83 protein-coding genes, 4 other RNA genes, 1 pseudogene and 1 riboswitch are annotated in these 112,495 nt (G+C 65.5%); of the genes and pseudogenes, 17 read left to right on the top strand and 71 right to left on the bottom strand.

Annotation, left to right across the window (positions count from 1 at the left end; all coding sequences use genetic code 11):
- Together secA and RQH86_RS19475 are read right to left on the bottom strand one after the other, a co-directional pair.
- A partial coding sequence (gene secA / locus RQH86_RS19470; RefSeq protein ID WP_311260735.1) for a preprotein translocase subunit SecA occupies positions 1-2,707 on the bottom strand: 2,707 nt, incomplete at its 3' end.
- Between the two features lie 166 nt (positions 2,708-2,873).
- Positions 2,874-3,818 (bottom strand): M23 family metallopeptidase, encoded by a 945-nt coding sequence (locus tag RQH86_RS19475; RefSeq protein WP_311240067.1) that lies wholly within the window; start codon positions 3,816-3,818, stop codon positions 2,874-2,876.
- Here RQH86_RS19475 and RQH86_RS19480 point away from each other — a divergent pair, their 5' ends adjacent.
- Positions 3,819-4,265 (top strand): DUF721 domain-containing protein, encoded by a 447-nt coding sequence (locus RQH86_RS19480; protein WP_082473545.1) that lies wholly within the window; start codon positions 3,819-3,821, stop codon positions 4,263-4,265. It begins immediately after the preceding gene.
- A gap of 324 nt (positions 4,266-4,589) precedes the next feature.
- Here RQH86_RS19480 and lpxC read toward each other — a convergent pair whose 3' ends face one another.
- The 15 genes from lpxC to mraZ form a co-directional block, all read right to left on the bottom strand.
- Positions 4,590-5,501, bottom strand: a complete 912-nt coding sequence (gene lpxC / locus RQH86_RS19485; protein WP_311240066.1) for a UDP-3-O-acyl-N-acetylglucosamine deacetylase — start codon at positions 5,499-5,501, stop codon at positions 4,590-4,592.
- A 230-nt stretch (positions 5,502-5,731) separates the two neighbouring features.
- Complete coding sequence (ftsZ, locus tag RQH86_RS19490; protein WP_055850941.1) at positions 5,732-6,967, bottom strand: cell division protein FtsZ; 1,236 nt, start codon at positions 6,965-6,967, stop codon at positions 5,732-5,734.
- A 291-nt stretch (positions 6,968-7,258) separates the two neighbouring features.
- Positions 7,259-8,494, bottom strand: a complete 1,236-nt coding sequence (gene ftsA / locus RQH86_RS19495; protein WP_003485272.1) for a cell division protein FtsA — start codon at positions 8,492-8,494, stop codon at positions 7,259-7,261.
- Positions 8,491-9,348 (bottom strand): cell division protein FtsQ/DivIB, encoded by an 858-nt coding sequence (locus RQH86_RS19500; RefSeq protein WP_311240065.1) that lies wholly within the window; start codon positions 9,346-9,348, stop codon positions 8,491-8,493. The genes ftsA and RQH86_RS19500 overlap by 4 nt, the downstream gene beginning before the upstream one ends.
- A gap of 106 nt (positions 9,349-9,454) precedes the next feature.
- A complete protein-coding gene (locus RQH86_RS19505) occupies positions 9,455-10,411 on the bottom strand; it encodes a D-alanine--D-alanine ligase (RefSeq protein ID WP_115561319.1) in 957 nt (318 codons plus the stop codon).
- Complete coding sequence (gene murC, locus RQH86_RS19510; protein ID WP_055850935.1) at positions 10,408-11,841, bottom strand: UDP-N-acetylmuramate--L-alanine ligase; 1,434 nt, start codon at positions 11,839-11,841, stop codon at positions 10,408-10,410. Before murC ends, RQH86_RS19505 begins: the two co-directional genes overlap by 4 nt.
- Positions 11,838-13,118, bottom strand: coding sequence for an undecaprenyldiphospho-muramoylpentapeptide beta-N-acetylglucosaminyltransferase (gene murG / locus RQH86_RS19515; protein WP_311240064.1), 1,281 nt, complete (start codon positions 13,116-13,118; stop codon positions 11,838-11,840). Before murG ends, murC begins: the two co-directional genes overlap by 4 nt.
- Complete coding sequence (gene ftsW / locus RQH86_RS19520; protein WP_115512515.1) at positions 13,115-14,494, bottom strand: putative lipid II flippase FtsW; 1,380 nt, start codon at positions 14,492-14,494, stop codon at positions 13,115-13,117. Before ftsW ends, murG begins: the two co-directional genes overlap by 4 nt.
- Positions 14,494-15,579, bottom strand: coding sequence for a phospho-N-acetylmuramoyl-pentapeptide-transferase (gene mraY, locus RQH86_RS19525; protein WP_055850927.1), 1,086 nt, complete (start codon positions 15,577-15,579; stop codon positions 14,494-14,496). Before mraY ends, ftsW begins: the two co-directional genes overlap by 1 nt.
- Complete coding sequence (murF, locus tag RQH86_RS19530; protein WP_055850924.1) at positions 15,569-17,062, bottom strand: UDP-N-acetylmuramoyl-tripeptide--D-alanyl-D-alanine ligase; 1,494 nt, start codon at positions 17,060-17,062, stop codon at positions 15,569-15,571. The genes mraY and murF overlap by 11 nt, the downstream gene beginning before the upstream one ends.
- On the bottom strand, positions 17,059-18,534 hold the full coding sequence (locus RQH86_RS19535) for a UDP-N-acetylmuramoyl-L-alanyl-D-glutamate--2,6-diaminopimelate ligase (protein ID WP_311240069.1): 1,476 nt from the start codon (positions 18,532-18,534) through the stop codon (positions 17,059-17,061). Before RQH86_RS19535 ends, murF begins: the two co-directional genes overlap by 4 nt.
- Positions 18,535-18,542: 8 nt before the next feature.
- A complete protein-coding gene (locus RQH86_RS19540; RefSeq protein WP_055850920.1) occupies positions 18,543-20,405 on the bottom strand; it encodes a penicillin-binding protein 2 in 1,863 nt (620 codons plus the stop codon).
- Positions 20,406-20,688: 283 nt separating this feature from the next.
- Positions 20,689-20,952 carry a cell division protein FtsL gene (gene ftsL / locus RQH86_RS19545; protein ID WP_055850917.1) on the bottom strand — a complete coding sequence of 88 codons (264 nt, stop codon included), beginning with the start codon at positions 20,950-20,952 and terminating at the stop codon, positions 20,689-20,691.
- The gene (rsmH, locus tag RQH86_RS19550; RefSeq protein WP_115512519.1) at positions 20,949-21,992 is read right to left on the bottom strand and encodes a 16S rRNA (cytosine(1402)-N(4))-methyltransferase RsmH; all 1,044 of its coding nucleotides are present in this window, start codon (positions 21,990-21,992) and stop codon (positions 20,949-20,951) included. The genes ftsL and rsmH overlap by 4 nt, the downstream gene beginning before the upstream one ends.
- Positions 21,993-22,006: 14 nt before the next feature.
- Positions 22,007-22,462, bottom strand: a complete 456-nt coding sequence (gene mraZ / locus RQH86_RS19555) for a division/cell wall cluster transcriptional repressor MraZ (protein ID WP_010367651.1) — start codon at positions 22,460-22,462, stop codon at positions 22,007-22,009.
- 314 nt (positions 22,463-22,776) lie between these two features.
- On the opposite strand from mraZ, the gene RQH86_RS19560 reads away from it, so the two are divergent.
- The 3 genes from RQH86_RS19560 to RQH86_RS19570 are packed head-to-tail and all read left to right on the top strand — an operon-like array spanning position 22,777 to position 24,160.
- A complete protein-coding gene (locus tag RQH86_RS19560; protein ID WP_311240063.1) occupies positions 22,777-23,544 on the top strand; it encodes an NRDE family protein in 768 nt (255 codons plus the stop codon).
- A gap of 50 nt (positions 23,545-23,594) precedes the next feature.
- Positions 23,595-23,846 carry a type II toxin-antitoxin system CcdA family antitoxin gene (locus tag RQH86_RS19565; RefSeq protein ID WP_055850909.1) on the top strand — a complete coding sequence of 84 codons (252 nt, stop codon included), beginning with the start codon at positions 23,595-23,597 and terminating at the stop codon, positions 23,844-23,846.
- A complete protein-coding gene (locus RQH86_RS19570) occupies positions 23,843-24,160 on the top strand; it encodes a CcdB family protein (protein WP_115512522.1) in 318 nt (105 codons plus the stop codon). The genes RQH86_RS19565 and RQH86_RS19570 overlap by 4 nt, the downstream gene beginning before the upstream one ends.
- 988 nt (positions 24,161-25,148) lie before the next feature.
- On the opposite strand, the gene rnpB is transcribed toward RQH86_RS19570, so the two are convergent.
- Positions 25,149-25,501, bottom strand: an RNA gene (rnpB, locus tag RQH86_RS19575) — RNase P RNA component class A.
- A gap of 143 nt (positions 25,502-25,644) precedes the next feature.
- Entirely contained in the window at positions 25,645-26,466 is an 822-nt protein-coding gene (rsmI, locus tag RQH86_RS19580) for a 16S rRNA (cytidine(1402)-2'-O)-methyltransferase (protein WP_311240062.1), read from the bottom strand.
- A gap of 82 nt (positions 26,467-26,548) precedes the next feature.
- Between rsmI and RQH86_RS19585 the strand changes: the two genes are divergently transcribed.
- The 4 genes from RQH86_RS19585 to RQH86_RS19600 are packed head-to-tail and all read left to right on the top strand — an operon-like array spanning position 26,549 to position 30,602.
- The gene (locus tag RQH86_RS19585) at positions 26,549-28,279 is read left to right on the top strand and encodes a penicillin-binding protein activator (protein WP_311240061.1); all 1,731 of its coding nucleotides are present in this window, start codon (positions 26,549-26,551) and stop codon (positions 28,277-28,279) included.
- Between the two features lie 3 nt (positions 28,280-28,282).
- Positions 28,283-28,651, top strand: coding sequence for a YraN family protein (locus RQH86_RS19590; protein ID WP_311240060.1), 369 nt, complete (start codon positions 28,283-28,285; stop codon positions 28,649-28,651).
- A gap of 29 nt (positions 28,652-28,680) precedes the next feature.
- Positions 28,681-29,220, top strand: coding sequence for a metal-dependent hydrolase (locus RQH86_RS19595; protein WP_311240059.1), 540 nt, complete (start codon positions 28,681-28,683; stop codon positions 29,218-29,220).
- Positions 29,217-30,602, top strand: coding sequence for an FAD-linked oxidase C-terminal domain-containing protein (locus RQH86_RS19600; protein WP_311240058.1), 1,386 nt, complete (start codon positions 29,217-29,219; stop codon positions 30,600-30,602). Before RQH86_RS19595 ends, RQH86_RS19600 begins: the two co-directional genes overlap by 4 nt.
- A 13-nt stretch (positions 30,603-30,615) precedes the next feature.
- Here the strand turns inward: RQH86_RS19600 and RQH86_RS19605 are convergent, their stop codons facing one another.
- The 12 genes from RQH86_RS19605 to RQH86_RS19660 form a co-directional block, all read right to left on the bottom strand.
- Positions 30,616-31,332 carry a response regulator transcription factor gene (locus tag RQH86_RS19605; protein ID WP_311240057.1) on the bottom strand — a complete coding sequence of 239 codons (717 nt, stop codon included), beginning with the start codon at positions 31,330-31,332 and terminating at the stop codon, positions 30,616-30,618.
- On the bottom strand, positions 31,322-33,982 hold the full coding sequence (locus RQH86_RS19610) for a sensor histidine kinase KdpD (protein WP_311240056.1): 2,661 nt from the start codon (positions 33,980-33,982) through the stop codon (positions 31,322-31,324). Before RQH86_RS19610 ends, RQH86_RS19605 begins: the two co-directional genes overlap by 11 nt.
- A 76-nt stretch (positions 33,983-34,058) precedes the next feature.
- On the bottom strand, positions 34,059-34,712 hold the full coding sequence (gene kdpC, locus RQH86_RS19615; RefSeq protein ID WP_311240055.1) for a potassium-transporting ATPase subunit KdpC: 654 nt from the start codon (positions 34,710-34,712) through the stop codon (positions 34,059-34,061).
- Positions 34,713-34,715: 3 nt separating this feature from the next.
- Positions 34,716-36,764: a potassium-transporting ATPase subunit KdpB gene (kdpB, locus tag RQH86_RS19620; RefSeq protein WP_311240054.1), complete on the bottom strand. Its 2,049-nt coding sequence runs from the start codon at positions 36,762-36,764 to the stop codon at positions 34,716-34,718.
- A gap of 8 nt (positions 36,765-36,772) precedes the next feature.
- A complete protein-coding gene (gene kdpA / locus RQH86_RS19625) occupies positions 36,773-38,587 on the bottom strand; it encodes a potassium-transporting ATPase subunit KdpA (protein WP_311240053.1) in 1,815 nt (604 codons plus the stop codon).
- A 15-nt stretch (positions 38,588-38,602) separates the two neighbouring features.
- Positions 38,603-38,695, bottom strand: a complete 93-nt coding sequence (locus RQH86_RS19630; RefSeq protein WP_311240052.1) for a potassium-transporting ATPase subunit F — start codon at positions 38,693-38,695, stop codon at positions 38,603-38,605.
- Positions 38,696-39,944: 1,249 nt separating this feature from the next.
- On the bottom strand, positions 39,945-41,525 hold the full coding sequence (locus RQH86_RS19635; RefSeq protein WP_311239500.1) for a CocE/NonD family hydrolase: 1,581 nt from the start codon (positions 41,523-41,525) through the stop codon (positions 39,945-39,947).
- A 638-nt stretch (positions 41,526-42,163) separates the two neighbouring features.
- Positions 42,164-43,138, bottom strand: coding sequence for a thiamine-phosphate kinase (thiL, locus tag RQH86_RS19640; RefSeq protein WP_311239501.1), 975 nt, complete (start codon positions 43,136-43,138; stop codon positions 42,164-42,166).
- A gap of 107 nt (positions 43,139-43,245) precedes the next feature.
- On the bottom strand, positions 43,246-43,728 hold the full coding sequence (gene nusB / locus RQH86_RS19645; RefSeq protein WP_055850874.1) for a transcription antitermination factor NusB: 483 nt from the start codon (positions 43,726-43,728) through the stop codon (positions 43,246-43,248).
- Complete coding sequence (gene ribH / locus RQH86_RS19650; RefSeq protein ID WP_055850871.1) at positions 43,725-44,189, bottom strand: 6,7-dimethyl-8-ribityllumazine synthase; 465 nt, start codon at positions 44,187-44,189, stop codon at positions 43,725-43,727. Before ribH ends, nusB begins: the two co-directional genes overlap by 4 nt.
- 241 nt (positions 44,190-44,430) lie before the next feature.
- Positions 44,431-45,570: a 3,4-dihydroxy-2-butanone-4-phosphate synthase gene (gene ribB / locus RQH86_RS19655; protein WP_311239502.1), complete on the bottom strand. Its 1,140-nt coding sequence runs from the start codon at positions 45,568-45,570 to the stop codon at positions 44,431-44,433.
- Positions 45,567-46,169, bottom strand: a complete 603-nt coding sequence (locus tag RQH86_RS19660) for a riboflavin synthase (RefSeq protein ID WP_311239503.1) — start codon at positions 46,167-46,169, stop codon at positions 45,567-45,569. Before RQH86_RS19660 ends, ribB begins: the two co-directional genes overlap by 4 nt.
- A 168-nt stretch (positions 46,170-46,337) precedes the next feature.
- A riboswitch (FMN riboswitch) is annotated at positions 46,338-46,513 on the bottom strand.
- Positions 46,514-46,735: 222 nt separating this feature from the next.
- On the opposite strand from RQH86_RS19660, the gene RQH86_RS19665 reads away from it, so the two are divergent.
- Complete coding sequence (locus tag RQH86_RS19665; protein WP_311239504.1) at positions 46,736-47,359, top strand: hypothetical protein; 624 nt, start codon at positions 46,736-46,738, stop codon at positions 47,357-47,359.
- Positions 47,360-47,694: 335 nt separating this feature from the next.
- Here RQH86_RS19665 and RQH86_RS19670 read toward each other — a convergent pair whose 3' ends face one another.
- The 7 genes from RQH86_RS19670 to RQH86_RS19700 all read right to left on the bottom strand — a co-directional run bounded on the left by RQH86_RS19670 (position 47,695) and on the right by RQH86_RS19700 (position 53,018).
- On the bottom strand, positions 47,695-48,144 hold the full coding sequence (locus tag RQH86_RS19670) for an isoprenylcysteine carboxylmethyltransferase family protein (protein ID WP_311239523.1): 450 nt from the start codon (positions 48,142-48,144) through the stop codon (positions 47,695-47,697).
- 85 nt (positions 48,145-48,229) lie between these two features.
- Positions 48,230-48,661, bottom strand: a complete 432-nt coding sequence (locus tag RQH86_RS19675; protein ID WP_055850860.1) for a hypothetical protein — start codon at positions 48,659-48,661, stop codon at positions 48,230-48,232.
- A gap of 190 nt (positions 48,662-48,851) precedes the next feature.
- Entirely contained in the window at positions 48,852-49,946 is a 1,095-nt protein-coding gene (gene ribD, locus RQH86_RS19680) for a bifunctional diaminohydroxyphosphoribosylaminopyrimidine deaminase/5-amino-6-(5-phosphoribosylamino)uracil reductase RibD (RefSeq protein ID WP_311239505.1), read from the bottom strand.
- Complete coding sequence (locus RQH86_RS19685) at positions 49,943-50,419, bottom strand: GNAT family N-acetyltransferase (RefSeq protein WP_115561296.1); 477 nt, start codon at positions 50,417-50,419, stop codon at positions 49,943-49,945. Before RQH86_RS19685 ends, ribD begins: the two co-directional genes overlap by 4 nt.
- A gap of 4 nt (positions 50,420-50,423) precedes the next feature.
- Positions 50,424-50,948, bottom strand: a complete 525-nt coding sequence (gene nrdR / locus RQH86_RS19690) for a transcriptional regulator NrdR (RefSeq protein WP_005997276.1) — start codon at positions 50,946-50,948, stop codon at positions 50,424-50,426.
- A 102-nt stretch (positions 50,949-51,050) separates the two neighbouring features.
- Positions 51,051-52,304, bottom strand: a complete 1,254-nt coding sequence (gene glyA / locus RQH86_RS19695; protein ID WP_115561295.1) for a serine hydroxymethyltransferase — start codon at positions 52,302-52,304, stop codon at positions 51,051-51,053.
- 192 nt (positions 52,305-52,496) lie between these two features.
- The gene (locus tag RQH86_RS19700) at positions 52,497-53,018 is read right to left on the bottom strand and encodes an RcnB family protein (RefSeq protein WP_055851425.1); all 522 of its coding nucleotides are present in this window, start codon (positions 53,016-53,018) and stop codon (positions 52,497-52,499) included.
- Between the two features lie 226 nt (positions 53,019-53,244).
- On the opposite strand from RQH86_RS19700, the gene ettA reads away from it, so the two are divergent.
- Entirely contained in the window at positions 53,245-54,906 is a 1,662-nt protein-coding gene (gene ettA, locus RQH86_RS19705; RefSeq protein ID WP_055850852.1) for an energy-dependent translational throttle protein EttA, read from the top strand.
- A 542-nt stretch (positions 54,907-55,448) separates the two neighbouring features.
- Here ettA and def read toward each other — a convergent pair.
- The 3 genes from def to arsC all read right to left on the bottom strand — a co-directional run bounded on the left by def (position 55,449) and on the right by arsC (position 56,736).
- Positions 55,449-55,964, bottom strand: coding sequence for a peptide deformylase (gene def, locus RQH86_RS19710; RefSeq protein WP_115512537.1), 516 nt, complete (start codon positions 55,962-55,964; stop codon positions 55,449-55,451).
- Between the two features lie 38 nt (positions 55,965-56,002).
- Positions 56,003-56,074: non-coding RNA, sX9 sRNA (locus RQH86_RS19715), on the bottom strand.
- A 239-nt stretch (positions 56,075-56,313) separates the two neighbouring features.
- Positions 56,314-56,736: an arsenate reductase (glutaredoxin) gene (gene arsC, locus RQH86_RS19720; RefSeq protein WP_311239506.1), complete on the bottom strand. Its 423-nt coding sequence runs from the start codon at positions 56,734-56,736 to the stop codon at positions 56,314-56,316.
- Between the two features lie 723 nt (positions 56,737-57,459).
- Between arsC and RQH86_RS19725 the strand changes: the two genes are divergently transcribed.
- Together RQH86_RS19725 and RQH86_RS19730 are read left to right on the top strand one after the other, a co-directional pair.
- A complete protein-coding gene (locus tag RQH86_RS19725; protein ID WP_311239507.1) occupies positions 57,460-57,870 on the top strand; it encodes a hypothetical protein in 411 nt (136 codons plus the stop codon).
- Positions 57,863-59,521 (top strand): PA domain-containing protein, encoded by a 1,659-nt coding sequence (locus RQH86_RS19730; RefSeq protein ID WP_115561290.1) that lies wholly within the window; start codon positions 57,863-57,865, stop codon positions 59,519-59,521. The genes RQH86_RS19725 and RQH86_RS19730 overlap by 8 nt, the downstream gene beginning before the upstream one ends.
- A gap of 463 nt (positions 59,522-59,984) precedes the next feature.
- Here the strand turns inward: RQH86_RS19730 and RQH86_RS19735 are convergent, their stop codons facing one another.
- The 7 genes from RQH86_RS19735 to pncB form a co-directional block, all read right to left on the bottom strand.
- A complete protein-coding gene (locus RQH86_RS19735) occupies positions 59,985-64,499 on the bottom strand; it encodes a cellulose synthase subunit BcsC-related outer membrane protein (RefSeq protein WP_311239508.1) in 4,515 nt (1,504 codons plus the stop codon).
- Positions 64,481-65,662, bottom strand: coding sequence for a cellulose synthase complex periplasmic endoglucanase BcsZ (bcsZ, locus tag RQH86_RS19740; protein ID WP_311239509.1), 1,182 nt, complete (start codon positions 65,660-65,662; stop codon positions 64,481-64,483). Before bcsZ ends, RQH86_RS19735 begins: the two co-directional genes overlap by 19 nt.
- On the bottom strand, positions 65,659-67,980 hold the full coding sequence (gene bcsB / locus RQH86_RS19745; RefSeq protein WP_311239510.1) for a cellulose biosynthesis cyclic di-GMP-binding regulatory protein BcsB: 2,322 nt from the start codon (positions 67,978-67,980) through the stop codon (positions 65,659-65,661). Before bcsB ends, bcsZ begins: the two co-directional genes overlap by 4 nt.
- A gap of 44 nt (positions 67,981-68,024) precedes the next feature.
- A complete protein-coding gene (gene bcsA / locus RQH86_RS19750) occupies positions 68,025-70,166 on the bottom strand; it encodes a UDP-forming cellulose synthase catalytic subunit (RefSeq protein ID WP_115561287.1) in 2,142 nt (713 codons plus the stop codon).
- 85 nt (positions 70,167-70,251) lie between these two features.
- Entirely contained in the window at positions 70,252-70,749 is a 498-nt protein-coding gene (locus tag RQH86_RS19755) for a hypothetical protein (RefSeq protein WP_311239511.1), read from the bottom strand.
- 28 nt (positions 70,750-70,777) lie between these two features.
- On the bottom strand, positions 70,778-71,233 hold the full coding sequence (locus tag RQH86_RS19760; protein ID WP_115527079.1) for a hypothetical protein: 456 nt from the start codon (positions 71,231-71,233) through the stop codon (positions 70,778-70,780).
- Between the two features lie 191 nt (positions 71,234-71,424).
- The gene (pncB, locus tag RQH86_RS19765; protein ID WP_311239512.1) at positions 71,425-72,606 is read right to left on the bottom strand and encodes a nicotinate phosphoribosyltransferase; all 1,182 of its coding nucleotides are present in this window, start codon (positions 72,604-72,606) and stop codon (positions 71,425-71,427) included.
- 270 nt (positions 72,607-72,876) lie between these two features.
- Between pncB and RQH86_RS19770 the strand changes: the two genes are divergently transcribed.
- A non-coding RNA gene (locus RQH86_RS19770) (sX9 sRNA) lies at positions 72,877-72,953 on the top strand.
- Between the two features lie 151 nt (positions 72,954-73,104).
- Here the strand turns inward: RQH86_RS19770 and RQH86_RS19775 are convergent.
- The 5 genes from RQH86_RS19775 to RQH86_RS19795 form a co-directional block, all read right to left on the bottom strand.
- Complete coding sequence (locus RQH86_RS19775) at positions 73,105-74,073, bottom strand: glycosidase-like protein (RefSeq protein ID WP_311239513.1); 969 nt, start codon at positions 74,071-74,073, stop codon at positions 73,105-73,107.
- Positions 74,055-75,350: a hypothetical protein gene (locus tag RQH86_RS19780; protein ID WP_311239524.1), complete on the bottom strand. Its 1,296-nt coding sequence runs from the start codon at positions 75,348-75,350 to the stop codon at positions 74,055-74,057. The genes RQH86_RS19775 and RQH86_RS19780 overlap by 19 nt, the downstream gene beginning before the upstream one ends.
- Positions 75,351-75,396: 46 nt before the next feature.
- The gene (locus tag RQH86_RS19785; RefSeq protein ID WP_311239514.1) at positions 75,397-77,304 is read right to left on the bottom strand and encodes a glycosyltransferase family 2 protein; all 1,908 of its coding nucleotides are present in this window, start codon (positions 77,302-77,304) and stop codon (positions 75,397-75,399) included.
- A 13-nt stretch (positions 77,305-77,317) separates the two neighbouring features.
- Positions 77,318-78,349, bottom strand: coding sequence for a hypothetical protein (locus RQH86_RS19790; protein WP_311239515.1), 1,032 nt, complete (start codon positions 78,347-78,349; stop codon positions 77,318-77,320).
- A gap of 131 nt (positions 78,350-78,480) precedes the next feature.
- On the bottom strand, positions 78,481-79,320 hold the full coding sequence (locus tag RQH86_RS19795; RefSeq protein WP_115512548.1) for a glycosyltransferase family 2 protein: 840 nt from the start codon (positions 79,318-79,320) through the stop codon (positions 78,481-78,483).
- Between the two features lie 355 nt (positions 79,321-79,675).
- Here RQH86_RS19795 and RQH86_RS19800 point away from each other — a divergent pair, with 355 nt between their 5' ends.
- The 4 genes from RQH86_RS19800 (at position 79,676) to RQH86_RS19815 (ending at position 84,759) form a co-directional block, all read left to right on the top strand.
- On the top strand, positions 79,676-80,833 hold the full coding sequence (locus tag RQH86_RS19800) for an aminoglycoside phosphotransferase family protein (protein WP_311239516.1): 1,158 nt from the start codon (positions 79,676-79,678) through the stop codon (positions 80,831-80,833).
- Positions 80,834-80,880: 47 nt separating this feature from the next.
- Positions 80,881-83,052 (top strand): TonB-dependent receptor, encoded by a 2,172-nt coding sequence (locus RQH86_RS19805; protein ID WP_311239517.1) that lies wholly within the window; start codon positions 80,881-80,883, stop codon positions 83,050-83,052.
- A gap of 297 nt (positions 83,053-83,349) precedes the next feature.
- Positions 83,350-83,925: a nicotinamide riboside transporter PnuC gene (gene pnuC / locus RQH86_RS19810; RefSeq protein WP_311239518.1), complete on the top strand. Its 576-nt coding sequence runs from the start codon at positions 83,350-83,352 to the stop codon at positions 83,923-83,925.
- A 105-nt stretch (positions 83,926-84,030) separates the two neighbouring features.
- Positions 84,031-84,759, top strand: a complete 729-nt coding sequence (locus RQH86_RS19815) for a UTRA domain-containing protein (protein ID WP_115514459.1) — start codon at positions 84,031-84,033, stop codon at positions 84,757-84,759.
- 502 nt (positions 84,760-85,261) lie between these two features.
- Here RQH86_RS19815 and RQH86_RS19820 read toward each other — a convergent pair.
- The 18 genes and pseudogenes from RQH86_RS19820 to purL form a co-directional block, all read right to left on the bottom strand.
- A non-coding RNA gene (locus tag RQH86_RS19820) (sX9 sRNA) lies at positions 85,262-85,354 on the bottom strand.
- Positions 85,355-85,413: 59 nt separating this feature from the next.
- Positions 85,414-86,253, bottom strand: a complete 840-nt coding sequence (locus RQH86_RS19825; protein WP_115527071.1) for a glycosyltransferase — start codon at positions 86,251-86,253, stop codon at positions 85,414-85,416.
- Positions 86,250-88,592, bottom strand: coding sequence for a type II secretion system secretin GspD (gene gspD, locus RQH86_RS19830; protein WP_311239519.1), 2,343 nt, complete (start codon positions 88,590-88,592; stop codon positions 86,250-86,252). The genes RQH86_RS19825 and gspD overlap by 4 nt, the downstream gene beginning before the upstream one ends.
- Positions 88,589-89,389 (bottom strand): type II secretion system protein XpsN, encoded by an 801-nt coding sequence (gene xpsN, locus RQH86_RS19835; RefSeq protein WP_055850794.1) that lies wholly within the window; start codon positions 89,387-89,389, stop codon positions 88,589-88,591. Before xpsN ends, gspD begins: the two co-directional genes overlap by 4 nt.
- Positions 89,379-90,032, bottom strand: coding sequence for a type II secretion system protein GspM (gene gspM / locus RQH86_RS19840; protein WP_055850791.1), 654 nt, complete (start codon positions 90,030-90,032; stop codon positions 89,379-89,381). The genes xpsN and gspM overlap by 11 nt, the downstream gene beginning before the upstream one ends.
- A complete protein-coding gene (locus tag RQH86_RS19845) occupies positions 90,016-91,137 on the bottom strand; it encodes a PilN domain-containing protein (protein ID WP_115552994.1) in 1,122 nt (373 codons plus the stop codon). Before RQH86_RS19845 ends, gspM begins: the two co-directional genes overlap by 17 nt.
- Entirely contained in the window at positions 91,134-91,985 is an 852-nt protein-coding gene (locus tag RQH86_RS19850; protein WP_055850786.1) for a type II secretion system protein GspK, read from the bottom strand. The genes RQH86_RS19845 and RQH86_RS19850 overlap by 4 nt, the downstream gene beginning before the upstream one ends.
- Positions 91,982-92,617: a type II secretion system protein J gene (locus RQH86_RS19855; protein WP_115512554.1), complete on the bottom strand. Its 636-nt coding sequence runs from the start codon at positions 92,615-92,617 to the stop codon at positions 91,982-91,984. The genes RQH86_RS19850 and RQH86_RS19855 overlap by 4 nt, the downstream gene beginning before the upstream one ends.
- Positions 92,614-93,030 carry a prepilin-type N-terminal cleavage/methylation domain-containing protein gene (locus RQH86_RS19860; protein ID WP_055850781.1) on the bottom strand — a complete coding sequence of 139 codons (417 nt, stop codon included), beginning with the start codon at positions 93,028-93,030 and terminating at the stop codon, positions 92,614-92,616. Before RQH86_RS19860 ends, RQH86_RS19855 begins: the two co-directional genes overlap by 4 nt.
- Positions 93,027-93,533: a GspH/FimT family pseudopilin gene (locus RQH86_RS19865; RefSeq protein ID WP_055850779.1), complete on the bottom strand. Its 507-nt coding sequence runs from the start codon at positions 93,531-93,533 to the stop codon at positions 93,027-93,029. The genes RQH86_RS19860 and RQH86_RS19865 overlap by 4 nt, the downstream gene beginning before the upstream one ends.
- Positions 93,534-93,542: 9 nt before the next feature.
- Positions 93,543-93,974: a type II secretion system major pseudopilin GspG gene (gspG, locus tag RQH86_RS19870; RefSeq protein ID WP_055850775.1), complete on the bottom strand. Its 432-nt coding sequence runs from the start codon at positions 93,972-93,974 to the stop codon at positions 93,543-93,545.
- A gap of 227 nt (positions 93,975-94,201) precedes the next feature.
- Positions 94,202-95,419 carry a type II secretion system F family protein gene (locus RQH86_RS19875; protein ID WP_104615779.1) on the bottom strand — a complete coding sequence of 406 codons (1,218 nt, stop codon included), beginning with the start codon at positions 95,417-95,419 and terminating at the stop codon, positions 94,202-94,204.
- A gap of 181 nt (positions 95,420-95,600) precedes the next feature.
- Complete coding sequence (gspE, locus tag RQH86_RS19880) at positions 95,601-97,328, bottom strand: type II secretion system ATPase GspE (protein WP_055850769.1); 1,728 nt, start codon at positions 97,326-97,328, stop codon at positions 95,601-95,603.
- 129 nt (positions 97,329-97,457) lie between these two features.
- Positions 97,458-99,341 carry a S8 family serine peptidase gene (locus tag RQH86_RS19885; protein ID WP_115561470.1) on the bottom strand — a complete coding sequence of 628 codons (1,884 nt, stop codon included), beginning with the start codon at positions 99,339-99,341 and terminating at the stop codon, positions 97,458-97,460.
- A gap of 233 nt (positions 99,342-99,574) precedes the next feature.
- Positions 99,575-106,162, bottom strand: coding sequence for an ESPR-type extended signal peptide-containing protein (locus RQH86_RS19890; protein ID WP_311239520.1), 6,588 nt, complete (start codon positions 106,160-106,162; stop codon positions 99,575-99,577).
- 544 nt (positions 106,163-106,706) lie between these two features.
- Positions 106,707-107,064 (bottom strand): annotated as a pseudogene (locus RQH86_RS19895) (PPC domain-containing protein); the annotation flags it as partial.
- Entirely contained in the window at positions 107,027-107,407 is a 381-nt protein-coding gene (locus RQH86_RS19900) for a hypothetical protein (protein WP_311239521.1), read from the bottom strand. The pseudogene RQH86_RS19895 and the gene RQH86_RS19900, both read right to left, overlap by 38 nt.
- Before the next feature lie 965 nt (positions 107,408-108,372).
- Positions 108,373-112,422 carry a phosphoribosylformylglycinamidine synthase gene (gene purL, locus RQH86_RS19905; RefSeq protein WP_311260655.1) on the bottom strand — a complete coding sequence of 1,350 codons (4,050 nt, stop codon included), beginning with the start codon at positions 112,420-112,422 and terminating at the stop codon, positions 108,373-108,375.
- Positions 112,423-112,495 lie beyond the last annotated feature (73 nt).

Raw genomic sequence — 112,495 nt, forward strand, 5'->3', positions numbered from 1 at the left:
TCTTGCCGCTACCGCACGGGCATGGATCGTTCCGGCCCACCTTGGGTTCGTCGCGGGTGACCTGCGACACCGGTACCGGCGCACTGCCACCCTGCATCTGCTCCACTTCCTCGTCGGCGCCATAACCGCCTACGTCCTGATGCTGGAACTGCGAGGCCATCAGGCGTGCTTGCGCCTGAAGACGTTCCTGCTCTTCCAGCTCGGCCACTTCTTCTTCGCTGCGGATGCGCACGCGCGCCAGCAGGTTGACCACTTCGCGCTTGACGTTCTCCAGCATCTCGGAGAACAGCTCGAAGGCTTCCTTCTTGTATTCCTGCTTGGGCTGCTTCTGCGCGTAACCACGCAGATAGATGCCCTGGCGCAGGTAATCCATCTTGGCCAGATGCTCCTTCCAGCCCTGGTCGAGCACCGTCAGCATCACGTGCTTTTCCAGCGCGCGCATGGTGTCGTTGCCCACCGCCGCTTCCTTCTCGGCGAAGTGCGCATCCACCGCAATCTGCACCTTGGCGGCAATCTGCTCGGCGTCCAGTTCTTCCTGCGTGCTTGCCATTTCGCGCAACGCCATCGGCATGCCCAGCTCCGATTCCAGCGTGGCTTCCAGGCCCTGCAGGTCCCACTGTTCGTCCACCGAATTGGGCGGCACGAAGCGGGCGACCAGGTCATAGATCACATCGCCGCGGATGCCATCGACGTTGTCCTTCACCGACTCGGCGTCCAGCAACTCATCGCGCTGCGAATAGATCACCTTGCGCTGATCGTTGTTGACGTCGTCGAAGTCCAGCAGATTCTTGCGGATGTCGAAGTTGTGCGCTTCCACCTTGCGCTGGGCTTTTTCGATCTGCCGGCTGACCAGGCGATCTTCGATGACGTCGTCTTCCTTCATGCCCATCATGCGCATCGCCTTCTGGACCCAGTCCGAGGCGAAGATGCGCATCAGGTTGTCTTCCAGCGACAGATAGAAACGCGACGACCCCGGGTCGCCCTGACGACCGGCACGGCCGCGCAACTGGTTGTCGATACGCCGCGATTCGTGGCGCTCGGTACCGATGATGTGCAGGCCGCCGGCCGCCTTGACCGCATCGTGGCGACGCTGCCAATCGGTCTTGATCTTGAAGCGCGCTTCCTCGGTCGCATCCTCGCCCAGCGCGTGATACTCCGACTCAAGCGAGCCACCCAGCACGATATCGGTACCGCGACCGGCCATGTTGGTGGCGATGGTCACCGCACCCGGCTGACCGGCGTTGGCCACAATGGTGGCTTCGCGCTCGTGCTGCTTGGCATTGAGCACTTCGTGCTGCACGCCCGCCTTGCGCAGATGCTCGGACAGCATCTCCGAGGTTTCGATCGAGGTGGTCCCCACCAGCACCGGCTGACCGCGCTTGGCGCAGTCTTCGATGTCAGCCAGCACCGCGTTGAACTTGCCCTTGCGGTTGAGGAACACCTGGTCCGGATGGTCCTTGCGCACGGTCGGGCGATTGGTCGGAATCACCACCACTTCCAGGCCATAGATGCTCTGGAATTCGTAGGCTTCGGTGTCGGCCGTACCGGTCATGCCGGACAGCTTCTTGTACATGCGGAACAGGTTCTGGAAGGTAATGCTGGCCAGCGTCTGGTTCTCGCGCTGTACCGGTACGCCTTCCTTCGCTTCGACCGCCTGATGCAGGCCGTCGGACCAGCGACGCCCGGACAGGGTGCGGCCGGTGAATTCGTCCACGATCACCACTTCGCCATCGCGCACGATGTAATCCACATCGCGCTGATAGATCGCATGCGCGCGCAGCGCCGCGTTGAGGTGATGCACCACGCTCAGATTCTGCGCGGCGTACAGGCCGTCTTCGGCGTTTTCCAGGATGCCGGCCTGCATCAGCAGTTCTTCGGCGTGGCCCATGCCCGCCTCCGACAGATGCACCTGCTTGCCCTTCTCGTCGATCCAGTAATCGCCCTCGCCTTCCTCGCTTTCCTGCTTGGTCAGCTGCGGCACGATGCGGTTGACGCGGATGTACAGCTCCGGCGATTCGTCGGCCGGGCCGGAAATGATCAGCGGGGTGCGCGCTTCGTCGATCAGGATCGAGTCGACTTCGTCGACGATCGCGTAATGCAGATTGCGCTGATAGCGGTCGGCACGCGACAGCGCCATGTTGTCGCGAAGGTAATCGAAGCCGAACTCGTTGTTGGTGCCGTAGGTGATGTCGCTGCCGTAGGCCTCGCGTTTGTCGCTATGCGGCATGCCCGGATACACCACGCCCACGCTCAGGCCCAGCCAGTTGTACAACTTGCCCATCTGCGCGGCATCGCGGCGTGCCAGGTAGTCGTTGACGGTGACCACGTGCACGCCCTCGCTCTGCAGCGCATTGAGGTACACCGGCAGGGTGGCGACCAGGGTCTTGCCTTCGCCGGTGCGCATCTCGGCGATCTTGCCCAGGTGCAACACCATGCCGCCGATCAGCTGCACGTCGTAATGGCGCATGCCGAGTACGCGGCGGCTGGCCTCGCGGCAGACCGCAAACGCCTCGGGAAGGATCTTGTCCAGGGACTCGCCGGCGGCAAGCCGCTGCTTGAACTCCGGGGTCTTGGCTTGCAGCTCGGCGTCGGAGAGCTTCTCGATCGTCGGCTCCAGCGCATTGATCTGGGTGACGAGGCGGGTGAGCTGGCGCAGCTGGCGTTCGTTACGACTGCCAAAGACACGGGTAAGCAGACTGTTGATCATTGAAGAAACCGGTTGAAAAGGAACGGTTTGACCGACGCCGGTCCCCAAGACCCGACCGCCGTAAACGAAACAGGGCGCACTGCGCCCTGTCATGGCAACACCCTATTGTAGCTTGGGGCGAGCCTTCACGAATCAAGCACCTCCATCGGAGCGTGCCATGCCTTCGTCAACCGCGCCCTCGGCGCCCTACTGGTGTATTGGTGTCGCCCAGGAACTTGCGCGGATTGACCACACGGCCGTCGGCCCACACCTCGAAATGCACGTGCGCGCCGGTCGAACGACCGCTGGAACCGGCCCTGGCCACCTGCTGGCCAGCGCGGACCAGATCGCCCACCTTCACCACCAGCCGCGAGTTGTGCGCATAGCGGGTGACGTAGCCATTGCCGTGATCCACTTCGACCACGTTGCCGTAACCGCCCCGCACCCCGGCGTAGCTGACCACGCCGTCGGCGACCGACATTACCGGGTCGCCCACGTTGGCGTGGAAGTCCACGCCCTTGTGGAAGGCCGAACCGCCGTCGAACGGATCGGCGCGGCCGCCAAAGCCCGAAGTGATATAGGTGTTGCGGATCGGCATCCGCGAGGGCACCGAATTCTGCTCGAGCTGATGATCGAACATCAGCGCCGCCAGTACGTTCAGTTGTTGGCCGGAGGCGGAGAACTGCTGTTCGACTTGCCCTAGCGTCTCCTTGAGCGATTCGACCGGCATGTCGCTAACCGGCTCATCGCCGCCACCGACGCCGACCGGCTCGTCGAAGTCGAACTCGCCGTCCTTCAACTTGCCCATTTCGGTCAGCCGCTCGCCCAATGCGTTGAGGCGGGTGGCCTGCGCTTGCAGCTCGCCCATGCGTGCGGCCAGTGCATTGACCTGTGCCTGCGAGGCGCGCTGCGCCTGGGCCAGCTCGGCCTGCTGCTGCGCGACCTTGGCCTGCAGCGCGGAATTGGTCACCATGCCGGTAGCGGTGCTTGCACCGACGCCGATCAGCATGCCCAGGCCAAGTACGGCACCGAGCACCACCATCGGTCGATCCGACGCAAAGCCCTGGAACTGTCGAGCCACACGCTGGGCCCGGGTTTCGCGAGATTTGATTACAACTTTTTTTAACGCCATATGAGTGTCATGTCCAAGCCCAAGTCCAACGCACGTAACCCTTCCGCTCCGCAGCAGGCCATCGAGGCCGCGCTGGGTGAAAAGGCTGGCGACCCCTTGCGCCGAGCCTTGTGGCTCGATGCGCTGGACCGGCAGTTGCGCCCCCTGTTACCGCCCCATCTGGCCACCCGTTGCCGGTTGGCCAATGTCCGAGGCGAACAGCTCGTTTTTCTGGTTGATTCGCCGATCTGGCATGCCAAGGTGCGGCTTGCCGAGACCCAACTCCTTGATGCCGCCCGATCCATCGGGTTGAAGGCCACCGCAGTGACCGTCAAAACGGCAAGCACTCCGCTGCATTCCCCAACACAGCAGAACCGCGACCGTCCACGGCCGGTGTCCGAAGCCACGCACAAGGGTCTGCGCGAGGCACTGGCATCCTTGCAGGACGTCGTGCCGACCAAGCGGTGACATCCCTGCCGCCGTTTCGGGGCGGCCAGCAGTGCGTGAAAAGATTGCGAAGATCACGCACGACCCGACGCATCCTAGCGGTCATGGCGCCCGCAGGAGTTAGAGAAGTCTTAAAAAAGAGTTAAGAACGGGACCTAAATCCGACCCGGTTCACGCTTTCGGTGCCAATTGCGGCATTCCCTGACACATAGCCACGGGGTAGACACAGTCGGCGAACTGTCAGCGGCGGGGCGCGGTGGCGTTTAGCCGACCTCATGCAGCGGCCCATCGCCATCAGGCAGAGGCCGCGCGAACCGGAAGGCTGCGCGGCGGGTCTTGCCTGCATCAGGCGTAGACGGGGCTGGCGTAGGTCACCGGCGGCTGCTCGGTTCCTTCGGGGAAGCTGACCGATTCCCAGGCGGCCTGATCCGCCAGCAGCGCGCGTACCAGCTTGTTGTTGAGCGCGTGACCGGATTTGAAGCCTTCGTAGGCGCCCAGGATGGCGCCGCCGGCCAGATAGAGGTCGCCGATGGCATCCAGGATCTTGTGGCGCACAAACTCGTTGGTGTAACGCAGGCCGTCCTCGTTGAGCACGCGGAACTCGTCCAGCACGATGGCGTTGTCCATCGAACCGCCCAGGCCCAGATTGCGCTCGCGCATGTACTCGAGATCGCGCATGAAGCCGAAGGTGCGGGCGCGCGAGATCTCTTTGACGTACGCCGAGGTGGAAAACTCGATTTCCTGGCGCGACTGCTTGGCCGGGATCATCGGGTGATTGAATTCGATGGTGAAGCCCAGCTTGTAGCCGTCGTACGGCTCGAAGCGCGCGACTTTGTCGCCCTCGCGCACTTCCACAGGCTGTTTGATGCGGATGAAGCGCTTGGCCTTGTTCTGCTCGACGATGCCTGCCGACTGCAGCAGGAACACGAACGGGCCGGACGAACCGTCCATGATCGGCAACTCGGCCGAGGACAGCTCGACGATGACGTTGTCCACACCCAGGCCGGCCAGTGCCGACATCAGGTGTTCGACGGTCTGGATCTTGGCGCCGTTGCAGGTCAGACCGGTGCACAGCGTGGTCTCGGTGACCAACTCCGCATCGGCAGGGACCTCGACGACCGGCTCCAGGTCCACACGCCGGAACACCACGCCGTGATCGACCGGGGCCGGTCGCAGCGTCATGTACACCTTGTCGCCGCTATGCAAGCCGACGCCGGTGGCGCGAATGGTGTTTTTGAGAGTGCGTTGCTGGGTCATATGCGAAGTCTGGGGGAACGATGCAGACAGACGCTGAACCGACCGTCTTATCTGATGAACATTATCCGAATTTTAACAAGTTGCGCGTGACGAAACGTGTCATGTCCCGGTCTTGCCATTGTAAAAGCTGCCGGATCGTGACCGATCCGGCAGAAAAGGACATGGCATTACAGCCCCGACAGCGTCGGGTGGGACGGGCTACGCCGCCGTAGCGACGCAGCCGACGCCCATCAGTCGGCCTGGCGGCGCAGGAACGCCGGGATATCCAGGTAATCGTTGGGCAGGTCTGCCGCCGGCGGCGCAGCATTGCCGGCGCTGTGGCTGCTGCCGACCGAGTCGCTGCTCGGACGACGCAGGCCCAGGCCCATGCTGCCGCCGACGGCCTTGGACACTGCGTCGCCGCTGGTGGTGTCGAAGTCGCCGAATTCCGGCTGGCCGGTGGTGGCATTGCGTACCAGCTTGATCGGCGCGCGCTGGTCCGGACGCTGGGTCTGGCGGGAAACCGCACGGTTCAGGCCAGTGGCAACCACGGTGACGCGCACTTCGTCCTGCATGTCCGGGTCGAGCACGGTGCCAACGACCACGGTCGCATCTTCCGAAGCGAAGGCTTCGATGGTGCGGCCGATCTCGTCGAACTCGGCCATGGTGAAGTCCGGGCCGGCGGTGATGTTGACCAGGATGCCGTTGGCACCCGCCAGGTTCACATCGTCCAGCAGCGGGTTCTGGATGGCGGCTTCGGCAGCGGCCTGCGCGCGATCGTCGCCGCGTGCCGAACCGGTGCCCATCATGGCCAGACCCATTTCCGACATCACGGTGCGCACGTCGGCAAAGTCGACGTTGATCAGACCCGGACGCACGATCAGATCGGCGATGCCCTGCACGGCGCCCTGCAGCACGTCGTTGGCAGCGCGGAAGGCCTGGATCATGGTGGCGTTGCGGCCAAGCACGGTGATCAGCTTTTCATTGGGAATGGTGATCAGCGAATCGCAATGCTGGCTCAGTTCCTCGATGCCCTTCAACGCTACCTGCATGCGGCGACGGCCTTCGAACGGGAACGGCTTGGTGACAACGGCCACGGTCAGGATGCCCATTTCCTTGGCCAGCTGCGCAACCACGGGGGCCGCGCCGGTACCGGTGCCGCCGCCCATGCCGGCGGTGATGAACACCATGTCCGCGCCCTGCAGCGCGTCCATGATGCGTTCGCGATCTTCCAACGCCGCCTGACGGCCGACTTCCGGATTGGCGCCTGCGCCCAGGCCCTTGGTCACGTTGGTGCCGAGCTGCAGCTGCAACTTGGCGCCGCAGTTCTTGATCGCCTGCGAGTCGGTGTTGGCGGTGATGAATTCCACGCCATCGACATTGGTGTTGACCATGTGCGCAACCGCGTTACCGCCGCCGCCACCCACGCCAACGACCTTGATTACCGCGTTGGGAGCCATCTTTTCGATCAGTTCAAAATGTGCCATGTCAGTGTCCTTTTTAGATGCCGTGAATGGGGAATCGGGAATGGGGAATCGGATTGCTCCGTTCGCCAGCCCAACACCCGCATGTCGGCGAATGTTGTTGTTTGAATGCCGGGAAATGGGGAGTTGGGAATGGGGAATCGCAACAGCGAATCACCTCCACGCCAACCACTGCTTCCTCGGTGTCACCACAAAAAAACTACGCCCTGCCCGCTCTCACCGCTCTCCACTCAAACCTGCCGCAACCGCTTTGCCTTTGCTTCAACCAATTCTCGAATCCCGATTCCCGATTCTTCAGAATTCGCCGCGATACCAGTTCTTCAATTTCTTGAACAAGCTTCCCGCGCGGCCGGTCGGGATCGACGGGCGGCGCGGGTGTTCGATCTGGCTGCCCATCAGCAGCAAGCCCACGCCGGAGGCGTGCACCGGGTTGCCGACAACTTCGCCCAGGCCGGTCACGTGCTGCGGAATGCCCACGCGCACCGGCATCTGCAACATCTCTTCGGCCAGTTCGACCACGCCTTCCATCTTCGACGCGCCACCGGTGAGCACCATGCCGGCGCGCACCATTTCTTCGAAGCCGGAGCGGCGCAGTTCGGCCTGCACCATTTCAAAAATTTCTTCGTAACGGCCCTGCACGGCCTGCGCGAGTGCATGACGTGGCATGCGGCGCGGCGGGCGGTCGCCTACCGACGGCACCTGGATGCTTTCTTCGGCGGTGGCCAGCTGCGCCAGGGCGCAGGCGTAGCGCACCTTGATCTGCTCGGCTTCCGGCGTAGGCGTGCGCAGCATGTGCGCGATGTCGTTGGTGACGTGGTCGCCGGCGATCGGCAACGACGCGGTGTGGCAGATCGCGCCCTGCACGTACACCGCCAGATCGGTGGTGCCGGCGCCGATATCCACCAGCACAACACCCAGCTCGCGCTCGTCGGCGGTCAGCACGGCAACCGACGAGGCCAGCGAGGACAGCACCAGATCGTCCACCTGCAGGCCGCATTTCTGCACGCACTTGGTGATGTTGGCGGCGGCCGATTGCGCACAGACAACCAGATGCGCATGCACCTCCAGGCGCACGCCGGTCATGCCGACCGGGTTGCGGATACCTTCCTGCGAATCGTCCAGCACGTATTCGCGCGGGATCGCATGCAGGATGCGCTGGTCGGCAGGAATGGCCACGGCCTTGGCGGCGTCGAGCACGCGCTCCAGATCGCTCCAGGTCACTTCGCCGTCGCGGATCGGCACGATGCCGGGCGAGTTCTTGCACTGCACGTGGTTGCCGGAGATCGATGCGTACACCGAGCGGATTTCGCAGCCGGCCATCAGCTCGGCTTCTTCGACTGCGCGCTGGATCGACTGCACGGTGGATTCGATATCCACCACCACGCCGCGCTTGAGGCCGCGCGACTCATGCGAACCGATGCCGATCACTTCGATCGGATTGCCGGGCGAGTACTCGCCGACCAGCGCGACGACCTTGGAGGTGCCGATGTCCAGTCCAACGATGAGGGATTTGTCGCCTTTGCGATTCATGTATGCAGACTGCGTTGAAGAGTGAATGACGGAAGCGCAGAGGCCAGACGATCGATCAGGCGATGCGGAAAGCGCGCGGCGATGGGATGTACCTCGGCCGGCGGCGCGCCGGGTGTCACCGGCGCAATGGTCTTGGGCTTTTTGGCGTCGTGCGGGGTCTCGCCCGGCGCGCGTTCGACCGTAAAGCCGTTGGTGTAACGCAGGTCGGCGCGTGCGATCGGGCGCTGCGGGTCGGCCAACTGCGGCAGCACGCGTGCGAACCGCTGCAGGCGCGCACGCGCATCGTCGCGGCCGATCACGATCTGCAGCCCATTACTCAGACCCAGCGACCAGCTGCCGCGTGCGTCCATCTCCAGGCGCTCCACGTCCAGCCCGGTCGGCGCGAACAAGGCGCGCGACTCGTTGTACAGCGCCACCACATCCTGGGTCTTGCTGTCCGGTCCGCCGAGTTGCGGCAACTTGAAATCTTTCAACAACGGTGGGGTGCGGAACAACCGGCCCTGTTCGGACAGCATGCGGTCGGTACCCCAGCGCGCGAACGGCTTGTGCTCGGTCACATGCACTTCCAGCACGTCCGGCCAACGCTTGCGTACCTGCGCGCTTTCCACCCACGGCAAGCGCGCGATGGCGTCTTGCGCCTGTTGCAGCTTCACCGCAAAAAAGCCCGAGCGCGCATACGGCAATACCACCGCGCGCAATTCTTCGGCCGGCACCCGCTTGAAATCGCCGGACACCCGCAACTTCGCCAACGGCCAGCGCTCGGCACCCACCCATCCATTGAGCACGGCCACCACCGGCAACGCGACCAGCGCCACCGCGATCAACCAGGCCAGGATGCGCAGGGTGGCGTTCATTGGCACGCTCCGCGTGCGGGAATGGGGAATCGGGAATAGGGAATCGCAACGGCAACAACGCGGCCGCTGTTACCGATTCCCGATTCCCGATTCCCCATTCCCGGCGTCATAGCGTCTGCTCCAACACGCGCCAGACCAGCTCTTCGAAATCGATACCCAACTGACGCGCAGCCTTGGGGACCAGCGAATGGCTGGTCATGCCCGGAGCGGTGTTCACTTCGAGCAGATATAGCTGGCCGCTGCTGCGATCGCGCATGACATCGACGCGGCCCCAGCCGCGTGCGCCAGCGGCGCGGAACGCGTCCAGTGCCAGCTGACCGATCTGCGCTTCGGCATCGCCGTCCAGACCCGGGCACAGGTACTGGGTGTCGTCGGCCACGTACTTGGCGTTGTAGTCGTACCACTGGCCCTTGGGCACGATGCGGATCGACGGCAGCGCGGTCTCGCCGAGCACGGCCACGGTGAGTTCGTCGCCTTCGATCAGTTGCTCCATCAACAGCGCGCCGTCGTAGCGCGCAGCCAGCAGCACCGCTTCTTCGAGCTGGGCCTGATCGAACACGCGGCTGATGCCGACGCTGGAGCCTTCGTTGGCCGGCTTGACGATCACCGGCAAGCCGATCTGTCGTGCAGCGGCGTGGATCTGGTCTGCGCTGGCGCCGGCGGCCAGACGCGCGTAACGCGGCGTCGGCAAATCCAGCGACAACCACACCTGCTTGGTGCGGATCTTGTCCATACTCAACGCCGAGCCGAGCACGTTGGAGCCGGTGTACGGAATGCCGAAGGCTTCCATCAAACCCTGCACGATGCCGTCTTCGCCGCCGCCGTTGTGGCCATGCAATACGTTGAACACGCGGTCGAAGCGCTGCGCGACCAGTGCTTGCGCCAGTGCGGGAATGCCGTCGACCGGCTGCGCATCGACACCGCGCGCGCGCAGCGCGTCCAGCACGTTGCTGCCGGAATTCAACGACACTTCGCGCTCGGACGAGGTACCGCCAAGCAGCACGGCGACGCGCCCGAACGCTGCCGGATCGTTGCTGCGTGCAGCGGCGATCACCGCGCTCATGCCTGCTCTCCAACAAAACCGTGATTGATGATGTGCTGCGCCACATAACCGATGTCGCCGGCACCCATCATCAACAGCAGATCGCCGTCCTGCAGCACGTCCGGCAACACTTCGGCCAGGCCGGCAATCTGACCAACCACGACCGGCTCGCTACGGCCGCGCGCACGGATGGCACGCGCCAGGGCACGCGAGTCGGCACCGGGAATCGGCGCTTCGCCGGCCGGATAGACTTCGCTCAACACCAAGGCATCGACGGTGCTAAGCACGGCGGCGAATGCGTCGAACTGATCGCGGGTACGGCTGTAACGATGTGGCTGGAATGCGACGACCAGGCGCTTGTCCGGCCAGCCACCGCGGGCGGCGGCGAACACCGCTTCCAGCTCGCGCGGGTGGTGGCCGTAATCGTCGACCACCCGCACGCGCGCACCGGTGCTGGTGGTGACTTCGCCCAGATCGTTGAAACGCCGGCCGATGCCCGCAAAATTTTCCAGCGCACGCGCAATGGTCTGCGGCTCCACGCCCAGCTGCCAACCGATCGCGGCAGCGGCCAGTGCATTGAGCACGTTGTGACGGCCCGGCAAGGCCAGCGTCACCGGCGTGGTGGTGCCTTCGGGCAGACGCAGGGTGAAGCGCATACGCGGGCCGTCCTGCACCACATCTTCGGCGCGTACATCGGCGTTCTCGCTCATTCCGTAGCTCATCACGTGTCGCGGCGTTTTGCCGGCCAGTGCGGCCACTTCCGGGTCGTCGATACACAGCAGGGCCAGGCCATAGAACGGCAGGCGCTGCAGGAATTCTGCGAATGCCGCCTGGATGCGCGAGAAATCGTTGCCGTAGTTTTCCAGGTGATCCGAGTCGATGTTGGTAATCACCGCCATCAACGGATTCAGACGCAGGAAGCTGCCATCGCTTTCATCGGCTTCGGCCACCAGCCACTGGCCGCCGCCGAGCTTGGCATTGGCGCCGGCCGCCAACAGTTGCCCGCCGATGACGAAGGTCGGGTCAAGGCCACCTTCGCTCAGCACGGCCGCAGCCAGGCTGGTGGTGGTGGTCTTGCCATGCGTGCCGGCGACTGCAATGCCGCGACGGAAGCGCATCAACTCGGCCAGCATCGCCGCGCGCGGCATGATCGGAATGCGCTGGCTGCGCGCTTCCATCAGCTCGGGGTTGTCTTCGCGGATCGCGCTGGACACCACCACGCAATCGGTACCGAGCACGTTGGCGGCCGAGTGGCCGCGCATCACGCGCGCGCCGAGCTTGGCCAGGCGGCGGGTGGCCGCATTGTCGGCGTTATCCGAGCCGGACACTTCATAGCCCAGCGTCAGCATGACCTCGGCAATGCCGCTCATGCCGGTGCCGCCAATGCCGACGAAGTGCACGCGCGGAAATGCGCGGACCAGATCGCCACTGTCCTGCAGACGGCGGATCACTGGGCACCTCCTGAGGAAATGCGAATCGGGAATCGGGAATCGGGAATCGTGTGAAGCGAAGCACCAACGGCGACGGACGCCTGGTCGGTGCGCTTGTCTGCGTGCATTGAGGTGTATTCCTGCGGTTGATCTGAGCTCTGCCTATCCCCCAATCCCGACTCACCACTCCCTGCCTCTTGCAGAATGATGTCGGCAATGCGCTCGGCGGCATCCGGTTTGGCCAGGGTGCGGGCGGCTTGCGCCATCGACAGGCGGCGCGCGGGGTCGGTGAGCAGGGTCTGCAAGACCTGCTGCAGGCGCACGGGCAAGGTGTCGTCCTGCTTGAGCAGCACGGCGGCGTCGGCGCCGACCAGGTATTCGGCATTGCGGGTCTGGTGATCGTCGACAGCGGCGGCAAAGGGCACCAGCACGCTGCCGACACCGGCGGCGCACAGCTCGGCCAGGGTAGAGGCGCCGGCGCGGCACACCACCAGATCGGCCCAGGCGTAGGCGGCGGCCATGTCGGCAATGAACGGTTCAACGCTCGCCTGTACCGCAGCCTGCGCGTAGGAAGCCTCGGCTTCGGCGCGCAGCTTTTCGCCACACTGATGCCGCACTTCGACATCCGGATGCCCGAGCGCGGCCAGTGCCGACGGCACGGCTTGATTCAATGCGCGTGCGCCCTGGCTGCCGCCGAGCACCAACACGCGTACGGGACCACCCCGCCCGACCATGCGCGTGGACGGCACAGGAAGCGCGGCGATTTCTGCGCGCACCGGATTACCCACCGCTTCTTCGCCAGCAAAGCTGCCGGGGAAACCGGTCAGTACGCGGCGCGCAAAACGCGACAACACCTTATTGGTCATGCCAGGCGCGCGATTCTGTTCGTGCACGAGCAAGGGCACGCCGAGCAGACGTGCAGCCAAGCCACCGGGGCCAGCCGCAAAGCCGCCGAAGCTGACCACCGCGCGCGGCTGTCGCTTGCGCAACACAAAGCCGGCAGCGCGCACTGCACGCATCACCCGCACCGGTGCGCCGAGCAACTTGATCACGCCCTTGCCGCGCAGGCCACTGATGGCCAGCGTGTCGATCTGGATATCGTGCTGCGGCACCAGCCGCGTTTCCATTGCGCCGTCGGCGCCCAGCCAGGTCACCGGCACGCCACGCGCGCGCAGCACCTTGGCCACTGCCAGACCCGGGAAAATATGCCCGCCGGTGCCGCCAGCCAAAATCATGACAGGTCGACCGCCCGCAGATGGTTGTGCGGGCTGTTGCGAGGGGCTCGCATAAACGCTCATGCAATCCTCCCGAAGGTCGGTTCCACACGCGGCTGCATGCGGCTGGTGCCACGCAGGATGGCCGATGCCGGCGCCACCGAGGGTGCTGCAGCTGACGCCGCTGCCACCGGTGCAGGCGCTGCAGCGGTCTCGCGCTGCGGCTTGCGTCCCGCTGCATAGGCAGGCGGCACCGACTCGACCACCGGCTCGGCTGGCTCAGCCGATGGCGCGCCCGCACCCTGCGGCGACAACTTGCTGCGCAGGCGCTCGGCGCGATCCATTTCATAGGACACGCGCAACAGCAGGCCCATCGCCACGCAGGTCATCAGCACCGACGAACCGCCGGAGGAAATCAACGGCAGGGTCAGGCCCTTGGTTGGCAAAATGCCCAGATTCACACCCACCGACACAAAGCTCTGCAGGCTGATCCACAGACCGATACCGAAGGCGATGTAGCCTGAGAAATGGCGCTTCATCTCCACGCAGCGCATGCCCAGCCAGAACGCGCGGCCGACCAGCAGTGCGTACAGCGAGATCACACCGCAGACGCCGACAAAGCCCAGCTCTTCGGCAATCACCGAAAAGATGAAGTCGGTATGCGCTTCGGGCAGATAGTTGAGCTTCTGCACCGAGGCACCCAGCCCTGCGCCGGTCCACTGGCCGCGGCCGACCGCCATCAACGCGTTCGACAACTGATAGCCGGAGCCCAGCTGATCGGCCCACGGATCCAGGAACGAGGTGATGCGACGCAGGCGGTACGGCTCCAGGATCGCGATGAAGGCGAACACCGGCAGGCCGAACACGATGGGCATCGACATGCGCGGCAGGTTCACCCCGCCCAGCACCAGCATGCCGGCAGTGATCGCCAGCAGCAGCGTGGACGAGCCGAAGTCAGGCTGCATCAGTAGCAGACCGACCAATGCGATCGCCACGCCCAGCGGCTTGAGCATCGCGGGCCAGGTCGCGTTGACCTCATCGCGAAAGCGCACCAGGTAGCTGGACAGCCACACGATGTAGAGCACCTTGACCGCTTCCACGGTCTGGAATTTCGACACGCCCAGGTTGATCCAGCGCTTGGCGCCGTTGACGCTGCTGCCCAGGCCGGGCACGAACACCACCATCAACAGACCGAAGCAGGCCAGCAGCAATACCTGGTTGTATTGCTCGATGGTCTTGAGCTCGGTGCGCATCGCCCAGAACGCCAGGCCCACGCCAATGCCCAGAAACAGCAGATGGCGGGTCAGGTAATAAAACGGGTTGTCGGACAGCTCGATCGAACTGGACGCCACCATCACCACGCCCAGCGAGGCGAGCGTGGCTGCCGCGCCGAGCAGCCACGGGTCATAACGGCCGCCGATGGCGTCCAGTCGTGTGGCCTGGCGGGACATGTCGTTCATCAGCGCACCTTCAACGTGGCAAGGCCGATCAGCACCAGCACCACCGAAATAATCCAGAAGCGCACGATCACGCGCGGCTCCGGCCAGCCCTTGAGTTCGAAGTGGTGGTGGATCGGCGCCATGCGGAACACGCGCTTGCCGGTGAGCTTGAAGCTGGCGACCTGGATCATCACCGACAGCGTTTCGATGACGAACACGCCGCCCATGATCACCAGCACCATTTCCTGGCGCACGATCACCGCGATGGTGCCCAGCACCGCGCCCAGCGACAGCGCGCCGATGTCGCCCATGAACACCATGGCCGGGTAGGTGTTGAACCACAGAAAGCCCAGCCCTGCCCCGGCGATCGCCGAGCAGATGATGATCAGCTCGCCGGCGCCCGGAATCAGCGGGATTTTCAGGTATTCGGCAAACACCACGTTACCCGAGGCATACGCAAATACGCCCAGCGCGCAGGCCACCAGCACGGTCGGCATGATCGCCAGACCATCCAGGCCGTCGGTGAGGTTCACCGCGTTGGAGAAACCAACGATCCAGAAATAAGCGATTACCACGAAGCTCACGCCGGCCAGTGGCAGCGCGATCGACTTGAACATCGGAATGTAGAAGGTGATCGCTGCCGGTACGTCGGCGGTGTAGAACAGAAACAGACCGGCGGCCAGGCCGAAGATCGACTGCAGCAGATACTTCCAGCGCGACTTCAGGCCATTGGGATCGCGGCGTACGATCTTGATCCAGTCGTCGTACCAGCCGATCGCACCGAAGCAGAGCATCACCGCCAGCACCAGCCACACATAACGGTTGCGCAGATCGCCCCACAGCAGCACCGACAAAGTCACGGTGAGCAGGATCAGCGAGCCGCCCATGGTCGGCGTGCCGGCCTTGGAGAAATGCGTTTGCGGGCCGTCCTGGCGGATCGGCTGGCCACCCTTGAACTGGGCCAGCTTGCGGATCACTGCAGGGCCCATCCACAACGACAGGAACAACGACGTCAGCGCTGCCAGAATGCCGCGGAAGGTCAGATAGTTGAACAGCCCGAACAGGCTCTCCAGTTGCTGTAGCCAACGCGCCAGCTCAAGCAGCATGGGAGGCATCCTCCGACGGTGCGAGCAGCGCGGCGACGATGCGGTCCATGGCGCTGCCGCGGGAGCCTTTTACCAGCAGCGTGGGCGGAAGTTGCGCGGTGGTAGCGACAGCCTGCGCCGCCGCACCAGTGTGTTCGTGCATCAAAGAAGATTCCTGCGTTTGAGTCTGCGAACCGGCGACCTGCGCCAGATCCGCCTGCAATGCCGTCGCCAAGGCGGCATGTGTGGCAAACACGCGACCACCCTCGCCGAATGCCTGCGCGGCAGCGGCGCTGAGCTCGCCCAGCGCGTACAGACGCTGCAACTTGGCCGCGCGTGCGCGACGTCCGGCAGCGGCATGCAGTGCCGCGGCGTCGGCGCCGAGTTCGCGCATGTCGCCCAGCACCAGCCAGCCATCGCCCGGCGCGGCAGCCAGTGCATCGATGGCGGCATCCAACGAGCCAGGGTTGGCGTTGTAACTGTCGTCGATCAGCACCGCGCCACCGGGCAAACGATGGGCAATCTGCCGGCCAGCCACCGGGCGCGCCTGCGCCAGGCCAGCGGCGATGATCGGCAGCGCGATACCGGCGCCCAGTGCCAAGCCGGTCGCAGCCAATGCATTGAGCACGTTGTGGCGGCCCGGTAATGGCAGCGCAATCTGCGCCTCGCCCTGCGGGGTTACCAGCGTGAACTGCGCGCCGTCGGCCTGCAGTCGCAGTTGACGTGCGGTGATATCGGTGCTGGCCTGCAGGCCATAACGCAACACGCGACGGCCTTGCACCGGCTGCGCGTGCAGTTGCTGCTCGAACCAGGCGCCGAAGGCATCGTCGGCATTGATCACTGCCACGCCATCGGACGGCAGCGCGGCATAGATCGCGCCCTTGGTCTGTGCGACGCCGAGCAGGCTGCCCAGGCGCTCCAGGTGCGCCGGCGCGATGTTGTTGACCAGCGCAACATGCGGCCGCGCGATGTCGGTGAGGTAGGCGATATCGCCCGGCTTGCCGGCACCCATTTCATAGATGGCAACATCTGCATCGTCCGGCGCGGCGATCACTGCCAGCGGCAAGCCGATTTCGTTATTGCGATTGCCCGGCGTGGCATAGACCGTGGTGCCATCGACACGCCCTGCTTCGGTCAGGATCGACAGCAGCAGCGCCTTGACGCTGGTCTTGCCGTTGGACCCGGTCAACGCGATCACGCGGGTGGCGCGATCGCGCTGCATGCCGGCAGCAATCCGCGCCAGCGCCAGCTCAGTGTTCTGCACCAACACCTGCGGCACGCTCAGCGTGGGCAACAAACGATCCACCAGCAACCCGCTCGCGCCCTGCGCGAGCGCATCGGCAGCGAAGTCGTGCCCATCGAACCGCTCGCCGCGCAGCGCCACATACAGGCTGCCGTTGGACAGCGTGCGGGTGTCGTTGCCGACCGCATCGATCATGGCATCGTCGCCGTGCAGCTCGCCGCCGGCCCAATGCGCGATCAACGACAGCGGGGTGAGCTTCATGCGCGCACTCCCAGCACGGTGCGCGGCAGCAAGGCCTGCGCCGCCACCACTGCATCGTCGAAGGCATGCTGCACGCCAGCCACTTCCTGATACGGCTCGTGGCCCTTGCCGGCGATCAGCACGATGTCCGACGCGCTGGCCATACTGATGGCCTGATGGATCGCAGCGGCGCGGTCGCGCTGCACGATGGCTGCATCCGGGCGCGCAAAGCCGCGCACGATATCGGCAACGATGACATCGCCGTCTTCGCCGCGCGGGTTGTCGTCGGTGACGATCGCCACATCGGCATTGAGTTCGGCAATGGCGGCCATTTGCGGACGCTTGCCGGTGTCGCGTTCGCCACCGCAGCCGAACACGCAGATCAGCCGGTCCTGCGCATGCGAGCGCAGGCTGGCCAGTGCCTGTTCCAGCGCGTCGGGCGTGTGTGCGTAATCGACCACTACCAGCGGTGCGCCATGCGCGCCGCCGAGACGATTCATGCGGCCGTGGATCGGCTGCAACTGGCCCAGCACCTGGGCGATCTGCGCCGGCGCATGGTCCAGCGCGTGCAAGGCACCGGCGACCGCCAGCAGGTTGTCCACGTTGAAGCGACCCAGCAATGGCGAATGCACGGCGTGGACGCTGGCATCGATCCGCAGCGCGAAGCTGATGCCGTTGTGATCCAGCTGCAGTGCGTCGGCGCGCACCGTAGCGCCAGCCTGTCCGCGCGAACTCACCCCGATCGCGCGCAGCGCAGGATCGAGCGAGGCGAACAGCGTGCGGCCGAACGCGTCGTCCAGATTCACCACCGCAGCCTGCAAGCCGGCGCGCGTGAACAGCTTGGCCTTGGCCGCGCCGTACTGCGCCATATCGCCGTGATAATCGAGATGATCGCGGGTGAGATTGGTGAACACCGCCACGTCGAAATGCACCGCATCCACGCGACCCTGATCGAGCGCGTGCGAGCTCACCTCCATCGCTGCGGCCTGCGCGCCTTCATCGCGCAGCTGTGCCAGCAACGCATGCGTGGGCAGCACCAACGGCGTGGTGAAACCGGTCGGGACGGCGCTGCCATACAGGCCGACGCCCAGCGTACCGAGCGTGCCAGTGGGCGTACCGAGCAAGGTCAGCGCCTGCGCCAGCAGCTGCACGGCGGAGGTCTTGCCGTTGGTGCCGGTGACGCCCACCATCCGCAGCGTGCGCGACGGATGACCATGAAACTGATCGGCCATGCTGCCAAGCCGCGCACGCAAGCCGGGCACGGCGATCGCATCGGCAGGCGCCGGCAGATCGGCAGGCGCGGGCGGCTCGAACAACACCGCCACCGCACCATTGGCGCGCGCCTGCTCGACAAAGCCCAACCCATGCGCACCGAAGCCGGCGATCGCCACGAACGCATCGCCTGCGCGCACTGCACGGCTATCCATCACCAAACCGGACACCTGCACATCGCGCGCAAGCGTCAGGTCCGGCAGCAGCTGCGACAGCGGCATGGCGCGACTCACTGACGGCTCTCCTGCAACGGCGCAGGCTGCGCAGGCGCAGGCGGTGGTGCGATCGCGGTCGGAATGCCGGCCGACACTTCGTCCACAGGGTCCGGTACCAGCGCCGGATCCAGATCGGCCGGTTGCGGCTTGACGATCGGTTGACCGGTCTTGCCGGCGGCCTGCGCGGCCAGCCACGACTGGATATCGTCCGGCGGCACGTCCATCAACCGCAGCGCACCTTCCATTACCTTATGGAACACCGGTGCCGACACCAGGCCGCCGTAATACACCTTGCCCTGCGGATCGTTGATCACGATGACGGTGGCAAACCGCGGGCGCGTGGCCGGTACCAGACCGGCAAACAGCGCGTTGTAATGCCCGCGCTCGTAACCATTGGCGCCGTTCTTGCGCGCGGTACCGGTCTTGCCGGCTACGTGATAGCCAAGGATCGCCGCGCCCTTGGCGCCGCCCTGAGTGACCACCGTCTCCATCATGTCGATGACCTGTCGCGCCACCTCGGGGGTGATCACCTGACGGGTCTCGTTGTGCTGGCCACGCACGAAGGTCGGCGGCGTCAGCTTGCCGCCGTTGCCCAGCGTGGCGTACGCCTGCGCAATCTGCAGCGGCGTCACCGACAGGCCGTAGCCGTACGACATCGTGGTCTTGGACGGGCCGCTCCAGCGCGCTGGCTGCAGCACCACACCGGCCGATTCGCCCGGAAAACCGCTATGCGGCGCGCTGCCGTAACCGAAGTTGCGGATCGACTGATAGAACGTCTGGTCCGGCACCTTGGCCGCGATCTTGGCCGCACCGATATTGGAGCTGCGGGTGATCACGCCGGTGACGTTGAGTACGCCGTTGTTGCGCGGCACATCGCGAATGGTGAAGCGCCCCACCGACATATAGCCGGGGTTGGTATCGATGACGGTGTCCTTGGTCACCACACCAGCAGTCAGCGCGGTCGCCACGGTCAGCGGCTTCATCGTCGAGCCCGGCTCGACCAGATCGGTGACGGCGCGATTACGTCGTGCCGACGGATTGATGCCGGTCACCGAGTTGGGGTTGTAGGTCGGCAGATTCACCATCGCCAGCACTTCGCCGGTGGCCACATCCATCACCACCATCGACCCGCCAGCGGCATTGTTTTCGACCAACGCGTTGCGCAGTTCCTTGTAGGCCAGGAACTGGATGCGGCGGTCGATGCTCAGCGTCAGATCCTTGCCCGGCTGCGCCGGACGCACCAGATCCACGCTCTCCACGATGGCGCCGCGCGCATCGCGCACCACCTTCTTGGAGCCGGGCTTGCCGCGCAGCCATTCGTCAAAGGCCAGCTCCAGCCCTTCCTGGCCGCGGTCGTCGATATTGGTGAAGCCCAGCACGTGGGCCATCGCTTCGCCTTGCGGATAGAAGCGACGGAACTCGCGCTGCGAAAACACGCCCGGAATCTTTAACTCGACGATCGCATGCGCCTTGTCCGGGTTGATCCGGCGCTGCAGGTACATGAATTCCTTGCCGGCCTTTTGCGCCAGCTTGGCGTTCAACTCGTCCAGCGGCTGGCCGAGCGCCTTGGCCAACTCGGGAATGCGGTCGGGGTTGCGCAGCAGTTCCTGCGGATTGACCCAGATCGATTCCACCGGCGTGGACACGGCCAACGGCTCGCCATTGCGGTCGGTGATCATCCCGCGCGAGGTGGCGATCGGCAGCTCACGCAGATAGCGCGCTTCGCCCTGGCGCTGATAGAAATCGCGATTGACCAGCTGCACGAATGCAGCGCGCCCGATCAACGTCACCGAACACAGGCCCAACGCGATACCGACCAGGGTCAGCCGGCCGCGCAGGTTGAAGTTGCTACGGGGGCGATTGCGGCCGGCTTTCATGGCGCACCTCCGTGTGCGCCACCCTGCGGGCGGCTTCGCCGTGCAAAACGGCTGTCCTGCCGTTTTGTCATGGGCGCACCTGCTTGTGCGCCACACTGCGGGCGGCTTCGCCGTGCAAAACGGCTGTCCTGCCGTTTTGTCATGGGCGCACCTGCTTGTGCGCCACTCTGCGGGCGGCTGCGACGTTCAAAAAGGCCGTCGTGCCGTTTTGTCATGGGCGAAGCTGCTTGTGTGCCACCCTGCGGGCGGCTGCGACGTTCAAAAAGGCTGTCGTGCGACTTCGTCATGGGCGCACCACCACGATGTCGTTGGTCTCCGGGAACTTCATCCCGATGCGCGCACGCGCGACCTGATCGACACGATTGCTTTCCGCCCAGGTGGCCTGCTCCAACTGCAGCCGGCCGAATTCGATGTTCAACTCATCGCGCGCGTGTTCGAGCTTGGACAGCTGCACGAACAGCTTGCGGTGCATGTGGCGCATGTACACCACCCCGATCGCCGAGGCGATGCTGCAGGCGAGCAGCACGATCAGCAGCAGGCGGCTCATTGGGCGTCTCCTTGAGGCGCCGGGATTGGGGAGTCGGGATTCGGGATTCGCGTGGCGCGCGTTTCCATTCCCGATTCCCCATTCCCCATTCCCAGCTTCTCGGCCACCCGCAGTACTGCGCTGCGCGCACGCGGGTTGACGCTCAACTCGTCGAAGTCGGCCTTGACTGCGCCTGTCACCAGCTGCAGCGTCGGCACGAACGGCTGCGCTTCGGGCAGGCGGCGGTTGCTCGGCGGGGCCTTGGCGTAGCGGGCCATGAACTGCTTGACGATGCGGTCTTCCAGCGAGTGGAAGCTGATCACCGCCAGCCGGCCACCCGGCTTGAGCGCGCCCAGCGCGGCGTCCAGCCCGGCTTCCAGATCGGCCAGCTCGCGGTTGATGTGGATGCGGATGGCCTGGAAGCTGCGCGTGGCCGGATGGGTCTTGCTGTCGCCGCGCGGCATCACCGAGGCGATCAAGTCGGCCAGCTGCGCGGTGCGCAACAACGGCTGCTCGGTGCGGCGCGCCACGATGGCCCGTGCGATGCGGCGGCTCTGGCGTTCTTCGCCATAAGTCCACAACACGTCGGCGATCTCGCGATCGCTGGCATGCGCCAGCCACTCGGCCGCGCTCTGTCCGGCGTCCGGATCCATGCGCATGTCCAGCGGGCCGTCCTTGCCGAAACTGAAACCGCGGCCGGCCACGTCCAGCTGCGGCGAGGACACACCCAGGTCCAGCAGGATGCCGTCGACGGTCGCAGCGGCGACCACCTGACCGAGTCCGGCGAAACTGCCGCGATGGATGGACACGCGCGCATCGCCGCCGAACGTCTGTTCGGCCACCGCGATCGCTTCAGGGTCCTTGTCCATCACCAGCAGTCGACCTCCCGGGCCAAGGTGTTCCAGCACGCCGCGTGCGTGTCCGCCACGCCCGAACGTGCCATCGAGATAGGTTCCGCCTTCGGTCACCTGCAGGCCATCCAGAACCTGCGTGTACAGCACCGGCACATGGGCCGCCGGCGGCTGCGACACCGGGTGACCGGGCTGCGCTTCACCGCGCATCCGGGCACCCCGGCTCACAACCTGAGATCGAGCAATTCATCGCCCAGATCCCCGTCAGACAATGTCTGCTGGATCAGTGCGCGATGTGCCTGCTCGCTCCAGAGTTCGAATTTGTCGCCCATGCCAAGCAGCACGGCTTTCTTCTCGATGCCGACCGCATTGCGGTGGCTGGCCGGAATGCTCAGACGGCCATTGGCGTCCAGCTCCAGCACGGCGGAGGAACCCACCAGTTTTTGCTGCAGCGTGCGGACCACGCGCTGGGTATTGGGCTTGGACATCACATCGTCGCGCACCCGCTCCCACTCCTTCTCCGCATACAGCCACAGGCAACCGGCTTCGAACGGGTTGTAGGTGAGCACCAGGCGGTTGCCGCTCACACGCGTGACCAGGTCGCGATACGCGGTAGGTACCGCCATGCGCCCCTTGTCGTCCACCGTGATGGCAGTCTCGCCCTGAAACACCGAATGCAACCTCGAATACCCGCTGGGGGATCATTGAACCACGAAAAACCACAAAACACCTGGTTTTCCCTCCGATGCCCACCTTAGCAGTGCACCAAAGGTTGTCAACAGTTTTCAAGGTCGCAAATCGCCAGTCGCATCAATGAGTTGCAGCACTCTTTAGAGACTTGTTCAAAGCTTATCCACAAGTTGCTGTTTCGTCTCAGATTTTGAGATTGAACAAAAATTCAGGGGCGTGAAGGCTGTGTAAACACGACCCGCGTCTCACTTCACGCTGCGCCAGCTGCACCGCATGGCTGCGCAAACGCGCCACACTTGGCGACATGTGCCTAGTCGCTCTTGCCTGGAAAACCCACCCGCGTTTGCGCCTGCTGCTGGCAGGCAACCGCGATGAATTCCACGAACGCCCCACCGCACCGCTTGCGCGCTGGGCGGCGCCTGCCGACAACGTGCTGGCCGGGCGCGACCTGCGCTCGGGCGGAAGCTGGGTCGGACTGGGCAGCGACGGCCGAGTCGCCGTGGTGACCAACGTGCGCGACCCGATGGCCACCATGTCCGGGCGCTCGCGTGGTCATCTGATTGCCGACTATCTATCCGGCAGTTCCGACGCTACTGCCTATGCCCAGGAACTGGCCGCGGATGGACACGCGTTCCCACCGTTCAACCTGCTGCTGTGCGACGCCGAGCGCTGCGAACACCTCAGCAATCACCCGCCGCTGGCACGCACGCTGGCTCCCGGTATCCATGGGATGTCCAACGGCCCGCTGGACGCGCCCTGGCCCAAGACCGTTGCGCTAACTGCGGTCTTGCATGACTGGTGCGCCACGGGCAGCGAAGACCTGCAACCGCTGTGGACAGCCCTGGGCAACGCCGTCATCGCTTCCGACGATGCCCTGCCCCACACCGGCGTCGATCTGCCCACCGAACGCCTGCTCTCGGCCGCCTTCATCGCCGGCCAGAGCTACGGCACCCGCGCCAGCACCATCGTGGCGGTGGATCATGCAGGCAGCGGCTTCATCCACGAACGCCGCTTCGGCCCCGGTGGAACATTCCAGGGCGAAACACGGCTGGACATCTTCGGTACGCGTTGACACTGCGCAATCATGCGCATAGCGTGCGCATGAACGACAGGAGGCCGACCATGAGCCGTTACTACGACAGTTCCGCGCAAAAGAAACCGCTGAACCTGACCATCAACTCGGACCTGGCCGCACAGGCACGGGCGATGACCGGCAACCTGTCGGCAAAGGTCGAAGAACTGCTGGCCGACTACGTCACCAAAGAGCGCGACAGCCATAGCGCCAGAGCGATGGAGTTGCAGCGCGCTGCGAGCGAATGGAAGACCTTCACCGACACGCACGGCTCCTTCGCCGACGAGTTCTCCACGTTATGACCGACCAGTTCGATGTCTACGCAAACGTCGGACAGAACAAGAACATCCCCTACGTGGTCGTGGTCCAGTCGAAGATCTTCGACGCCTCCCCCCGCCGCGTCGTCGTGCCCCTGGTCATCAAGTCCAAGCACTCCCCAACCCCGTCCCGCTTCACCCCGGAACTCACCGTCGCCGGCCAACGCGTCATCCTGCAACCCCTGGAAATGACCTCGGTGCCGCTGACAGTGCTCAACAACCCTGCCGGCTCCCTCAAGGACCAAGGCCAGACCATCATCGACGCCCTGGACGAGCTGTTCACCCGCTCATTCGGCTAGCCATCTCGTCAATGCGGGCAAGCGAGCGCATCGCGCAAGCGCCTCAACCAACCACCCAACTGCAAGCCCCCTTGAGTCAAGGGGGCGCGGCGATAGCCGCGGGGTTCTGGTATGCCACGGAGCGGGACCCGCGTTTTGTACCGCCGCAGGCGGCACGAAGCGTGGGTGTCTTCTTGGGGCGAACGCTCAAAGAAGGACAAGGCCAAACCATCATCGACCAACTGGGCAAATTACCCACCCGCTCTCTCAGCGAGTCATTCCGCCATCGCGGGCAAGCGAGCGCATCGCGCAAGCGCCTCGACCAACCACCTAACTGCAAGCCCCCTTGAGTCAAGGGGGCGCGGCAATAGCCGCGGGGTTCTGGCATGCCCGGAGCGGGGCCCGCGTTTTGTACTGCCGCAGGTGGTACGAAACGTGGGTGTCTTCTTGGGGGCGAACGCCCAAAGAAGGCAGCGATACAGCAGTAGGGATCTGACATGCCCATCAAATCGCTGGACGCACCATTCAACCACTCATTCGACTAATCATTCCGCAATTGGGGCAAGCGAGCGCATCGCGCAAGCGCCTCGACCAACCACCTAACTGCAAGCCCCCTTGAGTCAAGGGGGCGCGGCGACAGCCGCGGGGTTCTGGCATGCCCGGAGCGGGGCCCGCGTTTTGTACCGCCGCAGGCGGTACGAAGCGTAGGTGTCTTCTTGGGGCGAACGCCCAAAGAAGGCAGCGATACAGCCGCGAGACTCTGGCATGCCCATCAAAGCCTTGGACGCGCCATTCAACCACTCACTCGACTAATCATTCCGCAATTGGGGCAAGCGAGTGCATCGCACAAGCGCCTCGACCAACCACCCAACTGCAAGCCCCCTTGAGTCAAGGGGGCGCGGCGACAGCCGCGGGGGTTGTGGCATGCCACGGAGCGGGACCCGCGTTTTGTACCGCCGCAGGCGGTACGAAGCGTGGGCGCCTTTTTTGGGCCTACGCCCAAAAGAGGCGGCGGAGCCGGCCGATAAGCCGGGTTCTGTCGTGGACAGTCATTCGTCTAGGCGCTACGTCACCGCAGCGCTCAAGCAACCTACCCGGATCCAGCGCGGGCCACGCCAATGGATCCCTATTTGGTCTTGCTCCAGGTGGGGTTTGCCGTGCCGGTCCGTTACCGGACTCGCGGTGCGCTCTTACCGCACCATTTCACCCTTACCACGCGCCTCTTGCGAGACCGTTCGGCGGTATCTCTCTGTTGCACTTTCCGTCGGCTTGCGCCGCCCAGGCGTTACCTGGCACCTTGCCCTATGGAGCCCGGACTTTCCTCGGCACTCTTGCGAGTGACGCGACTGTCTGGCCGACTCCGCCGGGGGGCATTCTACGCTATCGCCACAATCCAGAACGGCGCAGCGTTTCCAACCGGCCATTGACCGTAGGAGCGCACCCGGGCGCGACAGCCTTACCGAGAAAGCGTCATCGCCGATCACAGCGCGCTCGCGACCACCACCCTAGCCGCCATACAACGCCTTGCGCGGCGCACCGGTCAGCTCGGCGGCGAGCTTGGCGGCGGTGGAGGGCGGCAGGTGCTCGGCGAGTTTGGCGTAGACGCGGCGGCCTTCGGCGAGTTGGCCTTCGGCGGCGTCGGCGGCGCCCTGCACCATCACCACGAACTCGCCCTTGCGCTGGTTGTCGTCGGCTTCGACCCTGGCCTGCAACTCGGCCAGGCTGCCGTCGAGCACGGTTTCGAACAGTTTGGTCAGCTCGCGGGCGATCACCGCCGGGCGGTCGTCGCCGAAGGCGAAGCGCAGGTCGGCCAGCGAGTCGACGATGCGGTGCGAGGATTCGTAAAACACCAGGGTACGGGTCTCACCGGCCAGGTGCGCCAGGCGCTCCCGACGCGCAGCGCTCTTGGCCGGCAAAAAACCCTCGAAGCTGAAGCGGTCGCTGGGCAGACCGGCCACGCTGAGCGCGGCAATTGCCGCGCAGGCGCCCGGCACCGGGCTGACCTTGATGCCAGCCGCGCGGGCAGCGCGCACCAGCTTGAAGCCGGGGTCGCTGACCAGCGGGGTGCCGGCGTCGCTGACGATGGCCAGCGACTCGCCCTCGCGCAGGCGCGCCACGATGCGCTCGGACATCGCCTCTTCGTTGTGGTCGTGCAGGGCCAACAGCGGGCGGTCGATGCCGAAATGGCTGAGCAATTGGCGGGTGTGGCGGGTGTCTTCGGCGCAGATCGCGGCCACGCCACGCAACACCTCCTGCGCGCGCGGCGACAGGTCGGCCAGGTTGCCGATCGGCGTGGCGACCACGTGCAGGGTTCCAGGGGACATCATCAGCGGTCTTCCGGGGGCAAAGGGTAGAATCGTAGCGGTTTTCAACGGACCGCCCTGGCGGCCCCTGTCCAATGGATCTGAAATGAACAAGCGTGTTGCAAGGATCTCCGCCCTGTCGTTACTGGTCATGCTGGCGGCCGGTTGCGCCACCAGCAGCGTCACCCAGACTGCCTCGCCGACGCAGAGCGCGGCGCTGGCGTTGCTGGACCAGGGCAAGCCGCGCGAAGCGGCGCAGCAGCTGGAAGCCGAAGCCGCCGGTGCCAGCGGTGCGCAACGCAGCCGTCTGCTGGCCGCGGCCGCGTTCGGCTGGCACGACGCCGGCGATGACGCCCGCGCACGCACGCTGCTGGCGCAGGTCAACGCGCGCCATCTGAGCGGCGAAGAGCGCGCCCGCTTCGGGCTGCTCACCGGCGAGCTTGCGGTGATCGACAAGCAGGCCGAGCAGGCGCTGCAGGCGCTGGGCGACAGCCCGCAGGGGCTGACCCAGCCGCTGCAGACGCGCTGGCTGGTGGCACGCGCCGCCGCACTGGAAGCCACCGGCGACCTGTTCGGCGCCGCCGCCGACCGGGCACGCGCCGATGCCAGCCTGACCGGCACGCCGCGCAGCGACAACCAGCGCGCCGTCGTGCGTCTGCTAGCGGCGCTGGACGATGCCACGCTCAAAGGCCGCACCGCCGCGCTACCGGCCGGCGACCCGCTGTACAACTTTGCCGGCCGCGCGCTGATCAGCCGCGGCCTGGCGTTGCCGCGCGCATTCGATCGCGATGCGCAATGGGGCTTCGACACCAGCAAGCGTCCGCCGGCCGAGCGCGACGGTTACCGCCCGCCGGTCAAACTGGCAGTGCTGCTGCCGCTCACCGGCAATCTGGCCACCGCCGCCGCGCCGGTGCGTGATGGGCTGTTGGCTGGCTACTACGCCGAAACCCGCCGCCGCCCGGAGGTGCAGTTCTTCGACACCGCCGGCACCGCCGCCGGTGCCAATGCCGCCTACGACAAAGCCGTGGGCGCCGGTGTCGATTACGTGGTCGGCCCGCTGGGTCGCGACGAAGTCAGCGCGTTGTTCGCGCGCGGCCAGCTTGCCGTGCCGGTGCTGGCGCTCAACCGCCCCACCGACAACAAGGCGCCGCCCGCTGGCAGCGCAGGCTTCTCGCTGGCACCGGAAGACGACGGCATCATGGCCGCCGAATATCTGCTCTCGCGCGAACGCCGCAACGTGCTGATCGTGGGCACCGGCGACGACAACGGCAAGCGCACCATCAAGGCCTTCCGCGACCGCTTCACCGAACGCGGCGGCAAGGTCGCCGGCAGCATCAGCGTGGCCGATGCACCGGGCGACATCGGTGCGCAGCTGCGCAACTACGGCACTGCCGATGCGGTGTTCCTGGCGGTGCGCGGCAACACCGCGCGCGCGCTGGCGCCGCAGCTGGCCTTGAGCGGGTTTGCCGGCAAGTCGCGCGTGGGCACCTCGCAGCTGGTGGCCGGCACCGGCAAGGTCGAAGACGACCTGGCGCTGGACGGCATCATCTACCCCAGCGAAACCTGGACCGCACTTGGCGTCTCCGGCCTGCCGGCGGCCAGCCAGGTCGCCAGCACCCTGCCCAGCGCACGCGGCCCGGCCGCACGTCTGTTCGCGTTCGGCTACGACGCATGGAAGATCAGCGCATATCTGGAAAAGCTCGCCACCGGCACCGACGGCGGCCTGCGCGGCGCCACCGGCACCTTGCATCTGGACGGCTTCGGCAATGTGCTGCGCACGCCGGCATGGTCCACCTTCAACGGTGGCCGCCCGGTGCCGATCGCCGACGGCCGCTAAGTCATGCCGGCAGCGCGCCAGCAACGCGGTGCGGCAGTGGAAGCGGCCGCACGCGTGAAGCTGGAGCAGGCCGGCTTGCGCCTGGTGGTGAGCAATGCCAACTACCGCGGCGGCGAACTGGATCTGGTGATGCGCGACGGGCCGGCGCTGGTGTTTGTCGAAGTGCGTTACCGCCGCGACACCCGCTTCGGCGGCGGCGCGGCTTCGGTGGATGTGCGCAAACGCCGCAAGCTGGTACTGGCGGCGCAGTTGTTTCTTGTCTCTCACCCTGCACTGGCAGCGCTGCCATGTCGCTTCGACGTAGTCGAAGCCAGCGGCGAACCGCCGGTGCTGCACTGGATCCGCGACGCCTTCCGCGCCGACGATTGCTGATGCTTCAGAAGCGCGACTAACGACGTTCGATGCCAACCATCATGACCCACGCCGCAGTGCCGCTGGCACTTTGGTATGCCAGTGAACGCGGACGCATTTCGCCGCGCTTGCTCGGTGCCGGCATCGTGGCGGCGATGTTGCCCGATGCGGACGTGCTGGCGTTTGCGTTGCACGTTCCGTATGCCGATGCGTTTGGTCACCGCGGTGCCAGCCATTCGTTGTTGTTCGCCAGCGTCATCGCACTGCTCGGCGCGGCAGCGCATCGCGGCCTGCGTGCGGATGTCGTGCAGGCAGCGGTGTGGCTGTTTGTCTGCACCGCATCGCACCCGATCCTGGATGGCATGACCTCCGGCGGGCTCGGTGTGGCGTTGGCATGGCCGTGGAGCGAAACGCGCTGGTTCGCGCCGTGGCGGCCGATCCGCGTCTCGCCGTTTGCCAACGGATTTTTCAATGCGCGCGGCTTGAACACGCTGCTCTCCGAGCTGCGTTGGGTCTGGCTGCCGCTCACCGTCGCAGCGCTGGGATTTCGATGTATCCAGCGCGCGGCACCACAGGATCACCCGCAATGACCGATGTACTTCCCACCGCGCTAGCCGAGCTGTTGGCCGCGCGGCTTGGACCCGATGGCTGGTTGACTGCCGACGATGCGCGCCGCCGTTATGGCGAAGACGATTCGCGTCGCTGGGCATTGCCCGCTGCGGTGGCGCTGCCGCGCGATACCGACGACGTGGTGGCGATCGTGCAGGCATGCCGCACGCATGGCGTGCCGATCGTGGCGCGCGGTGCGGGCACCGGCACCACCGGCGCGGCGGTGCCGTTTTCCGGCGGCGTGGTGGTGTCGATGGCGCGCATGAATCGCATCGTGGCACTGCGCCCGGAAGACCGCTGCGCCGTGGTGCAGCCGGGCGTGCTCAATGGCGATCTGCAGCAGGCCTTGCAGCCGCATGGTTTGTTCTGGCCGCCGGATCCGTCCAGCGCGGAGATCTGCAGCATCGGCGGAAATCTATCCACCAACGCCGGCGGCCCGCGCGCGGTGAAGTACGGCGCCACCCGCGACAACGTACTCGGCCTGGTGGCGGTGACCGGCACCGGCGATGTTATCCGCTGCGGCGGTGCGTACACCAAAAATTCCACCGGCTACGACCTCACCCATTTACTGGTTGGCAGCGAAGGCACACTGGCGATCATCGTCGAAGCGACCTTGAAGCTGACCCCGCGCGCAGTTGCGCAAGCCGGGCTGCGCGCGTTGTACCGCGATGCCGCCAGCGCTGCGGCCGCGGTGTCGCGGCTGATGGCGCAACCCACCACGCCGACCATGCTGGAATTCATGGATGCCAGTGCGATCGCGTTACTGCGCCGCAATGGCAGCGACGTGCCCGAGGCTGGCGCAATGTTGTTGATCGAAGCCGATGGCGATCACGACACGCTGCCTTACGCATTGCAGGCCTTGCACGATGCCGCCGATGGCGAGGGCGTGCTCAGCCTGGACATCGCCGCCGATGGCAGCGCGCGCGACAAACTGTGGGCCGCACGCCGAGCGTTGTCGCCCGCATTGCGCACCATCAAGCCCGGCAAGATCAACGAAGACGTGGTGGTGCCGGTCTCGCGCATCCCGGAGCTGGTTGCTGGCGTGGAAGCGCTGGCGGCGGAATTCGCTCTGCCGATCGTCGCCTTCGGCCATGCCGGCAACGGCAACCTGCACGTCAACATCATGTACGACCCGGACGATGCCGATGAAAACGCGCGCGCGCATGCGGCATTACCGCGCGTCTTCGCGCTGGTGCTGTCGCTGGAAGGCACGCTCTCCGGCGAGCACGGTATTGGCGTGGCCAAGCGCGATTTCATGACCCAGGCCTTCAGCGCACCGACGCTGGCGGCGATGCGCGCGATCAAGGCCGCGCTCGACCCGGATGGGATCTTGAATCCGGGCAAGGTGCTGCCGCCGGCCTAGCGCGGTTGTTGCTTCAGCGCGTCACACCGATGAAGCGCAGCCCCACACCCGGTTCGGTGACGATGTAATGCGGGTCGGCAGCGTCGTCGTGCAGTTTCTGGCGTAGCTTGCCGACCAGGATGCGCAGGTAGTGGGTGTCTTCTTCGTGGGTGGGTCCCCACACTTCGCGCAGCAATTGCGGTTGCGTCACCACGCGGCCGGCATGTTTGAGCAGCAACGCGAGCAAGGCGTATTCCTTGCGACTCAGCGGGATGGCTTCGCCATTGAGCGTGACTTCGCGCAGGCCCAGATGGATATGCAGGCGGCCATCGTCGAAGACGCTTTCTTCCACCGTGGTGCCGGCGCCGGCCTGACGCAACAGCGAGCGGATGCGCGCCATCAGTTCCTGCACGCCGAACGGTTTGGTGACGTAGTCGTTGGCGCCGGCATCGAGGGCGGCGACCTTTTCGGTTTCGCCGGCGCGCACGGTGAGCATGATCACCGGCACGTTGGACCACTGGCGGATCTCGCGCAGCACTTCATGGCCGTCGCGGTCGGGCAGACCGATATCCAGCACCACCAGTTCGGCGCCCTGCCCGGCCAACAACGCAAGCCCTTCTTCGCCGGTGCCGGCCTGCAGCACGCGGTAGCCCTGCGCGCGCAAGCTGATATCGAGAAAACGGCGGATTTGCGGCTCGTCGTCGACGATCAGCACGCGGGCGGGCGGGATGGCAGTGATGTCAGTCGGCATCGGGGCGAGGTGGCGCGGCAGGAACAAGCAGCGGCAGCGTAATGCGGATCGTGGTGCCGTGACCATGTCCCCCGGCCAGCGCCTCGACGCTGCCACCGTGCGCGCCGATCATGCCCTGGCAGATGGTCAGCCCCAGGCCGGTGCCGTGACGGCCACGGTCGCCGCGTTCGACGCTGTAAAACATGTCGAAGATGCGCGCGCGCTCGTCCTCGGGAATGCCCGGGCCCTGGTCGCCGATATCGATCTGCAAGGCGCCGCTGCGTAGCTGCGCCTGCACGGTGACGGCCATGCCAGGTGGCGAAAATTTCGCCGCATTTTCCAGCACGTTGAAGATGGCCTGTTCCACCAGCGCCGGGTGCACCCAGATCGCCGGCAGGTCGGCGGCCAGGTCCAGTTGCAGGCGCACATCCGGTTGGTAGCGCTGCAGGCGGCGGGTGGCCGAGCCGATCAACTCGTCCACGCCGATCCAGTCGCGATTCAAGGTCAGCCCGGTGTGGCCGAGCTTGGTCATGTCGAGCAGATTCTGGATGTAGCGATCCAGCCGCTCGCCTTCAAGCTGGATGGTGTCGAGCAAGGCGTGGCGATCCTGCGCATCCATCGCATCGCCATAACTGGCCAGGCTGCTGGCGGAGCCGATCATCGAGGCCAGCGGCGAGCGCAGGTCGTGCGAGACGGACGACAGCAATGCCGAGCGCAGGCGTTCGGTTTCGCCGCTCACGCGTGCGCCTTCCAGGTCGGCGACCAGACGCGTGCGTAGCGCGGCCTGGCCGATGTCGTCCACCATCGCTTCGGCCAGCCGACGTTGCTCCAGGCCAGGACGCTGCACGGCCTGCCGGAAGCGCAGCGCCGCCACGCCCAGGCTGCCGCGCTCGTGGCGTACCGGCAGGCACCACCATTGCGCACCGGCCAGCGTATCGGTGAAGCGGCCCGCAGGTTGCCCATGCCGCTGCGTCCACTCCGCCGCGCTACGGTCGAGTGCGCCGAAGCTGGCCGGTGCATCGCTTTCGCGTTGCTCCAGGCGCAGCCAGACCTCGGCATCCAGTGCGGTGGTCAATGCACGGCGGCCGGCTTCCAACACCTGGCCGAGATCGGCGGCCGTGCTGAGCTGGCGGCCCAGCGCCTGCAGCGCGTTGGCATGCGCATTGGCCGCACGCAGCGCCAACACCTGGCTACGCAGCCGCGAGGCCAGGCGCCCGGCGACCAGCGCGGCAATCAGGAACAGACACACCGTCACCACGCCCTGGCGCGCACTGATGTGCAAGGTGAAGCGTGGTTCGATGAAGAAGAAGTTGTAGGCGACAAAACTCAGCAATGCCGCGATCACCGCAGCGGCCATGCGGGTGCGCGAGGCGACCAGCACCACGGCGACGATAAACACCATCGACAGATCGTCGATATCGGTCCAGCGCTGCAACAGCCAGGCCACAGCCACCGCACCGGCGGCGGCAATCGCGGCGAAGGCCAGGTCGTAGCCTTGCAGCCAATGGCGTGGATTGCGCCAGCGCTGACGCGCACGTGCACGCGCATCGGCGGAGCTGACGATGACCAGTTCGTAATGCGCGCCACGTTGCAGCAATTGCTGGGTCAAGGTGCGGTTAAACATGCGCGCCAATGGGCGCTCGCGGGTGCGCCCAAGCACCAGAGTCGACACGCCGTTTTGCGATGCGAAATCCAGCAAAGCCTCGGCGACATTGGCGCCATGCAGCAACGCGGTGTCGCCACCCAGGCGACGCGTCAGTGCGAAGGCGCGGTCGATCTCCAACTGCCAGCCGGCATCGGCCACGGTGCGCGTTTGCACGGTGACCACCGTCCACGGTGCATCGCGGCGTTCGGACAATCGCCGCGCCACCCGCACCAGATACTCCGAACTGCCACGCCCATCGATGGCCACCACCACACGGCGGCGCAGTGCGGCGGTACCGGGCAACCCACGCGCGGCCTGGGTATCGCGCAGATCGCTGTCGACACGATCGGCGGCGGTCTGCATCGCCAGTTCGCGCAGCGCGGTCAGATTGGATGGCGAAAAAAACGCCTGCAAGGCCTGCGTCGCCTGTTCGGGCAGATAGACCTTGCCCTGCTGCAGGCGCTCGATCAGTTCGCGCGGCGGCAGATCCACCAGCACGATGTCGCGCAGACGATCGAACACCGCGTCCGGCACCGTTTCGGACACGCGTACGCCAGTGATGCGCAGCACGATGTCGTTGAGGCTTTCCAGGTGCTGGATGTTGACCGTGGTGTAGACATCGATGCCGGCATCCAGCAGTTCGACGATGTCCTGCCATCGCCGCTCGTGACGGCTGCCGGGCACGTTGCGATGGGCCAGCTCGTCGATCAGGGCCAAGCGCGGTTTGCGCGCCAGCAGCGCATCCAGATCGAGTTCTTCCAGTGTGCGGCCCTGGTAGCTCACGCGGGTGCGCGGCAGCAGCGGCAAGCCGTCCAGCAACGCGGCGGTTTCGCTACGCCCGTGGGTTTCCACAATGCCGGCCACTACGTCCATGCCCTGCCGCAAGCGCTCGCGCGCCCGCGACAGCATGGCGTAGGTCTTGCCCACGCCGGGTGCCGCGCCCAAAAACACCGTCAGGCGCCCGCCGTGTTCGCGTTGCAGTTCGCCGATCAGCGCGTCGGCTTGTTGGGTGCGGGCGTCAATCATCGGGAATGGGGAATGGGGAATCGGGAATCGGGAATCGGGAATCGGGAATCGCAAAGACTACAGCTGCACGATGATCCTAGTGCTTTTGCTTCACCCCATTCTCTATTCCCGTTTCTCCATTCCCAGCCTGATCCAACGCAAGATTCAACGCCAGCACATTCACCCGCGGCTGGCCAAGCAGACCGAACTGTGGCGCTTCGGTGGCGCTTTGCAGCAGTGCGGCGACGCGTTGCTCTGGCCAGCCGCGCGCGGCGGCGATGCGGCGTACCTGCACCTGCGCGCCCGCCGGGCTCAGATGCGGGTCCAGGCCGCTGCCGGATTGGGTCAGCAACTCGCTCGGCACCGCATCCGGTGCAATCCCGTCGCGTGCGGCGACCTCCGTGCGCGTGGCGGCGATGCGTGCCAGCAGGTCAGGATTGGAGCGCGCCTGATTGCTGCCGGCGGCCGCAGTGAGATCGTACTTGGCGGCCGATGGACGCGGCTGGAAGTAGCGCGCAGCGGTGAACGGCTGCGCGACCAAGGCCGAGCCGACCACGCGCGTGTCCTGGCGCAGCAACGAGCCGTGCGCCTGGGCCGGAAACAACGCGCCGGTGATGCCGGTAGCGATCAGCGAATACGCCAGACCCAAGCCGAACAGGATGAACAGCGCGAGGATCACCGAGGCGCGTAACGCACCGTCGTCGCGCAACGGCAACGCAGTGGAACAATGATTGGCGGAAGACGTGGTCATGGCTCAGGCACCCAGGGTGGCGCCAAGCGCCAGATCGATCAGTTTGATGGCGGCAAACGGCAGCACGATGCCGCCCAGCCCGTAGATCAGCATGTTTCGGCGCAATAAGGCCGTGGCGCTGGATGGACGAAACCGCACGCCACGCAAGGCCAGCGGAATCAACGCCGGAATGATCAGCGCATTGAAGATCAGCGCCGCCAGCACCGCATGCCGCGGGCTGGACAGCTGCATCACGTTGAGCGCGGCCATCGAGGGTATCGCCGCGGCAAACAACGCCGGCAGGATCGCGAAATACTTCGACACGTCGTTGGCCAACGAGAAGGTGGTCAACGCACCGCGCGTGATCAACTGCTGCTTGCCCACCTCGACCACCGCCAGCAGCTTGGCCGGATCCGAATCCAGATCCACCATGTTGCCGGCCTCCTTTGCCGCCTGCGTACCGGAGTTCATCGCCAGGCCCACGTCGGCCTGCGCCAGCGCCGGTGCATCGTTGGTGCCGTCGCCAACCATTGCAACTAGCCGCCCGCCGGCTTGTTCGGCACGGATGCGTGCCAGCTTGTCTTCCGGGCGCGCTTGCGCGATGTAATCGTCCACGCCGGCTTCTGCGGCAATGGCGGCAGCGGTGAGCGGGTTATCGCCGGTGATCATCACCGTCTTGATGCCCATGGCACGCAGCTGTGCGAACTTTTCCTTGATGCCCTGCTTGACCACGTCGCTCAATTCGACCACACCGAGCACATGCCGGCCTTCGGCGACCACCAGCGGTGTGGCGCCGCCGCGTGCCACTTCTTCGATACGCCCGTTCAACTCCGGCGACACCGTGGCGCCCTGTGCCTGCACATACGCCACGATGGCATCGCCGGCACCTTTACGAATTGCGCGGCCGGACAGATCGACCCCCGACATGCGCGTCTGCGCGGTGAAAGCGATGAAATGCGCAGCTTCCGGTTCGACAGCCACGGCACCTTGTTGGCGCGCGAGTTTGACGATGGATTTGCCTTCCGGCGTGGGGTCGGCCAGCGAGGCCAGCATCGCGGCATCGCGCAGCTGCGCACGGTCGATACCTGCCAACGGATGAAACGCGGTGGCCTGGCGGTCGCCGTAGGTGATGGTGCCGGTCTTGTCGAGCAGCAGCACGTCCACGTCGCCAGCCACTTCCACCGCCTTGCCGGATTTGGCTAGCACATTGGCCGACAACGCGCGGTTCATGCCGGCAATGCCGATCGCCGGCAACAGGCCGCCGATGGTGGTCGGGATCAGGCACACCAGCAATGCGATCAGCAACAGTGGGTCCAGCGTGACACCGACAAAGCCTGCGATCGCCGGCAGCGACGCCACCACGATCAGGAAGGTCAACGTCATTGCGGCCAGCAACAAAGTCAGCGCGATTTCATTCGGCGTCTTCTGCCGATTGGCGCCTTCCACCAGCGCGATCATGCGATCCAGAAAGCTGTGGCCGGGTTCGGCCGTGACCTTGAACACGATCTCGTCGGACAACACGCGTGTGCCGCCGATCACGCCACTGCGATCGGTGCCGGCTTCGCGCAGCACCGGTGCCGATTCGCCGGTCACCGCCGCTTCGTTGATGGTGGCAAGGCCGCGCACGATCTCGCCATCGGCCGGGACGAATTCGCCTTCGGACACCATCACGTAATCGCCCGGACGCAGCTCGGCCGCCGGCACGCGGGTTTCGCGCCCACCCAATGCGGTTTCGACGCGGCGCGCGATCAGGTCCTTGCGCGCACGGCGCAACGATGCCGCCTGCCCACGGCCACGCGCTTCGGCAATGGCTTCGGCAAAATTGCCGAACAACACGGTGACAAACAAGATCACCGTCACTGCCCAGCCAAAACCGGCATTGCCATAGCCGCTGCCGGTGATCACCGCTGCCAGCAGCGTGCCACCCATCACCACCGCCATCACCGGGCTACGCAGCAGATGCCGTGGCGACAGCTTGATAAAGGCCGCACGCATCGCTGCGATCAGCACCGCAGCATCGAACAACGCTGCGTCACCGCGCTCGCGTTTTTCAGTTGTATCGATCGTAGACATGCTCATTCTCAGGACGCCGCCAGGGCGAGGTGTTCAGCGATGGGGCCCAGCACCAGTGCCGGCATGAACTGCAGCACGGTCAGCACGAGCACGATCGCCATCAAGGTCAGCGCAAAGGTGGGTGTTTCCACCTGCAGGCTGCCGGCCGATTCGGGCGCGCGCCGCTTTACCGCCATGCGTGCAGCCACCATCAACGGCAGGATCAAGGCCGGGTAGCGGCCCAGGGCCAGCACCACCGAGCAACTCAGATTCCACCAATACGTGGCATCGCCCAGCCCTTCGAAACCCGAGCCATTGTTGGCAAAAGCCGAGGTGTACTCGTAGAACACCTGGCTGATGCCATGAAAGCCGGGATTGGAATTACCGGTCAATGCCGGCACCGCCAATGCCACCGCGGTAAAGCCCAGTACCACCAGCGGCTGCAACAAAATCAGCAGTGCCAGCAACTGCACTTCGCGCGCTTCGATCTTGCGGCCAAACAATTCGGGCGTGCGCCCAGTCATCAAACCGGCCAGAAACACGCTCAATAACAGGTACACCACAAATTGCTGCAGGCCACAGCCGATGCCGCCCCAGATGGCGTTGATCAGCATATCCACCAACGTGACCAGACCACTCAGCGGCGCCAGCGAATCGTGCATTGCATTGACCGAGCCATTGGACGTCTGCGTGGTCAACGCCGCCCAGAGCGCGGAAGCATCGGCGCCGATGCGTACTTCCTTGCCTTCCATCAAGGCCGGCGAGGCGGCACTGGCCGAATGCGCTTCGGACCACATCAACAAGGCCGTGGATGCAGCCGACATCGTCAACATGGTGCCGAACACCAAGGCCGTGAGTCGCTTGCGCCCGGTCAGATAGCCGACCATGAACACCACGCTCATCGGCAGCAGCACCAGTGCCAGGGTTTCCAGCAAGTTGCTCAACGGCGTGGGGTTTTCCAATGCCACCGAACTATTGGGGCCATACCAGCCACCGCCGTTTGTGCCGAGCTGCTTGACCGCCACCATCGCCGCCACCGGTCCCACCGGAATGGTCTGCGTGGTCATGCCGGCGCTGCTGTCCAGCGGTGCGGCCGTCGCGGCACCTTGCAGCGTGGATGGCACGCCCTGCCAGCCGAGCAACATGGCCCACACCAGAGACAGCGGCAACAGCACGCGCACGCTGGCGCGGATGACGTCGGCCCAGTAGTTGCCGACATCGGCCTCGGGCAGCGCCTCTGCGCCTGACGTTGGCTGCTGCCCTGCATGGCGCGCCAACGCCGTCTCCGGGTCGTCCTGCTCGGTCATTCCTGGCCGGGCGCTCGCTGTCGCGTCCGATGCCAACAAGCCATCGGACACGCGTGCGACGGCGCGCCCACCGAACAACGCGCGCAAGGTTGCTACCGCCAACGCCAGACCCATCATCGGCGTCACCACCTGCAGGCCGACGATGCCGGTCATCTGCGCCAGATACGACAGCTGCGCCTGGCCGGAGTAATGCTGCTGATTGGTATTGGTGAGGAACGACACCATGGTGTGCAACGCGGTATCCCAACGCATGTTGGGGATGCCATCCGGGTTGAACGGCAGCCACGCCTGGGTCATGAACACGCCCCAGGTCAGCAGCCCAACCACCAGGTTGCTGAGCAGAAACGCGATGGTGTAGCCGCGCCACGACATGCCCTGCTGCGGGCGGGTGCCGAGCAATGCGTATAACGGCCGTTCGATCCTGCCGAACAGCACATCGCCACGCATCGGTGCACCGCGCATCACTGCCGCCAGATAACGGCCAAGAGGCCACGCCAGCACGATGGCCAGCGCATAAACAAGAAAGGTTTCACTCATTGGAGCGCACTCGCATCAGAAGTCTTCGGGCCGCAGCACCACGTACAACAGGTAGGCGGCGGCAACGAGTACGGCCATGCCGCACAGCAGGGACAACCAGGCAGGCATGTCGGCTACTCCCCGTGACGCGCACAAGGGCGCAAGGCCGCTGCGCTGCGCGCGGGCGCATGCGGCAGCTGCATGACAACAAGGCAAGGCGCTGCCGCACCGCGCGCGCGGCGCCGATGGAGCAGACAGGTCAAGGGATGCATCAGGATCGTCCACGGCGGAACCGCTCCGCCACTGCGCGCAGTCTCGTCCCGAGCTGCGTAAAGTCGCTATGGACGTGCCAGGGGCACCGCGTAAATTCCGCATAAAAGCGGCCGCGCGGTGGTTGGTCGATGCCTGGATTGTTTGCTCGCCTTGGTGCGGTTACGGCTTGGATGCGGGCGATTGGTTGGTGTGGCTGAGGGTGGGTGCTCGATCGGCGATTGGTCGAGGCGGTTGGTCGAGGCGGTTGGTCGAGGCGGTTGGTCGAGGCGGTTGGTCGAGGCGGTTGGTCGAGGGCGCACTGCCCTGGCCGGTTCCGGGACACGCCGTGAATCCGTCCCTGGAGGCTCGGTGGCGGCATCCATGCCGCCACACGGTCCCGGAACCGGCCAGGGCAGTGCGCCTGTCGAGTTGGTTGCGTGCGGATGGAACGGCGACACGCAGTGGCGCAGATAGATGACGTTGTGGGGTTGATTGAGCTGATGCGGCTGACGACTCAGCTACAGACGTAACGACATGATTGCTGTACGTGAGTACATTCTTTTTATATGTGGGCTCTTCCCATAAAAAAGCGAGGAGTAGAAACTCATCTGCTCGCCACAGCACCGCACGCGAACGATGCCCTGCTTTTAACCATGCATACCGACATTCTCGAATGGCCCTTGCCCGCCCACCGTCGCGGGACCTTATGCGGCATGGATGCCGCATAAGAGCCTTATCTGTTCGGAATCTGGCAGTTTAGGTGTCGAGAGCCGGCGTGGGCTGCCGTCAGAGCCTGGATCTCAGCGACCGCACAGATCACCGGCTTCTCGCCGTCGCTCATCGAACGCAACGACATGCAGAGGTGCGAGCGCACTTTGGCAGCATCTGAAAACCCAAGCCAGTGTGATCGCAGGACGCGTTGCCCTACCCGTTAGCGAAATACACCATCAACCGATGACTCAAGGCTCCCTAGCGGCATCCATGCCGCAACAAGGCCAAAGAGAAAATCCCACTTGTTCGCAATCTGCACAGCAGCCACGCAAGTGCAATGGCAAGGCGAACACAGGTCATGGCAATCATCCACCGCTGATGTGAGCAAACGAGGGCTCGGTATTGCCCTGACGCCTTACCGCAGCGGTACGTTCAACACCGATGGCGTTGCCACCGGCGAGGTAAACGTCACCATGCCGCCGCCATCGCTTGCATCGGTGTAGCGCGTATCGCGGGTATCGATGACCAACACCAATCGCTGTCCTGCGGGGATTTCGGCGGCGGCGGCCTGCAGCGACCAGTCCAGGGTCACCGCGCGGCCGGGCGTTACATCGCGCAGCGAGTACGGCGCATGCGTGATCAACGAGGCAATGCCCAACGCGTCCATGCGGTACAGATACGCAAACAGGCTCACCTTCGATTGCGTGGGCACCACCGTGATGCGTAAGGACGGACTGCCCGCCAGCTGACGCACACCGCTAGCCGGCGACCCAACCCACACCGCCGCGCCAACACGCGTGACTAGCGGAATCGAGGTGGTCACCGGCAAGCCGATGCCTTGCAACAGGCCGCTGACCAGCACCACGCCCGAGTCGGCCAGGGTCGGCACGTCGGTGGCAATGCGCGATTGCCATCCGCTGGCCGTGCCAGCGATCAATCCGCCGGTGGGGCTGAGCAGCCCGGCCGGTGCAGATAGACCCAGGCGCGTGGTGTCTTGCTGCACCGATGCCCAATCCGGATACGTCAGCCATTGCCCGGCGCGCGGCGATAGCCGCACCGGCGCTTCGGCATCCACACCATTGCGCACTTGCTTGAGATGGCGATCGAACCAACGCGTGGCCGCGGTATAAACCTCGTTGGGCAGGCCCAAAGCGCCGGGCAGTTCCGTGGTGGCGTGATCGCCCTGGCTCAGCAGCAGTTGCTTGGGCCCGCGCAGCTGATTGAAGAAGGCAATGGTTTGATTCGGCGGGAACAAGCCGTCGTTGAAGGCATTGCCCAGCAGCACTGCAGTGCCGCGCGCGTTGAGCGCGGCCACGTCGGTCACCGGGCTGCGCGAGGCCGCTTGCGGCAGGAAGCCCTGCACCGCACCATCGAAATCACCCTGCGCTACCTTCGTACCGATCTGCGCCAGATCCGGGCCAGCGCGTCCGGTCAATGCGCCCGCCCCGACCAGCAACCCGACGCCCTGCTGGCTGACAGTGCGATTGGAATACAGCGAGGCCTCCAGATCGGCCCAGCCACTGAGCGCAGCCACTGCCTTGATGCGCGGGTCGCGCTCGGCGGCCAGCAGGCTGATGCCCGCGCCATACGAGATGCCGGACGCGCCGATCGCATTCGGGTTGGCCGGCGTATGCGCCAGCGCCCAATCGATGACCGCACTGACGTCTTCCACAGTGTCCGGCCCGGCGATGTCGATCTGCCCGGCCGAATCCCAGAACCCGCGCGAGGTGTAGCTGACGACGACATAGCCATCGCTGGCCAGCTGGGTCGCGCGGCCCAGATATTCCAGATTGGGCAACGACCAACTGGCCGGCATCACGATCAGCGGAAACGGCCCGCTTCCCTGCCCCTGCGGCACCAGCACCAGCGCCCCCATCGGTGCGCCATCCCAGCCGGGGATGCGTTCGTAGGTCTTGCTGAAGGCGCCTGCCACGGCCGATGCCGACGACACCAGCAACGCCACCGCGGCGATGCCACGGATCCAAACCTTGTTCATGCTGCTCTCTCCCACGCAAAGCCGGGCCGGGATAGCCCAGCGGCAACTGCCATGCATCCGTGGTTCGGGGGAGAACCCGGCGAACGTACCAGACGGTACGGTATGGGTTCAAGGCGGGAATTGGGAATTGGGAATTGGGAATTGGGAATTGGGAATTGGGAATTGGGAATTGGGAATTGGGAATTGGGAATTGGGAATTGGGGATTGGGAATTGGGAATTGGGAATTGGGGATTGGGGATTGGGGATTGGGGATTGGGGATTGGGGAGGCGGGAGGCGAGCGGCGGGAATCTGATACCGCCACTGAGGCACGGGCGTTGAGCCGCCCCGCCGCAGCCACAACCGCCCCAGTCGACACACGCCCTCATGGCGCCACTGCGACCGAATTTTTCAGAGGCATAGCCGTGCTGCAACCAGCGCGATATCGCGTGGCCGTTTTGTCTTCGCGAAACACATCGGCAGGACGGGTGAGACCCAGAACCTCGCCCCGCAGTACCGCACTCGGCAACGCAGGCAGTTCGGGGACGCGCCCTACCACGCTCGCCGATGCGCATCGCCCGGCTGGCACCGCCACAGCGGACACACCGCCCAGCGCTAGCTTTCGTGACCCGTCAGCGCAGCAGCACCAGCCGCCACTCCTCAACCGACGAAGTGCTGATACCCACGCTGGGGGGGTTGCCAGGGATGGCCGTCGGCGTCGTGCACCACCACGCCTGGTGCGGCAACGATCTGGCCGATGCGCGTGGCAGCAACGCCGGCAAACGCCATCGCCTGCAGCACCGCATCACGGTGCTGTGGGGCAGCGGTAAAACACAGTTCGTAATCGTCACCGCCGCCCAATTGCCAGCCGATGCACTGCAACGCGCTGATTCCGTCGCTGCACGGCATCTGCGGCAAGTCAGTCAACGCCAGGTGGGCGCCCACACCGCTGCGCTCGCACAGATGGCCCAGATCGGCCAGCAGGCCGTCGGAGACATCCACGCAGGCATGGGCAAGCCCACGCAGCCGCAATCCTGCCTGCACACGCGGCTGCGGACGCAGCAGCCGGCCGCGCCATGCTTCATGCAGCGGATCCGCCGCCACACGCGTGACATCCAACGCGCCGGCCTGCCACAGCGACAACGCCGCCGCTGCTTCGCCCAGCTGGCCGGTCACCCACACGTCATCGCCCACACGCGCGCCATCGCGACGCAGCGCAGCCCCCGGCGGCACGCTGCCGATCGCGGTGACCGCGCACGACAACGGCCCGCGCGTGGTGTCGCCGCCGACCAACGCGATGCCATGCGCATCGGCAAGCGCGAAGAATCCATCGGCAAATGCGTCCACCCACGCCAGATCATCGTGCGGCAATGACAGCGACAAGGTGCACCAGCGTGGCTGCGCGCCCATCGCGGCAAGGTCGGACAGGTTGACCGCAAGCGTCTTCCAGCCCAGATCGTCGGCACGCGTTTCGTGCGGAAAATGCACACCGGCATTGAGCGTGTCGGCAGTGATGGCCAACTGCTCGCCAGCCGGCGGCTGCAGCAAGGCCGCGTCGTCGCCGATGCCCAACGGCACATCGGCACGCGCGGCGATGCGCGTGCGCAGACGCGCAATCAGATCGAATTCGGGCATGGCAACGGGAATCGGGAATGGAGAATGGAGAATCGCAAATGCGGCGGGTGGTCGCGAGCAGTGGGGCTCTTCATGATTCCCCATTCCCGACTCCCGATTCCCGCGGCTCAGGCGCCGCTGACGCCGCCCGACTCGACCTTGCGCCACTCCACTGCAGCGCGATCCAGCACGCCGTTGACGTAGGTGTGCCCGTGTTCGGAGCCGAAGCGCTTGGCGGTTTCGATCGCTTCGTTGATCACCACGCGGTATGGCACGTCCTGCCGATGCAGCAGCTCAAAGGCGGCCAGACGCAGCACCGCACGCTCGATCGCATCGACCTCTTCCACGCCGCGATCCAGATACGGCGTCAACGCAGTATCCAGCTCGGCGCGATGGGTGAGCACGCCTTCCACCAGGCTTTCGAAGTACGCCAGGTCGGCCACTTCGTGCGCCTGCTCATGCGCAAACTGGCCGATCACCTGCTTGGCGAAACCGCCCGAGATCTGCCAGGCATACACCGCCTGCAAGGCGCGGCGGCGTGCGCGCGAGCGCAGCACCGGGTCGATACCGTCGCGACGGCCGTGGCGGGCATGTCCACCGGACTTGCTCATGGCAACAACTCCATCAAATTCACCAGTTCCAGTGCGGCAAGCGCGCATTCCTCGCCCTTGTTGCCATGGCTGCCGCCGGCACGCGCCTCGGCATCTTCCACCCGCTCGACCGCCAGCACGCCATTTAGCACCGGCACGCCGGTCTGCAATTGCACGCTCATCAGGCCTTCGGCGCATAGGTCGGCCACATGTTCGTAGTGGCGGGTATCGCCACGGATCACGCAGCCCAACGCGATGATCGCGCCGTGCTGGCCGGACTGCGCCACGCGGTTGGCAGCGATCGGAATTTCCCAGGCGCCCGGCACGCGGATCACGTCAATGGCGTCCTCGCCGACGCCGTTGCCGGCCAGGCTCTGGCGTGCACCGGCAACCAGCACGTCGGTGATACGGGCATTCCAGCGGCTGGCGATGATCGCAAAGCGCGCGGTGGTGGGGCGAAGATCGCCTTCGTAGTGGGTCATGCGGGTCGGCAACTCGAGGGGGCAAGGAGTTTAACAGCTGCCGGGCCCAGGCCCGGCCGACATCTGAGGCAGCGGCCCGCCGAAGCAGGCACTGCCGGGCGTCCTGGACACCCTGGTGCACCAGCTGCAGCGCGTTGTGCCAGCGGCATGCGGTTGTCTACGGGCCACGGGCGACATCACCGCCACCCGCTCCTTCGACGCCCGCACCCGCTAGCGCCACGCGCTGCCGGGACTGGATGCGCTACGGCACCGCGGTCGGCGGCACCGAACGCACCGCTTCGCCCGCGTGGCATTCCAGATACTCCACCACTTCCAGCCCGAAGCCGGCCAGGCCGACCTGGCGGCGCGGGGTGCCCAGCACGCGCAGCTTGCCCAGGCCCAGTTCGGCCAGGATCTGCGCGCCGGCACCGTTGCGACGCCACTGGCTGACATCCTTGGCGTTGGCGGAAGCTTCGGGCTGCTGACGCAGCCGCGCCAACAGCGATTCGCTGTCGCGCGGGGCCGACAGCACCACCATCACGCCCTGCCCTTCGGCAGCGATCGCACGCAAGGCATCGGTGGCGGCCACGCCGAAATCATCGCGCTGCCAATGCAGCAGATCGGCCAGCGGGTTTTCCACCTGCACGCGCACCAGCGTGGGGGTGTGCGGATCGGCCGCGCCGCGCACCAGCGCAAAGTGCAGGTCGTGCGCGATGCGGTCGCGGTAGGTCACCAGCTTGAACGGCCCGAACTCGGTGGTGATGTCGCGCTCGTCCACACGCTCGACGGTGTGCTCGTTGGCCAGGCGGTACGCGATCAGATCGGCGATCGAGCCCATCTTCAGCCCATGCTCGCGGGCGAACACTTCCAGCTGCGGGCGGCGCGCCATGCTGCCATCCGGGTTGAGCACTTCCACCAGCACGCCGGCCGGTTCCAGCCCCGCCAGCATCGGCAGATCGCTGGCGGCTTCGGTGTGCCCGGCGCGGGTTAGCACGCCACCGGGCTGCGAAATCAGCGGGAAAATGTGACCCGGCTGACTCAGGTCCTGCGGCTTGGCATCCGGGCGCACCGCGGTCCGCACCGTATGCGCACGGTCGTACGCCGAAATACCGGTGGTGACGCCCTCGGCCGCCTCGATGCTGACGGTGAAGTTGGTCTGAAACTGCGCGGTGTTATTGCGCACCATCGGCGCCAGACCGAGTTGCGCGCACCGCTCGCGGGTCAGCGACAGGCACACCAGCCCGCGCGCGTGGGTCACCATGAAATTGATGTCCGACGGCTTGACCAGCTCGGCGGCCATGATCAGATCGCCCTCGTTTTCGCGGTCTTCGTCATCGACGATCACCACCATGCGCCCGGCACGCAACTCTTCGATCAGCTCGGGAACCGGCGCGAAATTCATGCCTCACCCCGCGTGCCGAGCAAACGTTCGACATAGCGCGCGACCAGATCGATTTCCAGATTCACCGCAGCGCCTATCGCAGTGGCTGCAAACGCGGTATTGGCGACCGTGTGCGGAATCAACGCCACTTCAAAGCCATCCTGGTCCACTTCGTTGACCGTGAGGCTGACGCCATCCACGCAGATCGAGCCCTTCTTGGCCACGTAGAGCAACACCGCCGGTGGCGCCGCAAACCGCCAGCGCTGCGCACGCGCATCCTCGTGCACCGATTGCACCTGGCCCAGGCCATCGACGTGGCCACTGACCAAATGCCCGCCAAGGCGATCGGTCGGGCGCATCGCACGTTCCAGATTGATCACCGCGCCTTCCGGCAACGCGCCCAAGGTGGTCAGCGACAGGGTTTCGGTGGACGCATCGGCCTGAAAACTGCTCGCGTCGAACGCGATCACGGTCAGGCAAACGCCATTGACCGCGATGCTTTCGCCCAATTGGACCGCGTCGAACGGCAAGCTGCCGACAGCGAAGGTAAACCGCATATCGCCACCCTGCGGTTGGCGCGCCGCCAGACGGCCGACGCCTTCAATGATTCCGGTAAACATCAGCGCGCTCCCGTTAGCAGTAGCGATCGGGGTGAGTTGGCGCGATGGAAGGTCGCGATGCAACGCGACAGGTGATGCAAAGACATAGTCGTTTCTCGCAGAAGTTGAGCGAAAAACGCCGCAAGGCAAAGCAAACAGGCGCGCGCACAGCCGCAAGGGCTGCGCGTTGGCCGTCTTCTTTCATCCGGACTATACCGTCGGCTCCGGCATCGGACCGGATCTGCTGACCTTCGCACCACGCCCGGCACATAACGCCCCGGGCACCGCTGCGAAGCGCTCGCGGGCTCGCACGCTTGCACGTGCCTACCGCCGGTGGGGAATCGCACCCCGCCCTGAAGACGTTCGTAAGTACCGGCGAACCGGCCTGCGCAGTTTAACAGCGCGCATCGGCGCCATTGCTGACCACCAGCTAAGGCCAACAGGACGCTGTGTCGTGTCAGGAATTTCCCCATAGCCAGTTTTGTGAAGAGTCTGTTAAATTGCGCACCGCGGCGGGAGACGTCGCGCTTTTTTCCAGCCTGCAACAGGCCGGAAGACACGGACATCAACTCGGAGAGAAACATCCCATGCGTAACACCCTGATTCTGGCTGCCCTGCTGGCAGCAACCCCGTTTGCCGCCGCTGCTGAAGGCCTGAGCTACAGCTACGTCGAAGGCGGCTGGAACCGCACCGAAATCACCGTGAACGGCGATTCGGACGATCTCGACGGCGGCTACCTGCGCGGTTCGTGGAAGATTGCCGAGCCGGTCTACCTGCTCGCCGGCTACCAGCGCGCCACCAAGGATTTCAACCTCGGCTCTGGCTTTGTGCTCGAAGGCACCTTGCAGCAGGCCAGCTTCGGTATCGGCTATCGCCAGGAAATGACCGAGCGTGTCGAGTTCATCGCCGACATCAGCGTGCTGCGCTCCAAGGTCGAATCCGACCTGCGCCTGCGTGGCCGTTCGATCGACGACTCTTCCGACACCAGCAGCCTGGGCTTCGGTAACCTCGGCCTGCGTGGCAAGCCCTCGCCGCGGACCGAAGCATGGATCAAGGCCGGCTACATCGACGGCAGCGACGTGGACGAAGGCGAATTCGTCGGCACCCTCGGCGGCCAGGTGAACTTCACCCCGACCTGGGGCCTGGTCGGCGAAGTCCAGTTCATCGACAACGCCAATCAGTACCGTGTCGGCGTGCGCGCAAGCTTCTGATCGACGCGCTGCAGCTACAAAAAAAGGCTCCGCTTGCGGAGCCTTTTTTGTGTCCGGCCACTCCCGGCGCGATTAGGGTGCCCCTGAAGGCAAACACGTTTCGCCACGGGAGATCTATACCCGTAGATTGCTTACAAATCGAAATGCCGCTTGCGTACCATTCGCAGTCTGGACCGTGCACCCGACGGAACTCCACAAATCAGGTCCGCGGCTGAAGCACTCACCAACACCTCAGCCGCCGCCGCACTCGCCAATGTCCAACGGGGGCAGGACACATACGGCAAATCAGAGGGCGCCAGGCCGAGTACACCATCCATCGACTTGCGGGAAGCGATTCAGAGCCAGCGGCTTACCGCCGCGCGGTACACCGCATACTGAGCCTGGAAGCGTGCCGACAGGCAGCGCTCCTCGGGCAGTATCTGAAAAACCGTTATGTAGCCGATAAACAGCGCAACTGCGAGCAGGCCAAGCACCTGACCACGGCACATGACCCAGCCCAGCAATACCAGGGCATAGCCAAGGTACATCGGGTTACGCGAGTAGCGATACAGCCCGGATGTCACCAACGCAGAGGACCATTCCGGATGCAGTGGATTGACCGTGGTATGCGCAGTCCGAAACATGACTTTCGACCATGCATTGATTGAAAGGCCAAGCGCAAGGCACAGCACGCCAACGGTAATGCACACACGCGAGTAGAACGCTCCGGGCAATAGCCACACCACGACTGCAAGCACCACCAGCAGAATGGGCGGTGGAAGCCGCGTCTCTAGCGCCTGCAACATCGCACGCACGCTTGCTGCGATTTGCATCTAGAAACGTCCAGAAGCCGGAGCATGCCGTCGACCACGACACCAACACGGCATCCTGCTACTGATTGATCGTGGTTTCGATGACATCGACGATCTCACTGACGGGGATCGTGAAAACTCCAGCGTTGCCTTCTTCAAAAGCAGTCCGCCAGGTTGTGTAGCCCTCCAGATACTCCGGGTTCACCGCGGCCTGGCCGACAAGCGTCGTGACGGAGCTTTCAAGTGTCGTTCTGGACACCGGAGAATGCGGCAACTCCGTTGAGATGGCGTTGGGCGCACGCGCATTTTTTACCCGAACGTCGCGAACGCTGATATGGAACACTTCGCCAATCTTCGGTTCGATCTCGATCCTGTTGATCTGCAGCGTCGATCCCGGCTCTTCGGCCCTGCTGCGGTATTCCCAGACTTGCCCTTCCGCAAACTGCCGGGCTTGTGCAGTGTCCATGGTCATAGTGAGAAATCCGATGACAAGAAGAAAAGTGAGCTTCATCTAAAGAGGCTTAAGAGCACGTGTTGGTAGGCAGTGTCTAACCGTCGTCTGCATCGTTGGTCCTTTCGGGCCCGCCCTGCCCCCGGCAGGCTATGCATTCGGTAAGGTCACCCTCAAGCTTCAACGCTTACAGAACACGTGAGCTACAGAATCAGCAGCCTGCAACGTTCTCTTGCATCAGAGCCAGCGCTCATTCAACGGCACCAGGCAGATAGCGCAGCCGCAGGTCCTGGCCAAGTTGGCGCACATCGGCCAGATGCAGCGTGCGACGCTGCGCCATGGTGTCGATGCCAAGCCCGGCCAGCAGCGGTCTGGCGGAATCGCCCAGCACCACCGGCGCCAGATAGACCAGCAGTTCGTCGACCAGACCGGCTTGCAGCAGCGCGCCACTCAGGGTTGCGCCGGCTTCTGCGTGCACTTCGTTGATGCCGCGCTCGGCCAGCAGCGCCAACACCGCTCCCAGATCGAAGCGACCGTCGTGCAGTGGCATCCCGACGAACTCGGCGTTGTGCAGCGGCGTCGCTGGTGCAGCGTTGCCATGCAGATAGAGCGTCGGTACATCGCCCTGGCGAATGTTCTCGCACTCCAGGGTGCGCAAGCGCGCATCCAGTACCACCCGCAACGGCGGCACGAAAGGGGTGTCATCGCCCAGACGCACCGTCATCGCCGGATCGTCGGCCAGCACCGTGCCGGCACCGGTCAGGATGGCACCAGCACGCGCGCGCCAGCGTTGCACGTCGGCACGTGCGTCTGCACCGGTGATCCACTTCGACTCGCCGCTGGCCAGCGCAGTGCGCCCATCCAGGCTGGCGCCCAGCTTGACCCGCAGCCACGGACGGCCACGCTCCACCCGCGACAAAAATCCACGATTGAGGTCGCGCGCCTGCGCCTGCAGCACGCCGCTGACCACCTCGATCCCCGCCTCGCGCAGCAGCGCGAAACCACCGCCGTTGACCTGCGGAAACGGGTCGGCCATCGCCGCGACCACGCGCGCCACACCAGCCTCGATCAAGGCCAATGCGCACGGCGGCGTGCGCCCATAATGTGCGCACGGCTCCAACGTCACATACGCGGTCGCTCCGCGTGCACGCTCGCCGGCAGCGCGCAGCGCAAACACTTCGGCATGCGGGCCACCGGCACGTTGATGGAAGCCTTCGCCCACGCACATGCCATCGCGCACGATCACGCAGCCCACCATTGGATTGGGGCGCGTGGTGTAGGCACCGCGTTCTGCCAGGCGAAGTGCCTGCGCCATCCAGCGGTGGTCGTCGGCCGTCACGTTCATTGCGTTGCTCCCTCCGGCGCGATGGCCATCACCACGATCTGCATCGGGCCAAGCAACAGCTCGGCATGCGCGTGCCAGCCAAGCCGCTGATAAAACGGCACCAGCGCCGGTTGGCAATACAGATACAGCAGCGGCACCTTCAATTGCGCGGCGGCCCGCACGCAGTGCGCCACCAGTGCTTCGCCGATGCCCTGCCCGCGCGCCTGCGGCTGCACGTACAGCGATGCCAGCCATGGCGACCATTGCCGGATGCGGCCATCGTCGTTCTCCAGCAGGCTGACCGAGCCGAGCCAGTGCGATTGATCGAGCGCGACCCAGGTGGTGGGAATCACGCCATCGCGGGTATGGCTGCGCAGTTCGCTCAACGCTTCGTCGATGTTCCAGTCCGGCAACAGGCTGCCGAAGGCCTGCAGATGCGCGTGCGCGATGGCAGGCAAATGTTCTGGCGTGTCCGCCACGCAGGCGATGCGCATGCGCTCAGCGCTTACCGGGTTTGCCGGCACGTTCCAACGCCGCTTCCAGCAGCGGCAGTTGCTCGCTGCCGACCGGGAGCTCGCGTTCGAGCTTTTCGATTTCTTCGCGGAAGTCGGCTACGTCCTGAAAACTGCGATACACCGAGGCGAAGCGCACATAGCCCACATGGTCGAGTTTGCGCAGCTCGACCATCACGTATTCGCCCACGCGCAGCGAACCCACTTCGCGCTCGCCGGACATGCGCAGCTGATGCACCACCGCGCGCACCGCCGCTTCGATCTGTTCCTCGGACACCGGGCGTTTCTGCAGCGCGCGGTCGAAGCTGGTGCGCAGCTTGCGCGCGTCGAACGCCTCGCGCCCGCCATCGCTCTTGACCACCGTCGGCAGTTTCAGTTCGATGGTTTCCAGGGTACTGAAACGCTCGCCGCACGCCTCGCACTCACGGCGCCGACGAATCGTCGTGCCGTCTTCGGACACCCGCGAATCGATCACGCGGGTGTCGTTGTGCTGGCAAAAGGGGCAGTGCATCAGGTTGCCGAGATTGGTGAGTGGGGATTAGGGATTGGCAACAGCAGAAGCAAAGACGCGCTTGCCGCGCATCCCCAATCCCGAATCACCAATCCCGGCACCTCAGCCATACACCGGATACTTCTTGCACTGCGCAGTTACTGCGTCGCGCACCTTGGCCAGCACGGCTTCGTCGGCCGGTGCGTCCAGCACGTCGGCGATCCAGTTGGCCAAGTCGATGCTGTCCTGCTCCTTGTAACCGCGCGTGGTGATGGCCGGGGTGCCCAGGCGCAGGCCCGAGGTCACGAACGGCGAACGCGGGTCGTTGGGTACTGCATTCTTGTTGACGGTGATGTGGGCCTTGCCGAGCGCGGCCTCTGCATCCTTGCCGGAGACATCGCGGCCGATCATGTCGACCAGCATCAGGTGGTTCTCGGTGCCGCCGGAGACGATCTTGTAGCCGCGCGCGATCAGCGTGTTGGCCATGGCCTGGGCGTTCTTGACCACCTGCTGCTGGTAGGTCTTGAAGGCTGGTTCCAGCGCTTCCTTGAACGCGACCGCCTTGGCCGCGATCACGTGCATCAGCGGGCCACCCTGGATGCCGGGGAACACGATCGACTGCAGCTTCTTCTGCAGCTCTTCGCTGGCGCCCTTGGCCACGATGATGCCGCCGCGCGGGCCGCGCAGGGTCTTGTGGGTGGTCGAGGTGACCACGTGCGCATGCTCCATCGGACTCGGATAGACGCCGGCAGCAACCAGGCCGGCGACGTGCGCCATGTCGACGAACAGATACGCGCCCACGCTGTCGGCGATGGCACGGAAGCGCGCCCAGTCGATCTTCTGCGAGTAGGCTGAGAAACCGGCCACGACCATCTTCGGCGTGTGCTCGGTGGCCAGGCGCTGGACCTCGTCGTAATCGATCAGGCCCTGCTCGTCGACGCCGTACTGCACCGCGTTGAACAGCTTGCCGGAGACATTGACCTTGGCACCGTGGGTCAGGTGGCCACCATGGGCCAGACTCATGCCCAGGATGGTGTCGCCGGGCTGCAGCAGCGCCAGATAGACCGCCTGGTTGGCCTGCGAGCCGCTGTGCGGCTGCACGTTTGCGTAGTCGGCACCAAATACCTGCTTGATGCGGTCGATCGCCAGTTGCTCGGCGATGTCGACGAACTCGCAACCGCCGTAATAGCGCTTGCCCGGATAGCCTTCGGCGTATTTGTTGGTCAGCTGGCTGCCCTGGGCCTCCATCACCAGCGCGCTGCAGTAGTTCTCGCTGGCGATCAGTTCGACGTGATCCTCCTGGCGGCCAACTTCAGCGGCGATGGCCTTGGCCAGTTCGGGGTCGTAGGTTTCCAGTCGGACGTCGCGCGAGAACATTCGAAGCTCCGGGGCAGCTGCAGCCAGTAGGGCCGCCGATTGTAAGCCCCCGCCGCACGGGTGACCAATCGCGCTGCTGGTGCGGGCAATGCGCCCGGTTGGCCGGCGCGCGGCGCAAACGGCAAAGGCGCACCGAAGTGCGCCTTTGTGTGATGACCGGCCCGATTGCTCGGCGAGCAACCCGGTGCCTGCTCAGTTGTTGAGGACCAGGTCGGCGATGACGCCGGTGGCAATGGCGACCAGCAGCAGATTGCCGGTGTTGTCGCGCTGCCAACGGTAGCCGTACGGCGGGCGACGCAGGTTGTAGCGGTCATAGTCGTTCACAACATAGACCGGTCCGTGATAACGCTGGCCACGGGCCCAATACGGGCGCGGCGGCGGGCCAGCGCGGTAGTAGGTGGGGCGATCGTAGACATAGACCCGGTTGCGGTCGTAGCGACGGTCCTGATAGCGGGCATCGCGATAGCCCTCGCGGTAACCGTTGCCGTAATAGCGGCGGTCGTCGCGACGTTCGGCCCGGCGGTCATCGCGCCAGTCGCGACGGTCGTTGCCCCAGTTGCCGCGATGATCGCGGCCGCGGTCGTGGCGATCGTCGCGGTCATGCCCGCGGCGGTCGTGGTCGCGGTCCCAGTCGCCGGCGAACGCAGCCGGGGCCATGGAGCCCAACGCCAGGATGGAAGAAAGCACAACAGTGACGATGCGATTGCGGTTCATGACCAGCTCCTGTTTGCGATGTCGCAATTTCATTAAGACGTTGCTCGCCTTAACGCATTCTTGCTGGAATCGATTACGAAAACGCCTATTCAGGTAATAGGTAGGCTGCCGTTTAGCTACACGCCCGTCTGCCGCGGCCCCGGGCACTTGCCCGTATAATCGGCGCAATCCCTTTTCCGCCGCCTCCGGCCTCGGCCGGCGGGCTGCCTGCGTCCACGGAGCACCCATGTCGCAATATATCTACACCATGAACCGCGTCAGCAAGGTGGTCCCGCCCAAGCGGCAGATCATCAAGGACATCTCGCTGAGCTTCTTCCCGGGCGCCAAGATCGGCCTGCTGGGCCTGAACGGCGCGGGCAAGTCGACGGTGCTGAAGATCATGGCCGGCGTGGACACCGACTTCGAGGGCGAAGCCCGTCCACAGGCCGGCATCAAGGTCGGTTATCTGGCCCAGGAACCGCAGCTCAACCCCGAGCACACCGTGCGCGAGGCGGTGGAAGAAGGCGTGGGCGATGTGCTGCAGGCCCAGGCCGCGCTGGATGCGGTGTATGTGGCCTATGCCGAAGAAGGCGCCGATTTCGACGCGCTGGCCAAGGAACAGGAACGCCTGGAAGCGATCCTGGCCGCGGGCGATGCGCACACCCTGGAAAACCAGCTGGACGTGGCCGCCGATGCGCTGCGCCTGCCGCCGTGGGAAGCCATCGTGGGCAAGCTGTCCGGTGGTGAAAAGCGCCGCGTGGCGCTGTGCCGCCTGCTCCTGCAGAAGCCGGACATGCTGCTGCTCGACGAACCGACCAACCACTTGGACGCCGAATCGGTGGAGTGGCTGGAACAGTTCCTGGCGCGCTACACCGGCACCGTGGTGGCGGTGACGCATGATCGCTACTTCCTGGACAACGCCGCCGAGTGGATCCTGGAACTGGACCGCGGCCGCGGCATTCCGTGGAAGGGCAACTACACCGACTGGCTGACCCAGAAGGACGAGCGCCTCAAGCAGGAAGACAACCAGGAAAAGTCACGTCAGAAGGCGATCCAGAAGGAACTGGAATGGTCGCGGCAGAACGCCAAGGGCGGCCGCACCAAGGGCAAGGCGCGTCTGGCCCGCCTGGAAGAACTGCAGTCGGTCGATTATCAGCGCCGCAACGAGACCAACGAGATCTTCATCCCGCCGGGCGAGCGCCTGGGCAACTCGGTGATGGAGTTCAAGAACGTCTCCAAGAAGTTCGGCGACCGTCTGCTGATCGACAACCTGTCGATGATTGTGCCGCCCGGCGCCATCGTCGGCATCATCGGCCCCAACGGTGCGGGTAAGTCGACCCTGTTCAAGATGATCACCGGCCAGGAAAAGCCCGATTCCGGCGAAATCGTGGTCGGCCCCACCGTGCAGCTGTCCTACGTGGACCAGAGCCGCGATGCACTGGAAGGCAACCACAACGTGTTCCAGGAAATCGCTGGCGGCCTGGATATCCTCAACATCAACGGGGTGGAGATTCAGTCGCGCGCCTACATCGGCCGCTTCAACTTCAAGGGCCAGGACCAGCAGAAGATGGTCGGGGCACTCTCCGGTGGTGAGCGCGGTCGTCTGCACATGGCCAAGACGCTACTGCAGGGCGGCAACGTGCTGCTGCTCGACGAACCGTCCAACGATCTGGACATCGAAACGCTGCGTGCGCTGGAAGATGCGTTACTGGAGTTCCCGGGCAACACCTTCGTGATTTCGCATGACCGCTGGTTCCTCGACCGTATCGCCACGCACATCCTGTCGTTCGAAGGCGACTCGCATGTGGAGTTCTTCCAGGGCAACTACCGCGAGTACGAAGAAGACAAGCGTCGCCGTATGGGCGATGACGCGGGCCCGAAGCGTCTGCGCTTCAAGGCGCTGAAGTAAGCGCGTTCAAGTTGTCACGATCAGGGCGCCGCTAGGCGCCCTTTTTGTTTGTGGGGCTGGGGGCGGCGGGTGTGAATGTGTGTGGTGCTGTTTGGTGTGCGGGTGTGTGAGGCGTTGGCGCAGGCAACGCTGGTACGCGGCGTATCTGAGCGATTACGCGGGCGCTTGCGCTTGCCATGATTGGGTACATCACTAGTGGTCGAGGGCGCGATGCCCTTGCCGCTTCCGGGACACGCCGTGAATCCGTCCGTGGAGGCTCCGTAGCGGCATCCATGCCGCCACAGGGTCCCGGAAGCGGCAAGAGCATCGCGCCTGTCGCGTTCGTTGAGGACTGATGGAAGCAAGCTGCACCATGCGGTGCGAGGTGAGTCTCTGGGCGCTGCGTTGGCTCAGCATCGCGATGCATGCGCTACACAACGTGTGAGCCGCAGAGTGACGCATGGTCAAGGTTGAGCGGCCAGCGGGCATTGCCACGCATCAAACGCAATCGCTTCGGCACGGCCGCGTTTGCGCACGTGACCGTGCCCGGATGAAGTAACGCGTTACAGATCGTAGGACAGCACGTCTTCGAAGCCGAAGGTGTCGAAATTCTCGATACGCGAGGGATACAGGCGGCCGACCAGATGGTCGTATTCGTGTTGCACCACGCGGGCATGGAAACCTTCGGCTTCGCGTTCGATCGGGCTGCCGTCGGGGGCGAAGCCGCGATACCGGATGTGGCGGTAACGCGGGATCACCGCGCGCAGGCCGGGAATCGACAGGCACCCTTCCCAGCCGTTTTCCATCTCGTCCGACAGCGGTTCGATCTGCGCATTCGCCAAGGCCGTGCGCGGTACCGTGGGCGCGTCCGGATAACGCTCGCTGACTTCGAAGCCGAACACCATCAATTGCAGGTCCACCGCGATCTGCGGAGCGGCCAGACCGACGCCGTGCGCATGATCCATGGTCTCGAACATGTCGGCCACCAAGGCATGCAACTCGGCACTGCCCAGGTTGCTCACCGGCGGCGCCACGCGCAGCAGGCGCTTGTCGCCCATGCGGATAATTTCGCGAATCATATCGATGCTCCTCAAAAACACGACAGCGATTTTAGAACGGCCAACACACGCTAGCGAGCGGCTGCCGGGCGGGCATGGGTGGCGCCAACCGCAGTGTACGAGGGCTACATAACGCTTCCTGGCACCGGCCGCGCCTGCCTGTGGTCAAACATACCTGCGGTTGAACGGTTGCTTTGCTGGTCGCTCTCAGCGCGGCAGACGCAGTGCGATTAGCGGTGCAGACTGCCATGGCGCCAAGCTGCCAATCCGTCCGGCCTGGTGGTCGCGCAAGCGTTTTATTGCTTGCTTTTAGCGCAGCAGCCGCAGAGTGGGTAGCGATGCAGTGCAGGACTGCGATCCGCCGCAGCGCTCAAGCGCCGATCCGCTGCCCGCGCTCGTCCAGCACGGGTTCGCCGTCTTCCTTGGCGAATGCGCTGGTGGCCGGTGGCAACAGGTCGAGCACCCGCTCGGATGGACGACACAGGCGCGTACCCAACGGCGTCTGCACGAACGGTCGATTGATCAGGATCGGGTGCGCAAGCATTGCGCTCAACAGTGCGGCGTCCTCCAGCGCGGGATTGTCCAGTCCCAGTTCCAGATACGGCGTGCCCTTCTGACGCATGGCATCGCGCACCGACAGGCCGGCATCGGCAATCAGCGATTGCAACGTCTGCCGGCTGGGCGGGTGCTGCAGGTAGTCGACGATCTGCGGTTCGATGCCGACATGCCGAATCAGCGCCAGCGTGTTGCGCGACGTGCCGCAGGCGGGGTTGTGGTAGATGACGGCGTGCATGCGTGACCTGTTCGGTTCGATGGATGCGTGTGTCGCTGCGATCGTTGACGATCGAAGCGCTCTGCAGGACGCGCAGTGTACGAGTGGACGTGTCGAGTCCGTACACGCACATCTGCGCTTTCCTGCAGGCCTGTCTGCTTGCCCGCTGCGGCCTATCGCTGTGCTGGCTGTTGGTTTCTGACTGCTGGTTGGTCACTGCCGCTTGCCGCTCGCAGGCATTGGGTGGCCGGTGTCGACTGCGTCGTCGCGGCGAAATCCTGCCCCCCTCCTGCGGAGCAGCAAGGCACCGCGCGCGCAACTGACGCGACTTGTCTTGGTGCGTCCGCGCCACCCGCACGGGCCGGGGCGAGGAGCGGCATGGAGGTGTGCGGCGGCCACCTTGGTGCAGTGAGGTCTACGAGGTGCGGCCGCCCTGCCCCTCCCGGGCGCGCGCTCCCTGGGAAACAGGAAGCGCGGCGATCTGCCGCACACCGTCGCCAGGGCGTCAGATTTCTGACTAGAACGCCCCAGGACCGCTACCGATTCCCGAAAAGCATCGTGGCGCAAGCGCGAGGCTGACGTTTTCAGGACATCTGTTCGCATTCAGCGCACCAACTGTCAAAAGATTGACACACATCACGGATTCATGGTTCAGTCATGAACAGACTGAAACGGAAGTATCTCCCGAACTCCGGTGTGTCGCACGGCGTTCTTTCTGCGGTTGGACTTAAGGAAATCCCAACGATGATGAGCTTTCGCAAGCCCGGATGGATGCTGTCCGGTGTGCTGTGTGTTGCCTGCCTGCCCGCTGTTGCGGGGGCGCAGGACGTCGCCGCCAGCTCCAAGGTCGGTATCGATCCCGTCACCGGCAAGCTGCGTCCGCTGACCGACGCCGAGAGTGCGGCGCTGGACCAGCAGGCCGGCTCCGCCGCCCGCAGTGGGGCGAGCCGCACGACAGTGCCGCAGACCGAGGCGGCCGCACGCGCCACCGAGCGTCGCCTGCCCAACGGCACCGTGGCGCGCAAGTTGCCGGCCACGCAAATGAGCTCGCTGACCGCGACCCGCCAGGCCGACGGCCGCATCGTGATCGAGCACAGCGACGACGCAGACACCCAACCCGCCCACGCCGAGCACGGAGCGCTGCCGCATGAATAAGCCCTTGTTGCTGTTATCCCTGGCCGTGGGCGCGGCGCTGGCGCCGCTGCATGCATCCGCTGCCAACGTCACGCTGATCAATGGCGATGCCGGCACCGTGGTCGGGTTGAACGACCCCACCACCGCGGCACCGTTGGGCGGCAATCCCGGGCGGTCGGTCGGCGAACAGCGTCGCATCGCCTACCAATACGCCATGGATCTGTGGGGCGCGGTGCTGCAGAGCAACGTCGAAATCAAGGTGTATGCCTCGTTCGCAAGGCTGACCTGCACCGCCACCGGCGGCACCTTGGGCCAGGCCGGCCCGAACTGGATCGTCAACGACTTCCCCGGCGCCAAGGCCAATACGCTGTATCCGTCCGCGCTGGGCGATGCGATCGCCGGGCAGGACCTGGTACCCGATCCGGCCGATCCGGCCGACGTGTTTTCGCAGTTCAACGGTGATCTGGGCAAGGACGACTGCCTGGCCGGTTCGGGCTGGTACCTGGGCCTGGACGGCAAGACCCCGGCAGGCCAGATCAACTTCCTCAACGTGGTGATGCACGAGATCGGCCACGGGTTGGGCGCTGCCGGCTTCCTCAACAAGACCACCGGCGTGCTCGGCTCGGGCAGTGGTCTGACCGACGTCTACACCTCGCAGGCCTTCGATAACGTGCAGAACAAGCGTTTCGACGACCCGACCATGACCAACGCCTTGCGCGCCGAGGCGATGCGCACGCCCGGTCGCACGGTGTGGGCCGGCACCCGCGTCAATCGTGAGGCGGCGTTGATCCTGGACCCGCGCACGCTGCTGCAGGTCAGCGCGCCGGCCGCTGCGGCCGGCAAGTTCGAAGTGGGCTTTGCCAGCTTCGGGCCGCTGGCCAGCGCCGGCAATTTCCCGGCGCGCGCAGTGGTGACCATCAATGACGGCGTTGCCGCCGCATCGGCCACCGATGGCTGCGAAACGCCGTTCGTCAATGCGGCCGAGGTGGCCGGCAAGGTGGCGCTGATCGACCGCGGCACCTGCGCCTTTGCCATCAAGGTCAAGAACGCACAGCTCAACGGTGCGGTGGGCGTGATCGTGGCCAACAACGCCGGCGGCGTGCAGACCATGGGCAATGCGGCGCCGCCGATCACCGACATCACCATCCCGGCGATCATGGTGTCGCAGGCCGATGGCGCACGGTTGAAGAGCAGCACCGGCGTGGTGGCGGCGCTGTACGAAGATCCCGAGCTGCTGCAGGGCACCGACAGCGCAGGCCGCACGCGGTTGTATGCGCCCAGCGTGGTGGCCGGTGGTTCGACGTTCTCGCACTTCGATACCGATCTGCAGCCCAACGCGTTGATGGAACCGTTCGATACGCCGGAAGTGCAGGCGCATCTGAACATCGACCTGACCCCTGCGATGTTTGCCGATATCGGTTGGACCTTGAACCGTGGCCTGACCCGGCTGGGCAACTGCAGCACGCTGGTGCCGACGGTGGAAACCGGCGGTCTGATCGTCGGTGCGAACCTGACCGCCGAGAGCAGCCTGTGCAAGACGCAGAATGCCGGTAACCGCTTCGGTTATCTGACCTGCATGAACGATCACATCCGCGAACTGGAAGACCAGGGTGCGATCAGTCGTCTGCAGCAGGCCGCCACGTTTATCTGCGCGACCAAGGTACGCCCGTAACCCAGGCGTAGACGGTCAGATGTCATGCGAACGGCGCCGCAAGGCGCCGTTCGTTTATGCGTAATCAGCTGTGTACTGGATGCAGCCATGTGCGTCGATGCAGTGCGCGCCATCGCACCTCGACGTGGCGCAGAGCGATGCACTGCGTCTGCGCAACGGCTACAACCGCATCAGCTGTGTACTGCATGCAGCAATGTGCGTCGATGCAATGCGCGCCATCGCACCTCGACATGGCGCAGAGCGATGCACTGCGTCTGCGCAACGGCTACCACCACTGGCCTCGTTAGGGAAGCTCTGGACAACGCATCCGCGTGTTTTCGATCAACACCGCTGCCATCTTCACTACGCGCAACTGCTAGATATTCAGCAGTGGAGGCCGCGCGCGTGAGCGACATTCCAGGTTCCCCCGTCATGCCGCGCGTTGTTCAGCCCTTCCTTCGCTTACACCACGCGCTGCCGTGCCTTACCGATCTGCGGCATACGGCGAGGTCAGCACCTGCGGTGCGCGACCCAACGCGGCGCCCAGGCGATCCATCACAAAGCGCAGATAGAGATTGCTGCTGAACTGGTTGTAGTCGCGTGCATTGTTGAAGGTCATGCGCCCGCCCAGGAACAATTGCGGCGCCACCTGCCATTCGGCTGCGCCACTGAGGTTGTACGACACGCCGGTGCGGCTTTCGCCCGCATACACCGGGTCGGTGTAGCGGTCGACCAGGCCGAGCAGCGCCGCCAGCGATGCGGCGTCGTAGGCGGCCTGCTGCAGCGTCGGGTCGGTGGGGAAGTACGGCGTGGGGTCGGTCTTGAAATGCTGCACGCCGACGCTGGCATCGACCTTCCAGTTGACGCTCTGCCCGGCGCTGCGCCCGCTCCAGTGCACCGGGAAACCGAGGTCCACATATTCCTGCGGGCTGAAGTAACCGCCGTGGCCGTACGTAAATCCACTGAGGTTCTTGTCGTACTGCATGGCGGTCAGATTGACGCCGGCGGTCAGCGACTGATGCTGGGTTTCCAACGCATGTACGTAGAAGCCCAGGTCGGCCTGGCGGTGGTCGTTGTCGGCCACGTTGTTACCGATCAAGCGGTGCGCGGCAAGGTTGGCATACCCACCGAGCAGGCCGTTGTCGGCAGTGGCAGAGAGCACGATGCCGTTGCTGGTGACGCCGCCCCATTCGCGGCCGCTGCGTGCATCCTGCGCACCGGCGAACGACAGCACGCTGTCGGTGACCGCGCGCCGCGAGGCATCGACCGACCAGCTCACCGTGTCGCCGATCTCGCCGCGATAGCCGACCCCACCGACGACGTTCTGCTCCTGGAACCCGATCGGCGTGCTGCCCACATCGGCGCTGAAACCGCCATTGCGATAGCGCACCCCCACACCCACGCCGGTGTCGTCCTGGCTGAGCCGGCGCGCACCATTGCCGGTGGCGGCCATGCTGTTGAGCGTGGCCGCCAGCGAAGTGGGCGTCTGCTGCGCGGCAGCGGTGCTGCTGGCCAATGCCTGCAACGCGGCACCGTCGCCGGCGGCCAGCTGTTCGCTGATTGCGGTATTGCTGAGGATGTCGCGCGCCAGCTGCGCAATCGGCGTGCTGGACGCGTTGACACTGAGCAGATATGCCGGCAGCGGCTCGTTGGCCAACGCGGCCAATGCCGCCGGCGTGCTGTTGTTGTTTTCGGTCAGCAGTTCGCCGAACAAGCCGGTATTCAAGGCGTAACGGCGCAGGCGTTCGCGTGTGGCGACGTTATCGCCCTGGGTGGCGAGCAACTGATACACCGACGAGTTGGTCAGCGTGTCGATCGGGCTGCGGTCGGCGGCAAGCGCATCGTTGACTGCCGTCTGCGGGCCGGCGCCGAAACGGCTGGCGGTGGCGTAATCGGTGGTCAGCGTGCCGGCATCCACCACGGTGGGCGTCAGCGTGACGCCGAGCTTGCCTTCGCCCACCGCAAAGTCGGCCTGCACCGGCATTTCGATGTCGTCCAGTCGGCCAAGGCCGTCCTCGCCATCGCGCGAACGATACAGCGCGCCACCGGCGAGGTTGTCGCTGTTTTCCGATTGCACGGCGCGCAGTTCGTCGAGCACGCTGTTGCCGCTACTGGGCGCGCGCGTTTCTTGCGCGGCAACGCTGCGCGAAGGAGTGGTGTTGTCCGGCACGAACGCGGGAGCGCTGCGCGTGGGCAGGCGGGTGCGGCTGTTGGGCGCCGGCATGAACGAGGGTGCGGCGCTGGCGCTCACCGGCTGCGGCAGCGTATCGACCGTGTTGCCGGCGTAGGCATCGACGGCTGCGGCGGTGGCGAAGCGTGCAGTTACCGGTTGGGTGGCGGCCGGCGGCTCCAGCGCGACATCCGCAAACGCGTTACCCGCCGGCATGCGCTCGGACAGCACTGCCGGCGAGCGCGGCATGGCGCCGGTCATCCCGGAGAACGGATTGAGCGGACGGCCGGCCGAGGCCACTGCCGCCGGGCCACGTGCGCCCGGCAGGCCGTTGTCGAGCTGACCGGCCTGGCGCTGCTGCGCGGCCAGCGATGCGCGGAAATACTGCTCGGCCTTGCGGTTCTTGCCGGCGCTGCGATACACGCGGCCGGCGGCGGCGAGCACGTCCGGCGATTCCGGCGCCTGCGCCAGCGCGCGCTGCAGATAACTCTCGGCGTTGCGCAGATCCGATTGCGCGGCGGCGCTGTTAGCCGCGGCGGTGAGTGTGTCCAGATCGTTGGGGTGGCGCTGCAGGATCTGCTGATAGATCGCCAGCGCCTGGCGCTGATCGCCGGCGGCGGCATACAGCCGTGCCAATGCCGCCTGGGCGTCACGGTTGTCCGGTTGCTGAGCCAGGATAGGCGACAACGCGTCGTAGGCGCCTTCCAGATTGCCGAGCTCGCGCAAGGCATCCACCTGGCGCAGCGTGTAGGCGCTGCGCAAGTTTTGATAGCGACGCAATTGTTCCGGCGTCATGGTGGTGGACTGCAGTTGGCGCAGCACCGCCGACAACTCGGCGTCCTGACGCGCACGCAGCAGCACGCCGGCATATTGCAGGCGGTCTTCGGTGCGCGGATTGGCACCGGTGACCAGCCGCTGCGCGAGCACCAGCGCGCGCGAGGCATTGCCGGCGTCGGCATGCGCGCCGGCCAGGGCGGCCAGCAATTGCGGATCGTCGAGCTGGTTGCCCAGCGCGGTTTCGGTACGTGCGAGCAACTGCTGCGCCTCGCCCACCCTGCCCTGCTCCACCAGCAGCCGCGCCTGACGCGCCTGCAGTTCGATCCAGGCGTTGGTGCGCAGTTGGGTCATCTCCGGCGTACGCGCTGCGGCCGGGATGCGATCCAGACTGTCGTACGCGCTCTGCCAGTCGCCGCTTTCCTGTGCGAGCAAGGCGTTGGCGTGCAGCGCTTCGGGTTGGTCGCCGTGCACGGCAAGCAGGCCATCCATGACGCTGCGCGCCTGATCGGGGCGGCCGGCCTGTTGGTACAGGCGGGCCAGATCCAGCCGGATCCAGGCATCGCCGGGGCGTTCGACCATGGCCGCTTCCAGCTCGGCCTGCGCGCTGACCGCATCGCCGGCCTCCAGCGATTGCCGCGCGCGGGCGCGCTGCACATTGGAACGCAACAAGGCTTCGCCACCGGATTTGGCGCGCTCGGCGGCCGGCAGGCGATTGAACAATTCGCTGGCTTCGGACATGCGCCCCTGGCGGCTGTACAGCCCGACCAGGCCCTGCAAGGCGCCGGCATTATCGGCATCGCGCGACAGCGCCTTGCGATAACTGGCTTCGGCCGCAACCGGGTCGCTGGCGCTTTGCAGACCGCCCAGCGCAACATGGCCGGCCGGCTCGTTGGGCAGCAGCTGCACCGACTGCTCCACCAGCTGGCGTGCCTGCGCGATGTCACCGCGTGCGCGTGCGGCCTCGGCCTGCTGCAGCTGTTGCCAGTAGCGCGCGCTGTCCAGCGCACCTTTCCATTTGCCATTGCTGGCGGCGGCCGGGCGCAGCAGTTCCTGCGCTTCGGCAAAGCGTTGCTGACGCAACCGCACCGAGCCCAGGCCGCCCAATGCTTCCGGGTCGCGCGCACGGGCGCGCAGCACCTGGGTGAAGCGTTGTTCGGCCGCGCTCAGATTGCCGGCATTGAGCGCACGAAAGCCCTCGGCCAGCGCGATGCCATTGGGGTCGGCGGGCGCAGCGGCAGCGGCCGTGCGTTGTTCGCGCAATTGACCGAGTTTGGCGGTCACTTCCGCATCGGCCGGGCTGCCGGCCAGAAATGCCTGATACAGCGGTGCATCGGCCGTGCTGGCGTTGAGCCACAGCAGCGCCTGGCGCCAGCTGGTACGCGCCGGGCCGCCCACATCGGCGCGTTGGGCAAGCGTGCGCAATTGCGCGATGCCTTCGCGACGGGTGGGTTCGCGATAACTCAATACCTGGGCCAGCGCCATCTGCACGGACGGGTTGGCCGGGTCGCTGGCCTGCAGCGTGCGCAGACCATCGCGCGCACGCTCCCAACCGGTCGGCGTGCCGGCCAGCGATTGGTAGTACTCCAGCGCAAGCGTCGGCGGCGGCGCCTTGCCGGCAAACACGGCCTCGTAGCTGCGCGCGGCTTCCACATAGCGCCCGGCCGCGGCGGCGCGGCGTGCGTTGCGCAGATTGGGGTCTTCGCCGGCAGTGGCGCTACCGCGCGCACCGATCGCCACGCGCAGACGCTGCGCCTGCGGCGATTGCGGATGTGCGGCTTCGAGCTGCTGCAGACGCTTACGTGCCTCCGACTGACGGCCCTGCGCCAGATCGATCTGCGCCAGGCCGAGCAAGGCGTCTGGCTGGTCCGGATCGATGCCGAGCAGCTTTTTCCAGGTGTCGGCGGCAAGATCGTCGCGTCCCTGGTCGTGCCAGTAGTTGCCCTGCCCGACCAGTTGCTGGGTCGCGCTGGTCTGCGCGTGCACCGGTGAGACGAGCAGGCACAGGTCGATCATGCCGGCGAGGTAGAGCGGGGTCAGGTTTTTGCGGAGCATGCAGGCGTTCTCCAGGCGGGCAGCAGGCGCCCGTCTGCGGCAAAGCGGTAGCGGTTTTCAAGCCAGCCCTGTCCGAACAGGGCCAGTGTGCGTTCGAAATACGGCAGCGCAGCGGCGGCCGGTGTAGCGGCGAGCGGAATCCGCTGCGCCTGTGCCTTGAGCAGGATGGGCTGACGCAGCGCGCTCAGGTAAGGCAGCAACGCGGCGGAAAACCCCACCGGCACGGCGCCGGTGCCCACGCCGCGGGCGGTGTCGATCTTTTCGGCGAACGCGGTGCCCGCGGCCAGCAGGTCAGCCGGGCCGGACAAATCCTGCAGCAACTTCGCGCGCAGCGGCTCGCCTGCATCTAGCATGCCGGCCCACAGATACACGCGGATGGCATCGTAACTGCCTAGATTGCCGCGTTTGGGATCGGCGCCGAAGGCCTTGCCGTCCCACACCGTCCAATCCGGTGCAAAGCCGACCGGCGCACTGTCGTGCAGCACGCGCGCAGCGTTGGCGGCGATCGCCGCCCACGGCCCCTTGGGGTCGGCGTTGGCGCAGCGCCGTAGTACCTGGATCGGCAGATAACTGGGATTGAGCGTCCAGCGGCCCGGTTCGACAAAGCCGCTGCGGCCGGGCAACAACATCGGCCCCAGCCCTGGCAGCGTGGCCACTTCCTGGGTGCGCATCAGTTGCAGGATCTGCTGGCCGGCCTTGCCGTAACCAGGGCGGTTCCACAGCCGGCCGGCTTCCAGCAAGGCGTAGGCGATCCACAGCTCGCCATCGCTGGCGGTATTGGCATCGAGCACGCGCCACTCGCCGCTGCCATCGCGGCCCCACAACCAGGCCGGCAGATTGAGATCCGGGCGGCCGCCGCACAGGTTGTGCCGGGTCCAGCCCAGCACCTTGTCGAACAGCACCTGGTCGTTGGCCACCAGCGCGAAGAACAGCGCGTACGACTGGCCTTCGGAGGTGGAGCGTTGATCGGCGTTGAGAAAGTCCACCACCCGGCCATCGGGCTGGATGTGCTTGGACACGAACGCGTTCCACAGTGGCCAGGCGCCGCACTGTGCGGGCGCTGCCGTCGCGCCGGCCGGCAACAGCGCGGCCAGTGAGGCCAGTGCACCGGCGCGCAGCAGGCCGCGGCGCGTCATGGCACTGCCGCGCGCGGCCGCGTTCATGCGCCGTGGCCGTCGTTGAGGCGCTCGGCGGTATGCCGGCGCAGCAGCACGCGCGCGGCCAGTGCCAGCAGCAGCGCCAGCAGCACCACGGTCAGGGCCAGCCACACCGGGTGATGCGAGAAGTACCAGCGCAACCAGGTCGGCAGCGGCAAGTGACCCACGTAGTAAGTCTGATTGCCGACCAGGCTGGTGACCTTCTTCTGCTGCAGCAACACCACGCTGCCCTGGAAGTCCTTGAGCAAGGCCGGGTCGAACCAGGCATCGAACAGACGATTCATGTTGGCCGGGTCTTCGGTCTGAAACGCGACCACACTGCGGCCGGATTTCAACGGCGATTCGAAACCCATCAGCAGCACGTCGTCGGGCTGCGGCTGCAACGCGATGTCGGTGGTGGTCGGCAGATCGGTGCGGCGCGCGTCGAAGGACAGGAAGCCGGGTAGTTTTTCGAACAGCCAATCGGTCAGGCCGATGCGGCGGTTCTGCCCGTCCTGGCCCACCGGCAGCTGCGCACGCCATTGTTTGAACAGCGGTTGCGATTCGGCGCTGCCCAGCAGCAACAGATCGCGATCGGCGTGCTGCTGCACCGCGCTAGCGGCGATGATCTGCGCATGCAGTGCCGGGTAGCCGGTGGACGCACCGAACCTGCCGAGCAAGGTCAGCACATTGCCCAGATCCTGGTCGCCCGGATTATTGGGCAGCACGATCGCCGATTCGGACAGATCGGCCAGCCGCGTGAACGGATAGCCGGCGTTGGCGAACGCGGCCAGATTCGGCATCGCCATGTAGTGATCGAAACCGCTCAGGTCGATGGTGGAATCGGCATCGATGGCGCCGGAGACATCCGGGAAGGTGTTCTTGCAGGCCTCGCCTTGCGGGCGATCGAAAAAGAAGTGGAAGCGCAGCTGGCTATTGGCCGAAAACGCGCCCACCGGCAGTGTCAGATCCTGATGCACCGGCATGTTGCCGCGCGTGCCCAGGCTGTTCCACCAGCGCACCGGCGTGGACTCGGCGAATGGGCGGCCGGTCAGCGGCAAGGTGGTCACGAACGACTCGTTGATGCTGACGTTGAGGGCGGACTTGTTGTCCTCTTCCGGCAGCGTGTAGCGGTACTTCAGCGCCACCGGAATGCCGTCGCGCTCCCACACGAACAAGTCCGGCGGCAGCTGCAAACCGACCCGGATCAGGTCCGGGTGATAGCCGGTGACGTTGAGCGCGCCGGGCTGGGTAACCAGATCGCCGAAACGCACCGGATGCTCGCTCGAAATCCATTTGGGCGCGTCGTACGGCCGACGCGGCGTCGGCGCAGACATCTCGCCTATCCGCGCCACCGCACCGGTCAGCGGTGCGCGCAACGCCAGCGCGGTGGCCGCGCGTTGCAGATCGTCGGTGTTGCGGCCGAGCACCAGCAGCAGCTTGCCGTTGGGATCGGTCGGGTTGACCACGACAGCAACCGTCGGCCCGCGGATATCGGCCACACCGCTGTCGGCGGTGGCGAACTGCGCAGGCAAGGTGTTGGGCGTGGCGAACACCACCGCGTTGCCGCTCGCTGGCAAGCTGCTGGTCGAGGCCGGGAACACCGCGCCGCGATAACCGGCCAGGGTGCCGAACCACGATGCCACGGTGCCGGCCGCCTGCAGCGTGGCCATATCCGGCTGCTGCGGGAAATAGAACGGCAGCTCCAGACGCCGCGTATCGCGCACATCGAAAAACGGCACCGGCAGCAGCGCCAGGTTGTTGGCCAGCGCCAGCGGCGTGGTGGTCAGCGACAGGCTGGTGGCCGCATCCACATTCGCCCACAGGCTGCTGTGGTCGGGGTCTTCGCACTCGCGGGTGTAATGCCCGATGAGTTGCAGGTTGAGCTGGTTGTAGTCGGTGATCAGCCGCGGGTCGATCGGCAGATCGGCCGACAGCAACTTGCCGGCGTTGGCCTTGTCGGTGGGCAAGCTCGCAACGGTCACGCCGTTGATGGTGACCTTGACGTGCGACAGGTCCGGCAGCAGCGACGGCGAGTAGCTGTATTTCAGATTGAGCGTGGCAGCGGTGACGATCTCGTCGCTACGCACGCTGAAGGGCACGCCGGCACTGCCCTGCACACCACGCAAGGTAATTTCGTAATCGATGCCCAGATCGCGCAGCGTGGCCGCGCGCGCGCTGCCGGCGGGCGGTGTGGCCGCGGTAGGCACGACCGCTGCGGCGCTGGCACTTTGCGCATCGGCGCCTGTCTGCGCGGCAGGCGCCGTCGGTGCGGTCTGTTGCGCCTGTGCCAGACCGGCCAGAAGCGTGAACGCACAGGTCAACACGGCCGGGGACATTCGCATCAGTTGCTTCTTTGCAGGGGAAAGGGAAACACCACGCATCACGCTCACGACTCCAGGTCCGCGCGCGCCGGGCGGAAGCCCTGACGCGTGCTGTCCACCATATGCCGACCCAGGCGCCCGAATCCGCGCGCACTGGCGGCCAGCACCTGGCCCATCGAGCGCCAGAACGAATCGCGATCGTGCTGGCCCCATTGCGACAACCAGATATCGGCACGCGCAAAGGTCGATGCCACCAGCCAGCGTTCCTGTTCCATCGACATCTCGGTGAACTGGATGCTGACCTGACCATCGCGATCCTGACGCACCACGGCCGGCAAGGTCTGCTCCACACCGCGATGACTAAGCCCGATCTGCACCGTCGAGCCGGGTTCGATCGGCTGCGGTTGCGCGAGCTTGATCGCCATGCCGCCGGTGGAAAAATTCACCGAGCGGCAGGCCAGCACGCCGCCGTCGGGCAGATACAGATTGACCGGGACATCCAGCGGCACCCGGTGCGCGCTACGCACCTGGCGGGTTTCGCTGGCGGTAGCGATCGTGGCGCCCAGCAGCACCATGTTGTAGAGCGTCCAGGCCAGGTTGAACCAGATCGTCTGCTGCTCGCCGCTGCCGCCGACATAGATCAGCCGCAGCACGCCGGCGACCACGCCGGCCACGTTGAGCAGCAGCAGGAACAGATACGGCTTGGCGATCTGCGCATCGAAATAACCGCGCGCCACCAGCCCGCCCTTGGGCGTGACATTGAACTTGCCGAGTTTGGGATTGAGCAAGGCCACCAGCGTCGGGCGAAAGATGTACCAGGCCAGCGTGGTCTCGTAGACCTCGTTCCACAGCAGATGCCGGAAGCGGCTCTGCACGCGCAGATTGGTCAGATTGGCCTGCAGAATATGCGGCAGCGCGTAGGCCAGGATCATCAATGCCGACGCCTGGATCACATGCGCGCCGAAGAACAGATACGCCAGCGGTGCGGTGAGATAGATGATGCGCGGCAAGCCGTAGAAGAAATGCAGCATCGCGTTGAGATAGCACAGCCGCTGCGACAGCTTGAGCCCGCGGCCGAGCAACGGATTGTCGATGCGCGCGATCTGCGCCATACCGCGCGCCCAGCGGATGCGCTGCGCCACGTGCCCGGACAGGCTCTCGGTGGCCAGACCCGCTGCCTGCGGCACCGCCAGATACGCCGTGCGATAGCCGCGACGCTGCAACTTGAGCGCGGTGTGCGCATCTTCGGTGACGGTTTCCACTGCCACGCCGCCCACCTCTTCCAACGCAGTGCGCTTGATCACCGCGCACGAACCGCAGAAGAACGTGGCATTCCATTGGTCGTTGCCATCCTGCAACAAACCGTAAAACAGCTCGCCTTCGTTGGGCACCTTGCCATGCGTATCGAGGTTGCGCTCGAACGGGTCAGGCGAAAAGAAATAGTGCGGCATCTGCACCAGCGCCAGCTTGGTGTCGCGCAGAAACCAGCCCATCGCCACCTGCAGGAACGAGCGGGTCGGGATGTGGTCGCAATCGAAGATGGCCACGTATTCGCCGCTGCATTTTTTCAAGGCGGCGTTGATGTTGCCGGCCTTGGCGTGCGCGTTGTTGGTGCGGGTGACGTAGTTGATGCCGACCTCGGCACAGAACTCGCGGAACTCGTCGCGGCGGCCGTCATCGAGCAGATAGATGTTGATCTTGCCGGCCGGCCAATCGATCACGCTGGCGGCCAGCACCGTGGTGCGCACCACCGACAACGGCTCGTTGTAGGTGGGAATGAACACATCCACGCTCGGCCACAGGCTCTGGTCGGCGGGCAATGGGACCGGCTTGCGATTGAGCGGCCACAGCACCTGAAAATAGCCCAGCACCAGGATCACGAACGCGTACAGCTCCGCACCAAGCAGGCCCAGGCCGAGGATGAAATCCACCGCGCTGCCCACGCCCATGGTCTGGGTCATGCGCCACCAGATGTAGCGGCACGACACTGCCAGCGACATCCCCATCATCATCAGGATGACCACCCGCCCGCCACGGTTGCGCACCGCCAGCGCCACTGCGAACAGCACGCCGGAGAACACCAGCTGCTGGGTGACATCCATCGGGACTGCGACCACGAACACCAGCAGCAACGCGCCCAGCAGCCACAGCGCCCAGGTTGCCAGCGTGGGCAACGGTGATGCGGAACGAAGGCTGGCAGTGGTCATCGGGCAATCCTAGGAACGTGGCAGACGTACGGCAACGCGGCGACAAACGCATCACGCGCTTGCCGGGCATCACGGAAGGGAGCGCTCAACGCGAGCGCAGGCGCTGCAGCGGGCTGTGCGCAGAGGTGCGCGCGTCGGCCTGCAGCAACCGCTGGAACAGCTGTTCCAACGGCGTCTGCGCCGGCCGCTCCAGCGACGACAGGCCGCGCGCGCCAGGCTCATCGCGTTGCCGCAATTTGCGCAGCGGTGCCAGCGCATCGCCGGGCGATACGCCAACCGTCTGGTCGGCAAGCGCCGTTGCCTGCATCACCGGCGACGACGGGGCCACGAGCGGTGCCACTGCCGCCGACACTGCGGGCGAGCGCGCTGTCGGCACGTGTACCGGCGCGACCACAGCCTCCGTCGCAACCGGCGCTGTCTGCGCAGCTTCCGGCGCCTCGACAGGCGCCACGCCCGGCTTGCGCGGCGGCAGCTGGGTGTAGGCGAAATCGTGATAACCCTCGCTCGCCTGCGTCCCCAAACGCGCGAACAGACCCGATACGTCGTCGTGTCCCGGCGTGTTCTTGGTGTTCTTCGGTGCCATCACACTCCCCTTGCCCGATCGCACATGCTCATGCCGTCCGCGCCAACACAAACAGGCGCAGATCGACGGAATCGGCCGGCACGGTCTGCACCGCCAGGCCTGCCAGCATCCCCAATTGCTGGAACCATCCTTCGTAGACCCCTTGCAGGAACCCATCGCTCCAGCCAGCCCCGTCCAGCGCCACGCTCAACGGCGCACCGCCGTGCCGGATCTGCACGTGGTCGGGGTATTCGTCCATTGCGCACTGGCCCCAGTCGCAGCTGTCCCAGATCGCATTGGCGGCCTGTTGCACCTCGTCCAGCGCGGCGCAGGACGCCAGCCTGTGCTCACGCGCGAAGCGGCGGCCGATCCGGGCCATCAAGGTGGCCAGGTCGTGCTCGGGCAGCTCGGCGCCGAACTCCTCGGCCATCGCCCGCACAAAGCCCAGCCACTGCCGGGAGCAGCTCCGCGTGCGGTACAGCGACAAGGGGTCGAGTGCAGGCATTCAACAGGCTTCGCAAGGAAAGGGACGTCACATACGACGGTTGCACTAAAAGTGATGCAAGCGTGATGCCAATGTTAACGTTTGCCAACCAGCGATTGAGAGATGCATCTCACTTTTCCGGGCATTCCCCGACAGCAGGCCGCCCGTTTCGGCAGTTCATGCCGGCCTGCGTCAGTCATTGCCGCCGCTGGTCAGGCCCCTTCGGGCATCGGCGGCAGACCGAATACGTCGCGCAGGTAACGCAGGTAGCCGGCGTCTTCGCACATGCTCTTGCCCGGCGAATCACTGAGCTTGGCCACCGGCTGGTCGTTGCAGCGGACCATCTTGATGACGATCTGCAGCGGCGTCGGCCCCAGGTCGTTGGTGAGGCTAGTGCCCACCCCGAAGGCCAGCCGGCAACGGGTGTGAAAGTGCGCGTACAGGCGCATCACCTTGTCGATGTTGAGGCCGTCACTGAAGACCAGCACCTTGGTCTTGGGATCGATGCGGTGGGCTTCCAGGTGCGCGATCACCCGCTCGCCCCATTCGAACGGGTCGCCGGAGTCGTGGCGCATGCCGTCGAACAGCTTGCAGAAATACAGATCGAAGTCGCGCAAGAACGCGTCTAGCCCCACGATGTCCGACAGCGCAATGCCCAGATCGCCACGGTATTCGCGCGCCCACGATTCCAGCGCGGCGACCTGGCTGTCGCGTAGCCGCGGCCCCAGCGCCTGGAACGCCTGCAGGTATTCGTGCGCCATGGTGCCCAGCGGGGTCAGCCCGTAGTGCTTGGCGAAATACACGTTGCTGGTGCCCACGAACTGCTCGCCCAGGCCATCGCGCAGCAGCGGCAGCAGCTCGCCATGCCAGTGCCGCGAGTAGCGGCGACGGGTGCCGTAGTCGGCGATCTTGCAGCCGGCCGGCATGTTGCGCAGGCTGCTCACCTTGGCGCGCAGGCGGCTGCGGCCCTCTTCAAAATCCGGCTCGGAGGTGTTGCGGAACCACACCTCGTTGATGATCGCCAGCAACGGCACTTCAAACAGGATGGTGTGCAGCCACGGGCCGCGGATGGTCAGCTCGATCTCACCTGGGTGGGTGCTCGATGCCGACAGCTGTACGTACTTGCGGTCCAGATGGAACAACGCCAGAAAGTCGGCGAAATCCGGCTTGATGAAGCGCAGGCTGCGCAGGTAGTCCACCTCGTCCTCGCGCAGGCGCAGCCGGCATAACGCATCAATCTCGCGCGAAATCTCATCGATGAACTGCGCCAGATCCACGCCGGGCGTGCGGCACTTGAAGCGGTAATCGACCTGCGCGGCCGGATGCTGATGCAGCACCGCCTGCATCATGGTGAATTTGTACAGGTCGGTGTCGAGCAACGAATGGATGATCATGCCGCCGGATTATGCCCGCAGCGGCAGTGGCCGCGCGTGCATTGGGCATGACCCGACCGCCGGCCGCGACTCCCCGCCCTGCGTTAAGGGCGCACGCTCCAGCGCGGGGGCCTTGTCGAATTTCCCTGGGCGTCTGCGGGGCCGCATGGGGCTCGCGGTTACTTTGAGCAGCTAAGAAAAGGACGGTGCTCACCGCCAGGCAGGCGCGGCTGGTGCTGGTGCTGGTGCTGGTGCTCGGTGCTCGGTGCTCGGCGCTCGGCGCTCGGCGCTCGGCGCAGCATGCACACGCCGGTTCTGAGCGCGCCGTCCACACCCTCCTGACGACTGCTCGCTACGTTTTGTGCGCAGCGCTTAGTGGCAGGCACCCGCGGCGCCACTCAGATCCACAAGACTGCAGCTCGCAGATCGCAGATCCACCCCCTGAGCAGCTGCTAAAGCTGGGGCGACCACACAAAGGCCGCGCCGGCCTGTCGCCGAGCACGGCCGCGCGTCAGCGCATCAACGCGCCAGCACCTGCTGCGCCGGCTTGCCCTGCACGGTGAAGTCGCTGTCGCCCGGGCCGCCGGCGGCGGGGTCGGTGTACCAGCACCACAGCGCGATGCCGTCCACGCCGTGCGCCTGCAACACCTTTCGCCACTGCTGCAGCACCTGCAGTTGCAGGCGGGTATCGACTGCGGCGGTGCGTTGCTCCGGGCTTTCCCACGGCGCGGCCAGGCTGCCGCGTGCCGAACGCAGGCCCAACTCGGCCACCCACACTGGCTTGCCCACGCGCTGCCCCAGGTCCTGCAGGCGCTGCGCGGCGGCGTTCATCTCGGTAGCGCGCGCGCCAGCTGCGTCGGACAGACGCGGATACAGGCTGGTGCCGACCGCATCGAACAGCGACCAGTACCGGAAAGTCTCTGCATGCTCCATCCCGTCGGCCACATACAACAGCTTGCCGCGATAGACCTTGCGCACCGCCGCGACCAACTCGGGCCATTGCTGCGCGTCCTGCAGCTTGCGCAGTTCGGTGCCGACCACCAACGCTTCGGCGTGTTCGTCTTCGGCCAGCTGCGCCAGCGGCAGCAGTGCCTTTTGATATGCGGCAAACCAGGCTGCCTGGTCGGCGGGCGCCACCTCGCCGGCCCAGTGCCCGGGCACCCACACATGTACCTTGAGCGTGGGCTGCAGACCGGACCGATGGCTCTGACGCAGCGCAGCGCGCATGGCCTCCAGGCTGCTGTCGCTACCCAGCACCGGGTCGTTCGATTGCGGGTTTGCCTGCCAGACGAAGGCCACCAGCAGCGCCTTGCGCGCACCGGTCCCGGCCAACGCATCCAGCGACTGCGCAGCGGCAGCGCTTTCCCACGGCGCATTGGCCGAGACCTTGACGTTGGCACCCATCCACATCGGCACGGCCGCATTGCATCCATTGGCCAGCAGGCACACGGCAAGCAACGCTGCGAGGATTAGAACGCGTTTGCACATGCGGCAGACACCTCGGTGGTCGACGCTGCCGTGCCCTGCACGCAGGTGCCGGTACGCAGCGCTGCGTTACTCACGTCCGGCTGCAACGCAGTGGCCGTTGCAGCGCCGGCTGGCGTGGCGGCGGCGCTCATCTGCGCGGGCACGTGCGTCTTGATCGCGGCATCCGCCTCAACCAACGGCGTCAGCGTGTCCGCCGCCGCAGGGGTCGCCACACGCGCGACCGGCAGCGACACCGGTGCGGCCATGACCACCGCCTCGCCCTGCAGTAGCGACTGCGCATCGGCGGGCGCCGCACGCATCCAGCTACCCCAGCCCTGCGGTTGCACCCAGGCTGCGCCGATCAGGCCGAGCAGCAACAATCCGGCTGCCTGGCTGCGCTGATCGGCCTGCAAGGCGCGCAGCAACAGCGCTGCCGGCACCCACAGCAACAACAAGGCATCGAAGCCCGCCCAGCCGAACGCAAACGACAGCGCGGCCGCGCAGATCACCGTGCCGACGCTGGCCACCACGCCACGCGCAAGCGCACCGTTACGCGCACGCATCACCAACGCCAATACCGGGAAGCAGGCCAGCGCCGCCACGCCCCAACGCACCGCAGGCAACCAGCCTTCGGCCTGTGCGGCCAGCGGCAACGGCAACGGACTGGCCCCTTGCGAGATACTCGACAAGGTCGGCCACGGCGCATTGAACACGGTCAGATTGACGTAGGCCCACATGCCGACCAGAAACGCGAACGGCAGATAGCACACCAGGTAGAACGAGCCCGGCGCCTTGCGCAGCATCTGCGGCGGCATCACAAGCAGCAGCCACGGCGCGACCATGGTCGACAACGCCAATGTCTGCAGATCCAGGCACAGCAAAATGCATAGCCACCCGGCGATACGCAGATAGGTGAAGGCCTCCACCGGCCCCTGCAGGCGGCGCAGCGTGCGGCACAAGCCGTAGAACGCCAGCAAGCCCACCGCCTGGCTGCCGCCGGCAGCGATCGGCAGCAGGAACAGCGGGTTGCAGCCCACCAGCAAGGTCAGCCCGCTGGCCCAGCCACGCCCGAACACGCCGGCCAGATCGCGCCACAGCAGCGACAGGAACAAGGCGTTGGCAGCCACCGCCAAAAACGGCCACACCTGAAACGGCAGATCCCAACGATGCAACGCCAGATCGACGGCCCAGGCCAGCAGGCCGCTGGCCGGCACACCGATGCCGGGCGCGCTGGTCGGCGCAACACCGCCCATCGACTGCACCAACAACGGCTGGCTCAGCAGCGACAGCGCCACCACGGCCACCAGAAACGCCGGCAAGCCACTGTCGCGACGCGCTGCCGGCTCACTCTTCGAGTGCGGCGCGGCGTTCGTTTTCCGAATGCTTGCTGATGCCATGCGTGGTCTTCTCCCAATAGAACGGATTGTGGATCAGCTGCCAGAGACCCTTGTAGGCGGCGATCGATTGCAGCACCCAGTAAAACGGCACCGTCAGCGCGTACGGCGCCAACTTGAAGTAGTCGCGTTTGAACGCGGCCACCAGCGTGATGTAGATGAAGAACGCATTGGCCAGCAGTAGATTGACCATCGAGACCGCGGCGAGCCACGGCGGAAAGATGGCATCGAACACGCGCGCGCCGCTCAGCACACTGACCAGGCACAACGTCCACATCACCGGCACACCCAGTGCGATGAAGAAATTGCCGCCGATAAAGAACTGAAAGCCCCAGAACCCCTTGAACCCGGTGCTGCGATACAGATGCACCGGATCGCGCATGTGCACCAGCCAGGTCTGCATGTAGCCCTTGAGCCAGCGTGAGCGCTGCCGGATCCAGTTGGGAATGCTGACGTTGGCCTCTTCGAACGTGGTGGAATTGACCACGTTGACGCGGTAGCCGTTCTGGATCAGCCGCACGCCCAAATCGGCGTCTTCGGTGACGTTGTACGGATCCCACGCGCGCACCTGGCGCAACACGTCCAGACGGAAGTGATTGGAGGTGCCGCCCAGCGGAATCGGGATACGCAGGTATTCCAGCGCCGGCAGGTAGAAGTCGAACCAGAGCGTGTACTCCAGCGTGAACATCCGCGTCAGCCAGTTTTCGTCGGCGTTGTAGTAGTTCAGCCGCGCCTGGATGCACACCACATCCTTTTCCGCCTTGCGGAAGGCGGCCACCACGCGCTTGAGCTGATCCGGCTCGGGCTTGTCTTCGGCGTCGTAGATGGTGAGCAGTTCGCCGCGCGCAAAATGCAGCGCGTAGTTACAGGCCTTGGGCTTGGTCTTGGGCTGCGACGGCGGCACCCGGATGATTTCGAAGAATGCTTCCAGACCAAGTTTCTTGGCCGCGTCGATGGTCTCGAAGTCGTCGGCTTCCAGCACCAGCTTCACGTCGAGCTTGCTGATCGGGTAATCCAGCTTGCGCAGCGCGTTGGCCAGGATCGGCAACACCTCCGGTTCCTTGTACATCGGCACCAGCACGGTATAGACCGGCAGGTCGTCGTCGCGCAGCGCGGCCACTTCGTCTTCGGTGACCTTGATGTCGATGCGGTGGCGCGAACCGAACCACACCAGCAACAGCTTCAAACCGAACGTCGCCAAAAAGCCGAGCGCCACCAGCACGTTGACGGTGATCAGCGCAGGCACCGGGAACAACACCATCGCGATCAGCAACACCGCCGCGATCGCCCACAAGGTGAACTTCTGCCCGCGCGTGACCACCTGGCGCGCCGAGTAGGTCGGTGCGTGCGAGGCGAGCAGGTTCAAGGCGTTGTCGGTGAGCTGCTCGTCGGCGTAGCGCTGCAGGCTCCAGATCACGTCGAACTTGGCGGTGCCGACAAAGCGCACGTCTTCGCCGTAGTGCGCGCGCGCCCAGGCAAACACCGCCGGGTCGGGGTCGGCCACCGCCAGCACCAGCACACCGTCCTCGCGACGCCACGGCAGCAACAAACGCTGCGCATAGCTGTCCAGGTCGGCGGCGGTGAGCAGCTCGGCGTCCGGCGGCTGCTGCACCAGATCGATGAACTCCAGCCCGAAGTGCGCGGCAACGATGGCGTAGAAGCGCTGCGCCGGCACGCCGCGCTGGGCCAGGATCACATCGCCCAGGCGCGAGTTCCAGCGCTGCTGCAACGCCAGCGCCGAGCGCAGCTGTTCGTCGGTGATGACGCCTGCCGTCACCAACGCACGACCCAACAGACCGCGTTCGCGGCCGATGTCCGGCGCCCGTCCCAGCGCCTCCATTTCGCAGGTGACCGTCATTGTCGTGGCGTCCTTAGAAACGCCACCAGGCGGCCACGAACGGCCCGCCTGCGGCACCGGTGTTGCGGCCCATCACCGGCTGCTGGTAACCCAGCTGCCACTGGCTGCCGCCCGGCGCGGTGTACAGCGTCGACAGCTGCAGCTTGGTGAGGTCGTAGTTGGTGCCGGTGGCGACGAAGCCAACGCCGCCAGCAGAGCCGGGGACATCAAAGTTGCTACGTCCGTTGCCCAGGCCCTGGATCACATTGAGCTCGCCCAGCAGTAGCCAGCTCGGGGTCAGGCTCAGACCAGTGGACGCATCCACCCGTACTTCGTCGGAGGCGGCACTGCCGCGCAAGCGCACCGCGCCGCCCAGATCGACATACCCGTTGCGGCCGCCCAGCGTGTAACCACGCCCACGGCTATAACGCAGCTCCAGGCCGTAGTCGCCCAGGCCGAGCGCGGGATCGGAGTTTGCATCGGGATTATTTGGATGGAAGGTCTTGCTACGTCCATAAGCCGGAATGCTGACCAGCGCCTGCACCGAACTCCGCCAGACATCGTCAGCAGCACTCGGCAGGGCATAACGCAGCCCGATTTCCTGATCGGCAAAACCGGTCGTACTAGTCCGCGTACGGCCAGTTCCGCCGTAATTGCTGAAACCGACGTCGGTGAAATAGAAATTACCGATGACGCTGAGCGTGTCAGTCACACCATGCTCGACATAGACGTTGAGCTGGTCCTGGCGACTGCGGCCGTTGCCATCGAATTGCTGGCCATCGCCAAAGGTCGTGCGGTGGTGACTGTCGTCGAACCAGCCACGGCCATCGCTATGCAGTGCCTTGACGATCACTAACGTATCGCCCTGCGGCTGGGTCCAGGCACCGGCAATGGCGCTACCCGGCAACGCAGCCAGCGCGCAACTCAAGGCGAGCGCAGACAGCGCGGCCACCGGCGTGCGGCGGGCGTTACTGGACGGGGTAGACGATGTGGCAACCGGGCTGGACTGCACGGAGGTAAGGCACGACGGACGTACCCGCGAGCGCGGGTCGTTCTGTAAAGACATTTGTACGATTCCTGATGGGGGACCCGTTAGGGACAGGAAGCACGGGCTAGGTCACACTTCGCTGCGAAACGTATCACAGTTCCGGACAGTTCCACATCACGGATTTATCACTAATTTAACACTAGCGACCACTATTTCCGACGCAACAATCGCGGCACCTGGGCAGCTGCATGGGTCCAGATCGCCAGCCATACCCCGAGCTGGGTCAACGGCCCGCGCTGGCCGGCCTCGAACTTGCGGAAATAGCGCCACAACCCGCGATGCTTGTGCCATTCCACGAAGAACGGGCGCGAGCGGCTGGACACACCGCGCACGTGCACCACTTGCAGATCGTTGGCCACCGCCACCAGCGCGCCGGCCTGGCGGGCACGCCGGCACAGATCCAGGTCCTCGGCGTGCAGGCGATACCTGCCGTCCCAGCCGTCCAGCCGATCGAACAGGCTGCGCTGCATCAGCATCAAGGCACCGGAGATCGCATCCACCGGCTGCAGGGCAACCGACGGATTGGCGGGCACCGCCAGCTGGGCAGCGGCACGCGGGGCGCGCAGCATCGCGGCAAAGTCCGGGTCGCGGCGGCGCACGGCCGCATCCGGCCGGCCCTGCTCGTCCACCTGCTCCACCCCAAGCAGCACTGCGGCATGCCCGGTGGCGCGCGCGCACAGCTGCACCAGGGTGTCGGCTTCGACCATCAGATCCGGGTTGATGAAGACCAGCCAGGGCGCCTGCGAGTCGCGCGCGCCCTGATTGCAGGCAGTAGCAAAGCCGGGGTTGTCCGGGTTGGCGATGAAGTGCACCCGGGCATCGGCCAGCGCATGCCGTTGCACCACGTCCAGGGTGTCGTCGCTGGACGCGTTGTCGACCACCCGGATCTCGCTGATGCCATCGGCCGCACGCAGCCGCGACAGGCAGGCATCGATGGTGCTGCTGCTCTGATAGGTGACGACGACGGCGGCGATCTGGACTGGAGTCATCCGGCCATTATCCGGTGCCGGGACCACGCAGCGCCATCGCAGCGACGGCCCGGCATGGCGGCCGACGGCGGCACGGGGCATACTGCGCGCCCGACGGCCGCCACGCGGCCTAAGTCGGCGCCGCCTGCGGCACTCCCACACTTGATTCTTGAGATGACGGCCAGCGACCTTTCGGTTTCGCGCTGCCCTTCCACTCCATGTCGCGCGACCGCCTGATGGCGCCAGCGCGACAACGACGGCCCGGCAGCGCCGTCTGTGTTGTTACCGGCCTGCGTGCCGGCCCCGTTGAATCGGCTGCGCGCAATTGGTCTATACCACTCATCCTCTCCTCGGCATGTCTGCAGAGGGTGTGCGCATGAGCGCGACGCATCAGGTCCATGGCATGAGCCTGGAGTTGGCGCTGCCCGACTGGCCGGCACTGACCGTGGATGAAATCCGCCACGTGCTGCAGCGGTTCTCCGGGCTCGGGTCTGACCACGGCGTGCACTGGCACAGCGCGCGTCCGTTCTCCGCCGCCGCCTGCGTGCAGACCGCGTCCGGCCCGGTGATCGTCAAGCGCCATCACCGCAGCGTGCGCAGTGTCGCTGCCTTGCGCGAAGAACATAGCTTCATGGCCCATCTGCGCTGGGCCGGCGCGCCGGTGGTGGAGGTGCTGTACGCGGCTGACGGCCAGACCGCACTCGCGCAGGACCAGTGGGTCTACGAGGTGCAACGCGTCGGCGCGGGGCGCGACCTGTATCGCGATGCCTTGTCGTGGACACCGTTTAGCAACGTTGCGCATGCGCAGGCCGCAGGGGCTGCGCTCGCGCGGCTGCATCACGCCGCGCAGGGCTTCGATGCACCACCGCGCTCCACCACGGTGCTGGTCGCCAATCTACGGCTGTTTGCACAGCAAGACCCGGTGCAGGCGCTGCAGCGCGCGTTACCCGCGCGACCGCATCTGGCCGCAGCGTTGAAGGAGTTTTCCTGGCAGCACGATCTGGCCACCCACGTGCTGCCCTGGCATGCGCGCGCCTGGCCATTGCTGTCTGCGCCAGGTGCGATGCCGCCGCTGTGGACGCATGGCGACTGGCATGCGTCCAATCTGCTCTGGAACACCGATCACGACGACACCGACGTCAGCGCGATCTTCGACTTCGGATTGAGCGATCGCAGCAGCGCATTGTTCGATCTGGCCACCGCCATCGAACGCAACCTGATCCCGTGGCTGCAGCTGGATACCGGCGCGCGTGCGCCAGCGGACCTGCAACAACTCGATGCCTTGCTGGATGGCTATGCGCTGCATCGCCCAATCAACGCCACACAACTGCGCTGCCTGGCCGCCCTGTTGCCGATCGTGCATGCCGATTTCGCCTTGAGCGAGATCGAGTACTTCGCCGGCATCACGCGTTCGCCCGACAACGTGGACATCGCCTATCACCGCTATCTGTTGGGTCATGCGGACTGGTTTGCCAGCACCGATGGTCAAGCGCTGCTGGCGCATCTGCATGCGCGCGCAGCCCTGCTGCGATGAGCGGCAACACCGTGTCTTTCCTCTTCCCTTCTTTACGAGTTGCTTGCATGTCCCGTCTGTCGTTAGCCGCACGTCCCCATCGCCCGCTGACGCTCGCCCTGGCGCTGAGCCTGGCCGCCCCTGCATTGGCGCAACAGCAGCAACCCGGCGAGTCCGCGGTGCAGCTGGATACGGTCAATGTGCTGGGCGAGCGCAGCGATAGCAGCACGGCGCTGACCGGCTTCGGCGCAACGCCCCTGCTCGATGCGCCGGCCTCCATCGCGGTGATCGAGCGCCAGCAATTGCTCGATCGCCAGGCGCGCGTGCTTAGCGAGGTATTGCGCGCCGATGCCTCTGCCGGCGATGCGTATGCACCGATCGGCTATTACGAAAACTTCGTGGTGCGCGGCTATTCGCTCAATGCCGCCAACAGCTATCGCATCAACGGGCTGAGCGCGGTGGGCGAGCAGTCGATTGCGCTGGAAAACAAGCAGCAGGTGCAGATTGTCAAGGGCCTGACCGGGCTGCAGTCGGGCATCAACGAACCGGCCGGGTTGATCGACTACCGCACCAAACGCCCCGAGCATGTGCGCAGCGTGACCCTGGGCACCGACGAGCAGGGCTCGCGCTATGTCGCCGCCGATTGGGGCGACTGGTTCGGCGCCGAGCGCACGCTGGGCCTGCGCGTGAATGCCGCGCGCGAAGACATCAACAGCTATGTCGATCACGCCGATGGTTACCGCAATTTTCTGTCGCTGGCCGGTGACTGGAAGATCACCGCGCAATCGTTGTTGCAGCTGGATGTGGAGTATCAGCATCGGCAACAGCGCTCGGCGCCCGGCTACCAATTGCTCGATGGCACGCAGGTGCCGCGCGACATCGATGTGCACCGCCTGCTCGGTTACCAGCCGTGGGGGCGGCCGGTGGAGATGGATTCGCTCAACGCGCAGCTGCGCTATGCGTATCAGTTCAACGACGACTGGCGCGCTACTGTCGAGGCCTCGCGCAGCCGCGCGGTGATCAACGATTTCTCCACATTCGCCTGGGGCTGCTATGGCGCCGCGAGCTGTGCCGAGATCTTCACGCCCAACTTCTTCAGTGCGCAAGGCGAGTACGACGTTTACGACTACCGCAGCCCCGACGACACCCGCGTGCACGATCAATTGCGCGCCACCCTCGAAGGCCATGTGGTCACCGGCGCGCTGGAGCATCATCTGAGCATCGGCGGCGACTGGCTACGCCGCACCATCGACCGCTTTGGCTCGGTCAACGAATTCATCGGCAGCGGCAGTATCGATCGCGACCCGGAGGTTTTCGCACAGACCGATGTGGCGCTGGACCCCAAGCAACGCCGCCTGGATAGCCGCCAACGCGCGTTGGTGCTGACCGACCGCATCGGCCTGGGTGCCCTGTGGGAACTGTCGCTCGGCGCACGCGCTGTCCGCTTGGACGAGCGCGCCTTCGACCGCGACGGGCTGCTGGAACGACGCACCCGCAAGGATGCGGTGTTGCCGCAGGCCGCGCTGTTGTTCAAGCCGCAGCAAAACGTGTCGCTGTATGCCAGCTACGCCAAGAGTCTTGCCGCCGGTGGCACGGCCCCGTGGTTTGCCGACAACGCCGATGAAATCCTGCCGCCAACCAAGGCCTACCAGCTGGAAACCGGCGCCAAGCTCGAACTGGATGGCCTGCGCCTGGGCGCGGCGCTGTTCGACATCCGCCAGGCGTATCAATTCACCCAACCGCAGGCCGATGGAGGTCTGTTGTTCGTACAACAAGGCCGGCTGCACAACCGTGGGCTGGAACTGTCGGCCGACGGCGCGGCCACCGAGCAACTGCGGCTGTTCGCCAGTGTCGCCGCCATCCGCGCACGCGCAGAAGAGACCGACATTGCCGAATACGAAGGCCATCAGGCGATCAATGTGCCAAAGCTGCGTGCCAGCGTGCAGGCCGACTACAGCGTGCAAGGCGTCGATGGCCTGGCGGTGCTAGCCGGCGTGCAATACAGCGGGCGCAAGTTCGCCGACCGGCTCGGCAATGCCAGCGTGCCGGCATACACCGTGGCCAACCTGGGGGCGCGCTACGCCACCGCGCTGGGCGGCGTGGCGACCACCTGGCGTTTGAACGTGGACAACGTGTTCGACAAACGCTACTGGCGCGATTCGGGCGAATATCAGGGCGATGCGTATCTGTTTCCGGGTGCGCCGCGCACTGCGCGTCTGAGCGTGCAGGTGGATTTTTGAGGTCTGCTACCCCCATCCGCCCTTCGGGCACCTTCCCCCGCAAGCGGGGGAAGGATGTCGGAGCGTCCGCAGGCGGGGGAAGGACGTCGGAGCGAAATTACCTGTGCTTGTGCGTGTTTCAGGCACTGACTGAAGGCCGCAGGCACCAGCTGAAGGCAGGGGCTCAGCGGTGCGGGCGCTGCCGCGCTTGCAGTGCACTTAGGTACGGGGCACCGCGCAGCATCCACTTCCGACTGCACCACTGTTTTGCACCGGTTGCGCCTCCCCCACCGCTCTCCACTTTCCATCAGGCCTTGCATGTCCTTGCTCGAATCCATCGCCGTTGTGATCAACCTGCTGGGCGTGTGGCTGACCGCACAGCGCATCCGCTGGTGCTGGCCGGTCGGCATCGTGGCGGTCGCGCTGTATGCGTGGCTGTTCTATCAGTGGAAGCTGTACTCGGACATGCTGCTGCAAGGCGTGTATGTGCTGACCCAACTCTACGGGTGGTGGCAGTGGCAACGCGGCAACAGCGTGGACGCCCGCATCCGCCCCTTGCCGATGCCGGAGCGTGAACTGTGGCTCTCACTCTCTGTCGGCGCTGCATTCGCTGCTGCGCTGGGCGCTTACATGCATCACCGCACCGATGCCGCACTCCCATGGCTGGACGCGGCGCTGGCCAGCTTCAGCCTGGTCGCCAGCGTATGGGCCGCGCGCAAGCGTCTCGCTAACTGGGTGCTGTGGATCGTGCTCGATTGCATTTACGTCGGCGTATTCGTCAGCAAGGAGTTGTATCCCACTGCCCTGCTCTACGCCGGCTTCGTGGCGTTGGCGATCTACGGATGGCGCAGCTGGAAAACCCAACAGAACCGGAACCTGACAACGCCACACTAAGCCCGGCGCAGTTTGCGTGCGCGTTCTTCTTTACCATCGCGGCATGCACGATCTTCCTCTCATTGTCTCGCCCATGGCCCGCATCTCCGATTGGCGGTGCGCCGCATGACTGCGTCGCGCCAGCACGCCATCACCGAAATCATCGCCGCGCAGATTGCCGCCGGCGAATGGGGCCCGGACCAGCGCCTGCCGGTGGAGCGCGCGCTTGCCGAACGCTTCGACTGCACCCGCATCACCCTGCGCGAAGCCTTGCAGCACCTTGAAGCCGAAGGCCGCATCTACCGCGAAAACCGCCGTGGCTGGTTCGTCAGCGCACCACGCGTGCGCTACGACCCCACCAGCATCGCCGGCTTCATGCAGTACGTGGCCGCGCAAGGGCGCAAGCCACGCACAGAGTTGTTGAGCGCCACCCGCCAGGCTGCGGGCGCCGCGTTTGCAGCGGCATTGCGACTGGACACGCCGTATGAAGACGTCTTCGTGCTGCAACGCCGACGCTGGATCGACCGCCGCGCCGTGCTGCTGGAAACCAACGTCGTGCTGGCAGCGTGGGCACCGGGCCTGCTCGAACACGACATGGCCGGCTCGCTGTCGAGCGTGTTCAACCAAAAGTTGGGGCTGTTCCTGAGCCGCGCACAGGTGTCGATGCATCCGGCCGGCCTGGATGCCACCCAGGCGATCCTGCTGCAGTCCACCACCGGCACGCCGTGTTTCCGCCTGCAGCGGATCAGCTTTGCCGAAGACGGCCGCGCGGTGGAGCTGGATATCGAATCCTGGCGTCACGACGCACTGGACGTGGTGGTGCGCACCGATGCGCCGATGCGGTCGGCTTCTTAAGAGGTGCTAACAAAACTACGTCACGCCGGTCTACTGCAGGCCGGCTGATCTGCTGACTGGCTGCAGGCCCCTTGCCCGCCCACCCTCGCGGGACACGCTGCAAGGACGTCCTTGTAAGCGCTTACGCAGCATCCATGCCGCGTAAGGTCCCGCGACGGTGAGCGGGCAAGGACCAGTCGAGATGGTCGGTGTGCATGGTGCAAGCAATGCATGATGTGTTTCTACTTTGCTAACTCATATGTGTGTGCGATCCGCATCAGCAGGCCACTGCGACTCGCGAGACGACAAGCTCTTTCACGCAGCTACCGACCAACGTCCTGGTGCGGTGTCCTCGCCGCTTGCGGGACCGTGTGGCGGCATGGATGCCGCCACCGAGCGTCCACGGACGGATTCACGGCGTGTCCCGCGAGCGGCGAGCGCACCGCGCACTCGACCCACTCAGCGTTTGATCCAGACTTCCGATGCGTTTGACCTGAACTTCCGACGGCATCCACCAGGATGCGGCTGACAACACCCCTGCACTTCAGCGCACGGCGAGCAGTCGTCAGCTTGCAAGGGACAGCGCTCAAGGAACCGCACTGTAAGAGGGCTACATGCCGCACCGAACACCGGCTGCGCCCGCCTAGCGATGAGCATGCCAATTTCGTAGCTGCGCTACGCGTCGAACAGCATGCGTTGCGGGTCCGGCGGCGGCAGGTCGGCGAGCAACTGCGCGAGTTGATCGCGCTGGGCACGTAGCGGGTCGTGCATCAGGAAGTTGGCCAGCCGCGCGTGCCAGGCCGGCCAGCGTGTAGCCAGTGCATCCATGTCGCCATCGGCCGGGCGGCCTTCGTGCGGCGAGGCGACGAAGGCGGTGTCGCACAACACATTGCGCCATCCCAGCCCGCCCATGCGCAGGCTGAGGTCCACCAACGCGGCATACCAGGAGCCGTAACTGCTGGCATCCAGCCCACCGGCTTTACGCCGTGCAGCACCCCGCAGCAGCACCGCGTGCCCGACCGCCGAGGGCAGCTCCGGATGCAGCGGCGGCATCGCCGCACAGGCAGCGGCCAACCGCTCCGGCGCGTCCGGCAGTGGGTTGAGTTCGCCCAGCCGCGGCCAGCTGCAGGCTTCGCCCACATTGCTCCAGGGCGTGGCCGTGGCAATCGCCGCATCGCGCGCAAAACACGCGGTGAGCTGCCGCAACCAACCGGGCAGCGGGCAGGCATCCACCCCCAGCACCACCACGTCGGCGTCGCCGCAGGCGGCGAGCATTTCATCCAGATGCGCCACCTCGCCGAGCATGCGCTGGCGCCGGGTGTGATGCGCCTGCAGCTGCGTCCGCGCCAGCCAGTGATCGATCACCGCGCGGCCGCGCGGGCCGGCCTGCGCATCGTCGGCCAGCCACACCCGCGTGCCCGCAGGCGTGGCCGCATCCAATGCGCCCAGGCACGCATCCAGCGCCTCGTCGTCGGTGCCGACCGGCACCAGCACGACGGGCAGTGCCGCACTCATTGCGGCTTCTGGCTGGGTTTCAGCGGCTCCATGACCTTGAACTTCTGACCGTATTCGTCGGTGAGATTGCGCGCTTCCTGCGGGTTGCGCACGATCGATGGGGTGATCAGTACGATGACTTCGCGACGGTTGTTGCTCTTTCCCTTGGTTCCGAACAACGCACCCACTACAGGAAGCTTGCTCAGGAACGGCACGCCATCGCTGGTGTCGGTCGTGCTGTCATCGATCAAACCCGCAAGCATGATTGTGTCGCCACTCTGCACTGCAGCCTCAGTTTTAACCCGACGTGTATTGATGTCCACATTACAAGCTGCAGCATTCACAGTTGCGGTCGCTGACGTACATGCGGCTGGACGGTCACCTGGACTGCTGACCTCTTGGACGATATCCAGGAACACCATGCCGTCCTTCGTTACGCGGGGACGCACTTTAAGAATCACTCCGGTATCGATGTATTGCACTGAAGAGAAGCTGCTGTCGCTACCAAGCCCGGTGTTAATGGACGTTGAGTTAATCGCGATACGCGAGCCGACATTAAGCGTAGCCTCCGCATTGTTACGCACAAACACCGAAGGCGTCTGCAACAAACGGACATTTGTTACGCGGTCCAATGCCGTGATGATGGCTGCCGCATTCTTGCCGAGGAAACTCCACGCGAGTCCGCCACTACCAACTTGACCTGCGATATCGCCCCAAATATTCCGTCCCGCTGCATTTGCAAGACCAGCACCAAGACCGATGCCCGTCCCGTTGGTCAGGCCGTTATCAGCCGCAGCTGCTGGCGCATTTACTGCATTTTCGAAGTACCAGTTGACGCCATAGCTCAGCGCACCGGTCAAATTCACCTCAGCCACCTGCGCTTCGATATGCACCTGCATCGGCATCACGTCGAGCTTTTCGATGACGTCGCGGATGGACGCCCACGATTGCGGCGTGGAGCGCACCAGCAAGGTGTTGGTTTCGGCCACAGCCGACACGCCGACCTTGTCGCCTTCCACTTCCAGCGTCACTGCGCCGTTGCCGTTGCTGCGCGGTGAGAGCTGTAAGCTGCCGTTGCCCAGGCCACCGCTGCTGCTACCACTGCTTCCACCGACGCCGCTGCTTCCACCGAAACTGCTGCCCGAGCCACTGCTGTCGCCGCTTTCGCCGAGGCTGCCTCCGGTCATTCCGGAACTGGCGCCCATGCTGCTGTCGCGATTGCCCAGCGCGCCGCCGAGCACGCTGCTCTCGGCACCCGGCGCCAGCGAGGCGTTGGAATCGCCGCCACCGCCGCGCCCACCGAACACTTCCGACAACCGATCGGCCAGGTCCTTGGCCTTGATGTACTTCAATTCATACGAGAACAAGCGCACGCCGCCGCCGGCGCTGTCGATACGGTCCAGCCACTGCTGGATCTGATCCAGATAGCGCGGCTGCGGAGTGATCACCAGCACCGCATTGGCGTTTTCCAGCGGCATGAAACGGAACATGCCGGCGCTGGGCGTCTTGCTCTGTTCGCCGAAGACTTTTTCCAGATCGGCGCTGACTTTTTCGGCCTTGCCGGACTGGATCGGGAACACACCCACCGACATGCCCGACAACCAGTCCACGTCGAAAATCTGCACGGTGCGCAGGTAGTTTTCGAGTTCGGCGCGGGTGCCGCCAAGGGTGATCACGTTGCGCGCGTTGTCGGTGCCAACGATGGCATTGGGCCGTGCGTACGGCTCTAGCACCTTCTTCATTTCGCTGGCGGAAATGAACTTCAACGGCACCACGCGCACTTCAAACCCGCGTGCGGCAGACGGCGATGCGGTGCTGGGCGCGACGGTGCCGGCCAGCGCCTGGTCGGCCGGCACGATGTTGTAGCGGCCACCGCTGAACACCATGCGCGCGTTGTTCCAGCCCAGCACCATTTCCAGCAGGTTCAAAGCCTGCGCCGGCGAAACCGGATTGGGCGTGGCCAGGGTCACGGTGCCCTGCACGCCGGGCGCGATGACGTAGTTCTGGCCGAGCATGTCGCCCAGGATTGCCTTGACCACCGCCTGTACCGACTCGCCTTCGAAGTTGAAGGTGGCGCTGCCGCTGCTGGCCATGCCCAGCGTGGGCGACGGCGACGCCGCGGCGCTCTGGTTGATCATGGTGCCGCTGCCGCGCCGAATCACCGGGCTGGGCTTGGCGCTGGTGGCGGCATTGCCGTCGGCGCGTTGGTCGGCAACGGTCTGGGTGGCGCCGGCAGCGCCGACTTGTGGGTCCAGGCGCGCGTCGCGGCGCACGTCCGGTGGCGGAGTGGTGGCGCAACCGGCCAACAGGCCAATCAGCAGGGACACGGGAAACAGGCGCGGCGTCATGCGTTCACTCATTGGGTCTGACCGGGGGTAGAGCCGCTCTGGCGCTGCTGTTGCAGCTGGCGGCGTCGGGCTTCGATACGTTCGCGGATGGCACGCATCTGATCGTCGGAGGGGCGTGGAGCTTCCTGCGCGCCATCGCTGCGCTGCGGCGGCACCGTCGGCGGGGCTTGCCCGCCAGGTTGTTGCGCCGGCGGGGTGGCAGGCTGCGGCTGCGGCGGTTGCGCGACCGCGGCGGCATCGGGCGACGGCGGCACCGGCGGCAATGGCGGGAGCGTGCCCGGCGCACCACGCGCGGCGGCATTGGCGGTCGGCGGTTGACCGCCCTGGCCGTTGAACACGTGCAGCTCCAACGTCTGGGTGCCGCCGGGGCCTTCGATGGTGGCACTGCGTGGCTGCAGGGCCAGCAGGCGCCAGCCCTTGACCGCGTCGCCGCCGAGCTGCACGCGCACCGAATCCTGCGGGTCCAGGGTCAGCGTGGCCATCTTGAAGTTCTCGGTCAGCAGCACGCCGGTCAGGCGCACCGTCGAGGCCGCGCCGCTACCATCGGTGCCGGACAGGAAGAACGGATGCGGCAGGCGGTCTTCGGCGAATGCGGGATGCGCGGCGATCTCCGAATATTTTTCGAAGGCGCCCAACCGTTCCGGCGCGGGCGCCGGCAGCGTGGGCAGGCGCTGCACCAGCGCCGGGTCGTCCGGCAGCAACTCCACCCGCTTGCCTAAGCCAGCCACGGCCAGGATGCACACCAGCAGCGCCCAGCCGACCACGGTGGCCAGCAACCAGGTGCGTAAACCGATCAGGTCAAGGCGCATTGCTGGCCTCCCCGGCGGCTGCGGCGGCGGGCGCGGCATCGGTGTTCAACGGCGCAGCGCTGGCGCCGGGCCGCAGATAGCCGGCCAGCTCGAACGCGATGTCCAGGCCGTTGCCGCTTTCGTTGGGCGAGAGTTGGTAGCGCTGCGCCATCACGTTGAGGTTGTCCACGAACAGCCGCGGGGTGCCGTTTTCCAGGCTGTACAACACCGAGGCCAGTTCCGGCGTGCCGCAGCGCAGGCGCACCTGCACCGCCACGCGGGTGAAGCGGTCCTTGCTCTCCGGCTGCAGCGGCGAGCGGTTGCTGATGGCACAGCTGCGGTTGCCGGGGCTGGCTTCCACCACTGCGCGTTCCAGCCGCTGTACCAGTCCGGCCGAGGCCAGCTCGGCGGAGGTTTCCGGCAAAAAGCCAGGGCGACTTTCCAGCGTTTGCCGCGCCTGGCGCAGCCGCTGGCTGACCTGCGGCGCCTGCTGCAATTGCACGCGCACGCGCAGCTCGCGCTCGCGCAGCGATTGCAGTTCATCCTGCATGGCGATCATCGGCTGGGTGAACCACGGGTGCACCAGCACCAGGTACGCCACGCCGAGCACCAGCAGCAGCAGACCCAAAGCGATCCAGCGATCGCGCTTAACGCTGCGTGGCATCGGCCGCCTCCTTCGCATCGGGGCCAGCCAGCTCGGCGGTGATGGTGAAACGGTCGACGTTGCGACCGGCATCGCTCTGCAGCACGCCGGTCAGCGACGGCGTACGCCATAGCGGCGAACCTTCCAGGCGACGCACCAGCGACGAGGCTTCGTTGCTCAAACCGATCAGCTGCAATTGCCCGCCTTCGACCGAGAATTTTTCCAGATAGGTACCGCCCGGCAGACGCCGGCTCAACTCGTCCCAGATTTCCACCGAGGTCGGGCGCGTGGCGCGTTGCTTCTGGAAGAAGGTAGCGCCTTCGACCAGATCCATCAGCTGCTGGCGTTCGGCAGCCACCTGGCGCGCGCGCGCAGCATTGGCCTGCACCTGCGCGCGCAGATCGTCGGCGGCCTGGCGGCGATTATCCAGCAGCAGCCAACCGGCCACAGCCAGCAACACCACCGCGGTGGCAGTGAGCAGCAGGTTCCAGCGTTGCATCGGGTCGCTACGTCGCAGCCGGCGTGCCGGCGGCAGCAGGTTCACCCCCAACGGGGCGCCCTGCGCATCGGCCACATCGATGCCGGACAGCGCGTTGGTCCAGGCATCGGGCACGCCGGCCGGGCCATCGATCATGCGCCGTGGCACCACGACCAGTTCCGCATCCAGCTGGCCGTCTTCGCGCACATCGAGCACGCGTGCGTCGAAATACACCTGGTCGGCGGTGAACGGGGTTTGCCGGTCGATTTCGAAACGCGCTACATCCTGCAGCCGCGCGGCGGCCGCTGCCGGCAACCGCAACGGCCGCCGCAACGCATGCGCCGACGGCAACAGCCAATGCCGCGGCAGACCATCCAGCGCAGTCGGCAGCACGGCATTGACTTCCTGCGGCTGCACCGGCCACGGCAGGCTGGCGATCGCCTCACGGCTCTGATCGCGTTGACGCAGCAACTGCAACGTGTCGCCATCGAGCTGCAACAACAGGCGCGCCTGCGACAGGCCCAATTGCCATTGCCAGCGCTGCGGCAGCCACGCCAGCAGCGATTGCTGCCACCAACGCCAGAAGCCTCCGGCTCCCGGCATGGCGCGTACGCCGATACGACCCAAGGTATCCCGCCATGCGGTCATTGCACTGCTGCTCCCTCTTCCCAACGCAACACGGTGTAGGCCGATCCCGGTACTGCGGACGCGCTTGTCGACACGACCGCCCGCAACACAGCCTCGCGTCCCTGACTCAGTCGCGCCCGGCTCTCGATACTATAAGTGTCAGACCCACCGACCGTCGCCTCGCTGCCCGGCAAACCCAGCGGCGCGTCACGCTGCGCCAGCAGTTGCCGCGCATCCAGGCCCATTGCGGTCAACACCGGGCCGGGTGCAAAACGCGCTTCTGGCCGCGAGCGGCCGCTGTACAAGGTGATGTTGGGCAGCAACTTGCGATACAACTCGCTGTCCATGCCCAGCACCAGGCGCAGTTCGCCCAACGTTTCGAACGGGCTGTCCTTTGCGCCATAGGGCAAGCCGGCATCGGCGTAATCGCGGTCTTCTGCGCCACCGCCGGGCTGGCTCAGCGAGTCGCCATCGCGCCAATCGACGATGGCACCGGCAATGCGCGTATCGCGGCCTTGTTCGCCGCCCACAGCACGCACCAGCCCGGCCAACAGCGCCGGCTCGGCCATGTTCAGATCCACCTTGCCGCTTTCGTCAGTGATACGGATCTCCACCGTGGCATCGTCCATTTGCCAACGATACCGTCGGCCATCTGCGCGCCAGCGTGCCTGGGTATCGGCGCTCTGCAAGCGGGACAGTGCGTATTCCAGGCCAGCGCGTGCGTATTCCTGCGCTTGCGCGCCATTGCGCAGCATAGTGCCTTGCAAGGCTTCCACGCGCGCGGTGAGCGCAAACGCGCCGATCATCGCGGTGAGCAAGGCGATCAACCACAACACCAGCACCAAGGCAGCGCCACGTATCCGGCTCATTGCCCCGCTCCGGGGTTGCTGGATTGCGGCAATGCCACGACCAGCGGCGGCCATGCAGCGTCGCCACTACGGATCTCGATCCGCACCAGCAGCGGCAGGCGGTCGTGCCATTCCCACTGCGGCAACCAGGCGCTCAGACGGCCGTTCTGCGGATCCATGCCACGGTAACGAAAGCTCACCTGCTGCACGCCTTGCGCCAGCGGCTCCGGCGGCAATTTACTGCCTTCCTCGATCGACTTGCCCGATTGCAGCATGGTCAACGCAATCTGCAAGGTGCGTTGCTCGCCATCGCCGACCACCGAAAGATCGTGCAGATACGGGCCACCGCGTCCCAGGTAATCCGGCACATCGGCGGCAAAGCGCATGCGCTGCGGTTCGCCGACAAACAACATCGGTTGCTGGCTTTGCGGGTCGATGCTCATCGCCAGCGGCAATGCAGCAGCCAACCGACGGCGCAGGAATTCTTCCACCGCACGCACACGCTCGCTGCGCTGGGCAATCGCTTCGCCGCGCTGACTCACCGCGCTGGCCGAGCGCAATGTGGCGAAGGCCAAGGCCAGCCCGCCGACCAACAGCATGGTGGCCAGCAGCACTTCGATCAGGGTGAAGCCGGCGCTGCGCGAACGGATCACAGCGCGCTGTCCTGTGCGGTGGCGGCCACCAGGCGCAAGGTGCGCCATTGCAGCATTTGATTGGGCGCCTCGCCCCAACGCACCACCAGAGTCAGTTGCAGCAGTTTGTGCGCACCAGGTGCCACCGGCGCCTGCGGATTACGCCGCGGTTCGTCGTAAGGGCGCACATCCATCGACCAACGGAAATGCCCGGCTTCGAAGGTGCCTTGTTGTTGCTCGGGCACCAGCGGTTTGTCCATGCCTTGCAACGCCAGCAGCGATTGCGCGTGCAAGGTCGCACGCGTGCTGTCATCGGCCGCGCGCACCTGACGTGCCGCACCGGACAACGACCCCAGCAACAGGCTCAATGCCAAGGCGAGCAGGGCAAAAGCGACGATCACCTCGATCAGGGTGTAACCACGTTGCCGCTTCATGGCGCAGGCGTCCGCAGCGGACCCGAACGCACTTCGCCGGTGATCCAGCCCACGTCCACGCGCCAGCGCGCGTCCTTGACCTGCAGATCGATGCGACCGCCCGTGGACGCCCCATCGGGGAAGAACTGGATGGCGCCCTGATCTTCCCGCGACTGCACCTGACGCGCGCCGGTGAAGCGCACCTGCAGCGACGACGGCAGGTCGCCGTGATGGCCGCCGGGCGCTTCCCAACGGCGCTGCAGCGGGTCGATCAGAAAGCGTTGCGGGGTGCCGGTGGCAATCGCCTGGGTGCGCGTGTAGCGCAGTTGCGAGGCGATCGCCTTGCCGGCGGTGCGCAGCCGCATGCCATCGATGCCGCCGTTCAATGCGGCGGCGGCCAGCACGCCGGCCATTGCGATCAACGCGATGACCAGCAGCATTTCGAGCAGCGAGCTACCACGCGTGCGGGTACGGCCAGGACCGACTCCATGCGGATGACGCAACGGCTGACACGCAACGCGCATGGCGAGGACTTATTGGTACTTGATGTCCGAGTCGTAGCTGCTGCCGCCGGGGCGACCATCCTTGCCCAGGCTGATCAGATCGAACGGCTGACCATCGCCAGGCGCGCGGTACTCGATGGTGTGACCCCACGGGTCGTTAAGCTCCACCGCCTTGGCGTACGGGCCAAGCCAGCCGCTGCTGCCGCCGGGCTGGGTCACCAGGTCATCGAGCTTGCTCGGCAACTTGCCGGTGTCGAGCTGAAAGTTTTCGATCTTGCCGGCCAGGGTCTGGATCTGCGACTTGGCCAGATTGGCCTTGCCGCGATCGGCGCCACCAAGCACGCGGCTGCCGACCAAGGTGAGCACCGCGCCGATCAGCACGATGACGATGATGATTTCCAGCAAGCTCATGCCGGCCTGGCCTGCGCGCGACGGACTACGGGTGATGGAACGCTTGATCATGAACGATTTCCTTGCACGTCGATGAAGGATGCTGCCGCCACTAGATGACATGGCGGCCATTGCATTGGTTCCCGCGTAGGTGTCGTGCGGTCACCGGAACGTTGTTGTGAAGACGCCGCCTAATGAAAAGCGCCGCGTGCCGTTAATGGAGTGTACGAGCGATGCATGCCGATGCCGAGTCCCGCTTGCGCTCGCCTTGCAGCTGCGCAGGCGCGTTGCCCGCACGCTCAACCGATCGCATTGGTGAGGTCATACAGCGGTACCAGTACCGAAATGATGACAAGCCCCACCACCGAGGCCAGGACCAGCGTGATCAACGGCACCAATGCAGCCAGCGCACGGTCGATGGCTTGTGCGGTTTCCAGCTCGAAGGTGTCAGCGGTCTTGAGCAACATCGTGTCCAACGCGCCGGATTCTTCGCCCACCTGGATCATCTGCAGGGCCAATCGCGGAAAGCGCTTGCCGCGCGCCAGCGATATCGCCAGGCCGTGCCCGTTCTTGACATCGTCGGCAGCGTTGGCGACATCCTCGACCAACGCCAGATTGGACATCACGTTACGCGCGATGCCGATCGCGGCAAGCAACGGCACGCCGTTGCGCAACAAGGTGCCCAACGTCCGCGTCAGCCGTGCGGTTTCCAGCCGCGCGATCAGGCTGCCGACCACTTTCTGGCGCAGCAACCATTCGTCCAGCGCTGCACGGAAGGCGGCATTGCGACGCTTGCGATCCAGCCACAGCCCGAGCACACCCGGCACCACGATCAGCACAAGCCACCAGTCGCGCACCAGCAAGCCCACGCTCAACACCGCCTGGGTGAACCAGGGCAGCGCGACATCCAGGCTTTCGTACATCTGCGCGAACTGCGGCACCACGTAGCCCAGCAAAAACAACAAGGCGCACCCGACCACCGCCAGCAGAATCGCCGGATAGATCAACGCATTGATCACCTTGCCCTTGAGGGCGCGGCTGCGCTCCAGGTAATCGGCCAACCGTTGCAAGGTGTCCTGCATGCTGCCGCCGGCTTCGCCGGCACGCACCATGTTGATGTACAGCTTGGAGAACAGCCCATGCTGACGCTCCAACGCGGACGACAGCGGCGCACCGCCGCGCACGGTGTCGCGGATGTCGCCGATGACGCGCCGGCTTTTTTCGTCTTCCGGCAGATCCATCAGGATCGACAACGCGCGATCCAACGGTTGCCCGGCCCCAATCAAGGTGGCCAGCTGCTGGGTGAATTGCACCAGCGCGGCATTGTCGAACGGTTTCTTGCGCAGCAGCATGCGCAGCGATGGCGAATCGCTTTCGCCGGTGGCCAGCCGCGTTTCCACCGGCAGATGGCCCTGCTCCTGCAGACGCAGCGCCACCTCGGCATCGCTGCCCGCTTCCATCTGGCCGTCGAGCATTTCGCCGTGGGCGTCGAGCGCTTTGTAGCGGTAGAGGGGCATCAGGAACGGCCGGAGCCGGTGACCCGGGACCCGGGACCCGGGGAAAGCGGCGTACCGCAGCACTGGAATCCAGCAGCACGTCGGTCGGCGCATACGACAGCGACGACCAAGCACTTGCCTTGGCTGTTCCCGGGTCCCCGGTCCCGGGTCCCTGGTCCCGACCACCCGGTCACTTCACCGATCACGCATCCTCCGTCACGCGCAGGACTTCTTCGATGGTGGTTTCGCCGCGCAAGGCCTTGGACAGGCCGTCTTCGTACATGGTGCGCATGCCGGCCTTGCGGGCGAGTTGTTCGATCTCGCCCATGCCGGCACGGCGCATTACCGCGCGCCGCAATTCGTCGTTCATCACCAGGAATTCGACGATGGTGGTACGGCCCAGATAGCCGGTCGGCGCGGCCGCCGAGGCACGCGGGCGATACAGGAAGATCTCGCCCTCCGGCTGCAGGCGGCGCAGGTTGAAGCGTTCGATTTCTTCCGGCGATGCGGGGTAGCGTTCGGCGTTGGCCAGGTCGAGTTTGCGCACCAGGCGCTGCGCCAGAATGCCGTTGATGGTGGAGGTGAGCAGGTAATCCTCCACGCCCATGTCCAGCAAACGGGTGATGCCGCCGGCGGCATTGTTGGTGTGCAGCGTGGACAGCACCAGATGGCCGGTGAGCGCGGACTGGATCGCAATGCGCGCGGTTTCCAGATCGCGCATTTCGCCGATCATGATGATGTCCGGGTCCTGACGCACGATGCTGCGCAGCGCATTGGCGAAATCCAGCCCGATCTGCGGCTTGGCCTGGATCTGGTTGATGCCTTCGATCTGGTATTCCACCGGGTCTTCGACGGTGATGATCTTGACGTCGGAGGTATTGAGCTGGCTCAGCGCGGTGTACAGCGTGGTGGTCTTGCCCGAGCCGGTGGGGCCGGTGACCAGCATGATGCCGTGCGGTTGTTCGAGCACCTTACGGAACTGCGGCAGAAAGTCTTCGGTAAAGCCCAGCTTGTAGAAGTCGAACACCACCGTTTCGCGATCGAGCAGACGCATCACCACGCTCTCGCCATGCGCGGTGGGCACGGTGCTGACGCGCAGATCCAGCTCCTTGCCCTGCACGCGCAACATGATGCGACCGTCCTGCGGCAGGCGGCGCTCGGCGATATTGAGCTTGGCCATGATCTTGATGCGGCTGATCACCGCGGCGGTGAGTTTGGCCGGCGGGCTTTCGCCTTCCACCAGCACGCCATCGACGCGGTAACGCACCTTGAGGCGGCTTTCGAACGGTTCGATATGGATATCCGAGGCGCGTAATTCCACCGCGTGCTGGATCACCAGATTCACCAGGCGAATCACCGGCGCTTCGGAGGCCAGATCGCGCAGCGCTTCGATGTCGTCGCTGCTGTTGGCATCGCCATCGGCGGTTTCGACGATGGTGCCCATCGCACTGCGGCCCTGGCCATACCAGCGCTCGATCAGATCGTCGATTTCCGAGCGCAGACCGACCTGCAGGAACAATGCACAGCCGGTGGCAAGACGCACCGCATCGATGGCGTAATCGTCGTATGGATCGGCGATCCACAGATCCAGCCGGCCATCGTGTTCGCCCACCGGGCACAGATGAAATTGTTTGAGAAAGCGCAGCGACAGGCCCTGCACGTCGGGCAGCATTTCCGGCGGGGTATCGCCGAGTTGGCGTGCATCCACCAACGGCAGGCCGAGCACATCGGCGCAGGTCTCTGCATGATCGCGTTCGGACACCAGGCCCAGGCGGCCGAGCAGGGCCAGCAAGCCCATGCCGGATTCGGCCTGTAACTGGCGCGCGCGCAGCAGGTCGGAGTCCTTCAGACGACGGCGTTCAAGCAATGCTTCGACGATGCGCGTTTCCGCACTTCGATGCTCAATTGGATCGACGGCAACCGCGTTCACACTCGTCTCCACTGGTTCGGCGCCGACTGTAGCAGTTTGCCGCGACGATCAACCGCACGCATCTGAATCGTCCTGAAAAACAATGCCCCCGGTGATTAGCCGGGGGCATTGGTCACACTATTTCAGCACTTACTGTCGTGCAACGAGGGTCAGCTTCGCGTAATCGGATGCACCCACCAACTTGATGTAGTACGTGCCTGCCTTGGGGGCAGTGAAGCGGACGGTTTCGCTGTTGCCCGGACGCGTCGACTTGGCATCGAAACTAGTGGCGCTGGGCTCGGCTTCATAGCTGACGTACACCGACACATCGCCGGTACCGCCGTAGGTCATGAAGCTCAGCACCGCACCGGCCTTGGCTTCGAAGCTGTACAGCGTGGAGCTGCCGAAGGTGCCGCTCAGGCCGGTCAGCGGCGCCTTGTTGGTCAACGCGACGGCGGTCGGTGCGCAGCTCTCGGTGGCCGGATCGCACGGCTCCACCAACACTGCTTCCAGGGCGGCCTTGGCGTCGACGATGCCGCTGCCGATCGGGGTGCTGGCCGGCGGGGTCACCGGGAAACGGCGGCTGGTCTGCTTGAGTAACGCTTCGACCGCAGCCGGGGTCAGCGGGCCGTCGCCCAGACCAATGGCCGCGCTCTGCACCAGCGCCACGACGCCAGCCACGTGCGGGGACGCCATCGAGGTTCCGCCCATGCCCATGTAGCTATAGCTACCGGAGGTCGGCGTGGTCGCACCGTCGTAGCCGGCCTGCCAAATGTAGCCGCCCGGATTGCCGTCCACGCTGCCACCGCCGCCCGGGCCGGACAAATCGACCTTGCTGCCGTAGTTGGAGTAGTAAGTGATGCCACCGGTGATGCGGGTGGCACCGACGGTGACGGTGTTGTTGCAGCTGGCCGGCGAATGGTTGGCCGCGTCATCGCCGTCATTGCCGGCAGCGACCACGACAGTGGTGCCGCGCGCCACCGCACCGTTGATCGCCAGCTGGGTGGCCGAATCGCAAGCCCCACCGCCGCCCAGGCTCATGTTGATCACTTCGGCCGGGTTGGTGTTGGCGGGGACGCCTTCGACCGTGCCGCCGGACGCCCACACGATGGCGTCGGCGATGTCGGAGGTATAACCGCCGCAACGGCCGAGCACGCGGACCGGCAGGATGGACGACTTGGGTGCGACGCCGGCCATGCCGATGCCGTTATTGGTCGCTTCGGCCACGGTGCCCGAGACATGGGTGCCGTGCCAGGAGCTTTCCTGCGCCACCGAGCCGGTGTAACAGACGTTGTCGGCTTCTTCCCAGTCGCCGTAATCCAGTGCACCGGGCACGCGGGCATCGGTCGGACGACGCGAGACTTCGGCATCGCTGATGAAGTCATAGCCCTGCAGCAGATTGCCGGCAAAATCGGGATGGCCCGGCAGGATGCCGGTGTCCAGCACCGCCACCACCACGCCAGCGCCCTGCGACAGATCCCATGCGGCCGGCGCATTGATACCGCCGTTGGGGTTGCTCAGGTGCCACTGGTACTGCGCATACAGCGGGTCGTTGGGAACCAGCTGCGGGCTCACATCGGTGGCCGCAACGCTTTTCTTGATCTCGACCGGACGCAGCATGCGATCGATCTGCACGTCGGCCACCGACGGATCGTTCTTCAGCTCGACCACCACCTTGTCCACCTGCGCGGCGGTCAACGTGCTGGACAGCTTGATCAGGTCCGAGCCGATACCGAGCTTGCGCACATACGTCGCCTTGGCGGCGGCTGCGCTGCTACGTGCGCCGGTACTGGCGCCGACGCGGCCGACAGCGGCCTGCACGGCATTGAGCTTGCTGCTGCGATCGGTCGCAGCGGCAGTGTTGTCCTTGTAGCGCACGATCAGGCGGCTACTGAATTGGGCGCCGGCCGAAGCGGACTGGGTCGGTTCCTTGACCAGCAGTTTCGGTGCGGCTGCCAGGGTGCCGGATGCACCAAGGGCCATCATCAGGATGGCGCCGGTCAGCGGGGTGAGGCGGAAGGTCTTGTCGATCACGGTGAAATCCTCTTCGTGTTTTTCGTGAATCAGGCTTGGAACGGGGTCGACAACGCCGCGCAGCCGTGAGCCGGCCTGCGGCAGTTGATCGATCGCTCCTGGTACGGCCATCACTCCATGCGAATCCGTTGGCTGGCCTAGCCACGGTCCTTGCCCGCCCCCTCAGGCCTTACCGCGGCGGCGCACATCGGCGCCGCCGCGTTTGATGCAACTGCGTACGCTGTTGCTGAGCGTTACCAGCCGAAACCGGCACCCACGCCGATCGAGCTGTCGTCGCCGCTCAGCGCACCGCCCACGGTCAACGTGGCGCGCGGGCTGATCGCACGCTGGTAGCCCACCGACAACGCCGACTCGCCGTTCTGGAAACCGACGCCGGCACCGACGCGGTTCTGCGAGGCGATACCGGCCACGCTGGCGGACATGTTCAACATCGCCGAGCTCATCGCGCCCTGACGATCCAGACGACGGTTCTGCCGACGCAGACGGTCTTCGATATCGCCCTGATAGCTTTCGAAGCTGTCGGCCATCGCGCTGTAGCGGCTGTCGGTGTAGCTGTTGGCCGTAGCAATACCGCCATCCAACTGGCCCTTGTTCACCGCATCGGTGGCGCGCGTACCGGCCGCCACATTGGCCACCTGTCGCTCGCCGCCGACACTGCCCACCGACACCGTGTTGGCGCGGTCGGCGACCGAGCCCTGACCCAACGCGACCGCACCCTGTGCACTGGCACGTGCGCCCTGGCCGATAGCGGTACCGGATGCGGCGCTGACCTGCGCACCCTCGCCCATCGCCACCGCATTGGTGGCCACCGCTGCAATCTGCGTGTTGGCGCCGACCGCCGTACTGCCGTCGGCATTGACGCGCGCATTGCTGCCGATGGCGGTGTCGTTGGGGCCGTGCGCGTAAGCGCTGCCGCCAATCGCGGTGCCGGTGACATGGTTGGCCACAGCCGCTGTGCCCACCGCCGTCGAGGTTGCCGCCGGCGTGATGCTGCCGACCACCGCTGCCGTCGGTGTGCCCTGCACGCCGGCAGTCGCAGTGGCGGTGCTGACGTTGCTTGCCGCATCGCTAGCAGCAGGTGCAGCGACAGCCGGCACCGTGGCAGTCCGCAGTGATGCCGTGGTGCTGGCAACCGCAGTGCCACCACGTGCATCCAGTTGGGTGACCTTGGTGTCCAGCGCGGTCAATGCCGCGCCCACGTTGTTGTAGCTGGCGCCCTGAATCACGTAGGTCGGCGCAACGAAGACGCCTTGCGCGCCGATCGCCGCACCGCCACCAAGGAAGCTGGCGGCATTGCTGAGCGACTGGAACAACTGACCGCCATTGATGGCATCGCTGCTGGCATCGGCAATCGCGCCGGCGCCCACGTTGACGATGCGACGCGTTGCCGGACCACCGCGGCCATTGCCGCTACCCACCGACACCGTATTGGCCTCGTAGGTGCGCGAACCCGAGCCCAGCGCCACCGAATCGGCGCCGGTTGCACCGGCGTTGGCACCCAACGCCACGCTGTTGACCGCACTCTGGCGGACGAAGGAGTTGTAACCCAGCGCCACGCTCTTCTCGCCAATGGCATTGGTCTGTTGACCCATCGCGGTGCTGTTCATGCCGCTGGCGCTGCTGTCCACGCCCACCGCACTGGCACCAGTGCCGGTGGCGCTGCTGCCGGAAGCAATGGCGACACTGCGTGCACCACTGGCAGTGGCACCGGCACCTGCGGCGGTCGCGCGATCACCGGTTGCCACGGCTACGCCGGTGCCGGTGGTCTTGACCATGCCGCTGGTGGTCTGCACATCGGCCGCCAATGCATCCAGCTGCCCCTTGTTGACGGCATCGCTGGCGGTCTGGCCGTCGCTGACGTTGACGATGCGACGCGTTGCCGGACCACCGCGACCATTGCCGCTACCCACCGACACCGTATTGGCGTCGTAGGTGCGCGAGCCTGAGCCCAAGGCGACCGAATCGGCACCGCTGGCACCGGCATTCGCACCCAGGGCCACCGCATTGCTGCCGCTCTCGCGCACGAAGGAGTTGTAGCCCAGCGCAACGCCATTTTCGCCGATGGAATTGGTCTGACGGCCCATCGCGGTGCTGTTCACGCCGCTGGCGCTGCTATCCACACCCATCGCGCTGGCACCGGTCGCCGACGCGCTGCTGCCGGAAGCGATGGCAACACTGCGTGCACCCGTGGCAACAGCACCCGAGCCGGCAGCCGTGCTGCGCTCGCCGGTTGCGGTGGCCACTGTATCGCCGGTGGTTTTGAACTTGCTGCTGGTGTTCTGCACATCGGCCGACACCGCATCCAGCTGGCCCTTGTTGACCGCATCGGTCGCGGTCTGGCCATCGCTGACATTGACGATGCGACGCGTCGCCGGACCACCGCGGCCATTGCCGCTGCCGATCGACACCGTATCGGCTTCATAGGTGCGCGAACCCGAGCCCAATGCCACCGAATCGGCACCGGTGGCACCGGCGTTGGCACCAAGCGCCACACCGTTGACCGCGCTCTGGCGGACGAAAGAGTTGTAGCCCACCGAGACCGCGTTTTCGCCGATCACATTGACCTGACGACCGACACCGGTGCTGTTGATGCCGGTGGCCGATGCATCCACGCCGATCACGCTGGCGCCGACCGCATCGGCGCGGCTGTTGCCGCCCAGTGCCAGCGTGTTGTTAGCCAACGCCGCAGCGCTTTGGCCCAACGCGGTGGCATTGGTGCCGTCCGCATACGAGTTCCAGCCGATCGCGGTGGTGTAGTCCGCGGTTGCCCACGCACCCGCACCGAAGGCAGCCGCGCCGGTTCCCGAAGCACGTGCCGGGATGAAGCCGAAGAACGTGCTGCCACCGACCGCAACGCTTTCGTCGCCGGTGGCTTCGCTGAACTCACCCACGGCCACCGCGCTGGCGCCGGAGGCCAGCGATGCCGCACCGACGGCGGTACTGTAATCGCTGGACGCCACCGCGCCGTAACCCAGTGCCGACGACAGCCGGCCGCTGGATTCGCTGTAGCCGCCAAATGCCGCGCTGCCGACGTTGGACGCCGCACTGCGGAAGCCCGCAGCGGTGGCCTGGTTGTCCGATGCCACTGCCTCGCTGCCGAGCGCGGTGGTGTAGGTGGAGCTTGCCTGCGCGCCAGCGCCATTTGCGGTGGCGCCGATAGCGCTGGCCTGCGCATTGCTGCCGAATGCGCTGCTGTTTTCGGCCAACGCCTGCGCGTTGCTGCCGACCGCTGCGGCACTGGTGCCGCTCGCCAGCGCATTCAAGCCGACTGCGGTGGCCGCATCGGCCACTGCCTGTGCACCTGCGCCCAATGCAGTGGTGCCGGTGGCGGTGGCGTTGGCGCCCTCGCCTGCAGCCAATGCGTTATCGCCTGCGACGTACGCACCGGCATCGCTGTCGTCGCTGCCGCTGGCCTGGAAGTACTTGCTGGTGGTTGCTCCGGCTTCGGCAACCGCATTGAGCTGATCCAGATTCACCGCATCGGTACCCTGGGTGCCGGCCGCCACGTTGGTGATCTGACGCTCGTTGCCGGCGCTACCGACGGACACCGCAAAGTCGCGATCGGCGACCGAATCGGCACCCAATGCCACGCTGCTTTCGCCGGTGGATTCGGCAAAGTTACCCAACGCGGTGCTGTTGAGGCCCGGTGCCCATGCAGCGCCACCCACGGCGGTGGAGAAATCACCGGAAGCTTCGGTCGGCAACAGGCCGAGCAAGGCGCCGCCGACCGATACGCTGTTGTAGCCGCTGGCCACACTGCCCTGACCGGCTGCAACGCTGTAAGCACCAGTGGCGGTGGCGTCGCTGCCGACGGCGACCGTGTTGGAGCCGCTGGCGGTGCTGAAGTTACCCAAGGCGGTGCTGTTGAAACCGCTCGCGGTGGAATACCCACCGACGGCAGTGGCGTAATTGGCCGTCGCCTGTGCGCCGAAGCCGAGCGCCGCAGCGGTGGTGCCGTCGGCGACGCTTTCTGCGCCGATTGCCGTGGCCGATTCGCCGCTGGCGCTGGCGAAGTAACCCATCGCGGTGGATTCGCTGCCCTGTGCCTCGCTCAGCGCACCAACCGCCAGCGAGCCATCGCCATATGCGCCTGCCGCTGCACCGAGCGCGGTGCTCTGCGCACCGGCTGCTTCGCTCTCGCCACCCACGGCCACGGCATAGTCGCCGCTGGCCTGGCTGAAGGCGCCGTTGGACACGCTGCCGAAGCCGCTGGCTGCTGCGTTGTAACCGGCGGCATTGGCGTACTGCGCCGTTGCGTTGGCGCCGCTGCCAATGGCCACTGCACCGATCGCGGTGGCATTGCTGCTGGCGCCGAACGCGCTGCTGTAATCGCCTTCGGCGGTGGCATTGGAACCGGCCGCCGTTGCATCTTCGCCCTGTGCGACGGCAGTGCCGTCGCCGGTGCCTGCATACAGGCGCGCGGTGGTTTCGGCGGTGCCGGCCACTGCGTTGAGCTGATCCAGATTCACCGCATCGGTGCCTTCGGTACCAGCAGCGACATTGGTGATCTGACGTTCGCCGCCAACGGTACCCACGGAAACCGTGTTGGCGCGATCGGCAACAGCGTTCACGCCAAGCGCAACGCTGTTGTTCACCGCAACTTGCGCACCATCGCCGATCGCAACGCTATCGGTGCCTTCGACGAAGGTGTTGGCACCCAGCGCAAGCGAACGATCGCCGTAAGCATTGGCCTGCGACCCAATCGCAACTGCACGATTGCCGCCGGTGAACGTGGTATCGCCGATGGCAATCGAAGCATCGCCACCTGCGGCCGAGGTGATGCCAACTGCCACGCTGCCTCTGCCATACGCGGTGCTTTCCGCACCGATCGCGGTACTGGTGTCGCCGAACGCCACGCTGGCAAACCCCAGCGCCGTGGATTCAAGCCCGTTGCCGATGCTTTCGAAACCGACCGCAGTCGCACCGCGGCCGAAGGCCACGCTGGTGCTGCCAAGTGCGGTGCCGTAGAAGCCCGACGCGGTGCTGTCTGCGCCCAGCGCAGTGGCATAACGGTCGCTGGCGATGCTGTTGAAACCCACCGCCGTGGCGTTGTTGAAGTTCGCAACTGCACCGCTGCCCACGGCAGTGGTGTTGATGTCCGATGCAATGCTGCTGGAACCCAGCGCAGTGCTGTAATCGGCAAGCGCTGATGCATTGGACCCTGCCGCGACGCTGTCCACGCCTTCGGCAACTGCAGCGCCCTCACCGGTGGCGACGAACGTGCGCGCGGTGGTGGAGGCGACATCGGAGACGGCGGTGAGCTGACCGAGATTCACTGCATCGGTGGCTTCGGTACCGGCAGCGACGCTGGTGATCTGACGCTCTGCGCCGGCCGCGCCGACCGACACGGTGTCGGCGCGCGTGGCGACCGAATTGGCGCCCAGCGCCACCGAGTTGGCGCCGCGTGCGGTGCTGTAGTAGCCCAGCGCCGTGCTCAGCTCACCGCTGGCCCAGGATTCAGGACCGACCGCGGTTGCGCCTTCGCCCGGTGCGTAGGCGAAGTAGCCCACTGCCGTGGCTTCGGTGCCCGATGCCTCGCTCAACGTGCCGACAGCGGTGGTGTAGGTACCCGATGCAATCGCACCGGCGCCGAGCGCAGTGGACGCGTCGCCGCTGGCCTGGGTCTGCACGAAGAAGCCCAGCCCGGGAATCAGATCCACCGGGCCGCCCACGGCCGTGCTGCTGGTGCCGCTGGCGCTGGTCTGGGTGCCGACGGCAGTGGCGTAATCGCCACCGGCGTTGGCCACTGCACCGAATGCCGATGCCTGCGCACCGGCGGCATACGCGCCGACGCCGAACGAGGACGCCGCGAAACCGTCGGCATTGGCGCTGGCGCCGACCGCCGTTCCGCCAACGCCGGCGCTGGTGGCACCGGTGGTGACCGGCACACCGCCATTGGTGATCAACGGCTGGCCATCTTCGTTGACCGCAGCGCCGCCCACGGCCACGCTCGCCGGGCCATTGGCCTGCGCGTTATGGCCGAACGCTGCGCTGTTCTGGCCGGAGGCCAGTGCATTGGCGCCCACGGCCGTTGCGTTCTCGGCGGTGGCATTGGCGCCGGTGCCGAGCGCGGTGGTTGCGGTACCGATCGCATTGGCGGCATCGCCTGCGGCCAGTGCGCTATTGCCATCGACATAGGCGCCGACGCTGTCGTCGCCCGGGCTTGCCTTGAAGAACAGCGCGGTGTCTTCGGCCACATCGGCCACGTCGCGCAGCTGCGCCACATTGACCGCATCGGTGGCGTTGATGCCGGCACCGACGTTGGTGATGCGACGCGTTGCCGGGCCGCCGCGACCATTGCCGCTACCGACCGACACCACGTCGTCTTCGTGAGTACGTGAGCCTGCGCCCAGCGCCACCGAATTGACACCGGTGACGCCGGCATTGGCGCCCAGCGCCACGCCGTTTTCGCCTGCCTGGCGCACAAAACTGTTGTAGCCGATGGCCACGGCGTTTTCGCCGATGGCGTTGGTCTGGCGTCCGATCGCGCTGCTATTCACACCGCTGGCGCTGCTGTCGGCACCGGTAGCGACCGCGCCGGTGGCGCTGGCCGTGCTGCCGGCACCGATGGCGGTCGCCTTGGCGGCGGGTGCAGAGGCACCGCGGCCGACTTCGACCGATTGCGCGTTGGCGGGGAGTGGCGTGACGAATCCGGCGCCGCCGAGCGCCAGGGTGATGGCGGCGGCCAATGCCAGGCTTTGGCGGCGGTCGATGAGCGAGGCTGGAGCAACGGCTCCGGTGCTGTCACCGCTGGCCAATTCCGAGGCCACGGCCCACACACCCAATGACTTGTTCCAGACCTTGCGATAAATCCGATTCATCGACGCACTACTCCTGAGTTGTTGGGACTGGTTTTTGGCGAGCGCCCACCCTCGGAAGGCCTTTCGGCCACGCGATTCCCCGTGGTTGTGCGCGCTATGGGCCTTGCGGCGATGGGCGGCTTGCGCCTGCACCGTGGATAGTCAAAAAGTGAACGCTACCCAACCATAGAACTGCGCGAAGTGTTAACAGTCGTCAAATCCGGCGTCAAGTTTTTGACAGAAAGCGAAGATAAGAGTGCTTTTCGTCACACTTCTGCTTGCTTTTATTAGATTTTTGATAATTCTTTGGAAAACAGCGACCTAGATCATGTCTCTCAAGACATTTCAAAGCTGAATAGCCATGTCTTTTGCAGACAAAAAAACCCGCTGGCGAGACGCCAACGGGCTTGGTTGCGCAAAAACACACCAGGAGTAAGTCAGATGGCCGGTCAGCCCGCTGCGTGTCGGCCGCGGTTGTCCGGCGGCTTCGCCGCTAGCAGCGCTGGATCCATTTGCGCCAAGGAAATGACGACCGCGCCCTGCATCGATGCCAGACGTCGACTCCTTGGCGCGCCAACAGGCTCACGCCGTCGAAGATGGCACCCTCACGTTTGAGCACGTAGGTATCTGCGCGCGGCGCGGTGAAGCGCACCCTCTGGCTCGTGCCGCTACGTATGGAGTCGTTGTCGTCGGCGCTGGGCACTGGGCACGCGGCCCAGTGCGCCATACAGCGACGCCTGCCCACTGCCACCGACGCTGAGAAAGCTCAGTAACTGGCCTGCGGACGCCTGGAAGGTGAGCACACCCGCAGTCCCGGCCCCAGTGGACACGCCGCGCTGGATCGTGCCGTTTTGCAGGACTTGGGCATCCTGCCTGCAGTTCAGATCATCGGCATCGCAACCCCGCATCGCACGTGTCACCGCCGGTGCCGACTATTGCCGTCATGAGTGCGTCGACCGCCTTGGCACCGTCACCGATCGCGTTGGACACAACACCGGCGGCCTCGGTGGTTTGCTCGTTGCTGCTGCCGACGACAAAGCCGAACGCGTTGTAGTCGCACACTGTTGCAACCCCGCCAACCACCACTGCAGACGTATCGATCGCCACCGCATTGCGCCCCACCGCGGTAGCATCGCGCGCCAATTCCGGGCTGCCCGCTCCCAGCGCGCTGGCGCCATCGGCAAGCGCATTGCTTGCTGCCCCCAGAGCAATGGCATCACGCGCGTCGACGAATGGAAGTACGTCGTTGTCGTCTTCGGCATGCATTGCCGCGTTGGACGAGAGCTCCGGCTCCACCGCACTGGCAACCGAACCCGTCGACGCGTCAGCGACAGCCGGTCACTGCGCACAAAGACGTTAGCCATCGACCAAGCTGTACGGCGTCGTCGGACTACGCGCCTGCGCCATTGCGATGAATGTGATGGCACTGCCCGCCAGCACTACGCAGATGGCAACGGCCAGGCCGCGGCACACAGGCAGACGACCCCGCGCCAGCATGTTCGAGATAATCGAATAATGTATCGCCTTATCGGAGGGCGGCCACACTCGAAATTTTCGATATTCTTCATTAAACACTTACCCCCCATTATGGCCTGACGCACGAGAACCGACCTTCAAACACCCAATTGGCGTGCAGCCCCCTGATTTTTTATCGAGCGCAGCAGTGCCCCTTCACCGATATTTACTAGGAAAAAGAAGCGCCCCCGAGTGTGCAGCAGACGTGCGGCGTGTACTGAAGACGTAACGCTCGATGAATTTATTTAACACCCGAAAAACTAAATACGGAGCGCATCACGCACGCAAAAAACCTTTGATGCGAATAACCAGCAACTTTCAAATTTACTTCAAGCGAACCTTATTACCTTTACGAAACCTGGTCGCAACTGCACAGCCAAGTCGGCATGACCAGGCGCGACACCGTGTCGATCGCCGAGTTGCTGGGCCGCGTTGCCGCAACGCACCGCCCGGAACACATGGATAGACCGACCCGTACGCGCCAGCAGCCGGCTAGAACGCACCGAGTGCACGCCTCTTTCAGCGACAGCATCGCCGCACCACTGCATGGCGATGCGCGATGCAACCCAATCCATCCAGACCATCGCGCAGCCACCTTGCGGCACGGTGGCATCAGACCGGGGGCACAAACGAAAACGGCCGTGTGCATCGCTGCACACGGCCGTCAGGGAAACGCGTGACGCGCGCTTAGCGCACGCGGCTCCGGATCACCTCACTCAACCGCACCACACCCGCGCATTACGGAACATCCGCAACCACGGCGAGTCGTCGCCCCAGTCGGCCGGATGCCAACTCAGGTTTGCCGTGCGCGGCGTGCGCTCGGGATGCGGCATCAGGATGGTGGCGCGGCCATCGGTGCTGGTCAGCCCGGTGATGCCGTCCGGCGACCCGTTCGGGTTGAGCGGGTACTGCGATGCCACCGCGCCGTTGCCATCGATGAAACGCAGCGCCACGCGTGCGGCGGCCTGGTCCACGGCAGTCTCGAACTCCGCACGGCCTTCGCCATGCGCCACCGCCACCGGAATCCGCGAGCCCGCCATGCCGCGCAGAAAGATCGACGGCGACTCCACCACTTCCAGCAGCGCGGTGCGCGCTTCGAACTGCTCGCTGCGATTACGAAGGAAACGCGGCCAATGCCCGGCACCGGGAATGATGTCCTTGAGCTGGCTGAGCATCTGGCAGCCGTTGCACACACCCAGCGCGAACGTATCGCTACGTGCGAAAAACGCGGCAAACGCATCGCGCAACGCGGTGCGCTCCAGGATCGAGGTGGCCCAGCCGCGGCCGGCGCCCAGCACGTCGCCGTAGCTGAAACCGCCACAGGCGGCGAAGCCGGAAAATTGCGCCAGATCCACGCGCCCTTCGATCAGGTCGCTCATGTGCACATCGAATGCACTGAACCCGGCGCGCTCGAAGTTGTAGGCCATTTCGATCTGCCCATTGACGCCCTGCTCGCGCAGGATCGCCACCTTGGGCCGCGCGCCGGTCGCCACGAACGGCGCGGCCACATCCTCGGACGGGTCGAACACCAACGTGGGACGCAACCCGGGCGCCTGGAAATCGCGCGCCAGCGCGCGCTCTTCGTCGGCACTGTCGGGGTTGTCGCGCAGCTTCTGCATGGCGTGGGTCACCGACCACCACGCATCGAACAACTCCTCCCAACGCCATTCCGCCAGCACCCGCCCCTGCCCGCTTACCCGCACGCGCGGTGCGCCGGTGGGACGCGCGATACGCTGCGCGCACTCGGTCAGTGCATGGCGTTCGACCAGATCGGCAAACGCAGCGCGATCTTCGCTGGCGATCTGCACCACCGCACCGAGTTCTTCATTGAACAAGCTACGGAACGCGTCGTCGCCCCACGCATCCAGCGTGATATCCAGGCCCTGGCGCGAGGCAAACGCCATCTCGCACAGCGCCGCAAACGCACCGCCATCGCTGCGATCGTGATACGCCAGCAACAGCCCGCTTTCGCGCGCATCGCGGATCAATTCAAAGAAACTGCGCAGCCGTTGTGCGTCCTCCAGATCCGGCACGTCGCCGCCGAACGCCGGCAAGGCCGTATCGTCGGCATACACCTGCGCCAACACCGACCCACCCAGGCGCTGCTTGCCGCCGCCCAGCCCGATCAACCACAGCTCGCTTTCTTCGTCGTTGCGCAACAACGGCGTCAGCTGCGTCCGCACATCGCCGACCGGCGCGAAGGCGCTGATGATCAGCGACACAGGTGAAACACTTTTCAGCGTTTCACCGGGAATGGGGAATCGGGAATCGGGAATGGAAGAAGCGGAGGGCTCTGGCAGTTCACCATTCCCAATTCCCGATTCCCCATTCCCGGCAATCCACTGCGCCTGCATCGACAGCGAGTCCTTACCCACCGGCACGCTGAGCTCCAGCGCCGGGCACAGTTCCATGCCGATCGCACGTACCGCGTCGTACAACAGCGCGTCTTCGCCAGCGTGGCCGGCGGCGGCCATCCAGTTGGCCGACAGCTTGATGCTGTCCAGCGACTGCACCGGAGCGGCGCACAGGTTGGTGATCGCTTCGCCCACCGCCATGCGCGCGGACGCAGCAGCGTTCAACAGCGCCAGCGGCGTGCGCTCGCCGATCGACATCGCCTCGCCGGAAAACGTCTCGAACCCGGCCAGGGTGATCGCGCAGTCGGCCAGCGGCAGCTGCCACGGGCCGATCATCTGTTCGCGCGCGGTCAAGCCACCCACGCTACGGTCGCCGATGGTGACCAGAAAACTCTTGGACGCCACCGTGGGATGCGCCAGCACCCGCAACCCGGCCTGCTGCAGATCCAGCGCCGCCGTCTGCAATACCGGCCACTGTGGCGCCTGCGGATGCACCGCATCGCGATGCATCTTCGGCGCCTTGCCGAACAGCACGTCCATGGGGAGGTCGATGGGGAGCTGGGAATCGGGATTGGGGAATCGGGAATGGTTTGAAGCAGCAGCATCGGCAACCGGCGTGGCGCCGTTGCCATTCCCGATTCCCGATTCCCGATTCCCGGCGTCAAGGACGCCATATCCCACCACCAGCCGCTCCTCGGCCGTGGCGACGCCGACGGCGGCGAACGGGCAGCGTTCGCGGGCGCAGATGGCGGCAAATTCCTGCAGACGCGCCTGCGGCACGCCCAGCACGTAGCGTTCCTGGGATTCGTTGCACCACAGTTCCAGCGGCGACAACGACGGGTCGTCGCTGAGCACGCGGCCCAGGTCGATGATGCCGCCCACGCCGGAGTCGTGCAGCAGCTCGGGAATCGCGTTGGACAGGCCGCCTGCACCCACGTCGTGGAACCAGCGGATTGGGTTGTCGATGCCCAGCGCCACGCAGCGGTCGATGACCTCCTGGCAGCGGCGCTCCATCTCCGGGTTCTCGCGCTGCACGCTGGCGAAATCCAGCGCCTCGGCACTGTCGCCGGCGGCCACCGAACTGGCCGCACCACCGCCCAGGCCGATCAGCATCGCCGGGCCGCCCAGCACGATCACCGCATCGCCCGGCTGCAGGCGCAGCTTTTCGACCTGATTGCGATCGATCGCGCCCAGACCACCGGCCAGCATGATCGGCTTGTCGTAGGCGCGGGTCAGGCCCGGGCCTTCGGCCAGTTCGAAGCTGCGGAAGTACCCGAGCAGATTCGGCCGGCCGAATTCGTTGTTGAACGCGGCGCCGCCCAGCGGGCCGTCGAGCATGATGTCCAGGGCCGGAGCCATGCGCGGATTCAGCGCGCGCGGCGATTCCCACGGCTGCGGCAGGGTCGGAATACGCAGGTGCGACACCGTGAAACCGGTCAGGCCGGCCTTGGGCTTGCCGCCGCGGCCGGTGGCGCCTTCGTCGCGGATCTCGCCACCGGCACCGGTGGCCGCACCGGGAAACGGCGCGATCGCGGTCGGGTGATTATGCGTTTCCACCTTGATGGCGAATGCCGACGGCAGCACCGCTTCGCTGCGGTACTGGCCGGTGGCCGGATCCGGGCGATAGCGCGCGGCCGGCACGCCTTCCACCACCGCCGCATTGTCGCTATAGGCCGACAAGGTGTGTTGCGGGGTCTGCTGGTGGGTGTGCTTGATCATGCGGAACAGCGAGCGTTCCTGCGGCTTGCCGTCGATGGTCCAGCTGGCGTTGAAGATCTTGTGCCGGCAGTGCTCGGAATTGGCCTGCGCAAACATCATCAGCTCGACATCAGCCGGGTCGCGCCCCAGTTCGGCGAAGCGCTCGCGCAGGTAGTCGATCTCGTCCTGCGCCAGGGCCAGGCCCAGGTCGCGGTTGGCCTGCTCCAGCCCATCCAGCGGCACGCGCTGCAAATGGCCCGGGTCGGGCACGTTGAACAGCGCCTCGGCGGCGGCGGCCGAGCCGAGCAGCGATTGCGTCATCGGGTCGTGCAGCAGCTTGGCCACGGCGCCCCTGGTAGCTGCGTCGTCCGGCCAACCGACCAGATCGATGCGGGTGCCGCGCTCTACGCGCTGGATCGGCTGCCCGGCACCGCGCACCAGTTCGGTGGCCTTGCTCGACCACGGCGACAGCGTGCCCAGACGCGGCACCACGTAATGCGAGGACGCCTGTTCGTCGCGCGGCGCGGGGTCCGCTTCGGCCTGCAGGATCCGCTGCAAGGTGGCCTGATCGGGCGACTGCCCGGCCTCGGCGCGGATGAAATACACGTGCCAGGCGCCGGTAATGCGCAGCGCGGGGACGAGGGTTTGCAGGCGGGTTTCGAGCCGAGCGCGGCGGAACGGCGAAAGGGCGGAAGCGCCCTCGAGGACCATCATGTCCGGGGAACCGTGTCAGAAACGGGGCCGATCATTGTAGCGGAGGTTGGTCGATGCGGGCCGGGATTGGGGA

The sequence above is a fragment of the Xanthomonas sp. WCS2018Noco2-27 genome, assembly GCF_031843525.1.
Taxonomy (GTDB): domain Bacteria; phylum Pseudomonadota; class Gammaproteobacteria; order Xanthomonadales; family Xanthomonadaceae; genus Xanthomonas.

Bases quoted from the DNA above. Each gene is read 5' to 3' on its own strand.
- RQH86_RS19475 (WP_311240067.1), bottom strand. From the start codon at position 3,818: ATGGCGTTAAAAAAAGTTGTAATCAAATCTCGCGAAACCCGGGCCCAG.
- RQH86_RS19480 (WP_082473545.1), top strand. From the start codon at position 3,819: ATGAGTGTCATGTCCAAGCCCAAGTCCAACGCACGTAACCCTTCCGCT.
- lpxC (WP_311240066.1), bottom strand. From the start codon at position 5,501: ATGACCCAGCAACGCACTCTCAAAAACACCATTCGCGCCACCGGCGTC.
- ftsZ (WP_055850941.1), bottom strand. From the start codon at position 6,967: ATGGCACATTTTGAACTGATCGAAAAGATGGCTCCCAACGCGGTAATC.
- ftsA (WP_003485272.1), bottom strand. From the start codon at position 8,494: ATGAATCGCAAAGGCGACAAATCCCTCATCGTTGGACTGGACATCGGC.
- RQH86_RS19500 (WP_311240065.1), bottom strand. From the start codon at position 9,348: ATGAACGCCACCCTGCGCATCCTGGCCTGGTTGATCGCGGTGGCGCTG.
- RQH86_RS19505 (WP_115561319.1), bottom strand. From the start codon at position 10,411: ATGAGCGCGGTGATCGCCGCTGCACGCAGCAACGATCCGGCAGCGTTC.
- murG (WP_311240064.1), bottom strand. From the start codon at position 13,118: ATGAGCGTTTATGCGAGCCCCTCGCAACAGCCCGCACAACCATCTGCG.
- ftsW (WP_115512515.1), bottom strand. From the start codon at position 14,494: ATGAACGACATGTCCCGCCAGGCCACACGACTGGACGCCATCGGCGGC.
- mraY (WP_055850927.1), bottom strand. From the start codon at position 15,579: ATGCTGCTTGAGCTGGCGCGTTGGCTACAGCAACTGGAGAGCCTGTTC.
- murF (WP_055850924.1), bottom strand. From the start codon at position 17,062: ATGAAGCTCACCCCGCTGTCGTTGATCGCGCATTGGGCCGGCGGCGAG.
- RQH86_RS19535 (WP_311240069.1), bottom strand. From the start codon at position 18,534: ATGCCGCTGTCGCAGCTGCTGCCGGACCTGACGCTTGCGCGCGATGTG.
- RQH86_RS19540 (WP_055850920.1), bottom strand. From the start codon at position 20,405: ATGAAAGCCGGCCGCAATCGCCCCCGTAGCAACTTCAACCTGCGCGGC.
- ftsL (WP_055850917.1), bottom strand. From the start codon at position 20,952: ATGAGCCGCCTGCTGCTGATCGTGCTGCTCGCCTGCAGCATCGCCTCG.
- rsmH (WP_115512519.1), bottom strand. From the start codon at position 21,992: ATGCGCGGTGAAGCGCAGCCCGGTCACCCGGTGTCGCAGCCGCCGGCG.
- RQH86_RS19560 (WP_311240063.1), top strand. From the start codon at position 22,777: ATGTGCCTAGTCGCTCTTGCCTGGAAAACCCACCCGCGTTTGCGCCTG.
- RQH86_RS19565 (WP_055850909.1), top strand. From the start codon at position 23,595: ATGAGCCGTTACTACGACAGTTCCGCGCAAAAGAAACCGCTGAACCTG.
- RQH86_RS19570 (WP_115512522.1), top strand. From the start codon at position 23,843: ATGACCGACCAGTTCGATGTCTACGCAAACGTCGGACAGAACAAGAAC.
- rsmI (WP_311240062.1), bottom strand. From the start codon at position 26,466: ATGATGTCCCCTGGAACCCTGCACGTGGTCGCCACGCCGATCGGCAAC.
- RQH86_RS19585 (WP_311240061.1), top strand. From the start codon at position 26,549: ATGAACAAGCGTGTTGCAAGGATCTCCGCCCTGTCGTTACTGGTCATG.
- RQH86_RS19590 (WP_311240060.1), top strand. From the start codon at position 28,283: ATGCCGGCAGCGCGCCAGCAACGCGGTGCGGCAGTGGAAGCGGCCGCA.
- RQH86_RS19595 (WP_311240059.1), top strand. From the start codon at position 28,681: ATGCCAACCATCATGACCCACGCCGCAGTGCCGCTGGCACTTTGGTAT.
- RQH86_RS19600 (WP_311240058.1), top strand. From the start codon at position 29,217: ATGACCGATGTACTTCCCACCGCGCTAGCCGAGCTGTTGGCCGCGCGG.
- RQH86_RS19605 (WP_311240057.1), bottom strand. From the start codon at position 31,332: ATGCCGACTGACATCACTGCCATCCCGCCCGCCCGCGTGCTGATCGTC.
- RQH86_RS19610 (WP_311240056.1), bottom strand. From the start codon at position 33,982: ATGATTGACGCCCGCACCCAACAAGCCGACGCGCTGATCGGCGAACTG.
- kdpC (WP_311240055.1), bottom strand. From the start codon at position 34,712: ATGACCACGTCTTCCGCCAATCATTGTTCCACTGCGTTGCCGTTGCGC.
- kdpB (WP_311240054.1), bottom strand. From the start codon at position 36,764: ATGTCTACGATCGATACAACTGAAAAACGCGAGCGCGGTGACGCAGCG.
- kdpA (WP_311240053.1), bottom strand. From the start codon at position 38,587: ATGAGTGAAACCTTTCTTGTTTATGCGCTGGCCATCGTGCTGGCGTGG.
- RQH86_RS19630 (WP_311240052.1), bottom strand. From the start codon at position 38,695: ATGCCTGCCTGGTTGTCCCTGCTGTGCGGCATGGCCGTACTCGTTGCC.
- RQH86_RS19635 (WP_311239500.1), bottom strand. From the start codon at position 41,525: ATGAACAAGGTTTGGATCCGTGGCATCGCCGCGGTGGCGTTGCTGGTG.
- thiL (WP_311239501.1), bottom strand. From the start codon at position 43,138: ATGCCCGAATTCGATCTGATTGCGCGTCTGCGCACGCGCATCGCCGCG.
- nusB (WP_055850874.1), bottom strand. From the start codon at position 43,728: ATGAGCAAGTCCGGTGGACATGCCCGCCACGGCCGTCGCGACGGTATC.
- ribH (WP_055850871.1), bottom strand. From the start codon at position 44,189: ATGACCCACTACGAAGGCGATCTTCGCCCCACCACCGCGCGCTTTGCG.
- ribB (WP_311239502.1), bottom strand. From the start codon at position 45,570: ATGAATTTCGCGCCGGTTCCCGAGCTGATCGAAGAGTTGCGTGCCGGG.
- RQH86_RS19660 (WP_311239503.1), bottom strand. From the start codon at position 46,169: ATGTTTACCGGAATCATTGAAGGCGTCGGCCGTCTGGCGGCGCGCCAA.
- RQH86_RS19665 (WP_311239504.1), top strand. From the start codon at position 46,736: ATGCGTAACACCCTGATTCTGGCTGCCCTGCTGGCAGCAACCCCGTTT.
- RQH86_RS19670 (WP_311239523.1), bottom strand. From the start codon at position 48,144: ATGTTGCAGGCGCTAGAGACGCGGCTTCCACCGCCCATTCTGCTGGTG.
- RQH86_RS19675 (WP_055850860.1), bottom strand. From the start codon at position 48,661: ATGAAGCTCACTTTTCTTCTTGTCATCGGATTTCTCACTATGACCATG.
- ribD (WP_311239505.1), bottom strand. From the start codon at position 49,946: ATGAACGTGACGGCCGACGACCACCGCTGGATGGCGCAGGCACTTCGC.
- RQH86_RS19685 (WP_115561296.1), bottom strand. From the start codon at position 50,419: ATGCGCATCGCCTGCGTGGCGGACACGCCAGAACATTTGCCTGCCATC.
- nrdR (WP_005997276.1), bottom strand. From the start codon at position 50,948: ATGCACTGCCCCTTTTGCCAGCACAACGACACCCGCGTGATCGATTCG.
- glyA (WP_115561295.1), bottom strand. From the start codon at position 52,304: ATGTTCTCGCGCGACGTCCGACTGGAAACCTACGACCCCGAACTGGCC.
- RQH86_RS19700 (WP_055851425.1), bottom strand. From the start codon at position 53,018: ATGAACCGCAATCGCATCGTCACTGTTGTGCTTTCTTCCATCCTGGCG.
- ettA (WP_055850852.1), top strand. From the start codon at position 53,245: ATGTCGCAATATATCTACACCATGAACCGCGTCAGCAAGGTGGTCCCG.
- def (WP_115512537.1), bottom strand. From the start codon at position 55,964: ATGATTCGCGAAATTATCCGCATGGGCGACAAGCGCCTGCTGCGCGTG.
- arsC (WP_311239506.1), bottom strand. From the start codon at position 56,736: ATGCACGCCGTCATCTACCACAACCCCGCCTGCGGCACGTCGCGCAAC.
- RQH86_RS19725 (WP_311239507.1), top strand. From the start codon at position 57,460: ATGATGAGCTTTCGCAAGCCCGGATGGATGCTGTCCGGTGTGCTGTGT.
- RQH86_RS19730 (WP_115561290.1), top strand. From the start codon at position 57,863: ATGAATAAGCCCTTGTTGCTGTTATCCCTGGCCGTGGGCGCGGCGCTG.
- RQH86_RS19735 (WP_311239508.1), bottom strand. From the start codon at position 64,499: ATGCTCCGCAAAAACCTGACCCCGCTCTACCTCGCCGGCATGATCGAC.
- bcsZ (WP_311239509.1), bottom strand. From the start codon at position 65,662: ATGAACGCGGCCGCGCGCGGCAGTGCCATGACGCGCCGCGGCCTGCTG.
- bcsB (WP_311239510.1), bottom strand. From the start codon at position 67,980: ATGCGAATGTCCCCGGCCGTGTTGACCTGTGCGTTCACGCTTCTGGCC.
- bcsA (WP_115561287.1), bottom strand. From the start codon at position 70,166: ATGACCACTGCCAGCCTTCGTTCCGCATCACCGTTGCCCACGCTGGCA.
- RQH86_RS19755 (WP_311239511.1), bottom strand. From the start codon at position 70,749: ATGGCACCGAAGAACACCAAGAACACGCCGGGACACGACGACGTATCG.
- RQH86_RS19760 (WP_115527079.1), bottom strand. From the start codon at position 71,233: ATGCCTGCACTCGACCCCTTGTCGCTGTACCGCACGCGGAGCTGCTCC.
- pncB (WP_311239512.1), bottom strand. From the start codon at position 72,606: ATGATCATCCATTCGTTGCTCGACACCGACCTGTACAAATTCACCATG.
- RQH86_RS19775 (WP_311239513.1), bottom strand. From the start codon at position 74,073: ATGTGCAAACGCGTTCTAATCCTCGCAGCGTTGCTTGCCGTGTGCCTG.
- RQH86_RS19785 (WP_311239514.1), bottom strand. From the start codon at position 77,304: ATGACGGTCACCTGCGAAATGGAGGCGCTGGGACGGGCGCCGGACATC.
- RQH86_RS19790 (WP_311239515.1), bottom strand. From the start codon at position 78,349: ATGTCTTTACAGAACGACCCGCGCTCGCGGGTACGTCCGTCGTGCCTT.
- RQH86_RS19795 (WP_115512548.1), bottom strand. From the start codon at position 79,320: ATGACTCCAGTCCAGATCGCCGCCGTCGTCGTCACCTATCAGAGCAGC.
- RQH86_RS19800 (WP_311239516.1), top strand. From the start codon at position 79,676: ATGAGCGCGACGCATCAGGTCCATGGCATGAGCCTGGAGTTGGCGCTG.
- RQH86_RS19805 (WP_311239517.1), top strand. From the start codon at position 80,881: ATGTCCCGTCTGTCGTTAGCCGCACGTCCCCATCGCCCGCTGACGCTC.
- pnuC (WP_311239518.1), top strand. From the start codon at position 83,350: ATGTCCTTGCTCGAATCCATCGCCGTTGTGATCAACCTGCTGGGCGTG.
- RQH86_RS19815 (WP_115514459.1), top strand. From the start codon at position 84,031: ATGACTGCGTCGCGCCAGCACGCCATCACCGAAATCATCGCCGCGCAG.
- RQH86_RS19825 (WP_115527071.1), bottom strand. From the start codon at position 86,253: ATGAGTGCGGCACTGCCCGTCGTGCTGGTGCCGGTCGGCACCGACGAC.
- gspD (WP_311239519.1), bottom strand. From the start codon at position 88,592: ATGAGTGAACGCATGACGCCGCGCCTGTTTCCCGTGTCCCTGCTGATT.
- xpsN (WP_055850794.1), bottom strand. From the start codon at position 89,389: ATGCGCCTTGACCTGATCGGTTTACGCACCTGGTTGCTGGCCACCGTG.
- gspM (WP_055850791.1), bottom strand. From the start codon at position 90,032: ATGCCACGCAGCGTTAAGCGCGATCGCTGGATCGCTTTGGGTCTGCTG.
- RQH86_RS19845 (WP_115552994.1), bottom strand. From the start codon at position 91,137: ATGACCGCATGGCGGGATACCTTGGGTCGTATCGGCGTACGCGCCATG.
- RQH86_RS19850 (WP_055850786.1), bottom strand. From the start codon at position 91,985: ATGAGCCGGATACGTGGCGCTGCCTTGGTGCTGGTGTTGTGGTTGATC.
- RQH86_RS19860 (WP_055850781.1), bottom strand. From the start codon at position 93,030: ATGAAGCGGCAACGTGGTTACACCCTGATCGAGGTGATCGTCGCTTTT.
- RQH86_RS19865 (WP_055850779.1), bottom strand. From the start codon at position 93,533: ATGCGCGTTGCGTGTCAGCCGTTGCGTCATCCGCATGGAGTCGGTCCT.
- gspG (WP_055850775.1), bottom strand. From the start codon at position 93,974: ATGATCAAGCGTTCCATCACCCGTAGTCCGTCGCGCGCAGGCCAGGCC.
- RQH86_RS19875 (WP_104615779.1), bottom strand. From the start codon at position 95,419: ATGCCCCTCTACCGCTACAAAGCGCTCGACGCCCACGGCGAAATGCTC.
- RQH86_RS19890 (WP_311239520.1), bottom strand. From the start codon at position 106,162: ATGAATCGGATTTATCGCAAGGTCTGGAACAAGTCATTGGGTGTGTGG.
- RQH86_RS19900 (WP_311239521.1), bottom strand. From the start codon at position 107,407: ATGCATGCCGAAGACGACAACGACGTACTTCCATTCGTCGACGCGCGT.
- purL (WP_311260655.1), bottom strand. From the start codon at position 112,422: ATGATGGTCCTCGAGGGCGCTTCCGCCCTTTCGCCGTTCCGCCGCGCT.